Below are 96847 nucleotides of genomic sequence, written 5' to 3' on the forward strand. Positions count from 1 at the left end.
CGTGCGCACGCCAGATTCTAGGCGGTCTTGCTCATTGAGCACAGGTAGCAGGATATTTAGTGTCTTTGGCATTAGGACTCCTTGATATTTGGCTCGACATAGTCTAGGACCACAGAGCTTTGCTCATCGATGATCTCATAGATGGCATCTTTTTGCCGAAGTAAGATTATGCGCATATACTCGCCAAAAATACAGAGCATAGAAAATAGCCCGATATTGCTTAGCACCATATAGCTAGAAGTTGAGGTCCAGCCTTGGGCTATATGGGGCATAAAGTAAAATGAGATTATGATATATAGCCCATATAGTACATTAAAGATCGCAAAGCCCAAGCATAGCCCTGTGCCTAGCCGCAGCAGCTTATAAGAGCGACCAAAGAGCATATCAAGCCCTAGATTGATCGAATCTAGCAGGGATTTTTTGGGGATTTTGGTGGGGGTGTAGGGGTGCTCACAGATCTTTAGCGTGCTATCAAAATCGATAAATCGCAAAAGCTTAATATCATCTTGCGTGCGTAGTAGCACATTGATCGCCCTGCGCGATAGCACGCAAAACTCGCTAAACTCCTCTCTATATGCCCCATCGCTAAAGGCTCGCAAGAGCTTGTAAAAGAGCTTTGAAGTGTATTTTTGCGCAAAGTTATAGGGCTTGCTTTTGCGCGTGGCTATGGTGATGTCATAATTATGGCAGGATTCTAGCATTGCAAGTGCGACTTCAAGCGGGTCGCTCTGCAAATCCATAAACAGCACATAATCCCCAATGCAATGCCGCAAGAAAATCTCATAAGCGATAGAGCCTAAACGCTTAGGGCTTCCAGCCATAGAGCGCACTTGCAGCACGCGGCAATTTGGGATGGTGTGGGTTATGCTGTTAGTAACGGGGGGGGGGGGGGTAATATTAGGGATTCAGCTTGTGGGCTAGAATCGCGGATTTCATCGCCGCACTGCGTCAATAGACCTCTAGTCTTATTTTCCTTGTGCGGCTTGAAAAGCCACGATTCTAGCTCCACAATCTTAGAATCCTGCGCTGGCTCATTTAAATTTGCTTCGGTGCTAGAATCCATTTTTGCTTCCGCGTGCGAGTCGTTTAGATTTTTAGCATTTTTGGCAAAAATCTTAGAATCCTGCGCGGAGTTGTTTAAAATTTGAGCTTCCCTAGAATCCACTTTTTTATTGTCATTGCGAGACACTGCGCTAGCAGTGGCGTGGCAATCCATTGCTCCACGACTAGAATCCTTATTTTGTGTATGGATCGCCACGCTCGCTCGCGATGACAGGAAAAGGGCTTCATCGGCTCGCGATGACGGAGAGCGTGTCGCTTGTGATGGCAAAGTGGATTCTAATGGGGGGGTTGTTTTCACTCTCTAGCGTAGGATTTAGCAGCACGATCTCAAAATACGCAAACCGCGCCCGCAATGCCTCATACAATGCCTGCAACGATGATAGAGAGAGATTATGGTGCAAAAGCGCGACAGAGATAATATGCTCTTTGGTTGATATATGCAAGATATTTGCCTTTTGTGGGATAGGGCATTATAGCATAGATTTGTTGGGGGCGTTTTGGCAGGCGTTGTGATAGGTGGCAATGATGCGCTTCATATCATAGTTTGCACACACAAACTCCCTTGCATTTTGCCCCATAAGCTCTTTTGCCACAGAATCTAGCGCGATAAATGCCTGAAACGCCCCTGCTAGAGACTTTACATCTTGCACTTCACATAAAAAGCCATTAGAGTAGCCATTGTCAAACTCTCTTACTAAATGCTTGCAGCCACTTGCCTTGCTTGTGATGATTGCTTTACCCATACTCATTGCCTCTAGCAGAGATACACTCACCCCCTCTCTATAGCTTGGCAGCACCACACAGGAGGCGGATTCTACAAATGGGCGGACATCTTTTGTCTCGCCTAGATACTCTATGATCCCCTGCCTTTCCCACGCTAGAATCTGCTCTTTGCTTATCGCACTAGGATTGTTGCAATCGCTTGAGCCTAAGAGCTTAAAGCGGATTTTTAGCGACACGGCATTGTTTATGCCCCCCCCCCCATTAGATTCTATCTTATTAGCCTTTTGCATAGATTCTTGCACCATTTTTGCCGCTTCTACAAACTCGCCCACGCCCTTATCCCAAAGCATTCTAGCCACGAGCAAAAAGACAATTTCCCCTTGTGTCTCTTGTGTTTGTAGTGCAGAATCCTTGCAAACCTTAGGAAAGAAATACTCCGTATCCACCCCCTCACTATCAAGCAAAAATGCCTGATCTTGTGCGATAAGCTTGTGGGATAAAAACTCTTGCTTGTCATCATTGTTTAAAAACCACACTTCTTGCGTGGCTTTAAGAGCAAAGCGATACATTTGACACACAATGAAGCGTAAAATACGCTTTTTAAGGCTACTTTTTTCACCCTTATCGTTGATGAATACATAGCCAAGCCCTGTAATGATAGCAATATTTGGGATTTTTAAGGCATTACACACGCTTGAAGAGTAAATAGCTGGTTTTATGGTGTAGTTAAACACAAGAGCTGGGCGTATGCGTCTTAAGAGCTTGTAGAGTGTATATGTGGTGCGGAAGTCTTTCAACGGATTGAGTGAGCGAGAATCTAGGCGGATATTATGCGTGGTAAAGCCCTCTTGGTTTAGGGAGCTTGTGCTTGCATCAAAGGGAGCGATGATATGGATAGCAAAGCCGCTTTTTTGCAAGGATTTTAGGACTTGGAGGCGGAAGTTATACATACCAAAGCAGGTATTACTAATGAAAACTAACTTTGGCGTTGGCTTTGCCGCGCTTTTGCGGGAGTCTGCGCGGTGGGCTTGCTCATTACCGCTTAGGTAAATCCCTTCGCCCACCGCTTGACAACCCACAAAATCATCGGCAAATCCTACCGCCTGCGACTTGCTCATATTTGTGGCGTTTTCGCTAGAATCCACTTTTTTTGTCGCTTGCGACTCGTTTAAACTTTGGGCGTTTTCCCTAGAATCCACTTTTTGAAAAACGGCGTTTTTATTGTCATTGCGAGCAAGCGCGCTAGCGTTTGCGTGGCAATCCATAGATTTTGCGTTAGCAAAAAGAGCATTCCTAGAATCCACTTTTTTGCTCTCATTGTAAGCTTTGCTTTGCCAAGTGTGGCAATCCCCAAAATCTGCGGAATGATTACCCAAAACAAGCGAAGCGTTTGGCGTTAGCCGATGTTTCTTTAGTAAAGCTGAATCTCTCTTAGTAAAACTAGATTCTAGGATTGAAGTAACTGCCCTTGTATAGTGTGCAATAACCCTTGATATACAGAAACGCCCTTTGACAAAAGCCCTAGCATTTGCTCCCATTTGTGTTAAAGTGTTTGGGGCTGTGTTTGGCAGTGTGTTTGAGGCAAGGAGAGTCATCGCAAGGCTTAGAGCGTGCGTGTCTTTAGGCGGGATAAGTATGCCATTTTGCCCGATAAGGAGATTTTCATAGGGTGTAAAAGGTGGGGCGACACACTCCTTGCACCCTGCGATATTTGTGGCAATGATTGCTTTGCCCATACTCATAGCTTCTAGCAAAACCCTAGGCACACCCTCTTTATATGAGCTTGGCAGCACCATGCAAGAGCTAGATTCTACAAAGGGGCGGACATCTTTTGTCTCTCCTAGATATTCTATAATCCCCTGCTTTTCCCACGCTAGAATCTGCTCTTTAGGTATCGCACTAGGATTGTTACAATCACTCGCGCCTAAGAGCTTAAATCTAGGGAGCTGAAATTTAGGGGGTTTAAGGTATTTGCGTGGGATTTTAGGCGGCATTGTATCCACCTAGCTTTGCTTGTAGGGCAAAAGAATTGTCTAAAGCAAAAGAAGCGAAGCGATAAGATGGAGCAAAAGCAATATGATATGTGAGATAAAGCGGCTTAGACTCTAGCTCTGCCCCCCCCCTAAGAGCATTACAAGCCTATGCAATATCTTGCGCAGTGGCTTTAGCACGATGAAGATAGGAAAGCTGCTTAAGCCATTGTCCCGCCACGCGCGAATGCATTCAAGATTGGCACGCATAATATTGCTAAGATTTGCATTGGAGGTCCCGCCCACGCGCATTTTGACAAAGCATTCATCGATGTATAGGGACTTTGCTTGATACTTTTGCAAAAATCGCAGCATAATCTCATAATCCGCCGCGATTGCATAGGAGAGATCAAAGCCCCCATAGCGCGTATAAAGAGCCTTTTTGGCATAGAAGCTTGGGTGAGGTGGGTGGAAGCCTAGTGCGAAATCTAGCTTTTTGAGATTTTTGCCATTAAGTGTGCGCAAAGGCTGCATAGAGTGGCTTATGTAAAGGATATTAGCATAGACAATATCAATAGAATCTGGCTTATCAAACCCCCACGCGATAAACTCTAGCACAAGCTTTGAGGCAAAAAAGTCATCAGCATTCAAAAAGCCTACAATCTCTCCGCGTGCTTTTTCTAAGCCCTTATTCATACCATCATAAATCCCCAAATCCCTTTGGCTAAAGACTTGCAGACTCACACCTTTTGCACGATATTGTGGGCGGTAGGATTCTATGATTGATAGCGTTGCATCGCTGCTTTGATTATCGATGATGATATGCTCAAAGTCGGTATAGCTTTGTGCTAGGATAGATTCTAGTGTGCTAGAAATGGTGGTAGCGGAGTTGAAGGTGGTGGTGATGAGGGAGATTTTAGGCAGCTTTAAAAGCGATTCAGCTTTTGGGCTAGAATCGTGGATTTCATCGCCGCGCTTGTGCGATAGACCACCAAGTCTTATCTCCGCGCGCGGCTCGAAAAGCCCCGATTCTAGCTCCAAAATCTTAGAATCGCAGGGACTTTTACTAGAATCTAACCTTGCTTCCGCGTGTGATTTGCTTAGATTTTTAGCGTTTTGGGTAAAACTCCTAGAATCCACTTTTTCATTGTCATTGCGAGACACTGCGCTAGCAGTGGCGTGGCAATCCATAGATTTTGCGCTAGCAAAAAGGGCATTCCTAGAATCCACTTTTTCAAAAGTGGATTCTAGGCTGTGGATCGCCACGCCGTGCTGGCACACGACTCGCGATGACGGAGTTGAAGTGTTTTCACACCCAGCTTGTTTGTCTTCTTCAAAGATTCTAAGATTTCTAAAGAAACCTGCTTGCGTGCCCCCGCCTTGCACCGCTGTCGCTTGTTTTCTAAAGAAGCTTCGCTTTGCGGTATTGCTTTGCTTGTTTTGTTTGCATTTTAGGGTAGGAGTTACCTTATCGGTAATGACTACCCTAAAATGCAAACAATCAGGCGAATGATTACCCGAAGCTGAATCCTTTTTAGCAAAAATGGATTCTAGGCTAGAATCTATAAAAATATAGATTTTATAACCTAGCTCTGCCCCCCCCCCTAAGAGATTTTCCCTACTTGCATAAAGGCTGCAATAAAGCTCATAGATAGAATCTAGCATTTTCTCGCTAGTAAAAAGCTGCAAAAATCTAGCCCTTGCATTGCGCGAAAATCGCTCATAGTCGCGCTCTATCTCTCTAATGGCTTGGGCTATGGCGGCTGGACTTTTAGGCGGGACTACAATGCCGCTGATATTATGGGCATTGACATAATCCACACCAGAGCCATCAATACTGCAAGATACAACGGGCAGTCCCTGACTCATCGCTTCAACTTGCACAATTCCAAACGCTTCATTTTTTGTAATTGATGGTAGGATAAAAATATGGGCGTTGCGAAATTGCTGCGCACGCTCTTGGTGCGAGAGAGTGCCTAGAAGTTTAACCCTATCTTGCAATCCCAATGCGTTGATTTTCTGCTGTAATTTTTGCTGCAATGCCCCTGTGCCACCAATATGCAGGCAATATTGTGGGAGCAAAGTCATCGCTTCAATAGCATATTCAAATCCTTTATAAGCAACGAGTCTCCCAAGGGCAAAAATAATTCTTTTCTCCCCCTTTTTGCTCTGTGCTGGGCGTTGTGGTAGGGTGGATTCTAGGCTAGGGGCTATATCATCTATACCTATGGGGATACTTACACATTTATCGCGGTAGGGCTGTAAAAAGGCGGATTCTAGGGCGTATTTGGGGCTTGTGGCGATAATGCTATGCGCCCTTTGTAGTAGCCAGCTTTGCAGTGGGGCATAGAGCTTTAGTAAGTGCTTTTGCTTGATGATGTCGCTATGCCAGTGCAAGATGATGAGCTTGCCTTGTATGTCGCTTAGGAAAAGTGCTAGATTTGCCATAGGGTCTGGCAGGTGCAAGTGGATAATGTCATAGGCTTTTATAAGCTTTTGCAGTGTGAAAATCATCTGTGGTGTGATAGAAGTGGAGGCAAGCTTGCCAAAGCTTTTAGTGCGGTAGATTCTAGCCCTAGAGTCTAAAATCTCATAGCTAAAGTTGTAAGAAGAGCTAGAGCATAGCACATCACACACTAGCCCTCTAGCATTTATCCCATCGCAAATATCTTGCATTACACTTTCAATCCCGCCAATGTCTGGGGGGTAGAATTTGCCGAGTTGGAGGACTTTAGGCAGCGGCATAGGCTACCTTTCTTAGAGGCGTTGGCTTTTGACTAAAGAAACCTGCTTCGGCTTCGCCTTGCACCGCTTCGCTGGTTTTGCGCGATAAACCTTTGATTTCTGCGCCGCGCTGTGTCAATAGACCTCTAGTCTTATTTTCCTTGTGCGGCTTGCAAAGCCCCGATTCTAGCCCGCAAGCTGAATCCTTTTTAGCAAATGGGGATTCTAGATTTTGACATACCCCATAGAAATAATATAAGCAAACATACGAATATAAGTAAGGAAGCGATTCCAATACTGCAATGACAAGGCGCAAGAGAGCAGATATTGTGAGCGGATTTTGCGTGTATATGCCGGGATCTTTGGTGCTGGGATAAGCCCAGAATCCACAAGCGGTGTGAGTGGAGCTAGTATAGACTCTAGCTCTGCCCCCCCCCCTACGCGCTATTTTTACACTTTGCACACTGCTGGGGGTAGAAGCCCTAGGATCTAAAACGCGCGACTCTAGGATAATGAGTGCGGCGAGATCTTTGCTCATAATGCGCACGATTTGGGGCAAAAGTCTAGAATCTAGCTTTAGGCTATGCAGGGCATTAGCCACATAGCTAAAGCTCTCTATCCTGCGTGCTTTTTTGCTTGGGGCTTGCATACTCGAGTGTGTGTTTAAGCAGTAGAAATATAGGCGTTTGTCAATGCCTATATAGCTTGTCGCAAGGCTGGCAACAACTAGGAAAAAGAGCATATCATCTGCCACGATGGGCGTGAAGCTAGAGTCTATGAAATGCGCACAAGCGTGGCGCAGCAAAGAAGCCTTGTAGCATTTATCCCATAGGGTAAATTTAGGAAACTGCCTAGAATCTAGGAAAAAATTATAGGCGATTTGCTCATTGTGCAGGGGAGTCTTGCAAAAACGCGTAGGCAGGGCGTAGCGAGCGTAATGCGTAAGCTTTGCTAGCAGCGGGGCTTTGGCGGTGGCTGTGTAGTGGGCTTTGAAGTGCAAGATAGAGGCATTATGCGCTGTGGCGTGGTGCAGTGTCTGGCACGCGTGCAAATGCAAATAATCATCAGCATCAACGAGCAAGATATACTCCCCCCTTGCTTCTGCAATCCCAGCGATACGCGTAGCAAAAGTGCCGAGATTTTTGGCATTGTGGATTATGCGGATTCTAGGGTCTTTTGTGGCGTAGCGTTGCGCGATTGTTATAGAGCTATCACTCCCGCAATCATCAACGACTAAAATCTCAATATCGCTAAAAGTTTGATTGATACAAGACTCAAGGCAGCGCGCAATGTAGGCTTCTACATTATAAGTAGGGATAATGATAGAGAATCTAGGAGTATGCACCACTTGCTGCCTTTGATCTTGTTTGATTATGGGGGATTGTGCGGTGCGGATTCTAGCGAGAAGTTGCTTAAAGTCTGTAGAATCTAGGGGAGAGTATGCGTGCAGCTAGGCAGCATAGTAGAATCTAGAAGCGATAAGATAGCATAGCACTTCCACCTAGGGTGTGCATACCGCCAAAAGCACGCGTGTAGAATAGCTCTAGTCCCATAGTGCTGCGCGTGAGCTGGTATTGGGCATTGATCCCTAGGGTGAAGCGGTCATTATAGGGTAGTGTGATAGCCACGCTTGAGCCATTTAGCGATATGGTGGATTCTTGCTTGCTATTGTAGAGATGTGGCTCATAATCAGCCCTAGCGGTGAGTATCCCCACCCCCCTAAAGGCAGAAAACGCCACGCCACCTTGCGCCCCAAAGCCGATATTGATCATATAATCCGTGTAGCCTTGCGGAGTGATCGCCCCAGATGTGGTGCGTGGGCTATGCTGTGTGAAGAGATATTGCCGCACGCTTGCATAGGGCTTTACAAAGACTGATCCCATAAAAACCCTATACCCAAGTGCCACTTCGCCCATAATGCGATGAGCCAAGAAGCTTGTGTGAGAATCTAGCCCCGCCATAGTGATAGAGCTTTGCGTCTCAAAGCTACCCAAAGAGCCTAGTAGCCCTAAATCTAGCTCCAAGCCTCCCCACGCGATCGTATCACTGAGTGAGAGTCCAAAGGCATAGGTGCTGGATTTTGTGCTTGTGTTTGTGAGATTTTGTCCTAGGGTGTTGTAGAGGAAGCTTCCGCTTAGGCGGAGATTATGCCCATAGATTTGTGTGCTAGCCCCAGCTTCTAGCCCCGCTAGCCCACCTGCTCCATACTTGCCAAACACTCCGCCACCAAGTGCGCGCATATCAAGTGCTACGCGCCTTTGTGGTGCGTAGGCATAGCTAGGTGTGGCAAGCAGGGCGTTTTGATAAGGGGCATAGGATCTTGGCATATTTTGTCTATTTCTAGAGTAGGCTAGGGTATTGTAGGCAAGGCGCACTTTTTCTTGCGAGGTATTAAGCTTGGCTAGGACTTGTGGGGGCAAGGGGGCTCCTACAAGGTGGGTGGTCTGCAAGGATTCTAGTGCGGCTAGCGGCGTGGCTTGATCTGTCGCTAGTGTGTCCTTGGTATCATTGATGAGTTGAGAGAGCTCACTGCGCCCGCCATAGGTATAGATACTGCCTTTGTGGTTTTGGTCAAACACTTGCTCTAGTGCGTGTAGGATCTGGCTATCATCTCCTAAGCTAGTGTAGAAATCTTGCAAGGCAGTGTCATTGTGTGTAATGGTAATGGCGGTGTTAGAATCCACTAGTGTGATTGTAAGGAAGTCGTGTGTGGCTTGTGTGAGAGATAAGGAGCCTTGATTGGTAAGTGTGCCTTGTATGAATGTATGCTTGCCTAGTGATAAGCCTTTAGAATCTACTAGGATTGCTCCTGTATTAGTAACATTGCCTTTGATTTGACCAAGCGTGCCATTATACGCGCCAAAAATTATCGTGCTGCCGTTTTTATTCTGCACGCCTTGTGCTTGCAGCACAGAGCCATAAAGCCCAATGCTAGAATCCTTAGGATTACGCAAATCACCATCAATGGTAAGATCGCCGCCCTTCTGGGAGATGAGCTGCCCGCTAATTGTCATACTCCCGCCATAGAGGATAAGCTCGCCCCCACCGCCAAAGGCTGGGTCAAAGGAGTTTAGCCCACTGCCCCCGCCTGTGCTATCTACGCCGTTATTGGTCTGCCCACCATTGTAGAAATCTCCTTGTAGCGTGATTGTGCCTTCGCGGCTTACAAATTGCGCTGTGGTGGTGTAGTCATTTGGCGTGAGTCCGCGTGTGTTGCCGACATTATAGACACTGCCTTTTAGAGTGAGTGTGCCGCCATTATTTTCTAGTTTATGCTGAAATCTAATCGCCTTATCCGCCTCAATGCTAAGACTCGCGCCATTTTCTATACGCACTTCGCCATCGTGGATAAAGAGCCGCAGCTGCGAGAAGCTAGCTTGGGCGTTTGGGGCTAAAAGCAGCTTGCTATGCTCGCCAAAGCGCACTTTGGATTCTCCGCCATATTCGCTTGCTTGGGGGTTGATTATGGATTTATCACTTAGGATCACAAAGAGCTTGGAGCTAGAATCCACTTCTAGCACAGAGCCTTCAGCAAAGGCAAGTGTATGGTAGCCCATTAGCGCGACTTTGGCTTGTTTTAGGCTAATGCCAGCACTTTGGAAATGCGTGGTTTTGTCATTCGCGCTTAGGGTGTAGGTGGCGTTGCTCGCGCCCTGTATGCTAAAGGCTCTTGCGTGGAAGAATGTCTGCTCGCCATTGGCTTTTTGCGCTAGGGTAGAATCCTGCTTATTGGCATTTGGTGCAAGCGTGATAAGTGGCGGCATAGCATAGCTAGTGATTGTATCAGCATACAAGCTTGCTAGAGACAAGCAAGTAGCAAGAAGTACTTTCATTGAACGCTTCTTATAGTTCTTTAACTTCTATGGCTAAATTTGCATTGATACCAAAGCCTAGGTGGATAATGACTGCAAATGCCCCTGTGTGTTTAATGGGTGTTGGTATATCGACCTCTTTTTTGTCGATGTGGAGATTGTGCTTCTCCTGCAAGGTGGTGGCGATTTCCTCTTTGGTGATAGAGCCAAAGAGCGTGCCATTATTGCCCTTTTTCTCTAACACTAGCGTGATAGATTCTAGGCTTTTGGCAAGCTGCTTGCGTTTTTCTAGCTCTAGGGCTTCTAGCTCGGCTTGGTGCTTTTGCTGGGATCTGTATTTGTTGATGACTTCATTAGTGGCGTGCTTTGCTTTATTTTTAGCGATCAAAAAATTTTGCCCATAGCCATCTTTGACCTCGCGGATTTCACCCTTTTTGCCAAGACCTTTAATATCTTCTAGTAGCAACACTTTCATAACGCTTCCTTTGGGTATAATTTCGCGAAATTGTAGCACTTAGAAAATGATTACACAATAACGAGTAGTAAATGAAGTCTGTAAAAGTTGTGCAAAAATCGCTTGTGTTTGAAGGCTTGGGGATTATAGTGAGCCAAAAGCCTAGCAAATATATGCGCATAAATGTCCGCCCAAGCAGAGGATCTAGCCAGCCTATCATCAAGCTTACTTGTCCGCCAAATGCCACAGATGAGACGATTATGGAGTTTTTGCACACGCATAGGGCGTGGATTAGCAGGGTGTGCGATCGCTTTATGCAAACTAGAGAAAATACTTGGGAGGTTTTGCAAAGCCATAGCGATGAGGTGCTGCTCTTTGGGCAGTGGGTGAGCGCACTCTCACTTAAGGAGCTACGATCGCGCTTGCACGAGTATGCGCTACAAAGGGCAAATATATTTGCAGGGAGTATGGGAGTGTGCTTTAGCAAGCTTGCAGTGCGCACATCTAGGACGCGCTTTGGGAGCTGCACGCACGATCGCCTAAGCTTGTCGATTTTGCTAGCCTTTGTGCCAAAAGAAGAGATAGATTATGTCATCATTCACGAGCTAGCCCATATCGTGCATAAAAACCATTCCGCGCAGTTTTGGGGGCTTGTGGGGGCGCATTGTCCGCAGTGGAAGTCCTTACGCCAATCGCTTAAAAGTCGCTATGGGCTATTGATCGCGCTGCTTGATAAATTAGAGCAAGCAAGCCCCACGCAAGCTCCACAAGCTAGCCCACAAAGCCGCAATGCTGACATAGGCTCTCAATTGCTCTTTGAGTTTTAAAGCCATTTTTCATCGCCACTGCCCTAGGGGAGTGCAGGGCTTCTTGTAAGCTTGTAGTTGCGATATTGCCGAGATTGATCGCGCCTTGCGTGTCCATACAGCAAGGCACAATCGTGCCATCGCTTAGAATCCCTATTTGCTCTTTTAGCGCGTGGCAGGATTTGTGCTTTTGGGGCATTGTGGCAAAGCCTGCCCAAGTGAAATGCGACTTTATGATGAGAAATGCCTTGCTCCATAGGCGTATGCGTCCTTTTTCATCAAAAAGGGTGTGTATAGCATTGCGCGATAGGGCGTGGCAAAATTTTTGGTGGTGGGTGTGGTGGTGGGTGTGGTGGTGGGCATTGTGCGTGGGGGTAAAAGTGGATTCTGGTAGGATTTGGCGGAGCAGATCGCAGAGGATTTGTGGGCGTTGATAGAGGTTTGTATCTTGGATTCTAAGATTTAGAAAACAGCTAGGGTGCTGTAAATGATAGGCTAGCAGGGGGGCGAGCTTTGTAGCATAATTGGCAATAGCATTGTCTATGCCCGCTTCTAGGGAGATAGAGAGCTGATAGATAGGGGGGCTTAGGAGTGTTTGGGGGCGGTGTTTATGGCAAAACGCTCCGCTTGTAACTAGCTCGATCTCCGCGCCTTTGCTATGGGCTAGGGCGAGATAGTCGGCTAGATTTGGCAGGGCGCAAGGATCGCCCAAAATATGCAGAGCTATGCGTTTGGTAAGCATAAGCGCAGAATCTAGCGCGTGTGCGAAAGCTTCTAGGGGCATTATGCCGCGCACGCCCTTTGGTGCTGGGCAAAAGGAGCAAGCAAGGTGGCAAATATCGCTAAGCTCGATATAGATCTTTTTCATCAAGTGTGCTTAGTGGATATGCGGGAGGATCTCGCGCAAGTCTTTGTGGTCTATGATGATATTGGCGTGTTGTTTAAGTATGGGCTTGGCGCAAAAGGCGATAGCATAGCCCGCACGATCCAGCATAGCGCAGTCATTCGCGCCATCGCCTATGGCTAGGGTCTCTTGCTTGCTGATAGCAAGCAGGGATTGCAGGCGTGCTAGCATATCGCCCTTAGAGTCGCTAAACATCATATCTCCACCGACTTTACCACTAAGCACATCACCTCTTGCGTGCAAGATATTGCTAAAATCCGCGTGGAGTCCTAGCTCTTTGGCAAAATAGCGCGTAGCTAAGCTAAATCCACCGCTAAAGCACACGATCTTTGCTCCTATAGCCTTAAGCTCTGCTATGCACTCTTTCGCGCCTTGCATAAGGGGGAGATTGTGGCAGATCTCTTTAGCTTTGTGAAGCGGCAAGCCCTCTAAAAGAGCCACGCGCTTTTGCAGAGCTTCAAAAAAGTCTAGCTCGCCGCTCATCGCCTTGTGCGTGATCGCGCTCACTTGCTGGAGTGCGCCGCATTCTTGTGCTAGAAAATCGATCGTTTCGCCATCCATTAAGGTGGAGTCAAAGTCAAATACCGCGAGTTTTATCATTGCTGTGCCTTTGGGGTGGGGTTGGGCTACATTATATCGCATCTAGGCTTATGGTGATTCTCTCCCTCGATTCAGTCTTGGGTGGGCAATGCGATTGATTTTACAAAGTTTCTTTAGAAAACAAGCGAAGCGGTGCAAGGCGAAGCCGAAGCAGGTTTCTTTAGAAAACAAGCGAAGCGAAGTTTCTTTAGAAAATGTGTAAAAAACTCCAAAAGCCCCACCGCAATCCTTAGAATCGTGTTGAAGTAAAACAGACTTTGTGAAGCAAAACAGCCTTTTTGAAAACGCCCATTTTTCTGTCATTGCGAGGGAGTGTAACGACCGAAGCAATCCATAAACAAAAAACACACAAACAACCACAACCTAGAATCCACTTTTAATAATCCCACTGCAAAACCGCAAAAAGTGGATTCTAGCTTTTTACCATTCTTGCTTAATCCCTAGAATCCACTTTTTTACAAATGCTATTTTTTCTGTCGTATTGAGCCACAGGCGAAATATCCCTGTCATTGTGATCTTAATCAACCATTTTCCTGTCATTGCGAGCTGCTGCGATAGTAGCAGCGTGGCAATCCATAAGCAAGGCGTAGCTGCAGCTTCTTTAGTAATCCACAAAAGAAAAGTGGATTCTAATACCCATAATATTTTAATTTTTTATACATTTCACAGCCCTTTTGAGCACCCAAATCACAAGCCTTGCCCGCAAGCTCTTTTGCTTTTGCAAAATCCTGCCTTGCCCCACTTCCTGTTTCATACGACAAAGCAAGCCCAAAACACGCCAATCCACTATCAAGCCTACAACCCTTTTCTAAAAATTTTCTTGCTTCAGCATATTGTTGTTTCTTGTAAAACATAATAAATCCAAAACCACTACAACCCTCTCCATAATCTAAATCACAAGCCTTGCCATACAAATCAAAGGCTCTTTCACTATTTTCTACTCCACCTTCCCCTTCTTCATACATAATGGCAAGATTAAAACAAGCCGAAGCATTATCAAGCTCACAGCCTTTTGTATAGTAGTTTCTTGCTTTGACAAAATCCTTTGATACCCCAAGCCTACCAAAATAATAAAACTCACCTAATCTTAAACAGCCAGTCCCTTTCCCTACCCCACCATCACAAGCTTTAGTATAAAACTCAAGGGCTTTTGCGCCATCTTGCTTGACACCTAACCCTTTTTGATAAAGAACCCCTAAATTATAGCAAGCCTCCATTACACCCCCATCACAAGCCTTAGCATAAAATCTAAAAGCTTGTGAGTGGTTTTTTGCTTTCTTATACAAAAACCCAGACACTAGACAAGAAGGCATATCGCCCACATCACAGCCTTTTTGATACCATAGCATTGATTGCTTGACATCATTTTTTTTCTCATAATACTCTCCTGCAGCCCAGCAAGCATAGCCCACCTGCTTTTCACAAGCAGACTTAAGCCACTCTATATCCCCTTTTTCAGCAAGTGCCACACACATCTCGCCATCACCGCCTTGGCATTTGCTCCTTAGGGCTTGTAGCTCCTGTTCTCTCTGCCTTGCCTTAGTTTGCCGCTCTTTTTCTCTCTGTCTTGCTTGATTTTGCAGCTCCTTTTCTCTCTGCTTTGCCTTATTTTGCTGCTCTATCTCGCTCAAGGCACTAGGATCTGCCACTTTAGAGATAATCTCCTCGTGATCCCATACCACCCTGCCTGTTTTTATATCGCTCAAAGTCAGCAAAAACACATAATCAAAGCGCACAACCTCGCCTATCTTTTTGCTCCTTTGGGTGATTTTGCCACTTAAGGAGAGATCGGGGGCTTGGAGCGTGTCTTGCTCGTGGGTGGTGTATTGGTTGTAGGTCGGGTCTTTTGTGAGCTTCCTAGAGTCTTTGATAAATCTATCAGCTTTCGCGCCACTGCCAGCGATGGCATTTGTGAGCGTAAATTTACCGCTTTTTCTCAACGCCCTAGCAAGCTTCCTAGCCATAAGCTCTATATCGATTGCCTCGCTTGTCTCATTGGTAATATCTGCGATTGCAAGTAGTCTTTTACCCTGAAGTGTGTGGGCATACTGCGAGTCAAGGAGTGAGGCGGCATTGCTCTCTATCACTTTATCAATATCGTGTATATCAATCCCAAAGGAGACATACTCGCTAGAATCCTCCACATAGCTCGCGTTTTTCACCCCTGCCAAGCCACACACCACACACGCACAAAGCCCTAGCCCAATCCCTAGAATCCACTTTTTCATCTTAGCCCCTTGCGTTTATGTAGCCTCTATCCTGCTTTCTCATCGCAAATCCTAGAATCCTTTGCTAGCTTTTTTAGAATTTTTATTAACCCTAGAATCCACTTTTTTATCGTCATTGCGAGTGGTGCTTGGCAATCCATACTAGAATCCAATTTTGCAAAATTGGATTCTACCCTTTGTGCGTTTTTTCTGCTTGGGATTCTAAGATTGTATTATGGATCGCCACGCCGACTTCATCGGCTCGCGATGACAGAGTTTTTTCAAAGTGGATTCTAGGTTTTGGGCGTTTTCCCTAGAATCCACTTTTTACACTTTTGGCGTTTAATCCTAGAATCCACTTTTCAAAAAGTGGATTCTACTCCCCCATTTTGCTAGGCTATTGCATTTGTGCGGCGACTTCCGCGGCAAAATCTTCTGCCTTTTTCTCGATCCCTTCACCTAGCTCAAAGCGCACATATTCTGCCACTTCGATAGTGTCATTCCACTCTTTGGACTTTTCTGCAAGCACCTGGGCGATGGTCTTTTTATCATCCATTACAAAAAACTGCCCAAGGAGCGTTAGCCTTTGATCGATAAGCGTATTATCCGCGATAAATCGCTCTAGCTGCCCGGGGATAATCTTATCCCAAATGGCTTCTGGCTTGCCTTGTTTCTTTAGCTCATCTTTTAAAATTTGCTCTTGCTCGGCTAGCACAGATTGTGTGAGCTGGGCGCGAGAGATGTATTTAGGGACATTTTTAAGTGGCTTGCCTAGTCGCTTTAGCTCTTCGTTTTCTTTCTCCACTTCGGCAATCATCGCCACGCGCTCTTTTTCTAAAAACTCCGCGCTAAAGCCGCTGTAATCAATATACACAGGCTTCATCGCCGCTGCGTGCATACAGAGATTGCGCGCAAGCTCGGCAAGCTTAGATGCGTTTGCTTGGCTGCCCTTTAGGGCGATGATTACGCCCACGCGCCCATTGCTATGGACATAGCCATTGACGATTGTGCCTTGATTTGCCTTGATATTGCAAGTTTTGCGCACGACAATGTTTTCGCCGATTTTGGCGATTTGTGTTTTTAGATACTCATCAAAGCTTTGATTTTCTATATGCAAGGATTCTAGCGCGCTTACTTCGCTGATATTGTGTGCAAATACAAGCTCACTAGTCTTTGCTACCAAATCTTTAAACCCATCGTTTTTGGCGACAAAGTCTGTTTCAGAATTGACCTCAATCATACAAGCTTGGGAAAAATCGCTTGCCACCTTAACAGAAATCGCCCCTTCAGCCGCGACTCTATCTGCCTTTTTAGCAGCTTTGCTTAAGCCCTTTTCGCGCAAATACTCCACTGCTTTTTGCAAATCTCCTTGCACTTCTACCAAAGCTTTCTTGCAGTCCATCATACCTGCATCAGTCATTTCTCGCAGTTGTTTTACAAGCTGGGCAGTAATCTCACTCATAGTTTCTCCTTTATAATGTGCGCATTATTCTTGCTCTTGCATAGCTTCATCAATCACCGCTTGCTTCTCTGCTTCACTTGCTGGCTCTTGTGTAGATCCTTGTGCCTCTTCCTCTGCTTCTCCGCCATTCATCTCGCGTCCTTCAGTGATCGCCTCGGCAATCTCTTTGCAAAAAAGCTGGATAGAGCGGATCGCATCATCATTGCCCGGCACTGGGTAATCCACCTTATCAGGGTCGCAGTTGGTATCAAGTGGTGCGACTACGGGGATCCCAAGTCTTCTAGCTTCAGCGACTGCGATTTTTTCTTTCACCACATCGATGACAAAGAGCATATCCGGGACTTTTTTCAAATGTCGCACACCGCCAAGGTATTGTGTAAGCTTGTCTTTTTTGCGCAAAAGCATAAGCTTTTCTTTTTTGGTGAGTAAGTCAATCTGCCCGCTTGCTTCCATTTCTTCAATGATTTCTAGCTTGCGCACGGAGCGTTTGATTGTGCTAAAGTTGGTAAGCATACCACCTAGCCATCGGTAATTGACATAAGGCACGCCGATTTTTTCAGCGTATTCTTTAATCGTCTCGCTTGCTTGCTTTTTGGTGCCGACAAACAAAATCGTCTTGCCCTCAGCAGCAGCATCACGCACGATATTATAAGTGTAGCGGAAGTAGCGGATTGTCTTTTGCAGATCAATGATGTGGATATTTTTACGCACACCAAAGATAAATGGCTTCATTTTTGGATTCCAGCGTCTTGTTTGATGTCCAAAATGCACGCCGCATTCAAGTAGGTCTTTCATCGTTACCATAATGGTCTCCTTGTAGTTTGGTTTGTCCTCCACGCCCTTATACAGAATCTCTGCAACACAAAAAGGATTGGCGTGTGTGAATTTTTAGCACTTATCTTTGTGATCCTAGTCCAAAGGACTTTAGGATTGACAAAGGACAGGCGCGATTGTAGCTAAGCTTTTATAATTTCTGTCTTAAATTTGGATTTGCGCACTTTATTCGAAGCTGCGGTGTATCCTAAGCGCGCCTGTTTGCAAAAAGTGGATTCTAGTGCAGACATAGCTTATGTTAGAATCCACTTTACAATCGTTTTGTATCATAATGATTCTAAGGATTGCGGTGGGGCTGTGGGTGTTTTTTATTGTTGTTTTGGGATTCTAAGATTGTGGTGCTAGAATTGTGGTTTTCTAAAGAAACATCGGCTTGCGCCGAGCGGTGTCCCTTGTTTTCAAGGCGGAGGCGAAGGGATTTATCTAGGCGATAATGAGCAAGTCTCCGCCGCAGAATCCACGATTCTAGCCCACAAGCTGAATCCCTAGAATCCACTTTTTGTATAAGGAGCATATATGCAAGGACTACTATTCTGTGGCGATGTAGTGGCGATGAATGGCGGCATTAGTATCGATAGGGCGTTGCAAGAAAAGCTTAGAAGCAATATTAGCTTTTGCAACCTAGAAGCCCCGATCTTGCCAAAAACGGGGGGGGGGGGGGTAACCCAAACGCTTAAAGCCGGACCATCGCTATATACACACGATGAGACAATTAGCAATTTAGTTGCAGCTGGCTTTAATGGCTTTATGCTAGCAAACAACCATATCGCAGATTATGGCGAGGCTGGCATAGATGCAAGCATAGAGCAAATCCTAGAATCCAAAGCTGTCTATACGGGTGTCAAAACAAAAAAATATCCGCAAAATCCCACGCTGTTTTACACGATCAATGATACAAAAATAGCCATAGTGAATGCCGCAGAATCGCAGTTTGGCACACTGGATTCTAGCAGCGCGTTTTTGGGCGCGGAGTATGGGTATGAAGACTGCTTTGGCTGGGGGTTTATCGCGCATTTGCAGACATTGAAAAAAGCCGTTGATGTGGTGATTGCTGTGATCCACGCTGGGCTGGAGAATGTCGCCCAGCCGCTACCGCAATTTAGAGAGCTTTACAAGATGTTTTGTGATATGGGGGCAGATTGCATTATCGCCCATCATCCCCACATTATCCAAGGCTATGAGGACTATCACACAAAAGATGGGCGAGAAGCTAGGATTTTTTATAGCTTGGGGAATTTCTTTTTCTCCTATAATCGCCCAATCACCGATCCGCTAGAGCTACAAGGGCTAAGTGTGGTGCTGCAATTTTGTAGCGGTAAAATCGCAAGCTATGAGCTGGTGTTCTCCCAGCAGGTGGGGGATAGCGTGGGGATTGTGGATTCTAGTGGGCTTTGTGTGAGTATGGAGAGTCTTAATGCAGTGCTGCACGATGAATGCGCGTATAAAAGGGCTATTATAGAGATCATCACGCAGGTGTATCCGCAGTATATGAAGTATTATGAATATGTCTTTTTGCTGCCTAGTAGGGATAATAGCTGGCTTACTAATAGTAAGCTTTTTGTTAAAAGCTTATTTTTCCCACATCGGCATCTTGAGTCAAGATGGGCATTGCTGCTGCATAATATCAATATCCCTACACATAGATTTGTCCAAGAGCTATATCTCAAATATGTGCTGTATCACACCTAGGCTTAAGTGGATTCTAGTAGAAGCAATACCCGCTTTCTAGCAAGTCCTTAGATATAGTCTTTAAGTGTTGCTATCCTGCCATTGTCCTATAAATCACATCCTATAAAGCCTTAAAGCATCGCTTGCTAGCAGGATCTTCATAGGGGTTGGGGCAAAATGTGTGCATACAAGCATAGTGTAAGCATACTCTTATGTATCAATCAGCCTTTATACAATTAGCTCCATCTATCAATCAGCCTTGCGTGCTAGAATCCAAACATTGCTCAAGCTTAGAGCAAAGAGCTAGGATCTGTGTCTTTTTGGCATAAAAGCTATTGGTATTAGCGATTAAATGCGCGCTTGAGTGGAGGATCGTTTCTACTTCGATGAGATTGTTTTGGCGCATTGTATCGCCTGTCTCTACAATATCTACTATCCCATCTGCTAGCCCTACAAGCGGAGCTAGCTCAATGGATCCATAGAGCTTGATGATTTCTATGGGGATAGCCTTTTGTGAAAAGTGATTGAGCGTGATATGGGGCATTTTTGTAGCGATTTTGATCTTTGGCTGGAGATAGTCAATGGGCGTGTCTCTATGCTCGCCAACGATCACGCGACACTTTCCAATCCCCAAGTCAAATAAGCGCAAGACCTTGCAGGGCTGCTCTTGCAAGACATCAAGCCCCACGACACCAATATCTGCTGCTTGATGATAGACATAAGTCGCCACATCTTGAGAGCGCACAAGCATAAAGCAAAATTCCCCCTTTTGCAAAATGAGCTTTCTATCATCAAATGCAAATTCTTCGCCAAAAATCTGGGAGAACACACGCAGAGTATCTTTTGCTATGCGACCTTTGGGGAGTGCTATTTTGATCATTCTTGCTCCTTGTTTTGCCCTTGTTTTTCTTGTATGCCTTGCTGCTTGCGCCGTTTTTGTAGGGCTTGCTCGATAGATATGCGCATACCTCGAAACACAAGCGTTTCATCATAGATGGCTTGGGCGAAGAATTTTGCGAGATATTTGCCATCACCTCCGGTGAAATACGCCTTTTTACTTCCTATGGTGTTTTGTATGGTCAAAATAGTGCTTTTGATGACACCATAGCCGATAGCATCTTTGGTGGTATTGGGCAAAGCACTTGGCTCTAGCCCAAAGTTGATATGCCCTTGCAGAGCTGGGGAGATTCTGGCATAGGCATTGATAAATTCATTAAACCCCGGGAGAATATAGCCGCCTTGGTGCTTGCCACCACTCATCACATCAACGGTAATAGCACTGCCCACATCGACTACCACCCCATCGCTAACGCACAAGCACGCCGCTTTTCTATCCACGCCTAAGCCTTTGTATTGCGTGGGGAGGTGGATTATGGATTCTAGGTCATAAGTTGTTTTGAAAGTTTTATTCAGCAGCTTTTCGTGCTGGGCATTGACACTTATGTAGTAGATTTCTTGATTGAACATATTTTTATGCAAGGATTTTGGCAGGATATGGGAGATTTTGCCATTATCCCAAAAGTGAAAATGCGTATTGCCAATATCACAAAGCAGCATTAAGGCAGTCTCTCAAAGTCGTAGTAGTATTTGTTGTAGTAAAACACACCCTTGCTGTAGAAATTAAGCTTATTAGGCGGCGTTTTGCCAAAGGTATCTTGGGTTTTATAGATTTTATGCGCAAAGTTTGATAGCTGCACGGCTATCACATAGCCTCCGTGTGTCTCAAAGGTATAGAGTGTGTCATTTGCCATAGCTATGCCCTCTAGCTTTGCATAGTCGAATTTCTGTGTATTGACAGGGCGCAGAGTGTGGTCAAGCTGGGCTAGCATACCATCTAGGGTGAGTGCATAGAGATAGCCTTTATAAAAGAGCACATCTTTGATAGATTCATTGTAGCTAAACTCCTGCCCAGATACGATACTTATGAGCTTTTTGGGTGTGGCTGCAAAGATCCTTGTCTCATCACCATAGAGAAAGATCACATTATTGAAAAATTTTTCACTAGAGATGATGATATTGCGCTCTGGCGTGAAGCTTTTGGTGCTTACAATCAGCAGCCGCCCATCAAGCGTGGGGAATATAACAAGGGATTCTAGGAAAAGTGGCGCGGCAATTAGCTCATTCACAGCTAGCACAGAAGAGCCTTTTTGCGAGAATTTTTGCTCTTTTTTTGGGGAGTTTAGATCAATAATACTCATAGAATTATCGCTACCGATGAGAGCTAGGAGATTGCCTTTGATACTAGCACTAAGCGCGCACATAGTTGTGGGGATCTCTAGCTCATCTTCAGCACAAGCGGTATTTTGCTCTTTGATAGAGCAAGTTTGGTTGCTAAAGGCTTGCTCATCAAGCACGCTTGTGCGTATAAGATAGACACTCTCGCAACCTTTGGCAAAGATATAATATCCGCCCGACTCTCCAAGGAATCGCGATTTTTTGGGGATTTTAGCATTATAGGGGATAATGCCATCTTGTGTGATAAGTGAGCCATCTTTTAGCTCTGCGCCATAGCGATTGCTAGTAGCAATGGGAGCAGAAAATGAGCGATCAAAAATAATTGTGCCTTGCACTTGGGCTGGGGTGTAGTATTTCTTGCTCCCACAAGCAGCTAGGATAAGGGCAGCAAGGCAGATATAGCCCCAAAGCATTGTGTGTTTGCATAGAGTGTGCCATCTAAGCTGGCGGCTCATTTGCTAGCCCCTGTGTTTTTTGTAGAATCCACTTGTGTAGAATCTAGCTTGGTGTTATTGTGATTATCTGTGGAGTTTGGATTCTGGGGGTTTGGATTTTGCACTTCTTTGATTGTGAGAGTATCGGCTAGCGGGTGCTTGATGATGCCATAGTGCTTCATTTGTGCAGCAAGTCCATAGAGAGTAGAATCCACTTTGATCGTATCAAGCAGTGTGCGTGCTTCTTGAATGCTCTCATTTTGCAAGAGCAAATAAGCGCGCTGGATTATCGCTAAATCCGCCAGATCACCGCCGATCTTGTCAAGATCTTTGCGCGTTAGGCTAGCTAGATCATAGCTAGCAAGCTGCTGGACAAGTGGGTTTGCAGAGGTCGCAAGCTCTTCTAGGGCTGATTGGGTCGCTTGCGTATCGTGGGTAGAATCTCTATGGGAGAGTTGGTAGAGATCATAGAGCTCTCTTGCCTGCTCTTTTAGCTGTGTTTGTAAAAGCTCGTTGTTAGGATTTTGCAAAAATTCATCATAGAGCGCGCTAATTTTTTGCGCACGGCTTTCTTGCATAGCGTTGTAGATAGTGCGATACCCAAGCCATAGTAGCAAGATCACTGCTAAAGCGATGAGCCAATATTTGTATTTTTTCACAAGTCGCTCGAGTTTAAAGGCATTTTCTAGCATTTTTTCATCTTGCTTAAATTCTTGTTTGATGGCATTTAGGATTTGCTGGTTTTTGTTATCTGGCATATATGGTCCTTTGGAGTTTTGGATTCTGGGGGCTAGCTTTTATCTTTGGCAATACCGCTAGAGCCAAAGCCCTTATCCCCACGCGCAGTTTGCGCAAGTGTGGCTACTTCTTCAAATGCCACTTGCACGATTGGCGCGATTACGCCCTGTGCGATTCTATCGCCTTGATTGATAGTAAAATCCTCTTTGCCGTGATTGATTAAAATCACCATAATTTCTCCGCGATAGTCGCTATCAACCGTGCCGGGTGTGTTTAGCACAGAGATTTTATGCTTGAGCGCAAGCCCACTACGAGGGCGGATTTGTAGCTCTAGCCCTTGGTCTATCTCCATAGCAAGCCCTGTGCGCACTACGCCAATATCGCCCGCTGGGATAAAAGTGGATTCTAGGGCGTGGAAGTCAAAGCCAGAAGCGCCGGTGCTTTGGTAGGCGGGGATTATGGCTTGTGGGTGGAGCTTTTGCACTTTAAGATGTGGTTGCATTGTGTATCCTTGCCTAGATGCGATTAAAATACAATTGGTTTGTAGTGGATTTTCATAATTTCAAATTCACACTCCCCACGGGGCAGATTGATCGCTACTTCATCGCCCACCTCTTTGCCAAGAAGAGCCTTAGCTATAGGAGAGCCATAGGAGATAAGCCCCCTTGCTGTATCACTCTCAATGCTCCCTACAATGGTATAGGTATAAGGCTTTTGTGTATCTAAATCAATGATTTCAATCGTGCTGCCAAAGCTTACTTTATCGTGTGGCAAAGTAGAAGGATCAATGACTTGGGCGTTTGTAAGCATAGTGCTTAGATCTTTGATCCTAGCATCAATGAAAAGTTGCCTTTCTTTTGCCGCGTGGTATTCGGCATTTTCTTTCAAATCCCCGTGCTCTCTAGCAGTGTCGATTTCTTTGATGATCTTTGGTCGCTCGATTTCTTTGAGCTGTTTTAGTTCTTTGGTTAGCTTCTCATAGCCATATTGACTGATAGGTTCCATTTCTCACTCCTGCAAAGCCGCAATAATACCAAAAATCCTTAAACAGCATTGCTTGCTACATCCACTCTAGGATCTTGCTCACTTCATCGGCTTCAAAGCATTTGATACCGCTTGGAGCGGCTTTGGGCTTTTTGGCTACTATGACCTTATCAAAGCCATAGCTTGCAAGCTCTTTTAGTCTAATGTCAATATTGCTTACTTCTCGTATGTCGCCTACAAGGGAGACTTCACCGATGAAAGCCGTGCTGGCATTAAGCGCGCGATTGCGGAAGCTTGAGATAATGCACGCAAGCACGCATAAATCCGCGCTTGGCTCGCTGATTTTAATCCCACCGGTGATATTGATAAACACATCATATCGCCCTAAAGGTAGCTCTAATTTGCGCTCTAGCAGGGCTAGGAGCATATTTAAGCGATTTAGCTCAAAGCCCGTGCTCTGCCTGCGTGGATTCCCATAGCTTTCACTCACTAGGGCTTGGATCTCTATCACTAAGGCGCGTGAGCCCTCTAGCACGACACTCACCGCACTGCCTATGGTGCTTACGCGCTTTTGGAAGAAGAGCTTTGAAGCATTTTTGGCACTATTTAAGCCATCTTGACTCATCTCAAAAATCCCTATCTCACTTGTCGTGCCAAAGCGGTTTTTAAACCCACGCAAGATTCTAAGCTCTTTGCTTGGATCGCCTTCAAAATACAGCACGCAATCCACCATATGCTCTAGGATTCTAGGACCAGCGATTGAGCCATCTTTAGTGATATGCCCGATAATCATTATGGCGATATTCTGCTCTTTGGCTAGGCGCATAAGCTCAAATGTGATCTCGCGAACTTGGCTCACAGACCCCGGAGCAGAAGAGATCTCTGGGGCATAGATTGTCTGGATAGAGTCAATAATACACAAGCGATAAGGAGTAGAATCCACTTTTTTATCGTCATTGCGAGTGGATTGAAAATCCCAATCCACCCTAGAATCCACTTTTGGAGAATCCACCTGCGGGGCATTCACTATGGCGTGCTTGATAATAGAGAGATTGATCTCATTGAGTAGAAACAATCGCTCGCTTAACGCCCCTAGTCGCTGCGCACGCAAGCGGATTTGCCCGGCACTTTCTTCGCCGCTTACATACAGCACGCTTTGCCCATTTTGTGCTAGAGAGCCAGCGACTTTTAGTAGCAAGGTTGATTTACCAACGCCCGGATTTCCACCGATGAGATATAGCCCACCTGGCACGATCCCCCCACCTAGCACGATGTCTAGCTCTTCTTGATAGGAGCTAAAAAAGCTATGCTCATCAATGGCGACTTGTGTGATAGCACACGGAGTGGATTCTGGTGTGCTATCTTGCCGTAGAATCTGCTTTTGCGTATCTGTAAGCTCTAGCAAGCTATCCCAGCTATTGCACTCTGGGCATTTGCCTAGCCATTTTGCCGTGGTATAGCCGCAATGCTGGCATTCAAAAAGGGCTGATTTTTTCGCCATTATGCCCCACTTGTGAAAAAGCAATCAAGGAGATTTTGGATATATGCTTCTTTGTCAAACGGCACTAAATCGCCTTGTTTTTCTCCTGTGCCAAGATAGAGTATAGGGATTTGCAAAAAATGTGAAATACTAAGGATAGCCCCGCCCTTGCTTGTGCCATCAAGCTTAGTTACGATAATGCCTTGTATCTGCACACTTTGGCTAAAGATTTTGGCTTGGGCTAGGGCAGATGAGCCTTGCGTGCCATCAAGGATTAGGACTTTGCGCACATTGGCATTTGGCGCGGCTTTTATGCAGGTGCGGTCGATTTTTTCTAGCTCTTTTTGGAGATTGGTTTGATTGTGCAATCGCCCCGCAGTATCGATGATGATATGCTGTGCTTTTCTCGCAAGCCCGGCTTGGATAGTGTCAAAAGCCAGCGCACTAGGATCGCTGCCTTGTTGAGTGGCGATAATGGGGATTTGTAGCTTTGAAGCCCAAAGTTGTAGCTGCTCTATGGCTGCTGCACGGAAAGTATCGCCAGCTCCTAGCAGCACACTTTGCCCTTGCTGTAAATAGTGGTAGGCAAGCTTGGCTATGGTGGTGGTCTTGCCCGCGCCATTTACGCCGATCACAAGGGTGATTTGCGGAGAGGTGTCAAAAGTGGATTCTAGTGGGGCTTTTGTAGAATCTGCAAAAAGCCCATAGAGCTGCTCTTGTAGCTGGGCGCGTTTGATGTGCTTGGGGAGATTGGCAAGGAGAAGTTCGACTAGATCATAGTCTATATCTGCTTCTATGAGTAGCTCTTCAAGCGTGTCTTTGTCGATTGTGTCGCCTTTGTCCGTGAAGATAGAGGCGAGATTTTGGGCGGTTTTAGCAAGGTAGGAGAGCATTGTAGATCCTAGTTAGCAAGCTGTGCAATATCGCTAGAAAAGATCTCTTCTGGCACGATACCTTCATAATCTTGGTAGAAATGCTGCTTATCATCATATAGCACGAAATAGGGCAGATCAGGCTTTAATGGCGTGGATTCTAGGCTTTGGGAGCTTGGGTCAGTGCTGCTAGAATCCACTTTTTCACCTTTTTCACTATGGATTCCGCCATTGTCGGCTTGCGATGACGCAGTGGCGGCGTTATCGCTAGAATCCATATCTGCACTATTAGATTCTTGGTTTTGTGCTGCCAGTAGGGCATTTGCACGCGCTTGCTTTTGCGCTAGGAGATTGTCTAGCAAGGGGGTCTTTGAAGTATCTTGCAAGAGTGTAAAATCTATGCCTAAGTCTTTTTTGAGCGTTTGGAGGTCTTTGGAGGTTTGCCCAAAGATACCTAGGATTTGTAGATTGGCTTGATTTGCTTGGAGGTGGTTTAAATGCTCATAATACCCCTGACACGCTTGGCATTCATCTGCTAAGAACACTAGCAGCACCACAGAATCCACCTTGCTACCATTGCGTTTAAGAAGTATGCTCTCATCATTAAGAGTGATAGCATAGGAGCTAGAGTCATCGGCTTGGAAGCTATGCTCAAAGCTTTGTTTTGTGCCATCGCTGCTGCAATTTGTAATAAGCAAGGCATATAGACATAGGCTACAAACCGCTAGAATCCGTTGTATGAAAGACATAGTTACTCCTTACAATCAATTTCAATCAATGTGCAAACTCTACCGCACGCACTTCGCGTATCACGCTGACTTTCACATCACCGGGATAGTTTAGGGTGGATTGGATTTCTTGGGCGATCTCTCTAGCAAGCACGATGCTTTGAGAATCACTTATAATATCCGCACGCACGATCACGCGCAGCTCTCGCCCAGCGTTAATCGCATAGGCTTGCTTCACGCCTAGCTTATCTTGGGCGATTTTTTCTAAATCTTGCATTCTTGTTAAAAAGCTCTCTAAGACATCGCGCCTAGCCCCAGGGCGTGCGGCTGAGAGTGTATCAGCTGCACATACTGCTGCTGCCTCTACGCTCTCAAATGCTTCATTGCCGTGGTGAGACATAATGGCGTTAATCACCACAGGATGCTCCTTGTAACGCTTGCAAATCTCTGCACCAAGGATTACATGATTTCCACCACCCTGATCGATTGTCAAGGCTTTGCCGATGTCGTGCAGCAATCCTGCGCGTTTTGCTAGCTTTTCATCGCCTCCAAGCTGACTAGCGATGATGCCTGCTAATTTAGCAGTCTGGATAGAATGCCCTAACGCATTTTGCCCATAGCTTGCGCGATAACGGAGCTTGCCGATAAGCTTGGTAATCTCTGGATGCACAAAATCAACCCCCAAATCAACTAAGACATTATTGCCTTCATCAAGGATATCTTGCTCCATTTGCTCTTCCACTCGCGCATAGACTTCTTCGATCCTAGCAGGGTGGATTCTGCCATCTTCAATAAGGATATTGAGTGTCTTTAGGGCGATGGCTCGGCGGTAGAGATTGAAGCTACTTAGGATAATGGTCGCTGGCGTGTCATCGATGATCACATCAACTCCGCTTATCATCTCTAGTGTTTTGATATTGCGCCCCTCTTTGCCGATGATCCTGCCCTTCATCTCATCATCTGGGAGTGTTAGGACATTGATGAGTCGCTCTGCTGCAAACTCCCCAGCATAGCGAGAAGTCGCAAGGGCTAGAATGTGATTGGCTGTTTTTTGGGCTTGATCTTTGGCTTCTTTCTCATAGCGGCGGATAAGGTGGGCTTTTTCATCAATCAGCTCGCTTTCTAGGTTGTCTAGCAAGATATTTTTGGCTTCTTCTTTGGTCAGCCCTGTGTAGTGGCTTAGGGTTTTATTGAGCTCATCAATAAGGCTAAGATATTGCTTTTTGATTTTTTGATTCTCTTCTTTTTGCATAAGAAGCTCGTGCCGCTCGCTTTTTATGTGGGCTTTGCTTTGCTCGATGGCGGATTGCTCGCACTGGAGCTTGTCTTGGAGATTTTGCTCTTTGCGCTCTAGGGCGTGGAGCTTGTGTGTGTAGGACTCTTGCAGTGCGCGCTCTTTTTCTTTATGGCTTTGCTCTAAGGAGAGTTGCATATCTTTTAGCTCAAGTTGCTTTTTGTGTAGGAGATTTTGTGCTTCTAGCTCGATGGCTTGCGCTTTTGCTTTGGCTTGTTCAAGTAGATGTGTCGCATCAAGAGCGAAAAACTTTTTGCACGCTAGATAAACGCTTAATCCTACAAGAAGCCCGAATCCTAGAAATCCTATGAGAAGAATCCACCACATTATAAAAACCCTTTATATTTTTCATTTGCAATGTATAGCTGATATATTGATGTGCGTTGATGTCAAATTCTTGCGTTATGCGCGTGCTGGATATGTGGAGATTCTGGCTTACAAACACCCTATAAGGCGCGATAGATCGTGCGCTAAAAGATCTATCATAAATACCCTTCCCCATACCGATACGACCAAATGCCATATCAATCCCAAGGGCTGGTATTAGCACAAAATCAACCTTATAAGAATGCTGATATGATACTTTTGGCTCAAAAATCCCCAAATAATTCCGCACTAACGGCAAGCGGTATGGTAGCATTTTTACCTTAAGACCTTGCATAGTTGGGAGAAAAACTTGTCTGGTTTTGTGCTTTTTTAGCTTTTTTAGTAGGGGGAGGATATTTGGCTCGTGTGGCAGGGGATAAAAGAGTGCAATGCGCTTAAAATTGTGCTTTGTGATAATGGATTCTAGGTAGGCGCATAATGCCCTGCTAGCATAGCGATTGCGCGTTAGTGGGGCTGCTTTAGCAAATGCACGAAGTCTGGCTTTAGAGTCAAAGGACTTAGATTTGTGTGCCGACAAGGGGTAGATCGTGGCTTGTGGCAAGCGATTTGCTCGAGTGTGGCTTGTCTTTGTGAGAAGCTGGCTAGAATCTTTAGAATTTATGGATATACCTTATGCTATTGATCTTTTTGCGTGATTTTATGGGCTTTTAGTCGCTTGATTCTTGCACCATCCATCGCCAAAACGCTAAATTCTATCCCGCCATTTTGCACGACATCACCCACTTCTGGCAGTCTTCCTAGTAGGCTAAAGACATAGCCACCAACAGTTACTTGCTCAAATTCCTCTGCAAACTCCGCACCCATAAGCTCTTCTACACTCTCTAAATCGAGCATTCCATCAATCTCATAAGTATCAGGGCTGATTTGTATGAAGTCTTGATTTTTGCAATCGTGCTCATCGGTAATATCACCCATCACTTCTTCGATAATATCTTCCATTGTCAAAAGCCCTGCGGTCCCACCATACTCATCGATAATCAACGCCGTATGGATCTGCTCTTTGTTCATAGATTTTAGAATCTCTACAATGCGTGCGGTCTCTGGGACAATGATCATCTTGCGGATAATTTGCTCAAAATTGATAGGCTGCGGTGTGTGCGTATGATGCTGGCTAATGCCACTTATAAGCAAATCTCGTATGTGAATCATTCCAATGATATTGTCTTTGTTGCCATTGCAGTAAGGATAGCGCGTGAAATTAGTCTGTGTAACGACAGAGAGATTTTCTTCATAGCTTTTATCAGCATAAAGACATACCATATCTTTGCGCGGTGTCATAATCTCTTTAGCAATTGTCTCAGAAAAATCCACGGCATTTTTGATAATCTCGCCTTCTAAGGAGTCGATAAAGCCGCCTTTCAAGCTCTCGCCTACAATGATTTTTAGCTCTTCTTCGGAGTGGGCGTTTTCTTCTTCGCTTGCTGGCTGGATACCTATGCGACGCAAGACAAAATTAGCAAGTTTATCAAATAGCACGATGATAGGGTAGAAAACGATAGAAAAATAGTAAAGAGGATAGGAGATGAGCAGGGCGGATTTTTCCGTCTTGGCAATGGCGATAGATTTTGGGACAATCTCGCCTAGCACCACATGAAAAAGCGTGATAAGTGTAAAGGCAATGACAATGCTAATTGTATGGATAATCAAAGAATCCTGTGGTAAGAAACTCTCAAAAGGAATTGCCACAAGTTTGGCAAGTGCTGGCTCCCCAATCCACCCTAGAGCAAGGGAGCTTAGTGTGATCCCAAGCTGCGTGGCACTTAGGTAAGAATCTAGCCGTTTGGTAATAGAGAGAGTTAGTTTAGCGGTGTTGTTTGTCTTGGATAATTCTTCAAGCTTGGAGCGGCGCACCTTGACAATCGCAAATTCTGCGACAACAAAAAAGGCATTGAGTAAAACGAAAAATAATGCAAGAAGTAGCATTATAACCGAGTGATATGGGTCCAAAATTTGACTCCTTGAAAATAAAGGCTAGGAGTATAGCACATTTATCCTAAAACTTTTTGAATGATGAAAAATGCCAATGCCCCAAGCACGCCAGAAGCAGGCACGGTAATGATCCAAGATGCGATAATGCGATTGATCTCACTGCGCTTGACTAGCTCGTGCTTATAGAATTTTTTCAACTCTTTTTTCTCTTTTTTATTGAGATAAAAATCATCGCCTTGAGCCTTGTCTTTTAGGAGCTCTAGCATCGCGCTTTTTTGCTTGACATTGGCTTTTGCAAAGTTTCTTAAAAAGGTCTCGATAGTCTTTTGATCTTTGCCCTTGTGGGCTTTGATGATTTGCTCACACATTTCAAAATATCTGCCCTTAATGTATTCGCGTAAAAAGCCCACTCCAATGACAGCACCGATGGCAATGTGTGTCGAGCTAACAGGAAGCCCAAGCGCACTTGCAAGCAACACCGTTAGTGCAGCACTCATAGCGATACAAAATGCTCTCATTCGATCAAGCTCTGTGATCTCGCTCCCCACTGTGCGGATAAGCCTTGGTCCATAAAGTCCAAGTCCAAGCGAAATCCCAACACCCCCTACAAACATAATCCAAAACGGCACATTTGCTTTGGCTATCCCACCGGATTCTAGGGATTCTGATAGGGCTTGATGGATGGCAGCAAGTGGTCCTATGGCATTGGCGACATCATTTGCGCCGTGCGCGAAGCTCAGCAATGCTGCTGAAAAGATCAATGGCACAGTAAAGAGAGTATTGATCGATTCTTTTGTGTTTTCAAGTAAGGCGGCTTTTTTGCGGATAATAGGCGTGGTAATAAAATAGCTCACCACAGCAATCACAAATGCTATGCCGATTGCCTGCCACGCGCTAAAGGAGTAAAGCTTAGAAAAGCCTTTTAGCATAAGATAGATGCCAAACGCCCACACCATCACAAAAATCAAAATCGGCACAATCTTTCTAGCGGCTTCTTTTTTGTCTTGTTTGTAGGTGATCGTGCGCTTGATAAAAAGTAGAAATAGCACAGCGATGATCCCGCCAAGCACAGGGGAGAGCACCCAGCTTGAAGCGATTGTCCCAAGCACCCACCAATTTGCCACGCCAAATCCACCAGCAGCGATCCCAGCTCCTAGCACGCCGCCGACAATGGAATGCGTGGTTGATACAGGTGCGCGTAAAATAGTGGCAAGATGCACCCATATCGCTCCGGCAATCAAGGTAGCAAGCATAACAAACAAAAACACCTGAGAATCACTGATATTTTTAGGATCAATAATGCCAGATTTGATGGTATTAACAACATCGCCGCCTGCCAAAATCGCCCCACTTGCCTCGCAAATAGCAGCGATAATGATCGCCCCAGCGAGCGTGATGGCTTGCGATCCCACAGCAGGACCGACATTATTAGCCACATCGTTTGCGCCAATGCTCATCGCCATATAGCCCCCCACAAGTGTGGCAAATGCTAGTAGCATCGGCTGTGAGCCTCCACCAAAATTTATGGCAATGAGCGCGATAGCCACCATAAATAACACAACTGCACCAATTTTGATACGATCGATTTGATTGTCTTGGGTATTGACACCTTGCTGAAGCTTTTTTATATCCTTAATATCCATTGCGCTCTCCTTAACCCCTAAGCAAACTAGTAACTAGCGTAGTAAAACGCATCATAAAGTAGAATAAAATATGTGAGATTTTTGGTGGGTGTTACAAAAAGGTAACACCATAGAATCTATAAAGCAATTATAGAAATTTTTGTGGTAGGTGTGATGTTTGAACACCTACCAAGCAACATTACTGCTTAAGATTGAGAAGTGTGTTTAGAATCTGATCAGAGGTGGTAACGGCTTTGGAGTTTGCCTGGAATCCACGCTGCACGACAATAAGCTGTGTGAGCGAGCGGCTTAAATCCACATTACTCATCTCAAGCTTAGAACCAGAGACACCGCCACGGCGACCGGTATTTGCCGCGCCGATCATCGCTTGCCCAGAGTTCCCTGTTGATGAAAAGACATTGCCACCTTCTGCTTGAAGCCCGGTGTTGTTGGCGAAATTTGCTAGGGCGACTTGGGCTAGGGCTAGCGTGCGTCCGTTGCTAAATGAGCCTAGCAGTGATCCCACCGAGTCAAAGCGTATATCCACCAAATCCCCTGCGCCATAGCCATCTTGCTCAATGGCATAGGTTTCCGACTGCTTATCTACGCTTGTAAGTCCGCCAAAGCCCCCTGTGGAGCCAAAGGACAAGCTTAGTCGCTGTGGTGCGATAGAGCCATTTTTGGGGTCAAACTGCAAAATAGGGGGATTCATACCTGCTAGACTTCCGTCGCTATTAAAGCGCAGTCGCCCACCCTCAAAGATATTTGGACGCGTAGCAGAAGCTCCATAGATGACAGAAGGCTCTGGCACAATCGCCCTAAAACTCCACTCCGCAGAGCCTGTTTTGACAAACTCAAAGCGGATTGTGTGTTTAGAGCCTAGCGAGTCAAAAAGCTCGATTGTCGTGGTGTGTGTGGCGTGGCTTAGGCGCGTGGTGGATACAGAAGCCCCACCCTCTAGTAGCGAAGCAGTATTAAGTCCGCGCATAGTATTTCTAAAAAGCACATTTGTAGAGACTTGATCTGAGCCATAAGAAGCGACAAAAATTGACATATTTTGCACTTCTTCATCGCCATTATCTTGGTTTAGCATTTCAAACATACCAAACTTATTGATCGTTACAGATACTGATGCAGTGGAGTCGTTATACTCCTTATCTGGGTCTTTGATCATATTTGCATCATATTGCAAGAGTCTGCGAAGCTCCTCTGTGGTCCTAAACTGCCCTGTTGATGAGTCTGGGGACTCGGATTTGGTGTAGCGATAGCGGAAGGAAGTGATGTCAGAATCCCCTTCTACAAAGTTTTCAAACGCGCCGGTGCCACCTTTGGTGATGATGATATTTTTGGTCTTTTCATCGCCATCCATTTCATTGCGATTGACAAGCTTTAAAAGCTTGCCTTCCATATAGGCTTCTATACCTGTTTTATCACGCACGCCGTTGATTGCATTTTGCGCGGCGACAAGCGTGGAGATCCCACTCATCGCAGAGTCATTAGAGAAAGACACTTTCGCACCATTGATAGTGATAGAGCTGTTTTCTTTAGTAGGGACTACACTATTGATCATTTGCGCATTTTTGTAGCTTACCCATATTCCTTGATTTTCTGTAAGCCCAAAGGCATCGCCATCTTGGTTGAAAAGCGCGCCCATATCTTCTTGCATTTGTGTGAGATTCCCAGCGGAATCATACAAAGGATTGATCCCATCAGCAGGCGTTTTGGTCGTAGAATCTAGCGCGTAGATATTGGCATTTTGGTCAGTGTGTCGCCCGGCGTTGAGATTGGCGCGGAGCTTGATATTTGTCGAAGATCGCGCAGGCATTACCATATTGGGATCAATTTGGATATTGCGGATAGGTCCTGTGCTATCGATGTGGTAGAACTCCTGCTCACTCATTTTTGAGGCATTTTTCAAGTCATCTTTGAGCCAGCCTTGCACGACATAGCCGCCTGTTGTTACAAGATTGCCATCTGCATCAAAGAGAAAGCTCCCATCACGCGTATAATTAAGCGTAATGCCCTTATCTGGCGAGATGACAAAAAAGCCTTCCCCCTCAATTGCCATATCGGTTTTGACATCGGTGTTTTGCGTGCTTCCTTGGGAGAATACCTTTGTCGTGGCGTTAATCCCAACTCCTAGCCCCACAGAGAAGTCATTTTGCCCTCCAAGCCCTGTTTTATAAGGGGCAGTGGCGATAAGCTTTGTTTGAGAAAGCATATCGACAAATGATGCGCGAGAGTATTTGAACCCAACCGTATTGACATTGGCAATGTTATTGCTCTCAATATCTAGCGCGATTTGATGCGCCTGCATACCGCTTACACCTGACCATAGTGATCGTAGCATTGTCGTCCTTTGTGGTGAATTTGCCTAAGATCTAAGCAAAAGCTATGCCAAAGTAGAAAATAGAGTGCTTATAAAATGATTTTTATGAAAGCGAGCTTTACTTTATGTTTCTCAATGCTAAAAGTGCTTTGCAAGATTAAAAGCGCGTTTGCGTGCTTTATCGCCCCCTTGTATTGTTTTTTTTTTTTTTTTTTTTGTAGAATCCACCACCCCTGTGATTGCAGGGTGTAATCTATCGTATGTAAGGAGTAACTATGGCGAGCATTTTTAATACTGCCACTGAAGCATTGCAATCAATTGCATCATCGCAAAATGCAGAAGTAGATGTATGGAAGCAGCGTTTTAAAAAGATTTTTGATACAGAAAATGAGTCAGAATCTACTCAAAAAAAGGTAATGAAAGAGATTTTAGATGAGCTTGATATACCTCTAAATATTCTTATCATAGGTGGCACAGGCGTTGGTAAAAGCTCGACAATCAATGCAATTTATGGAGGAAATCGTGTCAAAATCGGCACAAATCCAAATCCACAAACACAAGAGATAGAGCAGTGCAAAATAAGCAAAAATATCACCCTTTATGACTCGCCCGGGCTTGGGGAGACAAAAGATAAAGATACGGCACATAGGCGCAAAATTGACGCATTATTAAGCGAAACAGATTCAAATGGTTTTGCCAAAATTGATTTGGTGCTTGTGGTTGTCAATGCAACGGTAAAGGGGCTTGGAGAAGAATATCAAATGATTGATTATCTCATTAAAAAGCTAGGTGATACTAAGCGTATTTTGATAGCTCTTAATAAATGCGATTGTGTTGTAAGTGAGCGGTATTTTGATAGAGCAAATAACAAATTGGGCAAAGAGCAAGAAGAGTATTTAGCAAAGCAAGTAGCAGATTTAAGAAAACGCATTAAAGAAAGCACTGGATTGGAGCTGACAGAGAATGATGTAGTGTGTTATAGTGCTGGATTTTATGATGAAAATACACAAAAGCAAGATGAGCCATATAATATTATGAGACTTGAAGAAAGCATTATAAGCAAGCTTCCAAAGCAAAAGCGTATTGTGCAACAAGTCGAAGAGAGTGCATATATCACAAACCACAATAAAGAAGGGTCATTTTGGGAGAGCGCAGTGGAGTTTGTTGAGACAGCGGTTGATATACTGCCATTGCCAGCCACAATAAAGACAATTGCAAAAGCAGGGCTAAAAGCATTAAAATCTTGGCTTTTTAAATAGCTTGCTACTTTGGCTTGTGAAAGCAAGCCAGTATAGCTTAATACTTACTCCATACCACATATACCACTTAACTTATGCTAGAATCCACTTTTTAATTTTCTAAGGAGTTTCAATGCTAAACAAAAAGATTCTAGTAACTGGAGGGGCTGGGTTTTTAGGCTCACATTTATGTGAAAGGCTGCTTGATCGCGGTGATGAAGTGCTGTGCGTGGATAATCTTTTCACCGGCACAAAGCAAAATATTATGCACCTTTTGCAAAATCCTAGATTTGAATTTATGCGACACGATGTAACTTTTCCGTTGTATGTGGAGGTTGATGAGATTTATAACCTCGCTTGTCCAGCAAGCCCGGTGCATTATCAGTTTGACCCTGTGCAAACGACTAAGACTTCCGTAATGGGGGCAATCAATATGCTAGGGCTTGCTAAACGCGTGAAAGCTAAGATCTTGCAGGCTTCTACAAGCGAAGTCTATGGCGATCCTGAAATCCACCCGCAAGTAGAATCTTATAAAGGCTCTGTCAATCCTATCGGCATAAGGGCGTGCTATGACGAGGGCAAGAGATGTGCGGAGACGCTCTTTTTTGACTATCAAAGGCAGCATAACCTAAACATTAAAGTAATGCGAATTTTTAATACCTATGGTCCCAGAATGCACCCAAATGATGGGCGTGTGGTGAGTAACTTTATCATTCAGGCTTTGCGTGGGGAGGACATTACCATTTATGGTGATGGAAGCCAGACACGGAGCTTTTGCTATGTAGATGATTTAATTGATGGAATGATTGCTCTTATGGATAGCAAAGATGGATTCTATGGACCGGTAAATATCGGCAATCCACACGAATTTAGTATGCTAGAGCTTGCCAAAAATGTGCTTGAGCTTACAGATTCTACATCAAAGCTTGTATTTTTACCCCTGCCACAAGATGACCCAAAGCAACGACAACCAGACATAACCCTAGCCAAAAAAGAGCTAAATTTTAGCCCAAAAGTGCAGCTAAGAGAGGGGTTAGAAAAGACGATAGCATACTTCAAAGGATTACAATAGTGCAGCAATTTATCCGCAATTTTTCTATAATAGCCCACATTGATCACGGCAAATCCACGCTCGCAGATAGGATTATCCAAGAGTGTGGGGCAGTGAGCGAGCGCGAGATGACCGCGCAAATTATGGACACTATGGATATAGAAAAGGAGCGTGGGATCACTATCAAAGCCCAATCTGTGCGCTTGCGCTATGTCTATCAAGGACAGGAATATATCCTAAATCTCATCGACACGCCCGGGCATGTGGATTTCAGCTATGAAGTCTCGCGCTCTCTTAGCTCCTGTGAGGGGGCATTGCTAGTGGTTGATGCCACGCAAGGCGTAGAAGCTCAAACCATTGCCAATGTCTATATCGCACTTGATAATAACCTAGAAATCATCCCAGTGATAAACAAAATCGATCTCCCAGCAGCCGATGTGCCAAAGGTGTGTAGCGAGATTGAAGAAAGCATAGGGCTTGAGTGCTCTAATGCCATAAGCGTGAGTGCCAAAAGCGGCATAGGCATAGCCGAGCTACTAGAATCCATTGTGCGTAAAATCCCTGCTCCAAGTGGCGAGCCAAACGCCCCTACAAAGGCTCTCATCTATGATAGCTGGTTTGACAACTACCTAGGCGCGCTAGCTCTCGTGCGGCTAAAGGACGGCAGCCTAACAAAAGGGCAGAGCGTGCTTGTGATGAGTAGCCAAAAGTCCTATGAAATCCTAGGGCTTTACTACCCTCACCCCGTGCAGAAAATCCCCACCAATCGCATTGAGTGCGGCGAGATAGGGATCATCTCGCTTGGGGTAAAGTCCCTAACCGATCTAGCAGTAGGCGATACGATCACTGATGCGCAAACGCCCATAAGTGAGCCAATAGAGGGCTTTAAACCTGCCAAGCCCTTTGTCTTTGCTGGAATCTATCCCATTGAGACAGATAAATTTGAAGAGCTGCGCGAAGCATTGAAAAAGCTCAAGCTCAATGACTCTGCTCTAAGCTTTGAGCCAGAGACTTCTGTGGCATTAGGCTATGGATTTCGCGTGGGGTTTTTGGGGCTTTTGCATATGGAGGTGGTCAAAGAGCGGTTGGAGAGGGAGTTTGGGCTAAGTCTCATCGCCACAGCACCCACGGTTGTCTATGAAGTCTATCTCACTGATGGCTCTATGATAGAAGTGCAAAATCCAAGCGAGCTACCAGAGGTGCAGAAAATTGATCACATCAAAGAGCCCTATGTCCGCGCTAGTATCATCACGCCAAGTGAGTTTGTGGGCAATATCATCACGCTTTTAGCAAATCGCCGTGGTGTGCAGGAGAAAATGGACTACATCACGCAAGATCGCGTGCTGCTAGAATACGCGCTGCCTAGCAATGAGATTGTAATGGACTTTTATGACAAGCTAAAATCCTGCACAAAAGGCTATGCGAGCTTTGATTATGAGCCTATCGAGTATCGAAGTGGGGATTTGGTGCGGCTTGATATACGCGTAGCAGGCGAGATTGTCGATGCGCTCTCAATCATTGTGGAAAAATCCAAAGCCTATGAAAAGGGGCGAGCATTAGTGGAGTCTATGAAAGATCTTATCCCGCGCCAGCTCTTTGAAGTAGCGATCCAAGCGAGCATTGGCTCAAAGATTATCGCGCGAGAGAGTGTACGATCTGTGGGCAAAAATGTAACTGCTAAATGCTATGGCGGAGATATAACAAGGAAGCGCAAGCTCCTAGAGAAGCAAAAAGAGGGCAAAAAGCGGCTAAAGTCTATTGGCAAGGTTGATCTACCACAAGAAGCATTTCTCGCAGTGCTAAAGATTGATTAGAAATATAATACCTGCAAAGTAGAAGTTGTATAAAATGGTGGAGTCGTGGGGAGTTGAACCCCAGTCCAAAATCCGCTACCGCAAGAGACTCGACATGTTTAAGGGCTAAGGTTTTTGGATTCTCGCACAAAAAGACCTTAAACTTATTTGTGCAAAAAGCTCAATCTTTCCCTAGAAGTCGAGCAACATCTAGGGGCAACTAGCAAGGGTAACGATTATAAAAGCACGCTAGTCTTGCTTAAATAATCGGCTCCGAAATTAGTTAGGCTTATGCTGCTTTTGCGTAAGCTGGAGCGAAAGTTGCATTGTTTGCGTTTATTTGTGTGGCAGTTTTACGGCTTACCGAGCCGACATGCACTCAAGGGATACGAATCCTGTCGAAGCCAAATCGACCCCATAGGCGCGAATTTTAACAAGTGGATTCTAAGATTTGACTTAAGATTTTTGCTCTAGTTCGATCCATTTTTGTGCGATACGCACGGCATTGGTAGCTGCTCCTACGCGGATTTGATCAGCTACGCACCATAAATGTAATATCGTGTCATCAAAATTATCCTTGCGGATTCTACCTACATAGGTGTGATTTGTATCTGTGGCAATAGATGGCATAGGATAAGAATGTGTGCTAGGATCATCTAAGACAATGATGTTTGGTGCAGATTCTAGAATCTCTTTTGCTATTTTGCCATCAACTTTTTGGGTAAATCTTATGGTGATAGATTCGCTATGACTGCGTAAAACAGGCACGCGCACACAAGTGGCACTGATAGGAAAATCTGCGTGCATAATCTTGTGCGTTTCTTTAATCATTTTCATTTCTTCTTTTGTGTAGTCATTATCTAAAAAGACATCGATATGAGGGATTGCATTAAGGGCTAGGCGATGGGCAAACACTTCTGGCACACAGGATTCTAGCTCAAAGGAAAAGAACTTTTGCATTTGCACAATTAGCTCTTCCATACCGCGCTTGCCTGCCCCGCTTGCGGCTTGATAAGTGCTTACATCTACTCTTTTTATGCCAAATGCCTTATGTAGTGGTGCTAGCACTTGCACCATTTGGATTGTGGAGCAGTTGGGATTGGCGATGATATTGCGTGGAGCGTGGGCGATGTCATTGGGATTGACTTCTGGGACAACCAAAGGCACATCATCACACATACGGAAAAAGCTTGTATTATCAATCACAAGTGCGCCAGAAGCAGCAGCAATATCGGCAAATCGCTCGCTCACACTGCCGCCAGCAGAGAAAAATGCTATATCTATCTTGTGTTTGTTAAACACTTCATCATCAGTAGCTAGCACAGGCACTTCTTTGCCACAAATCTCTACAGATTTGCCTAGGCTATTAGCACTAGCAAGTGGCAGGATCGATGCTACCGGAAATTGCTCCTCTTCTAGTATGTTGATGATTTCTTCACCCACTGCACCAGTAGCACCTACAATGGCGATAGTGTAGTTTTTCATTTATCTCTCCTTGCTTTAATTGCGCTCTTTATAATCTGTATAGGTAAAAGATTTCAATAGGCTAAAGCGATTGTTTTCTATGACACCAAGGCTAGGGAGTGGCACGCCGTTAAAAGTTGTGTTTTTGACAATAGTGTAATGCAGCATATCAAAAAACAGGATTCTATCGCCAACACACAAGGGCGTATCAAAGCTAAAATCTCCAATCACATCGCCAGAGAGGCAAGTAGGACCACCGAAGCGATAGTGATATGCACCTTGCATCTCGCCTAAATCTTGCTCAAGCATAGCGTTTTCTTTGCTGATTTTGGCACATTGTGGGCGATAGGGCATTTCTAGGCAATCAGGCATATGTGCAGATGCACTCACATCTAAAATCGCAATAGATCCGCTATTTTCCACAATATCCACGACTTCTGCAAGCAAGAATCCACACTGCCAGCCAACCGCTTCACCGGGCTCTAAGAAGACCTTAATTTGATTATGTCTTTGGCGGAAGTTTTTTATGAGCGTGATGAGATGGTGTGTGTCATAATCTGCCCTAGTGATATGATGACCACCACCGAAGTTTATCCACTGCATTTGTGGGATATATGTGCCAAAATGCTTCTCTATATGCTCTAGTGTGCGCTCTAGCGCATAGGAGTCTTGCTCGCAATGTGTGTGAAAGTGTAGCCCACAAATATCGGCAAGACCATAGGATTCTACACCTTTTTGAAACTCATCTGGTGTGATGCCAAGTCTGCTTTGTGGAGCGCAAGGATTATAGATAGGTGGGGTTACTTCACTATAAAGCGGATTGACACGCAAGCCCATTGAAATGGGTGATAGCCCAAGGGATTGTAATTGTTTGTTTTTTTCTTGGATAGTTGGTTTAAATTTTTGATATTGTGCAAAAGAGTTAAAAATAATGTGCGTGGCTATGGGAAGTAGGGCGGCAATTTCTTGTGGCTTAAAAGCTGGGGAAAACACACATACTTCTTTTTGGCTCTCTCTGCCACCTATTTCTTCAAATCCAAGCCTTGCTTCATAGATTCCACTTGCAGCACTACCGCTTAAAACTTGGCGCACATTGTGGAATCTCCGCCAAAAGGCATAGCCTTTAAGCGCGAGTAGAATCTTTGCGCCACTTTCTTTTTGGATTGTATCAAGTATGGCGAGATTAGAATCCAGTTTTGTGGATTCTAGGATATAGCTAGGCGATGGGATAGAGAAGTAGTCAATATGTGGATTTTGCATTATTTGATCATAAAATTTTTGATAACGCGTTCTACATCAAGCGGATTGGATTTGGATATGAAATCATTTGCCTTAAGAGACATTGCCATTTCTTCGTTGCTGCTACCACTCATTGATGAATTGACAACAATAGGGATATGTGCTGTTTGTGCGTTTGCTTTGACTTGTTTAATCACCTCAAAGCCGCTTGCCTCTGGCATTTCCAAGTCGGTGATGATAAGCCCTATATCATTGACATTTGTAGTAGGAGCAAAGAGATGATCAAGCAATCTCTTGCCGTTTAAGAAATCGTGATGAGTTACGCCAATGCGATCAAGGATAATGCGCATTGTTTTTAGCACGCTTGGGCTATCATCAGCAAGCAAGACTTCTTTGTTGGTGTGGATACGAGAGATTTTCTGCAAGTCTTCTTCCTTTTCTTTCTCTATCCAAGGGAAAACATCAACAAGCATTTTTTCTATATCGACAACTTGCACCAAGCGTCCATCAAAATAGCGCGTGCGGCTTACTAGCTTGCTAGTAGGGTTGCTGCCTACTGATCCGGTGCTTTGCTCTATCTCTGTCCATTTTTTGCTTAAGATTCTATCTGCTTCATACACGCGCACGCCAATTGTCCAGCGAGAAAACTCACAAATCATCACAATATCATCGCTGCCATCTTGCTGGATTTTATAGGGGCGCAGATCTTTAGTTTTATTTGCACTATCATAGAAAAACCACTTGCGCATATCAATAAGTGGGATAGTAAGCTCGCGGATCGTGATCAGCCCTTCTACAAGAGAGCTTGGCTCGTGGCTTACGATTGTGATGACACCGCGATATTTTACGACTTCACGGATTTTAAAAACATTTACCGCATAGAGATCTTTGCCTTTTTCAAGGCGGAAGCATAAAAGCTGGAGTTCGTTATTTTTATGGAGATTGGTAACCTGATCGACTTGAGATAGATTTGACATAAGCAATCCCTTTGAATTTTTTGGGCTATCATAGCATAAAAGCCCTTGATTATTGCATTAAAATTGTTTCAAAAACGCCTTGAGATTCTTGGCTGCTTGGCGGATCCTTTTCTCATTTTCTATAAGGGCTATTCTTACATATCCTTCGCCTTTCTCACCAAAGCCAATCCCCGGACTCACTGCGATTTTTGCTTCTTGTAAGAGTCGCTTAGAAAATTCCATACTCCCCAAATGTTCGCATTGTTTGGGCAGAGCAGCCCATACAAACATACTTGCACGACTAGCTTGGATCTCCCAGCCTGCATCGCAAAATGTCTGCACAAGAATATCCATACGCTTTTTGTAGGTATTAGTAATGTCTTTGACACATTGTTGTGAAGAATTTAGCGCGATTGTCGCGGCGACTTGCATAGGAGTGTAAATACCATAATCAAGCCAGCTTTTTATCTTTTGCAATGCATCGACTATTTTGTCATTCCCCACGACAAAGCCCACGCGCCAGCCCGCCATATTGTAGCTTTTGCTTAGTGTATAAGTCTCTACAGCTACATCAATCGCGCCTTTAACTTCAAAGATAGAAGGCGTTTTGTAGCCATCAAAGCTTAGGTCCGCATACGCAATATCGCTAATGATATAAAATCGCTCTTGCCTTGCCATAGCGACTAATCGCTCATAAAAATCTTTATAGACAATGACTGCAGTGGGATTGTGTGGAAAATTGACAACAACAAACTTCGGCTTTGGGATAGATTCTCTTAAAACACGCGTGAGATTATCAAAAAATGCTTCATAGCACAGCTCGCTTTTTTCGTTCCACTCTAGGGGGAAGCGAGCAACATTCGCGCCACTTAGGATAAAGGCATAGTAATGGATAGGGTAGGCTGGGTCTGGGACTATGGCTGTATCGCCCGGATTTGTGATTGCTTGCACAAGATGCACATAGCCTTCTTTGCTACCCATAGTGACGCACGCTTGTGTGTTTGGATCAAGATCTACGCCATATTTGCGCTTATACCAATCACAAATTGCCACGCGTAGCTTAAAAATCCCCCTACTCACAGAGTAGCCGTGATTTTTGGGCTTTTGGGCGGCTTCGCAAAGTTTATTGACTATGTGTTGTGGAGTCGGTCCATCTGGATTGCCCATAGAAAAATCAATCACATCTTCGCCATTTTGGCGCATAGCAAGCTTGATTTCATTGATAGCGGCAAATACATATTTTGGCAGTCTTTTGATCTTGTCAAAAGTTATTTCATCAAACATAGTTTCTCCTTGGATTCTACTTACGACCCTAGCTTGACTTCAATTTGCTTGATTAGGTCTGGATTCTCCGCATCGGTTATCATTACAAATGCACTTGCAGAATCTAGCCGCAAACTCATTGAAGACTTTTGACTTCCCTCAATGATTGCTTGCGTGATTTCTAGATTTTTGTCATAGCATATAATGCGCGGAGTCCATTTGGGGCTTGCGGTGATTTGCAAGATACCTGATTGCGGGGTGTTAAGCCAATATTGTCCGCTTACTTCCCGCAATGCTAGTGTGTTGTTTGGGGTTAGTGTCTTGGCATTAAATATTTGTAGATTCTGGGCTTGGACTGTATAGCTCCATTGATTGATGTCCTTGCGTGCAATGTCTTGCAAGAAGAATCCTCTTTTTTGTAATTCTCTATATAAAATGATTGGATCAAGGGCGTGCTCTGTGATAAGGGAGTATGATAGAAGTGATTTGCCCTGCACTCTGCTAGCTTGTGAGACCATAAAATACGAATACCCCATAGATGAGAGTAGGCTATTTAGTGTGTAGCTTAGGGCGATGAGAGAGGATTTTGACTCAAAGGATATTTGCAGCTCCATAGGCTGGGGAAACTTAAGCATCAATAAGCCGTTGTTCTTTAGCTCATAGATGATAGCACCGATATTTGGCGTGTTGTTTTCTAGGTAGAATTTTGCTTTGTTGGCAAATATTGTATCAATGAAGTTTTTGTTTTGTGTGTAGGTTGTCGTGCCGATAAGCTCTTGGATTTTAGTATCGATAACATCAGCATATATGAAGCCACTATAGACTAGGCAAAAAAGAGCGCAGATGAGCTTGTGTATAGCTCTCATTAGCGCACCTGTTCAGCTAGGCGTTTGTAGGTTTGAGGGTCAATCTTGCGGAATCCATTGTCTGGCTCATAAATGAAGTAAAGCGGATAGTTGCTCTTGGGGAAAGCAAATGGCTCGCCATTCATCGTGAGTGTAAAATTACTATGCCCAAAGGCGAGGAGCCAGCGGTGGTTGTCTGTTTTTATGGAGTAGGTGTCGCTTGTTACGCCTTGGTATTTTCGGCGGTTGGTATCAAGATCGACAATGTCAAACCACAAGTCCATATCGGCATTAAGCACCATAGCATTGCTTGGTGCTTGTGTGGATTCTAGGTGGCTAGAATCTGGCTCTTGTGTGCCTTGGGGTGTTTGCGTGCTATCGCTTGTGCTCTCATCTTGAGATGATTGTGGCTCATCGCTTGAAGTATTTTCTTGTGTGGATTCTAGGGTGGTGTCATCAGTAGCTTGTGTCAAGTCTTGCTCATTGCTTTGCACATCGCTTTCTTGCGTAATTTCTTGTGGGCTTGGCTGGCTTTTGTATTTGCTGGCGATATTTTGATAGATGAGATAGGCAAAAATCACAATCGCCACGCTCACAAGTGTGAGATAGAACTTTTGCTTGGAGTTGGCTTGCTTCTTGCGCTCATCAATGGCATCGTAGCGTTGTTTTTGCGTATCTAGACTTAGATCTTGCACTTGCACGCTCTTTTCAGTAGGCTCTTCTATGGTGGTGGTGTTGTGCTGGTCGTCATAGGCTTTTAGCACGCCGGATAAATCAAGCTTGTATTCTCTCTCTAGAATCTGCAAGAATCCCACTAAATGCACGCGTTGGGTATGCTCAAACTGCTTGTCAAGAATATCTTGTATCCTTGAAGTGGAGATTCTTGTCTGTTTGGCGATTTCTTTCACGCCTATTTTGCGGAGTTTTTCTAAGTTTTCTTCCATAGTTTAGCCTTTGTTAGAATCTAAATATGCCATCATAATGCCCGCTGCCACACTCACATTAAGCGAATTAAAGCTGTTGTGCATTTGTATGGATAATATTCTATCGAGTTTTTTGGCAATTTTATCATACAAACCTTGCGATTCATCGCCTAGAAACATCGCCCACTTTTTGGCGGGATTGAAGTGGGCGATGTTGTCTCCACGCATATCTGCCCCATACAGAGCAAAGCCTGCCATTTTTAGCTCATTGATACGATCAAGGATATTTTCTACCACACAAAATGGCAAGCCAAATGCCGCCCCAGATGATGCGCGTAAAATCTGCTCGATTTTGGGGGATTTGATTTGGGCGATGATGATGGCTTCAACGCCTAGGGCATAAGCACTGCGGAAAATCCCGCCGATATTGCCCATATCGCTAATCCCACATAGCACAAGGATTTTTTGGCATTGCTTGATATGGGCAAAGGAGGTGGATTCTAGCGGAGTGATACGCGCTAATACGCCTTGATGATTGCCGCCACGCGCTAGGGCTTGAGCCTTTTTGCTATCAAGGCGCAAGATGGGCTTGCGGCAGGATTTGATCGTGGCAAAAAGCCTAGAATCCACTTCTTTGGCTAAATATAGCTCACAGATTTTATCGCTGTGATGGGCTATTGCATATAGCACGATTTGTTTGCCGTAGATGATCATAGCCCACCTTCATCACATCTGCTTTGGTCGCGCAAAATTTGCTCATAGAGTGTTTTGGTGTCTATGCCATTTAGGCGCGATAGGAGCTTTGCCTTGTGTTTGGGGGCTAGGGGCAAGGCGAGAATATCGCTTTCATACAAGTGGATTCTAGGCGGAGTTGTGGCTTGCAGGATTAGAATCCACTCGCCCTGCGTGTTTGCTTGTCGCAAGGCTTGTAGCACCTCTTGTGGCGTGCCTTGTGTGCGCGATTGGTAAAGCTTGCTGATCTCTTTGATAGCAGTGATATGCGCGCTAGGCAGTAGCTCTGCGATGTCTTGCAAGGATTCTAGCAGTCTATGTGGGCTTTCATAGAAAATGACAGGCACACGAGATTCTAATAAGCGCAAGATTTGGTGCTTTCTATCCTGCTTTTTATGCGCAAGAAATCCGCCAAAGACAAATTCTTGCGAGCTGATACCACTCATCGCCCAGCCTGCCACAAGTGCGCAAGCCCCGGGCAGCACATCATAGTCTATTTTATGCTCTATGCAGTAGCGCACAAGCTCCGCGCCCGGATCGCAAATGCTTGGCATACCTGCATCGCTTATGTAAATCACATTAGCGTGGAAAAATTCTTGCGTAAAGCTTGCAAAGAGCTTTTGTTGATTGTGTGAGTGTAGGGGGATAAATTGCCTTGCTTGTGGGTCTAGTGTAGTAGCACTGCTATCAAGCATAGATAGCAGTGTGCTAAAGCGATCAGCTAGTAGTGTATAAAGTCTTTTGGCTACTCTTGTGTCTTCACATAGGACGATCTCCGCGCTAGCAAGAGCGCAAAGACTTCGTATGGTAATATCGCCAAGATTCCCTATAGGTGTGGGGACAAGCAGTAGCACTGGCTATTTTAGGTTGTATTTTTGGCGGAATTTCTCTACTCGTCCTGTTGCATCGGCGATTTTATCGCTTCCTGTGTAAAAGGGGTGGCAGAAGCTTGATATATCGATACGAAGCTCGGGCTTTGTGCTAAGGACTTCGATTTCTTTGCCGCTTGTTACGCAAGTTACTTTGCAGGGGATATATTTTGGGTGGATGCCTTTTTTCATAGTGTGGTCCTTGTGTTGTGGATTGTATAAATCGGCGATTATACTCACACAAGTCTAAAAAAATTATAAAAGCGTGTGATTGATCGTGTGGATTTGTGTAGATTCCTAGAATCCACTTTTATCAAAAGTGGATTCTAGCGCAGTGGCAAGAAATAGACTCTAGGCTATAAACTCTTCTAGCTTTGAGCCTGCTTGGCTTAGTAGGTCTGCTTGGATTTTTTGGTTGAAGTGATATACTCTGTCTTTGACCTTGTCAAAATACACAGCAAACTTCTCAGCCAAAGACTCATCAATATCGACTTCTTCGTATTCTGGAAGCATAATATACCACTCCTTATCCTCTTGCGTCTCTTCATCAAAGCTCTCTCCCCCTACCTCTAGCACTTCTTGCAGCACTTTTAGGCACTTTGCTTTGCGATTTTTATCGTGCGGATACAGATATGCACTAAAGCTAGCCTTTTTCTCGCAGTATGCTTCTACTTCGATGACAAAGCACATATCACTCTCATCAAAATCACTATGCCATAATGTGATGTGGCTTTTTGTCGTTTCCGCGCTATATTTTTGCGTGCCTACAAGGCTTGCATAGATGGCTGCGATTTGACTCTTTACTAGTTTTTCAAGATGTGTCATTGACTCTCCTTTGAGGTTTGTTTGGTGGGATCTCGCTTGCGCGAAATCCTTGGTCGAAGTTATAGCAAAGGGCTTTGACAGCGTTATGTCAAAGGATTGAATGACAGAAAAAACGCAATGAGTCAAAAGTGGATTCTAGGGGTGCGTGTTTTGTGTGATGTTTGTATGGATTGCCACGCCTTGCCTTAGGGCAAGGCTCGCAATGACGATAAAAAGAGGCGTTAAGGCTAGAATCCACTTTTTATGGAAAGCTTGGGTCGCTTCGCTCTCTCGCAATGACAGCTGAGCTTTGTCATCGCGAGCCGCTGCGATAGTAGCGGCGTGGCGATCTATACTAGAATCCACTTTTCAAAAAGTGGATTCTAGGCTAAAGAGCGGATTCTAAATGCTTGTCAAAACTTTGGAAAAATATCTCCCCTGCTTCTTGGGTAGATAGGTGGATTGCTTGGGGATTTGGGCTAGAATCCACTTGTATGCTGATATGCTCTCCCCCTACCTCCCCCAACAGCAAGCAAGAAATATTATGCCTCTGTGCTAGCTCTTGCAGCTGCGCAAAATCGCCTGTCTCCACCACCACGCAGCTTTGTGTCTGGGAAAAAAGCATTTCGCGCTTAGGCAGGGCGATTTGCACCGCACAGCCAAGCCTGCTAAAGATAGCCATCTTTGCCAATGCTATGCCTAGCCCCCCCTCGCCCACTTCTTTCGCGCAAGTGATGAGCTTGGACTCTATCCCCTCTAGCAAGAGATCCCAGAGCCGCTTCTCGCGTGCTAGATCGATATGCGGCGCATCACCGCTTGGGGTAATCTCGCTCTGCCTAGAATCCATCTTTGCGTTTTGGGCGGTGTCGCTAGAATCCACTTTTTCTAAAGAAGCTACGCTTTGAATGTCGGTAGTTTTTTTATTTTCGGCTGATTTTTCAAAAGTGGATTCTACTTCAAGCTGCTCGCGGCAGGATTTTTGAGCTAAAAATGGGGCTTTGCAAGGCGATTCAAGGGATTTACCTTGTGTGGTAATGAGCGCAGAATCGCCGCAGCAAAACAAGGGATACCGCTCGGCGTTAGCCGATGTTTCTTTAGAATCGCCATTTTTAGCCAAAAAGCCAACGCGCGAATCCATAGAAAACGCGCCCATTTGTGCGAGCTTCTCTAACACACTCCCCCCAAAGTCTTCACCAATCTCGCCTAGCAGGGCGATTTTGCTCCCCTCTTTTGTGAAAGCAGAGTCGATGACATTAAGCGGATCTTTGGCTAGCCCTACGCTTACAATCGTTGGGGTCGGGTAAATATCTGTCGTATTTGTTTGATTATAGAGCGAGACATTGCCGCTTACCACAGGGGTTTGCAGCACTTCGCACGCCTCTTTGATACCTTCACAGCTCTCTTTGAACTGCCACATTACTTCAGGGTTGTTTGGGTTGCCAAAGTTTAGGCAATCACTTATTGCTAGGGGTCTTATGCCTCTTGTAGCGCATTTTCTCCCTGCTCTGGCGACAGCGATCTTGGCTCCTTCTCTTGGGTTTAGGTAGCAGTAGCGCACAGGCGCGTGGATAGCCATACCAAGAGCTGCGCCATTTTCTTTCACGCGGATTATGCTGCCTTCACCTTGTCCTGCTGCGATGAGTGTGTTTGTCTGCACGCTGCTATCATATTGGCTATAAATCCACTCTTTATCACAAATATCAATACTCCCTAGCAAAAGGCGCGCTATGTCTGTGAGACTATGTGCAGCGGTGTGGTGCTGCAAGGATTCTAGGGGATTTTTCGCACGCACACGCGCGATGTAGGCAGGCTCTTTTGTGGGGAGGTGTAGCATAGGGGCATTGTCTGTGATGGGGGCAATGGGGATATGCGCTACCTTTTGCTCCCCCCAAAATAGCTCCATATCGCCACTTTGGGTTACTTCGCCAATCACTTCGCAATCAAGCTCCCATTTATCAAAGATCGCTTTAATCTGCTCCTCCGCGCCCTTTTTCGCGCAAATGAGCATTCTCTCTTGGGATTCACTTAGCATAAGCTCATAGGCGTTCATAGCCTTTTCACGCATAGGCACTCTATCAAGGTAGAGCTTCATTCCGCTTCCGCTTCGCCCAGCCATTTCAAAGCTAGAGCTAGTAAGCCCAGCAGCCCCCATATCTTGGATACCGATGATCAAATCTTGCGTAAAGAGCTCTAGGCAGGCTTCAAGCAGGAGCTTTTCTGTAAAAGGATCGCCCACTTGCACCGTTGGACGCAAGCTTTTAGAATCTTCATTGAAAGAATCGCTACTCATCACCGCCCCACCTAAGCCATCTCGCCCTGTTTTGCTCCCTACATATAGCACGGGATTGCCATTGCCCTGTGCTTTAGCGTAGAAAATCTCTTGTGCTTTAGCGATCCCTAGGCAAAAGGCATTGACCAAAATATTGCCATTGTAGCAAGGCTCAAAGTTTGTTTCCCCGCCGATAGTTGGCACGCCCATACAATTCCCATAGCCGCCAATCCCTGCTACCACGCCTTTAAGCAAGGATTTATGCTTTCTGCCTATCTCATCATCTCGCCAGATTTCGCCAAAACGGATAGAATCTAAGCTTGCCACTGGACGCGCACCCATTGTGAAAATATCGCGCATAATCCCGCCCACACCCGTTGCTGCCCCAGCATAAGGCTCGATGAAGCTAGGGTGATTGTGAGACTCTACCTTAAACACCGCGGCATAGCCACCGCCTATATCGATCACGCCGGCATTTTCCCCCGGACCTTGGATCACCCAAGGTGCGCTTGTGGGGAAGCCTTTTAGGTAGATTTTGCTGGATTTGTAGCTGCAATGCTCGCTCCACATTGCCGAGAAAATCCCAAGCTCCACGAGATTTGGCTCTCGCCCCAAAATCGCTAGAATCTGCTTGTAGTCATCATTGGAGAGTTTATGTGCTTGCAATGCGCTTGGCATATCTTGTATGGCAAAAGTCTTGTCCATTGAGAATCCTTAACAAAGTGCTGTGATATAGATGTGAAAGATTGGCATTGTAGCAGTTGATTCTTTGTATTTGTATTAAGCTTATGTGTAAGGTTTATTAAAGGTTTATAAATTACAATATACTTTTTTGAGTCGCAAGACACACGCCCCCATTACCCAAATACCCTAGGAGAGAGAATGAAGTATATTAAGTTTTTCAAAGAGCTCAATAATAAAGATGTCCCGCTTGTCGGTGGTAAGAACGCTAGTATTGGCGAGATGTTTCAAGAGCTTGTCCCTGTTGGGATTAAGGTGCCAAATGGCTTTGCTATCACAAGCGATGCGTATTGGTATCTTTTGGATTCTGGTGGGATCCGGCAAAAGATCATCGATCTGCTTGCTGGTGTTGATGTTACAGAAATTGATGTGCTTAAGACTCGCTCAAAGCAGATCCGTGAGCTGATATTTGGCACGCCATTGCCGACAGATTTGCGCGATGAGATCTTTGAAGCATATAGGATTTTGAGTGAAGAATATGGTATGAAATATGCTGATGTGGCGGTTCGCAGCTCGGCTACTGCGGAGGATCTGCCAGATGCGAGCTTTGCGGGACAGCAAGATACTTATCTAAGCGTAAAGGGACAAACAGATTTGGTGCATTACATTAAATCCTGCTTTGCTTCACTTTTTACCGATAGGGCAGTGAGCTACCGCGCTTCTAGGGGATTTGATCATTTTAAGGTGGCTTTGTCTGTGGGCGTGCAGAAAATGGTGCGTGCAGATAAGGGCAGTGCTGGGGTGATGTTTTCTATCGATACAGAAACAGGCTTTAAAGATGCGGTGTTTATCACCTCTAGCTGGGGACTTGGGGAAAATGTCGTAGGCGGCACGGTGAATCCTGATGAATTTTATGTCTTTAAACCTACGCTCAAAGAGGGCAAACGCCCCATTATCAAACGCCAGCTAGGGCATAAACATCAAAAAATGGTCTATGCTACACCCGGCGATCCACACCCTACGAAAAATATCCAAACCACCCAAGAAGAAATGCGCACCTTTTCTATCACAGATGCAGATATTTTGACGCTTGCGCGCTATGCGATAAAGATCGAGGAGCATTACACCAAAGAAGCAGGCGAGTATCGCCCTATGGATATGGAGTGGTCTAAAGATGGCGAGAGTGGGGAGATATTTATCGTGCAAGCTCGCCCAGAAACCGTGCAGAGCCAAAAGAGCAAAAATGGCTGCGCACAAAGGCTGGAGAAATTTCGCTTCAAAGACAAAGATGCAGGGCGAGAGGTGATACTCACAGGGCGTGCGATCGGCGGGAAGATTGGGCACGGAAAAGTGCGGATCATCAACGATTTAGAGCATATGAATACCTTTAAAGAGGGTGAGATTCTTGTAACAGATAATACCGACCCAGACTGGGAGCCGGCGATGAAAAAGGCAGCGGCTGTCATCACCAATCGTGGTGGGCGCACTTGCCACGCGGCTATCGTGGCGCGTGAAATTGGCGTGCCAGCGATTGTGGGGGCTGTGGGCGCGACAGATAGGCTCTATACAGGTATGGAGATCACGGCATCTTGTGCTGAGGGGGAAGAGGGCTATATCTATAATGGTATCCACCCCTTTGAGATTGAAACTATTGAGCTTAGCAATCTTGGGCAGACAAAGACAAAAATCTATATGAATATCGGCAATCCAGAGAAGGCGTTTGGATTTTCACAGCTGCCAAACGATGGCGTAGGGCTTGCGCGTATGGAGCATATTATCCTAAATCAAATCAAAGCCCATCCGCTTGCGCTGCTTGATTTGCAAAATGGCAAAAAGGACATAAAAGACAAAGAAGAGATAGAAAAGCTCATCTCTGGCTATGAGAGTCCTAAGGACTTTTTCATCAAAAAGATCGCTGAAGGTATGGGTATGATCTCTGCGGCGTTTTACCCTAAGCCTGTAATCGTGCGTGTGAGTGATTTTAAGTCTAATGAATACCGCGGTATGATTGGTGGGCTAGCGTATGAGCCACTAGAAGAAAATCCAATGCTTGGCTATCGTGGGGCGAGTCGATATTACTCGGATCTCTATCGCACGGCGTTTGAGTGGGAGTGCGAGGCTCTTAGTATGGTGCGAGAGGAAATGGGGCTTACTAATATGAAGGTGATGGTGCCATTTCTTCGCACGCCAGAAGAGGGGAAAAAGGTGCTTGAGATTATGCGCCGTAATGGGCTAGAATCTGGCAAAAATGGCTTAGAAATCTATGTGATGTGCGAGCTGCCTGTGAATGTGATTTTGGCAGATGAATTTTTAAGTATGTTTGATGGCTTCTCCATTGGCTCAAATGACCTGACACAGCTTACTTTGGGCGTAGATCGCGATGGGCAGCTTGTAAGCCATATCTTTGATGAGCGCAATCCTGCTATGCTAGAGATGTTTAAGCGCGCGATTGCAGCGTGTAAAAAGCACGGCAAATATTGCGGGATCTGTGGGCAGGCTCCAAGCGATTATCCCGAAATTGCGGAGTTTTTGGTAAAAGAGGGGATCAACTCTATTTCTTTAAATCCGGATTCTGTGGTGGCTACTTGGACGCGTATAGCTGATCTTGAAAAGACATTGAAATAGGAAAGTGGGCTAGTTATGTATAGATTGGCTTATCTTGTGGCTATGTCGTTTGGGCTTGTGCTGCTTGGCTGTGGCGGTGTGCAGTATGTGGATAATGTGGATTCTAGGGAACACTCTTCTTTAGGGATTGATTATCACGACTTGGAAAAGGCAGCAAGTGATAATATAAAATCCTTGCTTGAGAGTGGGTATGTGCGCTCTCTAGCAGGTCTCTCAAAGCCCAAAGTGCTGGCGATTTCTGATGTGTTAAATGACACTATGCAGCACTTCTCTACCGAAGAGCTTACGCGCAAAATCACACGAGATATGCGCAATAGTGGGAAATTTATTTTGACAATGGCGTTTGCAGGCAGTGGTGGCAGCAAGGATAAAATGCTAGACTCCGTGCGAGAGGCGCGCGAAAACGATGAAGTCAATCAATATGGAGTCCCAGAAAAGGGCAATATCATCGCCCCAGAGCTATCGCTATCTGGGAAGATTATCCAGCGCAATACAAAGGTAAAATCCAAGCAAAGGGTGGATTACTTTTTTCTCCTGACACTTACAGATCTCAAGAGTGGGCTTGTGGTGTGGGATAATGAAGTAAATATCATTAAAGTGGGGAAGAAATCTTCAGCGTGGTAAAAGTGGATTCTAATCACTAGATAATGACTATATGACAAGTAAGGATTGATGTATATGGAAGGGCAGCTTATGGCATTAGCCATTGAGACCTATAAGATCACATTGCTCATTTCTCTGCCGATTTTAGCCACAGGGCTTGTGGTGGGGCTTTTGATCAGTATCTTTCAAGCGACAACACAGATCAATGAAATGACGCTTTCATTTGTGCCTAAGATCCTAGCGGTCATTGCGGTGATTATTTTCACAATGCCGTGGATGCTTACAATGCTTACAGACTATACGAAAAACATTATCGAGCTAATCCCAAAATTCATCAGCTAGTATGCGTGAGAGTTGCGTAGATTTTGCTAAATATAGTAGCTTGAAGATCGGCGGTTTGACGCCTGTTGTCGTGCTAGAAAAGGGCGATGAAGCGCACTTTAGCGCAATGCAGGCATATCGATGTATAGGACACGCATATAATCTCCTAGTCTCACCAAATGCAAAACACCTAGCAATGCTTAGTAAGGAGTTTGACTATATCTGTGAGAGTGAAGAGTGGGTAGAAGTGGGGGCTATGACGCCAAGTGGGAAGATTTTTGCGTTTTTTCGTGATCGAGATCTGTGTGGGCTGGAATTTTTGCAGGCATTGCCCGGTAGTGCCGGGGGGCTTTTGATGATGAATGCTGGTATGAAGCAATATGAGATGAAAGATGTCGTGCTAAGCGCGTGTGTCAATGGTGCGTGGGAAGAGAATCTGGGGCTGGCGTATAGGAGTAGCAATATTAGTGGGATTATTAGTGCTATGCGATTTAAGAAGCAAGTAGGCTTTAGGGAAGAGGTGCTACAAGCGTGCAAGATGATGAGAAAAACCCACCCCAAACTCCCTAGCTGTGGCAGCTGTTTTAAAAACCCTAGCGGAGATTATGCAGGGAGATTGCTCGAGCTAGTAGGGCTAAAAGGCTTTATGAAAAATGGCGTGGGCTTTAGCGAGCAGCACGCAAATTTCTTGGTCCATCGTGGTGGAGCGAGCTTTGAAGATGCATTGTGGGTGATAGAATACGCACAAACAATTGTCCAAGATCGCTTTGGAATCCACCTAGAGCCTGAAGTGCGGATTCTAGGCTAGGCTATGGTATATACTGCCACTGCTGTGTGTCCGTAGGCATTAGGTGGAATCTTGATAAACGATCTGCCGATAAACCCTGCTTTGTTGATAAATTTTCTTAGCAATCCCCTGTCTATGAGCGGAGTGGGTAAAAAGAGCTTTGCCCACATTGTGGCTTTGTAAAAATCAATATGTTCGGGCTGGACTTGCTCGTGATAAATCTCTAGTAATTCAAGATTGAAAATATTGGCTATTTCTTGGAGAGTTTTGTCGCTAAAGCGGGAGATATGATGAGGCGGCATATTTAAAACACCATTGACACAATATTGCAAGAAGCTATCTTGGCTAGGCACAGCTATGATTAAATATGGAGTTTTATTTATCCCCCCCCCCCCCCGTTAGAATATCTCTCTGTAAGCAATCAATCTGTGATTGCAAAAAAGTATGAGGATTGCTAACATGCTCTAAAACTTGAAAGCTACAAGCGACATCAAATTGCTTGGAATGTGAGTTTGCATATTCTTCAATGGATATGTTCTCAATCAAGATTCCATCTTTTGCTGCCATTTGCTTTGCTTGTGTGCTAAACTCTAAGCCGACATAGTGGGGCTTGGCTTCTTGTGGGAGAAAGCGGGCAAATGCGGCTTTGCCACAGCCAACTTCTAGCACTTTAGAATCCTTAGCAATGAACTTTTTAGCAAAGTGATATTCGTGCTTCTCGCTAAAATAATACCAATCAAGCTGATTTAGGGCATTATAGAAGGCATTATCGCCAGTGGGGATAGAGCCATCTTTGCAAGTAAAAAAGCTAAGATCGCAAACATTGCAGTGATGATAGAGTAAGTCACTTGAGATAAGTGAATCTATTGCAACGCCGGGGAAACTTTTATAAAGTGCGATAATATCATCTCTGGCAATTTCTTGTGTAATGTGTGTATCATTGCTATGGCAGAGTATGCAAGGTTGTGGTTTCATCTAATCTCTCCTTTTATTTTTTAATTTTCTAAACAATCTCACACAGGGTCTAAGCACAAATCGCACCATATTCAGCAAGGGGAATAAACATCTGCTCCCCCCCCCCCGCTAATTTCACGGCTAAACTTGCTTGTGTAGATTTAGATTTATGATAAATTTGGACATACTCCGCCCCTTGTATATTGCCAATGTATGTAACGCCCATAAGCGTGGCGATATGCTTAAAAGTGTAGCGGAAGTGGAAATGCTTTGGTAAATGGCAGTCAATTACAGGGTAAAAACAATTACCAATGAGTGCCTTGCCACCTACTTGCAGACTTTCAAGCATTGTATTGAATGTCTCTAGCACATTATCTACATGTTCTAGCACATCTGTTGAAATAAGGCAGTCGTAATAATCTTTTTTTAGCTCGCTGACAAAGCATATATTGGTAAAATTTGCTATACATTTTTTGCCATATTCGCTCGGGAATGGTTCATATATATCAATCTCTATATTTGGGCAAATCTGTGCTATCTCTCTTGCCAAAGTGCCAAATCCTCCCCCATAATCACAAATGCGTTTAAAGCCTTGCTGTGCGATATACAAAGCTATACTTTTGCGTATTTGCATTGAAAGATCGTGTGTTTCTATAAAAAGCCCATTGAGCAGCCATACTGGGTGGGCGTAAAATTGAGCGATTTTATCCCAATCTAATTTTTTGTTATCACAGCCCATATCCTGCCAAGTTTTATTGAGTAGATACCAAATTTGTTCTAAGTCATCGGTAATATCCGGATTTTGAGATTCTAATAAGCGTTCTACACCTAGTTTTTCTTGCTCTGTGAGATTTTTCTCTTGTAAGTTGATAGTCATTTTCTCTCCTTGTTTAAGTTGTATCAAGATGTTACAATGCGTCTTTTGCGAATCTTAAAGGCAGATTCTAGCATAAAATTTTCCTTGAAAAACACACGAGGTAGGGCGTGGATATGCCTAGCGTGTTGGGGATAAATGCTTCCGTGTCTCGTTGTGGTAGCAGTTTTAAAGCCTAGGTTTTGAATAAGTGAAAAATGATGTGGGCTTACTTCTATTCTACTACCAAAAGGATAGGCAAAATGCGTAGGCGTGAAGTGCAGATGTTGTAAAAAAAGTTTTTGGGCTTTTGCTATGTCTTGTGCTATTTCATCATTGCTAAGATTATTAAAAATGGGGTGTGAGTGAGTGTGGCAGCCTATGGTGCAAAGTTGTCTTTGCCCCCCCCCCCCCAGCGTATTTTGCAGCTTTTGAGTATGGAGGAAGGCTATATCTTCCCAAGAAAGTGTGAGATTATCATAATCGCGTGGATTATAGAAGATTCCAAAATTTTCAAGGGTTTGTTTGCAGTTTTCATAGCTATCAATTTGTGTGATTATATTGGCTCTCATTGTAAGAAACATCGCTTCTTTCAAAGCTTTTGTTGAAATGTCATATTTTGTATTGTTGTAAATAATGTTGCTGTGTTTTAAGAGATAATCTTCTAGTGCAAACCACCACATATTATGGCTAGATTTTGGAAAAGAGGTGCAAACATAAATGCAGAATGGAATATTGTATTTGGCAAAAATAGGATAGCCAAAAGTCAAATTATCCTTATAACCATCATCAATGGTTATGCAGATGAAGTATTCAGGCAAATCATTATGTAGTAACCCTTCATAGAGTTCATCAAGACTGATGAAGTGATATTTTGAATCTAATGCTTGAGTAATGAAGGATTCTAAAAACTCAGGACTTACTTTCATATGTTCATTTGGTGAAAGTTTATCCTCAAAAGGAGCAATTCTATGGAGCATTACAATCATTCCCTTTCCTTTGAAAAAACGCTGAATAGATTTAAACTGCGAGAGGGTATCGCGTATTTTGTTGATGTAATATCTCAAGTTGTGCTCCTAATATTTTTTAGCCACAATGGTTATTAGCACAGGATAGTGTGAATCATTGTAAAAAAGTTCATCGTGTTTAAGCTCTTCGGCGGCAATACCCTGAAGCTCCGCCATAGTAGCTAAAACATTACCATAAGTGCCAACTTCTACATTCCCCTTGCCAAACACTTCTTCAAAATCCCTTTTAATCCCCATATCTGTGAAACGCCAATAATCTCCCCACCTCTCATAATCATATTGTGAAATCTGCACGAGTCCTGCCACGGTTACAAGGGCGGTGCTAGATGGTTTTGCGGGCGGATTTATAGATTGATTCGTTGGATTTATTTCACACATTGAGTTTGTTATGCCCCCCCCCCCCATTACTTTTTAGCATTAAATATATACCTTTAATCGCTGCTTTATAATCATAAATAAAATTCAGCGTAACCGTGCAAATAAAGCAGTCTAAAATACCTTGTGGCAAAGTGCTGTGCTGTGTGAGATCGCCTATAATCGTAGCGTTTTTGTTTTCTGTGGTGTAATGGAGAATCTCGCTTTGTGTTACATTGCTCCCAAAAGTTTTGGTGTAGGTATTTTCAGCAATTTCGCATACTCTACCTTGTATAAAATGTGCGTTTTTTCGTAGAAAATCATTGGTGTAGATTCTATCAATGGGTGTGCCACGATCAAAGCCAAAAACTTTTGAAATTGGCTCAATAGAGCGGAGATTATGCCATTTTGGTGGGCGACATAGGCGATTGTAGCGTTGCAGAACTTTTATTTTGCATTGATTGAAAATTCGCCACGGACGCCTAAGCATAGTGCGTAATGTGCTGTTTGCCATAATGTTTCCTAAAATCAAAATAGCGTGGATTCTACATTTTGCAATCTTAAATATTCCTTGATAGTTTAGATAGTTTAAAAATCTAAGCTCTAGCTTCCATATACAAGCTTGATACACCTTTGTATGCTGAGCCATCGGCATTTATATCAAGCAGGTAGGTATTAAAATGGGGGATTTGGGAGTGGTTATAACGCATTGTTTGTATATCGCTAAATCCCGCTTGTGTAAGCAGCCGCTTAAGCGAAAAGCTATCATACGCCCATTTGTGTCGCTCTCCAATGCTTGTGCGGATAAAGACTTCATCGCGTATGCTACGCGGAGCTAGAAAATAAAGGGATTTAAGATAGAGATTTAATATCTTATTTGTGAGTTTATCAAGGGTGATTTTGGATTTTAGGCTAGGTTTTGTAACAGCGTGGGGAGTTATGAGCCTTTCGCCTACTCGTTGCTCTATAAAATCCGCTTTTATCCTATCTTTGCTTACTGATACTTTGTGGAAGCACTCTCCCATTTGTCCGCCACTTTGCATACGCACCATTTGATCAAGCATTTCAATCATAAGCCAATCATATTCAAATTCAAGATTTGCAATATCTAAGGTTTTGGCTAGATTCTGTTTGCCCCCCCCCCCCCGTTAGATTCTGCTTTGTAGAATCTTGTGCGGAATTTGTCAGCTTGTAAAGTGTGGCAAGATAAGCGGAAGCAAGATTCTGTAAATCTGGCACGACAATCCTTACAATACTATTTGGCTTTAAGATTCTTTTGATTTCTTTAAGGATTTGCAGGGCTTTTTGTGGGGTTAAATGCTCTAAAAAGTGGCTACTATACGCCACATCAAAGCTTTCATCAGCAAAAGGGAGTGTGCGAAGAAGATTCACTTTCTTTACTCTTTTATCTATCGGGCTAAAGTCAATATTGACCCAATCTGGGTGGATTCTACTGCCACAGGCAAAGTTTAGGAGTTTTTGATTTGATATATTCATCATTTATCCTTATGGGAGTGTTTTATAGACAAATATCGCAATTATAATGATGTTTGACTTAATTTTTCGCAATCGCTCATAGTCTTTGAGTGAAAACATTTTTTAATAAATGTAAAAAGTCCTCTGTGTGCAAGCCTAACAATCCATTTAAAATATGATGGTGCGATGCGTTTTTGACTAAATAAATGCAATCCTCCATAAGAGAAGAAATAGAGATTGTGATTTTTAGCAATAAGTTCTAGGGATTGATAAGTGTAGAAGCTAATATGCTGCCCGTGAGAAAAACCATAATACCACCAAGTATTTGTGCCACTAGATTCTGGAATAGGGCAGGGGAGAAGTTCTGTGGAAAAAAGCAAATTAGGGCAAATTTTTAGCATAGAATCTATCTCTTCTCTAGGGTTTGGCAAATGCTCAAATACTTCAAAGCAGGTCGCCATTGTTGGTGTTGTGTTGCTATCCCATTCAAATCCTCGTGCAAATAAATTTTCACAATATCTATCACTCCAATAGCTATCTATCCCCACATCGCGGAGCAAACGCACGAGTAGCCCACTTCCACCACCAAAGTCAAGCAGAATCTTTTCATTCACCCCCCCCCCCCTGTTAAAATATCACCTTTATCGCCCATACTAAACAAGAGGGCAGCGACACACGAAACAATTTTATATAAATAAAAATTGCGTGCGACTATGCCTGTATCAGCAATATTGATAGCACTTTGATAGGCTAAAGGAAGCCAATACACTTCATCGCAACCTAAAAATCCGCAATGCTCACACTTATAGAAAGGCTCATTAAATTGATGTAGAATTTGTGCATAAAAGGCTACATTACTTTTTGAGCCACAGATTTTGCACGAAACACTTTGTTTGACATTTTGTATTTTCATAGATTCTCCTTTGTGTTAATGACTAAAATCCTTGCAAGTATGCAAGGGCAAATGCTTTATGGCTTTAAGTCTTTCATCTCCTTGTAAAAATGAGAGATTGCCAAATGTATCGCGACTTTGCCTTGCGTGATGAGTGGAGCAATACTCTTGCAATGGAGCAGTAGAGAATGGAAGTTTAGATTCTAAGCTTTGGTGAATAAAAAATGCGTTAGTCCCACTAGAATCTGCACCTGCAAATATATATCCTTTGCTTTTGCCAAGCGAGATTAAAGCTTTTATACTTGCACCAAAATATAGTCCGCTGTGATGAGCTAAAAATCGATCAAAATCTGCACGATATGGCACACTCACACAAAGCGATTCTCCAAATAAGGCATTGTATTCAACTACCACAATAGCAGGTTTCACGCATTCTATAGCTTCCCATACAAAATAATCTACCCCATCAATATCAATGCTTAAAATAGCGATATTATCTAGCTTTCTAGAATCTAACCATTGTTTGATTAGAGTGTTGATATTATCCTTTGTGATAAAAGCACATTGTGCCTCTAAATCGTGCTTCCAATATATACCATCTTGTTTGATAGATTCAATATGTGTCGCACTTCCATCCATAATAAATCCCATAAAATTCCGCTTTTTCAAAAGATAGCGAGTGTTGGATTCTGTATAATCTTGCACTCCAAATTCCACAAAAGCACGAGGATAAGGCGAGTGTATAGAATCTAGCTCCAGTGCCTCAATAAGCAAGTCCAAAATTCCATCTTCGCCATTTTGTGAATACACGCTAAACTCAAAATCTCTAATATCTATTCCCCCCCCCCCCCCATTAATTGCTGTCTATAAAGCTGTTTATGTTGGATTGATAGGAGATTTGCGTGTAGCATAGTTAATTTATCAAGCTTAGAATCTAGCCCGTGGGTGAAGTAGATTCTCAACTTTTTGAATATTTTTTTAAGAATTTTTTTCATTGCTGCTCCTTTTTTGGTTAGTAGGCTAGGACCTTTATTTCATAGCTGAAAATTTGCGGACTTGGTGTGTGGAAAGCACTATTTGTTATGCGATTCCAAAAGGCAAAGTTAAGTTTGTAGAGTTGTAAAAAGAACTTGCGAATAATTCTTTTTACACCTTTTGTCCCTGCAAGTGCATCTTGATCTATAATGTCTATGTGAGTAAAACCTGCCATTTTTAGGACATAAATCAAGCTTCCAGCTGTAAAAAGTGTGTTATGAGTAAAATCTTCATACGCCCAGTAGCAGCCTGTGTGGCTTTGGGCATTTGGCACTGCTATAAACATTTTTCCACCTTCTTTCAAAATATTATTCTTAAAATGAGAGAGAATCTCCACTACTTGCTCTTTTGGTAGATGCTCCAAAACATGTGTTGTGATAACTAGGTCAAATTTGTCTTGGGGGCTAAAGTCTAGGATATTTTCATACACTATGGCTTCTATCCCTACGCTTTGCACATAGGCAATGGCTTTGGGATTTATATCAATGCCAAGCAGTTTATACTCGCCCCCCCCCCCCCCGTTAGAATCCGCAAAATTACAATAACACTTTTTAATCGCTAAAAGATTTTGTCCAAAGCCGCAGCCAAAATCTAGGATTCTAGCGTGTTTAGGCAGCTGGCAAATCACTTCCTCAAAATACGCTGGCAACTTTGCTTCCTTGTAGGTCTCTAGGCTCACACCCCTTGCTTCAAAATATTCACTCATTTTTGCTCCTTTGTGTAGATTTGCTCTATGACATCAATAACCTGTTTAGGCTGTATGTCGTTAATATCAAGTGTGCTTTTGTAGGCAAAGACATTGCTTAACTCCTTGTATCTGGCGTAATTTGCCGTGATAAAGGGGTGCAACACAGGGTAGTATTTATCCCTTATCTCTTTAGGATAGGGGATAAATCTACCCAAATGGTTGCCGTTAGACACGACGACAATTATCGTCGTGTCTAACAAGGCACATAAATGCACCGCGCTTGTTTCATTCGAAACAAGCAGGTTGCCGTTATACACGAGAAATGCCAAATCCACCAAAGTAGTTTCCCCCGCTAAATTACATAGAGATTGCCCACACTCTTTTGCTATGGGTTGTAAAATTTGCGTGAGTTTTGCTCCAGATTCCCTATCCGCACCCCCTCCGCATATAAGGATATTGTGCTTGTGGTTTTGCATAAGATATGCCCCAACTTCTGCAAAATGCTCTATGCTCCATTGGCGATATTTTGCACTTGCCCCTATGAATAACACGCTATAAGGCTTTTTGGTGGGTATTGCTCGTGTGGGTGGGCAGTGGAGATGAAGCTTTGGAGAAGTCTCAAGGGGCTTTTGTAATAGCTGCTCAAAAAACTCTTTATTACGATAAAACTCAAATATAATATCCTTGGTGCTTGGCGTTAGGGTTGTGTAGATTCTATCGTGGCGTGTTTTTTTGCGTGGAGAGAGATTGACATCATCACCTTGTGGAGCGATTTTGTTTAGGGCGTTTATATGTGAGGCAAGAGTAGCATTTAGCTCATCGCGAGAATGCACGGGGTTAATGAGTAGCTCATAGCCTATTTGCTTGATGTGGCGTAGGATTTTAATTTTCTTATGAATATGTTTTGTTTGAAAATGTGCCGTGTTAATCCAAATGCAATTATCACAATATGATGAGTCAAAATACTCATACAGGGATTTCCATACACTATTGCCAATAAGTGTAATATGGTGTGTAGGATAGGCTTGTCGCACTTCACTTAAAAAGGCACGAAAAAGCAGATAATCTCCTATGGCATCAGTGCGGAGGATAACAATGCTTTTTTGCCTATGAATCTTGGGCTTTGTGTAGGCAAGGATATTGATACAAAGCTCCACAATAGGCTCTAAAATCTCGCGTAGGATAGGCTTTAGCATTATGCTACAAACCTTGCGTGAGTTGTGTCAAAAGTGCTAGCGATATGAGTGGAAGTGGGGATAGGAGCGAAAAATACAGGATAATCTAAGAAACTTGTGGAATCTGGAAAATATGAGAATTGTAAAAAAATACTTAAGAATCTATGATTGCTCCCCCCCCCCCCGTTAAAAATACATAAGTATTGATATAGGTATGTGCTATTTTTGCAGATTCAAATCTCAAAGAAGAGACTCTAGCATTGTGGGCAAGTGTGGCATAGGCTTTTGCATCTTGGCTTAAAATCCACTCTATACCCTCTCCTAGTGTGTTAGAGTCGTTTGCAAGCGGTGCTAGGTAGCCATTATGCTTGTGGGTAATCATATCACCATTACCACCAATATCAAATGCCACAACAGGTGTGCCACAAGCTAAAGATTCCATAATGACATTGCTTAGATTTTCTGCCAAACTTGGAGCGACAAATATATCACAGGCATTAAAGGCAAAGGCTAGAGCGTAGTCATCGTGGAGGAAGCCTAGTGTATGGGATTTAATCCCTTGAATCTGCGGGGCTTCTCCGCCAAAGACAAGTAGCTCACATTGTGATTTAAGACTAAAGGGGAGATTTTCTAGGGCAATTTTTAACTCGTTAAAGCCCTTTCTTCCCACACTAGCCCCACCAATCGCACCAAAGCCGATATAGTAAGTAGGCTGTGCAAAAATATGGGGGAGCAGCGTATGTAAAGTATGCTTGGCAATAGAAATAAGCCAAGTTTTATCTACTGCCCCCCCCCCAGCTAATTGTGCGTAAGTGTCAATATAAGCGTGGGCGACTTTTGAAGATTCAAAAGCTTTTATCGCAGAAGAGCGAGCATTGCGAGCGAGAGCTTCATACTTAGCTGTTTCAAGGCTTAAAATCCACTCTATACCCCTTGCTAAATCGTTTGTGTCATAGCATTTGGCAAGATAGCCATTGTGTTTATGAGTGATAATATCTTTTAGCCCACTTGTATTAAATGCTACTACTGGTGTGCCACAGGCTATGGCTTCAAGGGCGGTTTGCCCAAAGGATTCTAAATGGCTTGGCATAATAAACACATCACTTGCACTATACAACAAAGCCAAGGCAATATCATCGTGCAGTGTGCCTACATAATGTGTGGGTATATCTTGTAGATTTTGCCCTTCACTAGAGCCAAAGACGAGCAATTCACACTTATCTTTAAGATTTTGCGGGAGACAATCTAGCGCGGCTTTTAGCTCATTAAAGCCTTTGCGTGGCGTTGAAGTCGCACCAATGGCACCAAAGCTTATGATTTTTTTAGGCGTGTGGATATGCAGCATTTCTCGTGCTAGGGATTTTTGTATCGGGCGATAAATGCGTGTGTCAATGGGATTTGGCAGATTGATAATAGGCTTAGAGCTTAATAGGCTAGAGTCTTTGGCACTTTGTGCTATCCAGCGAGATAAGCCATTGATGGTAAGATTTTTTAGCTTGGCATAGGTCTTTGCTTTACGCTTAAATGTCCAAAAGCTTATGTCAAACGGATAGGTAGATTTAAGCAAGGGGCAGCTTTTACAACGAGTGCCAACCCCTACACAGGCGGCTGCCACTATGTGGCAGCCGCCTGTGTAGGGGTTGGCATCGTGTAAGCTCCATAGTATAGGGGCTTGTATGGATTGTAAGTCTTTGATACTAAAAAAGCCATTTTCCACCCAGTGTAAATGCACGATGTCTGGTTTTAGGGCTTTTATCGTTGAGACAAGCAGATGATTGCTTGGGGTAAAAATGGGGAGATTAGGGGAGAATATGTCTTTTACTCGTTTTGGGTAAGCCATAAGCGGAAGCTGGGATAGAAAAGGGCGGATTTTAGCGACAAGCTTTTGAGGTTTTGTTTGAGCAAGTTGTTTGACCTGCGGCGTGTCGCCTGTTTTAGTCTGCGTGATAACAATAGAATCCACCCCTGCTTCTAGCAGGGCTTTATGTAGCCTTATGCAAGCTCTACCAGCTCCGCCATTATCTAGACTAGTGATATGCACAACTCTCATCAAAAAGCCCTATGGATTAGTTTAGGCGCGTATTGTAGCGTATTTGTATGTCTGTGCAAGTCTAGCCCTTTTGCTGCTCTTTAAGCCAGTCAAAGAGGGCTTGACTGTATCCAAAGCCCCCGGATAAGTGGCTAGCAAGCGTGTCTTTATACATTCCTTGGTAGATGTCGCTGCCGGGCTGCTTAGGGTAGAGTGGATTTTCAAGATTGAGCGAAGTATCGAGCATAAACTTTAGCAAAATTGCTTCAAAGGCATCGGTCTGCTCTTTTAGCTTTGCATCATCGCTAGTTTTGCTAATGCTTGGGGTTTTGTTTGCTTGGTAGGCTGCTAGGGTGCTGCTTGTGTCGATTTTCATTGTTGCTCCTTTAATGTGTTAAAAAGTGGATTCTAGCCTTATGGATTCGGTCTTGGGTAGGCAATGTGATTGATTGCACGAATTTTAGGGTAGCCGCAGACATCTAGTCTAGCTCTACCCTAAAATTCGTGCAAAACAACCAGCCCCACCACAATTCCTAGAATCCTAGAAGAAAAGGGACTAAGTGTGAAATCCGCACAGCCCTAGAATCCACCTTTCTCATAGAACCTCTATCGGCGCGGCGATCGCACCACTTTGGCGCATAGCCTCTAGGATAGAGATCATACTCTTTGGGCTTGCGCCCATTTTTTGCAAGGCTTTGACGACATTAGATATGGTCGTGTTGGGCTCGCTCGCACTGATTGTCGTGCTATTGGGATCAAAGCTTGTCGTAGAATCCAGCTTTTGCGCGCCTTTTTCATCAAGCAAGGGTTCATTGGTGATTTTTAGCGTTATATCACCGCTTGTAACCACCACAGGGCGCACAGGTATGTCGATCCCTGCGACAATCGTGCCGGACTTTTCATCGATGATGATTTTGCTACCCATTGTGTAATCAATCTGCACTTCTTGGAGTAGGGCTAGAAACTCCACAGGGGTTAGATTTTCTGGGCGATTTAGCTTGATCGTGCGAGAGTCTATGGCTATGGCACTTTGCTCGCCAAAGGTGCTATTTAGCACTTGCTGGATTTTGATAGCATTTTGGAAGTTTGAAGTCTTTAGGCTTAGGGTTAGATCTTGCTGATTGCTTAGATTATAAGCGACTTCGCGCTCTACAACGGCACCTTGTGCGATCGTGGCATTTAGGAGATTGCTCGAGCTGCCTGTGCTCACCGCGCCTTGCGCTATGGCATAGATATTGCCATCTACTGCGGTCAGTGGAGTCATCACTAAAATCCCGGATTCTAGGGATTTGGCATCGCCTATGGAAGAAATTTGTATATCAAGCTTATCACCCTGTCTGGCAAACGCCGGGAGATTTGCGGTAACGACCACCGCAGCGACATTTTTGGACTTTATGCTCTCTGGGCTTACCTTGACATTCACGCCTTCAAGCATATTGGCGATGGATTGCATAGTAAATTTTGAGCTAGTTTTATCGCCCGTGCCATTAAGCCCGATCACCAGTCCATAGCCGATTAGCTGATTGCTTCTCACACCTACGATATTGGCTATATCGCCGATTTTTTCCGCATAGGCTTGCGTGCTAAAAAGCAGCAAAAATATCGCTGTCATTATGTAGCGGTGGCATTGCTTGTGCATTCTTGCAGTCATTATCTCTCCTTAGGATAAGCCATATTTGATAGGTATCGCTAGGATTCTAAGCAAAAAGGATTCCATAAATATTGTGCCAAAATAGCTTTGACTTATGCATATTTATAGTATTTATTTATTTTTTCGTTGTAGAATCTAGGCTCACATTCACACTAAAGGAGAAGTCTATGAACTCACTTCAAAAAAAGTTCGTTGCTACACTAGGGATTTTTGGCTGCGCTGTTGCGCTAAATGCTGCTGCGCCAGCAGATATTATTAAGACAAAGTGCCAAGCGTGCCACGGGGCAAATATGGAGAAGCAAGCTCTTGGTAAAAGCAAGATCACAAATACAATGACAGAAGAAGAGATCAAAAAGGATCTTCTAGGATATAAGGCAAAGACTTTGAATCACTTCGGTCTTGGCGCGACAATGTGGGGGCAAGCAGCAGCACTAAGCGATGAAGAAATCGATGCGCTTGCAAAATATATCCCTACTTTGAAAAAGTAAGTCTTAGAAAAATAAGCATTGTGTCTGCTGCTTAGCAGTGGGCGCACTTCTACTACAAATACTACAAAGCAGACTAGATTGAGATCTCCCAAAAACACAGACAAATCCGTATCCCCACAGATAGATCCAGCACAATTACTAGACCCCACACAAGATCGTAATGATAATGACGACAAGCTTGGGCAAGATTTTTTGCGCGAGATCCAAGAAAATCCAGAAAATATCAAGCAGCTTTTAGAAGAATTTATCAACATTAGCTATCGTTATGAAAAAGATGTCAAAGATGCTAAAGCCCTGTATGAATGGCTCATAGAGACACTGCCGCAAGCTATTTGGGTCTATAATTACGATGGGAGCTTTTTCTACCGCAATACTCGCGCGATAGAGATTTCACACATAGTAGAATTGATACAAGCAAACCCCCAAGATAGCCTAGAATCCACTTTAGAAATTGAGTGCGACAAGCGGATTTTCCTTGTGCAAACAAGCTCTTTTCAAAATCGCTTGCTAATTACTGCCACAGATATTACAAGCCAAAAGCGTCAAGCCAGACTTGCTTCTATGGGGCAGATTTCCGCGCATTTGGCACACGAGATCCGCAATCCCATAGGCTCGATGTCTTTGCTTGCAGCGACATTGCAAAAATCAGCACTACAATCACAGCTCCCCATCATCGATGAGCTGCAAAAGTCCATTTTCCGCGTGGAGCGTATCATCAAAGCAACACTGCTATTTTCTAAAGGCATTAGTGCCAATAAGCAGCCCCTAAGAATCTGTGAGCTGCAAGATGAGCTGCAAGCCTTTGTGAAAAGTTATAGCTTTAGCAAAGACATCGCATTTCACTATGCTTTTGCCGATAAAGTTGCCTATATGGATAAGGATTTGATCTTGATCGCTTTGCAGAATTTTTTATTTAATGCCATTGATGCGATAGAAGAGGGCGATAATGAATGTGGGCAAGTAGTGCTAGAGGGCGATATTACACAGGGGGAAGTGTGCTTTTTGATCAAAGATAATGGCAAGCCCTTTGATAATCCAAACATTCTCTTTGAGCCATTTGTTACCACCAAGCTTAAGGGTAATGGGCTAGGGCTAGCTCTGTCAAATCACATTATCCAAGCGCATTCTGGGCGCATAGAGCTTAATGCCAAGGATAAGGAGTTTAGAATCTATCTCCCTAAAGTAAGTGTATAGGCTAGCTGGTTATCATAGATTGGCTTAGATCGCTGCCTTACTTATATGCAGGCTTGCAATAACAATATGATGAAAAAAACACAATGGGTAAAAGTGGATTCTAGGCTTTAGATGCGAGAATCTAGGATCGCATAATGAAGGGGATAAGACTAGGGCTATCAATGCAGCGTAATGCTTAATCTATAATCCTAGTCTGCCAGCCCTAAGCTTTTATAAAAACGGATTCTAGGCTTGCTGTGTGTTTAGCTTATATCCCACACCGCGTATGGTTTCAATCTTTTTTCCAAAGCTTCCAAGCTTATTGCGCAGGGTGTTGATATGCATATCCACAGTGCGTGTCTCTCCGCTAAGCTCATATCCCCACACAAGCTCCAAAAGCTCCTCCCTAGAAAATGTCCTATCGGGATTTTTCAGCAAGCAGGCAAGCAGATCAAATTCTTTCAAGGTGGTTTTGATCTCTTGATTGTCAAGAGTGATTGTGTGGCGTTTGGGCGATAGAGAGAGTGTATCTAGCACCAAATCCCCAAAATCATCGCCATTATAGCGGCGCAGCAAGGCGCGGATCCTAGCAAGTAGCTCTAGCGCACTAAAAGGCTTTGAGAGATAGTCATCGGCCCCTAGATCTAGCCCTTTGATCTTGTCATATTCACTACCAAGTGCGCTTAGTATGATTACAGGTATGTCGCGTGTCTTGCTCTTTTCCCGCAGGCGTTTTAGGATACTTAAGCCATTTTCATTGGGTAGCATTAAATCAAGCACGATGAGCGCAGGCAGCTCTTTGGTCAAGCTAGCATTAAAATCTAGCGCATTATCAAAGCCCTTGGCTTCGATATTTTGGCTTGAGAGCGCGTATAGCACAAGCTCCAAAATACTGCTATCATCTTCTAGCACATATACCATATAAATCCTTATCGCAAATCTTGTGAGATTTTACCCAAATCTTCCGCCGATGTAATCTTTAGTGCGCTTGTCTTTGGGGCTATTAAACATCGCATAAGTTGTGTCAAACTCCACCACTTCTCCAAGCAAGAAAAACGCCGTTTTATCCGAGATTCTAGCGGCTTGCTGCATATTGTGCGTAACGATTACTATGGTGTATTTTTGCTTCAGCTCACTGACTAGCTCCTCGATCTTTAGCGTAGAGATGGGGTCTAGTGCGCTTGTAGGCTCGTCCATTAGTAGCACTTCTGGATTGACAGCAAGGGCGCGTGCGATACAGAGTCGCTGCTGCTGCCCACCACTTAGCCCAAGGGCAGATTTTTTTAATCGGTCTTTAAGCTCTTTCCACAAAGCCGCACCTTTTAAGCACCGCTCCACTATTTCATCAAGCTCGGCTTTTTTCTTTATGCCGTGGGTTTTGGGACCGAAAGTGATGTTGTCATATACGCTCATAGGGAAAGGATTTGGCTTTTGAAACACCATCCCCACGCGCTTGCGCAGGATATTGACATTGTAGTCTTTGTAAATATCCTTGCCTTCAAGCAAGATTTTGCCACTTACTTGACAATCAGTTACTAAGTCATTCATACGATTTAAGCAGCGCAGAAGGCTAGATTTGCCGCAACCACTTGGACCGATAAAGGCACTTACTTCATTTTTGAGCAAGTTGAGATTGATGTTTTTAAGCGCGTGGAAGTCCCCATAGTGGAGATTCATACCTTTTAGCGTGAAAATATCTTTTGATTTTGGGGCTTGAGACTTGGCGTTTTGCATTATTGCTCCTTGGTGTCGTTATGCTGGCATAGGTGGGCTAAACTTTTTAGCGACAAAGTTTGATAAGAGATTTAGAGCTATGACCACGAGCAAGATTACCACCGCACTTGCGGCGGCTTGATTGATATAAAGCCCTTCATTAAGTAGTTGATACAAATGCACACTAAGTGTCCGCCCAGAATCCATAGCCACCGCCACTTGCGCCACACTCCCTGATGTATAGAGCAGCGCAGCACTCTCGCTGATGATGCGCCCTATGGATAAAATCACCCCAGATAGCACGCCGCTTACCGCACAAGGCAGAATAATGCGAAATAGCACCACAAGTTTTGGCGCACCAAGCCCAAAGCCTGCTTCTTTGTAAGTCTCTGGCACGCATTTTAGGGCTTCTTGGGTGTTGCGCAAGATCAGCGGCAGCACCATAATGCTTAGGGTAAAAGCCCCTGCTAGCATAGTGAAAGTATTATCAAACACATAGATGACAAAAACAATGAAGCCAAACAGCCCATATACGATAGATGGAATCCCAGCCAATGTTTCTGAAGCCATATTGATCGTGCCAACAAACCACGAATCAGGCTTGGCGTATTCTTGCAGATAGATCGCGCCTAGGATCGCTATGGGCGCGGAGCAGAGTAGGGATATGACCACGATTATAATGGTATTGATGATAGCTGGGAGCATAGAGACATTTTCTGTGGTGTATTTCCACTCAAAAAGCGTGGCATTTAAATGCGGCAGCCCACTATACAGGATATAGCCCACGATAAGCGCAAAGACAGCGATCGTAAGTGTGATGGCTATATACACACTTACTCGCAGGATAAGTGATAAGAGATCGTTGTGGGCTGTGGTGCCACGCGTTTGTGTCGCTTGCTTTTGGGGCTTTAGCTTTGCTTGCTTGCTTGGTAGCTTTGTGGTATGAGCTTTTGCCATAGTGTCCCTTGAGTATTAAAAAATCTAGCTAGGATTATAAAGCGAGTATGTAAAAGCCTTTCACCACATTGTAAAGGCTTTGTAAAATGCCTATAACTCCACGCAGATACGGAAACATTTAGAAATCGACCACGCGCAATGTATGTCAAAAATCACTAAACATATATTGTGTTTAACAATTTTTGCTAGTATTCCATCTCCAAAATCTCAAAACACAAGGTGAGTTTATGAAAAAATTCTTTCTTTTCACTTCAGAATCTGTAACCGAAGGACACCCAGATAAAATGGCAGACCAAATCAGTGATGCAGTGCTTGACTACATCATTGAGCGAGATAAAAATGCACGCGTAGCGTGTGAGACGCTTGTAAGCAATGGCTTTTGTGTCATCGCTGGGGAGCTAAAGACGAGCGTATATGCTCCTATGCAAGAAATCGCTAGAAAAGTCGTGCAAGAAATCGGCTACACAGACGCGCTCTATGGCTTTGACTACCGCAGCGCAGCGGTGCTAAATGGCATTGGCGAGCAAAGCCCGGATATCAATCAAGGCGTAGATAGGGCTGATGGCGAGATAGGTGCTGGCGATCAAGGGCTTATGTTTGGCTATGCGTGCCGTGAGACGCCTTCGCTTATGCCTTTGCCTATTTGGCTCTCTCACCGCATTACAGAGGGCTTAGCAGCAAAACGCAAAGATGGCACACTGCCCTTTTTACGCCCAGATGGCAAGTCTCAAGTTACCGTGCGTTATGAAGATGGCAAGCCTGTAAGTATTGATACAATCGTTATATCAACGCAGCACAGCCCAGAGACACAGCAGACGCATTTGAAAGACGCAGTGATTGAAGAAATCGTGCAAAAGGTAATCCCACAAGAATATCTCAACGATAATATCCGCTATTTTGTAAATCCCACAGGCAAATTTGTCATCGGCGGACCACAAGGCGATGCAGGGCTAACCGGGCGTAAAATCATCGTGGATACTTATGGCGGGAGCTGTCCGCACGGAGGCGGGGCATTTAGCGGGAAAGATCCTAGTAAGGTAGATAGAAGTGCGGCGTATGCGGCACGATATGTAGCCAAAAATCTTGTGGCAAGTGGCGTGTGTGATAAAGCGGTAGTGCAAGTAGCCTATGCTATTGGCGTGGTAGAGCCTGTATCAATCCTTGTAGATACGCAAGGCACAGGCAAAGTAGAAGACTCTGTGCTGACAGAGTGTGTGAAAAAGGTCTTTAGACTTACGCCTAAAGGCATTATAGAATCACTTGATTTACTTCGTCCTATTTATCGCAAAACTGCAGCGTATGGACACTTTGGACGAGAATTGCCGGAATTTTCTTGGGAGAAAACGGATAAGGTTGAAGAAATTAGAGAGTTTTGTAAAGTGAAGTAGTAAGCCCTAGAATCCGGTTTTGAGCATTGTTTGTTGGCTACTAAAGAATTTAGGCTGTCTTGCTTCTAAAGAACTCGCATTGCTTGCTTTCTAAAGAAACCTGCTTCGACTGCGCCTCGCACCGCTACGCTTGCTTTCTAAAGAAGCTTCGCTGCGCTTGCTTTGCCGTGTGCCGCCGTTGTCAGCTCGCAATGACAGGGGATTAGCTCTTTGTATGGTTGCGATTTCATCATCTGTGAGATTGTGGAGCTTATAGACTAAAGAGTCAATTTTGGATTCTAGCTCTTTTTACTTATGGATTGCTTCGGCTACGCCTCGCAATGACGGAGAAAAGCGTTTTACTTGTCATTGCGAACGCAGTGAAGCAATCCATACTAGAATCCACTTTTACTCCTTTTCTATTGTTTCTATCTCATCATCGGTGAGATTGTAGAGTTTATAGACTAAAGAGTCGATTTTGGATTCTAGCTCGGCGGTGGTTTTGCTGTCATTGCGAGACTTGCTCTGCAAGTCGTGGCAATCCATACTTTACACTAGAAACCACCTTTTACTTGTCATTGCGAGATTCTGCGGTAGCAGAATCGTGGCAATCCACTTCTTTCTGTCATTGCGAGCTTTGGCGTAAAGCAAAGCGTGGCAATCCACTTTCACACTAGAATCCGCTTTTGGTTTGTGGATTGCCGCGCGGTGCAAGCACCGCTCGCAATGACGGGGAAAGCGTTTTATTTGTCATTAGCAACGCTGAAGCAATCCATACTAGAATCCACTTTTGCCTTTAGGGTCTATTTTTTAAACAGCTCACTATGGCTGCCTATGCGTATGCAAGAGAGTAGCAATGCTTCTTTATCTTTTTTATACACGAGTAGCAAATCTGGCATTATATGGCACTCTCTATATCCACTATAATTGCCGATAAGCTTATGGTCTTTGTGCTTTGGCTCCAGGGGTAGGTCATAGAGCAGGCGATTTATCAGCGATTTTGCTTGTAGCTTTTGGGCTTGGGAGAGCTTTTTATACTGCTTTTCAAATCTACTTGATGTTTCTAGCTCATATTTTGGGCTATCCATTAGCTTGCATAGCCCTTTCAAACTCTGCAAGGCTTTTGTATCGCTTTGTCTTACCCTCTCTTTGCTCCGCTTCAAACTCGGCGATAGCTTCTTGTATCTCTGCCTTTTGCATATCATCGTGCTGTGCGATGATTATGGCATTTGTGTTTTTCACTAGCTCGGTATAGGCTGGCAGAAACTCATCTTTGATATTTTCTATAATCAGCGTCATAGGCTCTTCCTTATCGTTTTGTGTGGCTTAAAATTCTAGCATTAGTTTTCTATGTTTTGGAATCTATGGTGGCGATTTCATCGTTTGTGAGATTGTAGAGTTTATAGACTAAAGAGTCAATTTGGGATTCTAGCTCTTTTTGCTTATGATTGCCGCGCCGATTTCATCGGCTCGCAATGACGATTGGGGTTGGATTGCTTCGGTCGCTTCGCTCCCTCGCAATGACGGGGAAGCCGTGCTAATCATCAGTGCGGAATTGTAGGTCGTAGTTGATGATAAACTCTGTCTCTTGCTCTGTGAGTCCATATAGAGGGCATATCAATCTATCGATTTTGTCGATAATATGCTTTGATTTGCGTGCGTAGTAGGCTAGCTCTCCAAGTGAGCGATAAGGCTTGGCATTTGCCTTTAAATCTGCTTCGTATTCTGCATAAGTGGATTCTAGCTTGTGTAAGGTCTCATCGCTTAGATTTGCCAAAGGTAGTGGAAAATCTAGGATTTCATAGCCACGATTATCAAGCCAATTTGAATTGATAAGCCACCACCAATAAAAGAGTGTGCTACTCATAAATGCCCCAACTGCTTTGGAATATTTTGATTGTAAAAATAAAGCAACTTCCTTGCTGGAATGTGTAGCAAAAGATGTGGCAAGTTTATAATAAAGCCCACCACTACTGCGATAATAAATCGCCTTAGCACTCTTGGCTTCACTTACTACACTATCAATAGTAGAATCTAAACTATACATTTTACGCAAAATATCTGCTTCTATTTGGTAGCTTATCTTTGGGAGTCTGCCACTTTTGATATAGGGCAAGGAGTCTGTGAAAGCTAGATTTTGCAAGATAGCTTCTATGCTTTGGTGCTTGTAGCGTTTGTTGATTTGCGTGGTGTAGAGGTGCTGGCATTTGGTGTGGGATTTGATAAAAGAGATTATGGATACATTTGTGGCGGCGTTTAGGAAGATTTGATTAGGGCGGTAGCCATAGCTACTCACCCATATACTCTCGCAATTATTAAGTAGGAGCTTGTGTAAGCCTTGCATAGACTCGCTGGCTGTTACACTCATCGGCACGATTAGGCTCACTATGCCTTGTGTAGCGCAGTGGTTGTAGCTCTGCTCGATAAAAAGGCTGTAAGTATTAAGCGAGCCTACTTGTAGCTTGTCTTGCCACTGCGTTGGGTAGAGTCGCTTGGCTTCTCTCTCATTGATTGTGCGGGCGGATTTGTAGTGCTTCTTAAATATAGGCTTATGCTCGGCTGGATAGGTAGCACCATAGGGAGGATTACCTATAACGATGTCAAAGCCGCTTAGCCCAAACATATACTCGCTGTCAAAAAAGCCTGCCACAGAGTGCGGGTCGTAGGGATTCCAGCTTGTTAGGGGGCTTTGCTCATCTTGGCTAAAGACTAGGGATTTGGCTAGGTTTTTGGCGGCTTTGTGGTAGTCTTTTTCTAATTGGGCTTTGTCTGTGGTGTCGGCACTGAAATTGTCCTTGCGGATTTTAAGCAGGTCTTGCATAATTTTATCATAGTTGGTTTTATCTAGGTTTGTGGGGGCTTGGGGCAGTGGGAGCAGGGAGTTGGCACTTAGGAATTTGAACTCCAAGTTTGGCAGGGGAGCTATGGAGTCTCTATCTTCATCGACTATGAGCGATAGGAAGCAGCGCAAGCGTGAAATCTCTGTCGCCATAGGCTGAATGTCTATGCCGTAGATGTTGCTTTGCAGTATTTCTAGCTTTCTTGTGTAGGGGGAGCGGGTGTCGCCTAGCAGGTCTTGGAGGTCTAGAATCTCTTGCATAAGCCCTATGGGGAATGCCCCGCTGCCACAGGCTGGGTCTAGGACTTTTAGGGTGGATAGGGCGGCTAGGATTTGGGCGTGTGTGGTTGGGGGTAGGTGGCTTGGGTCTTGGTGGAAAATGAGTTTATGGATTGCCGCGCCGATTTCATCGGCTCGCAATGACGGAGTGGGGGTATTGGGACTAGAATCCGCTTTTTTATTTGCGGCGTTTTTGCTGTCATTGCGAGAAGTCGTAAGACTTCGTGGCAATCCACTAGAATCTATTTTTTGTGCTTTGTCTTTATGGATTGCCACGCTTTGCTCTCGCAAAGCTCGCAATGACGGAGTGGGGTGGATTGCTTCGGTCGCTTCGCTCCCTCGCAATGACGATAAATGGGCGTTTGTGGTGTCAAAAGTGGATTCTAGGGCGGTCTGCTCGCGGCAGGATTTTTGCGCGGCTGTTTTATCGCCGATTGTGGATTCTAAGATTTTGGAGCTAGAATCGTGGCTTTTCGAGCCGCGCGCGGAGATAAGCCTTGAGTGGCTATCGCACAAGCGCGGCGATGAAATCCGCGATTCTAGCCCAAAAGCTGAATCCATTTTGGAAAGTAAGTATTGGTAGAGCGAGGTGCGACACATATACCGCACTATCTCGCGCGGCGTATAATAACTCCCTGTCGATTTACGCAATGAGCTAGTAGAGTCCTTGCGATTATCAGTAAATAGCTCGCTCAAAAGGCTCTCAAACACCATACCTAAAAGCTCTGGGTTTAGCCCTACTTCTTGGGCGTCTGGGGTGGATTCATCAATGCTGAAGTGGTAGCTTTCAAGCAGGGTGAAAAGCTCGGCTAAGGGGGCGTTGGGGACTTTTAGGGTGGTGTGGTAGGCGGTGGGGCGGCTTGGGGAGTAGAAGTCGCTTGCCTGTGGGGCGAAAAGCCCGCCGTTTAGGTAGGGGATCTGCTTTAAAAGAGCGGCTATGTGTGGGTCTAGCAGGGCGTAGTCGCGGGCGTTTTTGGGGGTGTTTAGCGTGGTGAAAAAGAGCGGCTCTAAAACTTCGTGGTAGTAATTGCCGCTTAGGGCGGTGCTAAAAATGGCTGTATCTATAATGCCCTTTTTCTCTAGGAATTTGCAAAAAAGTAGGCGAGAGAGGAGGCGGAGGGAGAACTCTCTTTTAGTATTGTCTTGGGAGGCTGCATTTTGGGCGTTGGCTTTTTGCGAAAAAGCGGGGAGTTTGTGGCTCACTGCGTCGATAGACACTCGAGTCTTATCTCCTTGCTCGCCACTGCACAACCCCGCTTTTTCATCAAAAATCCTGCCGCCTGCGGCTTGGCTATCAAACGCGTTTTCTGCTTTTGTGTCGTTGTCGCACAATCCTGCCGCCTGCGAGTCGCTTAGATTTTTGGCGTTTCTTTTAGAATCCACTTTTTTCTTGTCATTGCGAGCGGACTTGTCCGCGTGGCAATCCATAGCTTCATCGCTAGAATCCACTTTTGATTTATGGATTGCCGCGCCGATCTCATCGCCTCGCAATGACGGAGTGGGGTGGATTGCTTCGGTCGCTTCGCTCGCTCGCAATGACAGAGTGGGGAGCTGGATAGAGTCTATCAGCGCGATAAAAATCTGCACAACCTCTTGGTAGAACTTTTCATTTAAGCTCTCTATGCTTAGGGCTTTAATGCTCTCTTGGTAGAGCTGATCAATAGGCGTGGGCGTTTGCTTCTTGGTCTTGGAGGCTTTGGCTATGGAGTCAAGATTGCGCAAATGCCCTTTGCTAGGGGAGAGTAGGGATAGATCTTTGATGATTATGACTCTTTCTAGGACATCTTGGTCTGCGGCGCGCTTATGCTCTCTGCGCGTGGCGAAGCTTATGGTGAGTAGGTCTTCTTGCGGATTTAGGAAGAAGATGATGTTGTAGGAGGGGATGGCGCGGTTTATGGCTTGGGTGGCTTTGGCATAGAGAGATTTGGAGAGTGTGGCACTAGGCTTTGAGCAGATAAGGCTAAAGGCTAGGTTTGTATGCCCTAGGCTAGAGCTAGAGAGAGTCTCGCTGCTAGCAGCAGAGGCAAAGCACACAATCGCGCCGCCAAAGTCAAACTCTCCATAGCTCTGCTCTAGGGCGTGTAGGGCTTGCGCGTCTGCTTGGGCTACTTCTAGGGAGAAAAGCTCATAGATAAGTGCTTTGAAGCTTTGTGCTAGGGCTTTAGGGCTATTTTTGTGGTGGGATAGGGGGGATAGGTGGGGGGTCATTGGAGGCTCCTTTGGTTTTGGTTTGGCTTTAAGCGATTCGGCTTTGGGTGGTTTGGGCGTTGGCTTTTTGCGAAAAAGCGGGGAGTTTGTGGCTCGCTGCGTCGATAGACACTCGAGTCTTATCTCCTTGCTCGCCACTGCACAACCCCGCTTTTTCATCAAAAATCCTGCCGCCTGCGACTTGGCTATCAAACGCGTTTTGGGCGTTTTCGCTCTGCAAGTTGTTTAGACTTTGGGCGGTTTGAGTGAAAATCCTAGAATCCGCTTTTGCGGATTGTGTGGATTGCCACGATTTTGCTAGCGCAAAATCTCGCAATGACGATAAAAAAGCTTCATCGCTAGAATCCACTTTTTGATTATGGATTGCCACGCCGCCGTTGTCGGCTCGCAATGACAGAGAAGCTTGATTTTCTTCTTCAAGGATTCTAGGAGTTGCGGTGGTGCTGTGGTAGCTTTGCGAAAATTGGGGAAGGTTAGCGAACTTGGCGTTCGTGCCTTTCACAAAACAAGGGACACCGCTCGCCGTAGGCGATGTTTCTTTAGTAATTTTCGCAACACTGCCGCATTGCTCACCCAAGACTGAATCCCCCTTAGAAAAAGTGCTCATAGACTCTTTGCCTTATAGTTTGCTAGCTCGCTAAAGTCCGGATTGACAAACAAAAACGCAATGAGTGTAAAGCGTTTTTTCTCAATGGAGTAGAGTCCGCTATCGCGCGTTTTTATACTGGCTTGGGCTTGGCTGTGGGATAGTATCTGTGCTTCTAAATCTTTGGCTATATCTTTGAAAATAGCTTGCAAGAAAGCGATATTTTCATAATCTTGGCTGGCTCGCTCTAGGGAGCTAAACTCCGCTTTATCGGCTTCTTTTATGCTGGCAAAGTCTCTAAGCTGTGAGAGGTTGCGGCTGCAGTCGCTATCGCTCACAGATGGCAGGAGCTTCTTGCTAGCGCAGTTGTAGAGGGTGTAGTAAGTTTTCTTACTCTCATCTTGCAAGGCGGCAAAGATGAGATTCTGGGCTAGGGTGCTTGCGCTTGTGGAGCTTGATCTAGCGATAGAAAATATGCCATTTGGCAGGTGGCTTTGGTGCTTCTCGCTTAGCATAGAGCCTAGCACAGAGCTTGGGGATAGGAGGTAGTCTTTGGTCTCATCAAGTGCGCTTAGCTTGCTATCTAGGGCTTGGTAGGCTTCTTGTCTGGCTTGCTGGCTTGGCTCTTGCTCAAGGCTTGTGCCAAAGAAGTTTTTCTGCGTGGTGGTGGTAGCTGCTGCTTGGGTCTTGTGGGCTATGCGTGATTCTAGCTTGATGTAGGATTCTAGCTTGATATGTGGGAAAAAGTGGTAGATATGTATCTGTGTGTGGCTGCTACCGATACGATAGATCCGCCCTATGCGCTGGATCGCACGCACGGGATTAAAGGCTATGTCCCAGTTGATGAGATTGGCGCAGTCTTGGAGATTTTGCCCCTCGCTAATGCAGTCGCTAGCTACGAGAATATCTATGGGCTTTTCGCCGCTAGCTAGGGTGTATTTCTGTGATTTGGGGGAGAAGAGTCGCTTGTTTGCATTAAACTCTTTGGTCTTGGTCTCGCCTGTGATACTAGCTATGTGTAGCTTGGGGTAGCTAGCCTGCAAGCTTTGCTTAATGGTCTCGCAAGTGATGATAGACTCGCTAAAGATTAGGAGCTTCTGGCTGTGGATACTCTCGCCTAGGGCGTCTATGATCTTGCATACTTGGGTAAATTTCTCGCTTCTAGCAAAGTGCTTTTGCGCATTGTAGGGGGAGATCCTTTCTTGTATGGATTCTAGCTTGGATAAATCCTGCTCGCATAGCTCTCTAAAGCGCGGAGATAGCTTGGTGATATAGCCATATTCGTAGCATTTCTTGAGTCTTGTGGGGAAAATGGCGGCATCTTCATCAAGCAAGTCATCTTGCCTTTCTTCTAGCTCTTTGGCAGAGAGGAAGCTGCGGTGGTAGGCGATGATCGTGCCTAGGATTTTGGAGAATGCATCTAGGGAGGATTCTAGGGCTTTTAGCAAGCTCATCGCTAGGAAGCCCCTTGGCGTGGTGTAGTCGCCTAGATTTTCTAGCTGCTTATCTTGCAGGATTTCTCTAATAGAGTCTGGGAGAAAAGGGTAGGGGTCATAGATACTAAAGCTGATTGATTCGCTTGTCTTATCATCGCCAAGTCCTAGGATTTGCACAAGCTCTTCATAGCTAAAGTCTATCCCGCTAGGCACGCTTGATAGGAAGAGCTTGGGCGCGATGTGGGCTTTGGGGAGGTGCTTGCCCCAAAGCTTTAGCTGGGATTCTATCTCGCTGCTTTGTGTGGTGTAGATAGTGTGAGTGAGCCTGTAATAATCCTTGGGGATTGGCGCACTAGATTCTAGGGCTTTGTCTGCTTGGGCGCAGACTCTAGCTAGGTTTAGCGTGTCGCCGCTTATAGTGATTGTGGGGTTGATTAGGGCTAGTTGATTGGATAAATCGGTGATTTTGTTGTTGATAGGTGTCGCGCTAAGGAGCAGCAGGCGTGCGGATTTGCTGAGATTGGCTTGGAGCTTGTCGTATTGGTTTTGGCGTGATTTTGCCGAGCCGTTGCGGAGATTATGGCTCTCATCGATGATGATAAGGCTGGCGTATTTAAGTAGTTTTTGCACTTTTTCATCTGGGTTGGCGGCTTGGTGGTAGCTTATGATATGGGTGCAGAAGCTAAGGTCTGCTATCAATGTGTCGCGTGGGCTTTGCGGAGCGTGGCTAAAGTAGCTCTCCCACTGGGCGCAGAGCTTGGGAGGGGTGATTATGACAATATTGCTATATGCGCTTAGCACGCCTAGGGCGGTGAGTGTTTTACCCGCGCCCACAGAGTCCGCGCATAGGGCTACTTTGTAGGTTTTAAGCCGCTTTTGCAGCTCTTTTGCCGCTTTTTGCTGGAAAGGATAGAGTCCAAATGCCTTGCTCCCTTGCTCTATAAGCGCATTTTCATCGCTATCTAGATCGGCTTCTGGGTGCTCTAGCAGGGCGTAGAGCTTGGCGAAAATATCCTTAGGGCTGTGGTAGAAAAAGCTCGTGCTTAGGGCTTCTTGGACTTGCTTGGTGCTATCTTGGCAGGCGTGTAGCATTTGGTAGAAATACTCTAGGGCGGCTTGTGTGTCGGCTTTGGAGTCGCATACTAGGTTTAGCTCTTTGTTGCTCTTATTGTCATAGAGTCCTAGTCCGCTGGCGGTGAAATTTGAGCTGCCGATGATGGCAGTTTGCGTGCGATTTGGCGTGTCTTTGGTGTGGAAGACATAGAGCTTGGCGTGAATAAGAGTGCTTTTGCCTTGTAGCATAGCGATGTGCGTGGGCGTGTCGCTGATAAATCTATATGCCTTGCGCGTGGTGCGTAAGCTCTCTAGCTGCTCTGTGTAATCAACTATGCGTAAATCATAGGGATCTTGTAGGAAAAATCGCACTTGATCTGTGTCTTTTGTCGATGGGTCTTGCGTGCCTAGGATAAGGGTTAGGGAGCGGATCTTGTGTGCGTGGGTGGAGAGATACTCTAGGGCTTTGGCATTGAAGTAGCCACTGATTATAGCGATGTCGCAGCTGTGGTCCTCAAAGCTGTGGAGTATGGACTCTATGCTGCTAGCTAAGGTGTTTGGCGGCTCGTTGGTGATGAGATTGGATCGTGTGAGATTGGTGGGGGCTGTGCGGCGGGTCTGCGTGGGGGCAGAGCTGGATTCTAGTGAGAGGCTACTTTGCTGCTGCCCCCCCCTAATCGACTTTTGGCAGTGGTGCTAGACTCTTGCAAATGCTTCATCGCTTGAAATGCTCCTTAAAGGGTGTGGGTCTTGGATTGTGGGCTAGCTTTAAGCGTGTGCTTAAAGCTAGAGAAGTTATAGAGCGAAGTCTTTGATCTTGTCAAATTCTAGGTATTTATAGACTTTAGAGGTGTCTTGTCCTAGCTTTTGTGGGACTATTTGGAGGTATTCTTCAAGGCTTGGAAGTCGCCCGAGCTTGGCACACACTGCGCCTAGCTCCGCGCTGCCTAGATAGACTTGCGCGCCTTTACCCATACGATTGTCAAAGTTTCTTGTAGAGGTGGAGAAGACCACGGCATTGTCTTTCACGCGCGCTTGATTGCCCATACAAAGGCTGCAGCCGGGCACTTCGATCCTAGCACCTGCTGCGCCAAAGAGAGAGAAGTAGCCCTCATCGCTTAGCTGCTTAGAATCCATCTTTGTAGGAGGCACTAGCCAAGTGCGTGTGGCAGACTGCCCTTCGTTTTTCATAATCTCGCCAAACGCCCTAAAATGCCCGATATTTGTCATACAGCTACCGATGAAGACTTCATCGATATTTTTGGGGCGTTTAGGATCTGCTAGGATCTCGCTCAAAGTGGCGACATCATCAGGGTCATTGGGGCAGGCTAGGATAGGATCTGTGATTTCACTTAGATCAATCTCAATCACCGCGGCATACTCGGCATCTTTATCCGCTCTTAGCAAGACGGGGTTATTGATCCACTCGCGCATTTTCTCCGCGCGGCGTGCTAGGGTCTTGGCATCGCCATAACCATCTTTAATCATCGCGTTGATGAGTGAAATATTGGATTCTAGGTATTCGATTATGGGCTCTTTGTTTAAGGCTATGGTGCAGGCAGCCGCACTACGCTCGGCACTCGCATCACTTAGCTCAAACGCCTGCTCGACTTTGATATTTTCTAGCCCTTCGATTTCTAGGATTTTGCCGCTGAAGATGTTCTTTTTGTTTTGCTTAGGGACGGTTAGGAGTCCTTGCTTGATCGCGTAGTAGGGGATCGCATTGACAAGATCGCGCAGGGTGATGCCCGGATTCATCTTGCCTTTGAAGCGCACAAGCACGGATTCTGGCATATTAAGCGGCATAGAGCCTGTAACTGCCGCAAAGGCTACAAGCCCGCTGCCTGCTGGGAAGCTAATGCCTATGGGGAAGCGAGTGTGTGAGTCTCCGCCTGTGCCAACGGTATCTGGCAGGCAGAAGCGATTGAGCCACGAGTGGATCACGCCATCTTTAGGACGCAGGGCGACACCACCGCGATTGCGCATAAAATCTGGCAAAGTCGCTTGCAAGCTCACATCAGCAGGCTTGGGGTAGGCTGCTGTGTGGCAGAAGCTTTGCATCACAAAATCCGCGCTATAACTTAGGCTAGCAAGCTCTTTGACTTCATCGCGTGTCATAGCACCGGTGGTGTCTTGGCTGCCCACGGTGGTGGCGATTGGCTCGCAGTATTCACCTGCTCTAACCCCATCTTTGCCACACGCACGACCGACCATTTTCTGCGCTAGGGTGAAGCCCTTGGTGCTAGATTGTGGCTGGGCAGGCTTGGCAAAGCCCTCAAACTCGCCTAGCCCTAGGAATTTACGCGCCTTGTTGGTAAGCCCTCGCCCGATGATAAGGGGGATCCGCCCGCCCGCGCGGATTTCATCAAAGATTGTATTTGGGCTTAAGGTGAATTTGCTTACTACCTCGCCATTTTTCACAATCTCGCCACTATAAGGCTTAAGCGTGATAATATCGCCCTCTTTTAGCTTATCGACATTTGCCACTACCGGCAAGCAGCCGCTATCTTCACAAGTGGCAAAAAATATTGGCGCGATAATGCCGCCTATCACAAAGCCGCCACTTTTTTTGTTTGGCACATAGGGAATGTCATTGCCAAAATGCCATACGATAGAGTTGCAAGCGGATTTGCGGCTGCTACCTGTGCCGACCACATCGCCGACATATACGACACTAGCACCATTATCTTTGGCGATTTTTTTGATATTTTCTATGCGAGATTCGTAGTTTTCTACGCGGCTTTTTAGCATAGCTTTAGCGTGGGTGGGTATATCACTTCTGGTGAAAGCATCGCTTGCTGGGCTTAGGTCATCGGTGTTGGTCTCGCCATCGATTTTAAGCACGGCAAGCTTAATCTCCTCTGGCAAGGCAGGCTTATGCAAAAACCACTCTGCATTCGCCCACGACTCGATGATTTCTTTTGCTAGGGCAGAAGTTTTGCTCATCGCCGCAATGGTATCAAAGGTGTCATAGATAAGCAGCGTGTGCTTTAGCCCATTTGCTGCGGTTTGTGCTACTTGCTTGTCGCTATTTTCTAGGGCTTTGATGAGATAGGGGACATTGTAGCCTCCTAGCATTGTGCCAAGTAGCTTTGCTGCTAGCTCTGGGGAGATACTCTTGCAGGATTTGCCGGCGATGATCTCGCCTAAAAATTCAGCCTTAAGCTTGGCTCCTTCATCGACTCCGGGGCTTACGCGATTGGTGAGCAAATCAAGCGCGAAGTCTTGCTCCTCCTTGCTAGCAGCGGAATCTAGCAGGATTTTGATCACTTCGCCAACTTGCGTTTGCGTAAGTGGTAGTGGTGGGACGCCTTCTTTGGCTCGCTCTTGCACGGCGTTGTTGTAGTCTGTGATAAATGCTTGCATTGGGGTTCTCCTTTTCATTGTTGGGGTTGCTTTGAGAATTTCTAGTATAGCAAATCTTGCGCTAGCATAAGTTTAATTATTTCTTAACTTTTCTTTGTTTTATGCTTTGCATTATGTGGCGTATAGTAGGATTTGCCTATGGCTTACAATCCGCCAAATCGCCTTGTGCGTGAGTGAAACTCCTCAATAATGCGCGCTAGCTCGTTGATATTAAAATCTGGCCACAGCGTCTGGGTGAAAGCTAGCTCGGCATAGCTTGCTTGCCATAGCAGGAAGTTTGAGAGTCGCTGCTCGCCACCTGTGCGGATAAGCAAATCCACATCGGGCATATCCGCAGTATCAAGCGCATTGGCTAAAGTGGATTCTAGAGCTTTGGCGGCTTCTTGCGGATCATCACTAAGCTTTGGGCTTGCTAGCACAATCTTGCGGCAGGCTCTGGTGATCTCATTGCGCGAGCCGTAGTTTAGGGCTAGAGTTTGGGTCAAGTTTGTGTAGTGGGAGGTGGAGGATTCTAGGTCTAGGATTAGATGCTTTAATGGCTGGGAGAAGAAGTCTATATCCCCAATCGCGCGGAATCTAATGGCATTGTCGTGATAGGTCTTGGCTTCATCGCGCAAATATCGCTCTAAAAGCTTCATAAGGAAATCGACCTCTGTTTTGGGGCGATTCCAATTCTCTGTGGAGAAGGCATAGAGTGTGAGATAGCCTATATCGTGCTTGGCACACCAATTTGTGATCGTGCGGACATTGCTCGCGCCTTTTTTATGTCCTGCTTGTCGTGGCTTGCCTTGTAGTTGTGCCCATCTGCCGTTGCCGTCCATAATGATTGCTAGGTGATTGAGAGGGGGGAGCATATATATCCTTTTCTAATTTGGTTTGATTTTGTGCGATTCAGCTTTGGGTAAGCAATGCGATTGATTACGCTATTTTTAAGGCAACCGCAGACCTCAAGTCTTGCTCTGCCCTAAAAATAGCGTAAAACACCCACAGCCCCACCGCAATTCTTAGAATCGTTTGGCTCAAAAACAGCTTGAACTCCTAGAATCCTTTGTTTGCTCTTGTAAAGTTTGGGTGGTTTTAAAAGTGGATTCTAGCCTAGAATCCACTTTTGACATTGCTGCTTTTCTTGCTGCTCTAGAATCCACTTTTGCGCCTTATGTCTAGATCCAATCACTTCCCCAAGCAAAACTGCCCAAACATACTATCAAGCACTTCTTCACTATTGTAGGGGTGGGTGATATGCCCTATGGATTCTAGGGCATCTTTGATATGGTAGGCAAACAGCTCTAATTCTAGGGAGTCTAGCTTGGTGCAAGCACTTTGTATATGGGCTTGTGTTTGTGCGATTGCCTCTTGCTGGTAGGGTGCGCTTAGGATAATGTCTTGGTAGGATTCTTGGGCTAGGGCTTGTGCGATCGCGCTATAAAGTATGCTAGCAGTGGCGGATTTATCTAGGGCATTTACCGCGATTGTAGCGGCAGAAGTGGATTCTAGGCTTTGGAGTGTGGCTGAATCTAGTCTGCTTGGGAGGTCGCATTTGTTGATTATAGGGAGTATTTTGGGGGGGCTTTGGCGGCTTGCGCCCTCTCCTTGCACGAGTGCTATTATCGCTTCATCTTGAGTATCTAGGGGGCTAGAGCCATCGAAAACGACAAGGATTATGCTCGCTTCTTTTAGGGCTTGGAGGCTCTTTTCTATGCCTTTGGATTCTAGGGGGTCGGTGCTTTGGTGTATGCCAGCGGTGTCAATAAGCCGCACGCGGTGGGGTCCTATCAGCAGCTCTTCTTCAATGCTATCGCGCGTGGTGCCGGCTATGGGAGAGGTGATGGCACGATCATAGAGCAAAAGCGCATTAAGCAAGGAGGACTTGCCGACATTTGGCTTGCCGATAAGGCAAAGGCTGTGGCATTGATTGGGGCGAGCTTTGGAAAAGGTGTAGATATTGCTTAGGCGCGTGGCAAGGGCATCTAGCATAGAGTGGATTCTAGTGATAATATCGCTTGGAATGTCTTCTTCACTATAATCAATCATCACTTCTGTGTGGGCTAGGGCGTTTATAAGGCTTGTGCGCACTTGCTTTACAAACGCTCCTAAATCGCCTTTTAGCTGCTTGGCTAATGCACTTTGGAAAGAGGCGTCTCTTGTGGCAATCATCTGGGCTATGGCGTTTGCTTGGGCGAGATCTAAGCGACCATTGAGATAAGCACGCTTGGTAAATTCCCCAGCCCTAGCGATCCTAGCTCCTAGGGCTAGGCATTGGCTTAGGACTTTGCTGCCGATGATCTCGCCGCCGTGGCATTGAAATTCCACGACTTCTTCACAAGTGTAGCTTCTTGGCGCGGCAAAATACAGCACTATGGCTTCATCGATAAGCGCGCCTTGCGTGTCATAGAGTGTGCGTAAGGCGGCGTAGCGTGGGGTGGGGAGCTGGTCTTTGGTGATGGCTTGGGCGATTTGGGGGGCTAGCTCGCCGCTTACACGCACAATACAAATCCCACCCACACCACTAGGGGTAGCAATAGCAGCTATGGTATCTTGCATATAAGTCCAGAATCTAGCGGTAAAAATCGTTAATCACGATATACCGCTCATTTTGGGCGTTTTGGCGGAAAGAGATGTATTTATCCGGAAATGTATCGCGGAGCTTTTTTAGCGCGATAAAGGCTAGAATCCCATCAAGCGGCTTGGTCTGGGCTTTGCCCTCTCGGCGCACTTCATTGATGATACCTACCAAATACGCCTCTATGGCTTCTTCTTGGTTTTGCAAAAATTGCGCGATTTCTAGGCGGATATTGTAGCCATAAGTGGGCTGGATCCAATTAAAAAGCAAGTAGGATAGGGCTTTGTAGCGGTAGCCTCTCTCACCGATCAATAAGGCAGAATCCGCTCCATCTAAGAAGATATAGAGCGTTTGTGGATCACAGAAGCTTACTTGAATCGTGTGGATTTTGTAGGGCATAAAGCTTAGCATTTCTTCAATAGCAGCGGTGATTTCTGCGATGATTTCGTCTTTTGTCTGAAATATTTGTGTCGTTTCTGTAGAATCTTTGAAAAACTCCGATGCGTTAAAAAACTCTTGATCTGTGGTTTGTGTAGGCTGATGTAGCGCGGCACTTTGTGGTGCATGGGCGTGTGGGATAGGGGCTGTGGCGTGGGGCTTGTCTTTTAGACTAACGACAATAGTCGCTGGCTTTTTAAATAAGCCCAAAAACCCGCTAGATTCATACTGGATAACTTCATATTCTAGCTCCGTGACAGAGCAGCCAAACTCTAAAGCCGCTTGGCTTAATGCCTCTTGCAATGTCGGTGCGGTGATTTTTTTCATCGGTGTTATTCCTTGGTTTTTGGTTTGGTCTTTTGGGCGTGGTCTTTGCTAGGCTTTTTGTGCTTGGCGATTTCTACGGCTCTTTGCTTATCGATGATTTTGTTGATGACAAGCTGCATACCGATAGCAAAGATGTTGTTGATCGTCCAATACAGCACAAGCCCCGCTGGGAAAGTGATAAGGAAAAGCGTGAAAATAATAGGCAAAAGCTTGAAAATCCTTGCTTGCATAGGGTCTAGGGTATTTGGTGTGAGAGCTTGCTGGATATACATACTAGCCCCCATAAGAATAGGCAAGATAAAGTAAGGGTCCATTACTGATAGATCGTGTATCCATAGAATCCACTGCGAGCTTTTAAGCTCCACAGCATTATAGAGCACGCGATAAATAGCGAAAAACACAGGGATTTGTAATAGCAGTGGCAAGCAGCCGCCAAGTGGGTTTGCGCCGTGCTTTTTGTAGAGCTGCATCATATGCATTTGCATTTTTTGCGGATCGCCTTTGTATTGCTCTTGGATTTCTTTCATTTTAGGCGTGAGATCTTTAAGCCGCTGCATACTCATAATACCCTTATAGCTAAGGGGGAAGAGGATCAAGCGCACAATAATCGTAAGCCCGATAATCGCCCAGCCCCAATTCCCCATAAGCATATAGAGCCACTCTAGGAGTAAAAATACCGGTTTAGCAAAAAAGGTGATAAGCCCATACTCCACGACATCAGTGAGCGGCTCGTAAATGGATTTTAGCAGCTGATAGTTTTTGGGTCCTACATAGCCCTCTAGCTCGATATTAGAATCTAGCATAATATAGGGGATCGGGTGCTTTTTGCTATCGCCGACAACCTGTGCGTGCAGCCCTCGCACATCACGCGTGAAAAGTAGCGTAGTGAAGTAGCGATCTGATGCGGAGATAAAAGGCACTTGTGTGAAAGACTGCCCCTCTAGCTTGGCGTCTTTGTCCTCTATTTTTTCTATCGTGCCTTTTAATCCATCGCTTTTTAGCACAACGCCGTGGAACGCATAGCCATCATCATCAGCAACCGGACGCATACCGCTTGAGAGCGCGTAAGGTGTGGGCTTGGACATAGCGATATTTATGGTGTATTTCAAGCCATCATCATCATAGAAAAACTGCAGAGTTTTGGTTATGGTCATATTTGGCATTGTTTGCGTGAGTGTGAGCGTTTGTGGTGTGCCGTTGTTCTCTAAGGTGATATGGGCGTTTGAAGCCTTGTAGGTGGTGTTTGTGGCGTGGGCGTTTAGGGCTTGATCTTGGAAGCGGATCTCTAGTGGTAGAATAGTCTGTGGTGCGAAAAGTGGGAGTTTTTCTTGGGGTGTGGATTCTGCGGAGTTTAGCCCAAAGAGCTTGCCCAAATGGCTAAAAAAGCCTTCTTGTCTTGGGGCGGTGAATTTCTTGTCTTTCAAATAGACTTGTGCGATTCTCCCTAGATCATCAATCTCTACTTCCACGCTACTAGAAACAACACGCGAGATGATAGGGCGTGCAGGTGCTTGAAATGGACTATCTTGGCTGGCTTGTGGGGCTTGATTGTGAGCAAAGTTGGGAGAGTCTGCTTGACTTGTGCTAGATTCTGTGGAGTCTAGCGATTTTGCTGTGTTTGCTTGCTCGCGCTTCTGCTGGGCTTTGCTTGGGTCTTGCACAAAGTAGCTGTAAATAATAATGAAGATAAAAGAAACAACAACGGCAAGTAGCACTCGAGAATTGGTATCATCTTTTTTCATTCGCGTATCCTTCTAAAATTTATATTTGTGTAAGGCTCTTGCTAGCTTTTTGTAGCTGCTTGGTAGAGACATCTGCAGTATGTGGGATTGAGATTGCATTACTTACTCCTAAGTGCTGGAATGATGGCATAGCAAGTAGCATCTTGCGCGCTCTTGTGCGTATGGATAGGGACATACCAATACACAAAGTCTTGGGCGTGTGTGGATTCTAGGTCAATGCCCTTTGTAACTCCTATGCTATGTGCTATAAATCGCTTTTTGATGATCGGGTATTCTATCCCACCTTGTGCGAAAGGCTGGCAGCGCATAAGGCGATAAGCTATCTTCATCATCGCGTGAAGTGGATTCTCGTGTGTCAAAAGCAAGCAAGCATAATGCGAACAAGTCGGGTAAAATCTACACGAGTTACCAAATAGCGGCGATAGAAGCACCTTATACAATCGCCATAGTCCCAGCACCATAGCCACCGCGATTTTGCTGCCTTTTTTGCGTGTGAGCAAAGCTGTCTGTCTTGCTACTATCATATTACATCACAGAATCTAGCAAGATTGCTTTGGTTGTGAATTTTAGCATAGGCATTTGTGGGTTTGTGTGCTGTTTCTCGCGAGCATTGAGCCACGCGCAGGCTATCCTTGCTATGATTGCTTATGCTGTGAGACATTGCTTTATCTGCCGGGCTATGCATTGCTTGGGCGCGTGGGGCTTGGCTAGGCTTGGCTTTTGCCTTGTGTAAATGCTGCAGGATAAAGGCTAGCGTTTTGTGGAGTGAGTCTTGCAGCTCTGCAAAGCTCAAATCTGCCACACCGGGCTTAGCGACAAATACCAAGCACAATCCATACGCGATCTGCTCATTTGCATTGCATATCGCACGCACGCGTCTTTTTAGGCGGTTGCGCACTACGGCATTGCCAACTTTGCGAGAGATACTAAGCCCGAGCTTTGAAGGCTGCTTAGGAGAATCGTGATCGCGGTATAGGTGGGTGTTTGTGTGGGATCCTAGCAGGCTAGAGATCTTGCACACATAAAGCGTGAAGCCTTTAGCATAGCGCGAAAACCCACGCTTATAGACAAAGTCAAATTCTTGCTTGGTTTTAAGTGAATCCATAGCGACCTACTAGCGTTAGATTGCGAGTCGTTTGCGTCCTTTGGCGCGTCTTGCATTGATGACTCGGCGACCATTTTTTGTCTTCATTCTCTCGCGGAATCCGTGTGTCCTCTTGCGTGGTGTGTTGTGTGGTTGGTAAGTCCTTTTCATAAAAACCCTTTAAATTAAGTGTAAAGCGCGGATTCTAGCATAGCTTGCCTTAGGTATAGCTTGAAAATCTCTGTATTTACTTTTTGGCTATATCGTTGCATTGTTATTTTAGTATTGCTAGGAGTTGGTGTGTATAGGGGTGTTTATATAGCTCTTGGATTGGTGTTTGCTGTGTGGCTTGGTGGGTGCGCTCGCTTTGGCATTACGGCGGATTTTAGCGCGACAAAAGATGAGCTAGATATGCTTAAGCAAACAAGTGGCATAGAGATAAAAGCCTTGAAGCAAGGGGGCGTGAGCTATCAAAAGGGCGTGCAGATCTTGCGCTCTAGGTTTGTGGATTCTAGTGTGCAAGTTGAGCTTGGGCAAAAAGACATAGCCCATAGCGTGATTGTCCTTTATATCAGTGCGCAGCTAACGCCATCTGTAGCACAAAAACACTCCGCACAATCTCTACTCTTTAGCCCGGCAAATATTAGTGCGCATATAGGAGGCGTGGCATTAGAGGTGGTGGATTATGACAGGCTGCGCAAGGGTGATTATGACTTTATTGAGATTTTGCAAGATTTCAATATCCCCACGCCCACGCCTAGTGTAAATGCCCAAATGGTGCATTATAATATCTCACCATTTTATTATGTGGCAAGTCCGGGGTTTTTATATTTCCCGCTTATGGCAAGCCCATTTATGATAGAAAATCCAAGCACAATCGCCTATGCACAAGAGAAGCGCGGTGCGCTTAAGGTGCTACTAATGAATGCCTTGCGAGAATCTAGCTTATCAAGCGACAAGGCACAAGGCGGCTTTGTTGTCATCAAGGACAAGGGCATTAAGCACAATGGCATAATGATAGTAGAAGTGCGGATTGTGGGTGAAGTGCATAGATTTGCCTTTAGGCTAGAGAAGTTAAGATAGCAGTATGAATCACACACCATTTGATACGATTCTCAAAGCGCGAAATAATTACATAAAAAGCGTGCGTAAAACTAGGCAGCCTAACGCCCCCAAGCCTAGCGGCGTAGAATCTACACAGGATTCTACTAAGAGTATCGCCCTAAACAATGCCAAAGAGCAATTTGTCTTAAAAGTTTCAATGTTTAGCGCGCTATTTTTAGCGGTATTTGGCGTGGGCTTTGGTGTGTGGATACAGAGCAAGGCGGTGATTTTTGATGGCTTTGTCGCGCTTATTAGCGTGGGGCTTGGTGCGCTTAGCGTGATCACTTCGCGCTACATCTATAAAGAAGATGATGATGTGTTTCAATACGGCTATGTGCGCTTTGAGCCTATGGTGAATTTTTTTAAATCATTGATTTTGGTGCTTGTGTGTTTGTATGCGTTTATCACTGCGCTAGAGAGTATATTTTCTGGTGGGTATGAGGTGCTGCTTGATGGAGCGGTGCTTTACACGCTGTGTGCTTTTGGCTTTTGTGCGCTGCTATTTGGCTATACGAGTGTGTATGCTAAGAGGCTAGATTCTGATCTCATCGGCGTGGATAATACAGAGTGGAAAATTGATTGTATCTTGTATCTAGGCACGCTTAGTGCATTTGCCTTGCTCTATGTGCTGCTAACTCCACTGCAATCGCACAATATAGAATCCCTGCGCAGTCTTATCCCCCTGGATTCTAGCCAGATTTTAATCCTCTCGCGCTATATTGATCCGGGGTTGCTTGCGATTTTGTCGCTGCTTTTGTGTGTGAGTCCTGTGCGGATTTGTATCGCGAATTTTAAAGATCTCATTATGGTCGCGCCAAGGGATCTTGATGAGAAAATTACGCAGATTATGGAAGAGCTTAGTCAAAAGTTTGGCTTTGGTGATTATGATACACATACAGCAAAATCGGGGCGGTTCTATATGATAGAGATCAATATCTTAGTAGATTCTACGACAGATTGCGCGATCACTTCTATCGATGATTTTGATAAAATCCGCGATCATATTGAAGCAGCTCTTGAGATCCCAAGCTATAAAATCTGGCTGTCTGTGAGCTTCACGGCTAATCCCAAATGGCTTTAGGCAGTGGGTAGCTAGCTTGACAAATTGCGCGTGCTTTTTGCTACAATAATCCACCACACAAACACAAAGAGTCAATATGAAAGATCTTATCATTGTAGAATCCCCAGCTAAAGCCAAGACGATTAAGGCATTTTTAGGCGATGGGTATGAAGTCATCGCGTCTAAGGGACATATTCGCGATTTGCCTAAATTTTCTTTCGGGATCAAGGTGGAAAATAGGCACTTTATCCCAGAGTATCAAATCCCTAGCGATCACAAAGAGCTTGTATCCCAGATCCAAAAGCTCTCCAAAAAGGCAAAGACTACTTACATCGCCACCGATGAAGATCGAGAGGGAGAAGCCATAGGCTATCATATCACACAAGCAATCGATAACACAAAGCCGCTAGAATCTTTCCCGCGCATAGTCTTCCACGAGATCACCAAAGGCGCGATTTTGCAGGCATTAGCACAGCCACGCACGATTGATATGGATAGAGTCAATGCCCAGCAAGCGCGGCGACTACTTGATAGGATCGTGGGCTTTAAGCTTAGTGGGCTTATTGCTAGCAAAATTTCTAAAGGACTTTCTGCAGGCAGGGTGCAGAGTGCTGCGCTAAAGATTGTTGTCGATAGAGAGCGAGAGATACAGGCATTTACGCCGCAAGACTACTACACTATTTGCGCGGTGTTTAATGGTGTGCAAAGTGAGCTTACGCACTTCAGCGGACAAAAGCTACAAAAGTTTGATATAAGCACGCAGGAAATGGCGGATTCTATGGTGCAAGCCTTGCTAGAATCCACTTTCACTATCCGCGACATTAGCAAAAAGGAAAAAAAGTCCCAAACACCTCCGCCATTTATGACTTCTACCTTGCAGCAAAGCGCGTCATCTACTCTTGGCTACTCGCCTACGCGCACGATGAGCATCGCCCAGCGTTTGTATGAAGGCGTGGCGACAGATAGTGGGGTTATGGGTGTTATCACCTATATGCGCACAGATAGCCTAAATATCGCTACAATCGCCCAAGAAGCCGCACGCAAATACATCGGGGAAAAGTATGGAGCAAGCTATGTCCCAGATAAGCCCAAAATCTACACGAGAAACGCCAAAAGCGCGCAAGAAGCGCACGAAGCCATCCGCCCTACAAATATCAACTTCACGCCAGAAATCGCCAAATCCTACCTAAAGCCCGATGAGCTAAAGCTCTATACACTGATTTATAAGAGATTTTTAGCCTCTCAAAGCACAGAAGCCATCTATGAAGTGCAAAATGTGTTTTTCACAAGTGAAAGGGGCGAGTGTAAGGCGCACGGCAGGAAACTGCTTTTTGATGGATATTTGGCTATTTTAGGCAATGATGATAAAGACTCTTTGCTGCCTGATTTTACGCTTAATGCTCTCATTACACCAGAATCCATCGCCGCGCAAAAGCACACCACAGAGCCACCAGCACGCTACTCTGAAGCAAGCCTTATCAAAATGCTAGAATCCCTAGGCATAGGGCGTCCTAGCACTTATGCACCCACGATTTCTCTGCTTGCTTCTAGGGAGTATATCGCTATCCAAAACCGCCAGCTTATCCCGCAAGAATCCGCCTTTCAAGTCATCACGCTTTTAGAGGAGCATTTTTGCGAAATAGTGGATTCTGCCTTTAGTGCGGATATGGAAGAAAAGCTTGATGAAATCGCGCTTGCCAAGCACTCTTGGCAGGAAGTGTTGTGGGATTTTTACGAGCCATTTATGGCGAAAATCACGCAGGGCAAAACAACCATCGCCAGTCAAAAGATCGCCACACCCACGGGAGAGTTTTGCCCAGAGTGTGGCAAGGAGCTTGTAAAGCGCAAGAGTCGCTATGGAGAGTTTGTAGGCTGCAGCGGCTACCCCAAATGCAAATACATTAAAAAAGAAGATCAAGCTCTAGAATCCAGCGAAGAAGTGTGTGAGAAATGCGGCAGGGCAATGGTGAGAAAATTTGGCAAAAGGGGAGAGTTTTTAGCGTGTAGCGGCTACCCAGAGTGCAAAAATGCCAAGCCCTTAAATGGTGCAAGTGGCGAGAAAAGCCCTAGGGCAAGCCTTGAAGTCCCTTGTCCAGAGTGCAAGGGCGAGCTTGTGCAAAGACAAAGCCGCAGGGGGAGCTTCTATGGCTGTAAAAACTACCCAAAATGCACCTTTTTGACGGCGTTGCAGCCTACTAATCTTGCGTGTAAAGAGTGTGGCTATATGCTTGGGCAAAAGCAGCTAAAAAGTGGCGAAGTGCTTGAGTGCTTGCGGTGTAAGGCACGCTATGATGGGCAGACACAAGAGCCTTTGGGCAAGGCTCCTGCCAAAACTCTAGCCAAAGCTTCCGCTAAAACTTCTACCAAAGCCCCCGCCACATCGCGCACAAGCAAGGCAAAAAAGGCATAGATCGTGCCGCAAAATACAAAAAAATCAAGCATAGATTCTAGCCCCAATCCCCTAGAATCCATAATCTTTGGTCCGGTGCGATCGCGCCGCTTTGGGCTATCGCTTGGCGTGGATCTCTCACCAAGCCATAAGCAATGCAACTTTGACTGCGTGTATTGCGAGCTACACAAGGCAGGTCCTATGGACTCTATGGAAGTCGTGCTACCACCACAAGCAGTGATACAAGCGATCAAGCAAGCGTTGCAGGTCCATAGGGCGATTGATGTGCTAAGCTTCACTGCCACAGGCGAGCCTACACTCTATCCGCATTTGTATGAAGTCATCACTGCGGTTACGCCATTTTTGCCACAAGGCACAAAATCGCTAATCCTAAGCAATGGCTCAAATCTTGTAGCCCAAAAGCACGCGTTAAATGCTTTTGATATGGTGAAGTTTTCTTTAGATGCGGTGGTGCCTAGCGCGTTTAAAAAGGTAGATCGCCCAAGCAAAAGCCTTGATATAGCGCAGATTTTGCAGGGGATTAGGGAGTTTGCCTCTAGCTACAAGGGCGAGCTTATCGCAGAAGTGCTGCTTGTGCAAGGGCATAATGACACGCAAGAAAATCTCTATGCTATCGCAGAATTTCTGCGCCAGATCCCTATATCTCGCGTGGATTTAGGGAGTATCGATCGCCCAAGTGCCTATGCAGTAAAGCCTCTAAGCAATGAGCGATTGCAAGAGATGGCAGAGATTTTTAGCGGTTTGCCGCTTATGCTGCCTAGCCGAGTGAGCTCCAAAAACCAAGATAGCCAAGATGATCTAGCCCAGAATCCACCTGCAAAAAGCTCACCTCGCAGCAAAGAGACATTGCTAAAGCTCATCGCCACGCGTCCTATTGCCTGCGATGAAGCTGCACAAATCTTTAGCCCGCAAGAATTAGCCCAGCTACAAACACTCATCGCTCAAGGTGCTGTTATCATCAAGCAGCAAGGGGGAAATAAATTTTATACAGCAAAGCACTAAGGCTCTCAAAGCTAGATTCTCGTGTAAATGCGGCTTCTAGGTTTGTGGTATTTATTGTTTTTGTTTGGATTGCTAAGTGTTGCTTATACCAAAGCTGTGATAATAAAGGGCTGTCATTATAAGCTTTAAAAAGTGGATTCTAGTAGCACTCATTTTTCATAAGTTGATTTCTCCTACTCTCTCACTTGCAGGTGGATTGCTCGCGTGGCGATTCATAAAACAAATCTAGAATCCAACCAAAATACCCAAACCTAGAATCTAGTTTTGTAAAGTGGATTCTATAAGGTGTGGTGATTTCATTAGCGCGGATTCTAGGGATTACCACGCGAGGTAAGTGCGCCAGCTTATAATGACACAGATGAGATTATAGGGGGATTTAGTTTTTGAGCTAAAATCCTTTAATAGACCACTAGTCTTATCTCCTTGCTCGCCTTGCAAAACAAGGGACACCGCTCGGCGCAAGCCGATGTTTCTTGAGAAAGCCCCAGATTCTCCCTCCGCAATCTTAGAATCCAGCGACTCTTTTGGTGTTCCCTCCTGCGTGCTTTGCGCGGTGCTAGAATCCTGCGCCGTGCTTGGCGCGGTGTCGCTCTCTTTTTCAGTCTGCGGCTCTTTTGGATTGACTGCGCTATCACTTTGCGCCGCGCTAGAATCCGCGCTAGAATCCTGCGCCGTGCTTGGCGCGGCTTCTTGGGCTAGCTCGCTAGAATCCGCGCTAGAATCCACTTTTTGCGCAGTGACTTGGCTGCTCTCTTTGGTGGATTCTAGGCTTTGGCTGTTTTCTTGGGCTTCTAGGTTT

The 96847-nt window shown here is 45.0% G+C and carries 94 protein-coding genes, 1 other RNA gene and 1 pseudogene (1 of these 96 only partly in view); 17 read left to right on the forward strand and 79 right to left on the reverse strand.

The annotated features are described in order from the left end of the window. The 9 genes from NYG90_RS07150 to rplI all read right to left on the reverse strand — a co-directional run. On the reverse strand, positions 1-72 hold the 5' portion of the coding sequence (locus NYG90_RS07150; protein ID WP_285257295.1) for a glycosyltransferase family protein. It extends 1329 nt beyond the left edge of the window; the window shows 72 of its 1401 coding nt (coding positions 1-72); its start codon is at positions 70-72; its stop codon lies off the left edge, out of view. After that, the gene (locus NYG90_RS07155) at positions 72-821 is read right to left on the reverse strand and encodes a glycosyltransferase family protein (protein ID WP_285257294.1); all 750 of its coding nucleotides are present in this window, start codon (positions 819-821) and stop codon (positions 72-74) included. The genes NYG90_RS07150 and NYG90_RS07155 overlap by 1 nt, the downstream gene beginning before the upstream one ends. Positions 822-862: 41 nt before the next feature. Continuing rightward, complete coding sequence (locus NYG90_RS07160) at positions 863-1360, reverse strand: hypothetical protein (RefSeq protein ID WP_285264887.1); 498 nt, start codon at positions 1358-1360, stop codon at positions 863-865. Next, positions 1287-1505 carry a hypothetical protein gene (locus tag NYG90_RS07165; protein WP_285264888.1) on the reverse strand — a complete coding sequence of 73 codons (219 nt, stop codon included), beginning with the start codon at positions 1503-1505 and terminating at the stop codon, positions 1287-1289. Before NYG90_RS07165 ends, NYG90_RS07160 begins: the two co-directional genes overlap by 74 nt. A gap of 27 nt (positions 1506-1532) precedes the next feature. Next, positions 1533-3779: a glycosyltransferase gene (locus tag NYG90_RS07170; RefSeq protein WP_285264889.1), complete on the reverse strand. Its 2247-nt coding sequence runs from the start codon at positions 3777-3779 to the stop codon at positions 1533-1535. Positions 3780-3890: 111 nt separating this feature from the next. Next, complete coding sequence (locus NYG90_RS07175) at positions 3891-6500, reverse strand: glycosyltransferase (protein WP_285264890.1); 2610 nt, start codon at positions 6498-6500, stop codon at positions 3891-3893. Beyond that, positions 6487-7827, reverse strand: a complete 1341-nt coding sequence (locus NYG90_RS10605) for a glycosyltransferase family 2 protein (RefSeq protein WP_434062734.1) — start codon at positions 7825-7827, stop codon at positions 6487-6489. Before NYG90_RS10605 ends, NYG90_RS07175 begins: the two co-directional genes overlap by 14 nt. A gap of 121 nt (positions 7828-7948) precedes the next feature. Then, entirely contained in the window at positions 7949-10312 is a 2364-nt protein-coding gene (locus tag NYG90_RS07185) for a hypothetical protein (RefSeq protein WP_285264891.1), read from the reverse strand. Between the two features lie 10 nt (positions 10313-10322). Next, the gene (gene rplI / locus NYG90_RS07190) at positions 10323-10766 is read right to left on the reverse strand and encodes a 50S ribosomal protein L9 (protein ID WP_115011744.1); all 444 of its coding nucleotides are present in this window, start codon (positions 10764-10766) and stop codon (positions 10323-10325) included. A 71-nt stretch (positions 10767-10837) separates the two neighbouring features. Here rplI and NYG90_RS07195 point away from each other — a divergent pair, with 71 nt between their 5' ends. Then, entirely contained in the window at positions 10838-11572 is a 735-nt protein-coding gene (locus tag NYG90_RS07195; RefSeq protein WP_285257289.1) for a M48 family metallopeptidase, read from the forward strand. Here the strand turns inward: NYG90_RS07195 and NYG90_RS07200 are convergent. The 6 genes from NYG90_RS07200 to NYG90_RS07225 all read right to left on the reverse strand — a co-directional run bounded on the left by NYG90_RS07200 (position 11517) and on the right by NYG90_RS07225 (position 18072). Further along, positions 11517-12419 carry a radical SAM/SPASM domain-containing protein gene (locus NYG90_RS07200; RefSeq protein WP_285257288.1) on the reverse strand — a complete coding sequence of 301 codons (903 nt, stop codon included), beginning with the start codon at positions 12417-12419 and terminating at the stop codon, positions 11517-11519. The two genes, NYG90_RS07195 and NYG90_RS07200, sit on opposite strands and share 56 nt — an antisense overlap. A gap of 9 nt (positions 12420-12428) precedes the next feature. Next, positions 12429-13055: a phosphoserine phosphatase SerB gene (serB, locus tag NYG90_RS07205; protein ID WP_285257287.1), complete on the reverse strand. Its 627-nt coding sequence runs from the start codon at positions 13053-13055 to the stop codon at positions 12429-12431. A gap of 629 nt (positions 13056-13684) precedes the next feature. Continuing rightward, complete coding sequence (locus tag NYG90_RS07210) at positions 13685-15283, reverse strand: LpoB-related protein (RefSeq protein WP_285257286.1); 1599 nt, start codon at positions 15281-15283, stop codon at positions 13685-13687. A 376-nt stretch (positions 15284-15659) separates the two neighbouring features. Beyond that, entirely contained in the window at positions 15660-16724 is a 1065-nt protein-coding gene (tsf, locus tag NYG90_RS07215; protein ID WP_285257285.1) for a translation elongation factor Ts, read from the reverse strand. Between the two features lie 24 nt (positions 16725-16748). Continuing rightward, on the reverse strand, positions 16749-17528 hold the full coding sequence (gene rpsB, locus NYG90_RS07220; protein ID WP_285257284.1) for a 30S ribosomal protein S2: 780 nt from the start codon (positions 17526-17528) through the stop codon (positions 16749-16751). Between the two features lie 307 nt (positions 17529-17835). Next, positions 17836-18072 (reverse strand): hypothetical protein, encoded by a 237-nt coding sequence (locus tag NYG90_RS07225; protein WP_285257283.1) that lies wholly within the window; start codon positions 18070-18072, stop codon positions 17836-17838. Positions 18073-18074: 2 nt separating this feature from the next. Here NYG90_RS07225 and NYG90_RS07230 point away from each other — a divergent pair, with 2 nt between their 5' ends. Continuing rightward, positions 18075-19247, forward strand: a complete 1173-nt coding sequence (locus NYG90_RS07230; RefSeq protein ID WP_115011752.1) for a CapA family protein — start codon at positions 18075-18077, stop codon at positions 19245-19247. A 232-nt stretch (positions 19248-19479) separates the two neighbouring features. On the opposite strand, the gene hisG is transcribed toward NYG90_RS07230, so the two are convergent. The 14 genes from hisG to flgE form a co-directional block, all read right to left on the reverse strand. Next, entirely contained in the window at positions 19480-20106 is a 627-nt protein-coding gene (gene hisG / locus NYG90_RS07235) for an ATP phosphoribosyltransferase (protein ID WP_285257282.1), read from the reverse strand. Continuing rightward, positions 20103-20783, reverse strand: a complete 681-nt coding sequence (locus tag NYG90_RS07240; RefSeq protein WP_115011754.1) for a type III pantothenate kinase — start codon at positions 20781-20783, stop codon at positions 20103-20105. The genes hisG and NYG90_RS07240 overlap by 4 nt, the downstream gene beginning before the upstream one ends. After that, a complete protein-coding gene (locus tag NYG90_RS07245; protein WP_285257281.1) occupies positions 20783-21916 on the reverse strand; it encodes a hypothetical protein in 1134 nt (377 codons plus the stop codon). Before NYG90_RS07245 ends, NYG90_RS07240 begins: the two co-directional genes overlap by 1 nt. Beyond that, positions 21913-22653: a hypothetical protein gene (locus NYG90_RS07250; protein WP_285257280.1), complete on the reverse strand. Its 741-nt coding sequence runs from the start codon at positions 22651-22653 to the stop codon at positions 21913-21915. Before NYG90_RS07250 ends, NYG90_RS07245 begins: the two co-directional genes overlap by 4 nt. A 32-nt stretch (positions 22654-22685) precedes the next feature. Then, the gene (gene dut, locus NYG90_RS07255) at positions 22686-23135 is read right to left on the reverse strand and encodes a dUTP diphosphatase (RefSeq protein WP_115011757.1); all 450 of its coding nucleotides are present in this window, start codon (positions 23133-23135) and stop codon (positions 22686-22688) included. A gap of 23 nt (positions 23136-23158) precedes the next feature. Beyond that, the gene (gene greA / locus NYG90_RS07260) at positions 23159-23638 is read right to left on the reverse strand and encodes a transcription elongation factor GreA (protein WP_115011758.1); all 480 of its coding nucleotides are present in this window, start codon (positions 23636-23638) and stop codon (positions 23159-23161) included. A gap of 55 nt (positions 23639-23693) precedes the next feature. Next, a complete protein-coding gene (radA, locus tag NYG90_RS07265; RefSeq protein WP_285264892.1) occupies positions 23694-25118 on the reverse strand; it encodes a DNA repair protein RadA in 1425 nt (474 codons plus the stop codon). After that, on the reverse strand, positions 25118-25990 hold the full coding sequence (gene ftsY / locus NYG90_RS07270; RefSeq protein ID WP_285257278.1) for a signal recognition particle-docking protein FtsY: 873 nt from the start codon (positions 25988-25990) through the stop codon (positions 25118-25120). The genes radA and ftsY overlap by 1 nt, the downstream gene beginning before the upstream one ends. Before the next feature lie 8 nt (positions 25991-25998). Then, positions 25999-26718 (reverse strand): peroxiredoxin family protein, encoded by a 720-nt coding sequence (locus NYG90_RS07275; protein ID WP_285257277.1) that lies wholly within the window; start codon positions 26716-26718, stop codon positions 25999-26001. A 25-nt stretch (positions 26719-26743) separates the two neighbouring features. Next, positions 26744-28318 carry a ribonuclease Y gene (gene rny, locus NYG90_RS07280; RefSeq protein WP_115011762.1) on the reverse strand — a complete coding sequence of 525 codons (1575 nt, stop codon included), beginning with the start codon at positions 28316-28318 and terminating at the stop codon, positions 26744-26746. Then, positions 28227-28919: a 5-formyltetrahydrofolate cyclo-ligase gene (locus NYG90_RS07285; protein ID WP_285257276.1), complete on the reverse strand. Its 693-nt coding sequence runs from the start codon at positions 28917-28919 to the stop codon at positions 28227-28229. Before NYG90_RS07285 ends, rny begins: the two co-directional genes overlap by 92 nt. Positions 28920-28993: 74 nt before the next feature. After that, positions 28994-30301, reverse strand: coding sequence for a hemolysin family protein (locus NYG90_RS07290; protein ID WP_181814293.1), 1308 nt, complete (start codon positions 30299-30301; stop codon positions 28994-28996). Between the two features lie 65 nt (positions 30302-30366). After that, positions 30367-31950: an inorganic phosphate transporter gene (locus NYG90_RS07295; protein WP_115011765.1), complete on the reverse strand. Its 1584-nt coding sequence runs from the start codon at positions 31948-31950 to the stop codon at positions 30367-30369. A 178-nt stretch (positions 31951-32128) separates the two neighbouring features. Further along, on the reverse strand, positions 32129-34279 hold the full coding sequence (gene flgE, locus NYG90_RS07300) for a flagellar hook protein FlgE (RefSeq protein WP_285257275.1): 2151 nt from the start codon (positions 34277-34279) through the stop codon (positions 32129-32131). A gap of 254 nt (positions 34280-34533) precedes the next feature. On the opposite strand from flgE, the gene NYG90_RS07305 reads away from it, so the two are divergent. From NYG90_RS07305 to lepA, 3 genes are all read left to right on the forward strand, one after another. Continuing rightward, positions 34534-35517, forward strand: a complete 984-nt coding sequence (locus NYG90_RS07305; protein WP_285257274.1) for a GTPase family protein — start codon at positions 34534-34536, stop codon at positions 35515-35517. Positions 35518-35629: 112 nt separating this feature from the next. Further along, positions 35630-36568, forward strand: a complete 939-nt coding sequence (locus NYG90_RS07310) for a UDP-glucuronic acid decarboxylase family protein (RefSeq protein ID WP_285257273.1) — start codon at positions 35630-35632, stop codon at positions 36566-36568. Further along, positions 36568-38361 carry a translation elongation factor 4 gene (gene lepA, locus NYG90_RS07315; protein ID WP_285257272.1) on the forward strand — a complete coding sequence of 598 codons (1794 nt, stop codon included), beginning with the start codon at positions 36568-36570 and terminating at the stop codon, positions 38359-38361. The genes NYG90_RS07310 and lepA overlap by 1 nt, the downstream gene beginning before the upstream one ends. Positions 38362-38396: 35 nt before the next feature. Here the strand turns inward: lepA and ssrA are convergent. From ssrA to purL, 13 genes are all read right to left on the reverse strand, one after another. Next, positions 38397-38757, reverse strand: a transfer-messenger RNA (tmRNA) gene (gene ssrA / locus NYG90_RS07320). A gap of 39 nt (positions 38758-38796) precedes the next feature. Further along, a complete protein-coding gene (locus NYG90_RS07325; protein ID WP_285257271.1) occupies positions 38797-39825 on the reverse strand; it encodes an aspartate-semialdehyde dehydrogenase in 1029 nt (342 codons plus the stop codon). A 15-nt stretch (positions 39826-39840) separates the two neighbouring features. Then, complete coding sequence (gene nspC, locus NYG90_RS07330) at positions 39841-41064, reverse strand: carboxynorspermidine decarboxylase (protein ID WP_115011771.1); 1224 nt, start codon at positions 41062-41064, stop codon at positions 39841-39843. Next, positions 41064-42020: a chemotaxis protein gene (locus tag NYG90_RS07335; protein WP_115011772.1), complete on the reverse strand. Its 957-nt coding sequence runs from the start codon at positions 42018-42020 to the stop codon at positions 41064-41066. The genes nspC and NYG90_RS07335 overlap by 1 nt, the downstream gene beginning before the upstream one ends. A 57-nt stretch (positions 42021-42077) precedes the next feature. Next, positions 42078-43283 carry an LL-diaminopimelate aminotransferase gene (locus tag NYG90_RS07340; RefSeq protein WP_285257270.1) on the reverse strand — a complete coding sequence of 402 codons (1206 nt, stop codon included), beginning with the start codon at positions 43281-43283 and terminating at the stop codon, positions 42078-42080. A 20-nt stretch (positions 43284-43303) separates the two neighbouring features. Beyond that, the gene (locus tag NYG90_RS07345) at positions 43304-44128 is read right to left on the reverse strand and encodes a hypothetical protein (RefSeq protein WP_285257269.1); all 825 of its coding nucleotides are present in this window, start codon (positions 44126-44128) and stop codon (positions 43304-43306) included. Beyond that, a complete protein-coding gene (locus NYG90_RS07350) occupies positions 44128-45051 on the reverse strand; it encodes a RodZ family helix-turn-helix domain-containing protein (protein WP_285257268.1) in 924 nt (307 codons plus the stop codon). The genes NYG90_RS07345 and NYG90_RS07350 overlap by 1 nt, the downstream gene beginning before the upstream one ends. Before the next feature lie 3 nt (positions 45052-45054). Then, positions 45055-45744 carry a 23S rRNA (guanosine(2251)-2'-O)-methyltransferase RlmB gene (gene rlmB, locus NYG90_RS07355; protein WP_285257267.1) on the reverse strand — a complete coding sequence of 230 codons (690 nt, stop codon included), beginning with the start codon at positions 45742-45744 and terminating at the stop codon, positions 45055-45057. Further along, a complete protein-coding gene (gene rsmI / locus NYG90_RS07360; RefSeq protein WP_285257266.1) occupies positions 45741-46616 on the reverse strand; it encodes a 16S rRNA (cytidine(1402)-2'-O)-methyltransferase in 876 nt (291 codons plus the stop codon). The genes rlmB and rsmI overlap by 4 nt, the downstream gene beginning before the upstream one ends. Before the next feature lie 3 nt (positions 46617-46619). Next, positions 46620-46823 carry a 50S ribosomal protein L31 gene (rpmE, locus tag NYG90_RS07365; protein ID WP_285257265.1) on the reverse strand — a complete coding sequence of 68 codons (204 nt, stop codon included), beginning with the start codon at positions 46821-46823 and terminating at the stop codon, positions 46620-46622. 159 nt (positions 46824-46982) lie between these two features. Then, positions 46983-47456, reverse strand: a complete 474-nt coding sequence (locus tag NYG90_RS07370; protein ID WP_115011779.1) for a hypothetical protein — start codon at positions 47454-47456, stop codon at positions 46983-46985. A gap of 135 nt (positions 47457-47591) precedes the next feature. Continuing rightward, positions 47592-47801 carry a hypothetical protein gene (locus NYG90_RS07375; protein WP_285257264.1) on the reverse strand — a complete coding sequence of 70 codons (210 nt, stop codon included), beginning with the start codon at positions 47799-47801 and terminating at the stop codon, positions 47592-47594. 22 nt (positions 47802-47823) lie between these two features. After that, complete coding sequence (purL, locus tag NYG90_RS07380; RefSeq protein ID WP_285257263.1) at positions 47824-50409, reverse strand: phosphoribosylformylglycinamidine synthase subunit PurL; 2586 nt, start codon at positions 50407-50409, stop codon at positions 47824-47826. 177 nt (positions 50410-50586) lie between these two features. Between purL and ppsA the strand changes: the two genes are divergently transcribed. From ppsA to NYG90_RS07400, 4 genes are read left to right on the forward strand one after another with little or no spacing between them, the layout of a single operon-like run. Continuing rightward, positions 50587-53010 (forward strand): pyruvate, water dikinase, encoded by a 2424-nt coding sequence (gene ppsA / locus NYG90_RS07385; RefSeq protein ID WP_285257262.1) that lies wholly within the window; start codon positions 50587-50589, stop codon positions 53008-53010. A 15-nt stretch (positions 53011-53025) separates the two neighbouring features. Continuing rightward, the gene (gene lpoB / locus NYG90_RS07390; protein ID WP_285257261.1) at positions 53026-53634 is read left to right on the forward strand and encodes a penicillin-binding protein activator LpoB; all 609 of its coding nucleotides are present in this window, start codon (positions 53026-53028) and stop codon (positions 53632-53634) included. Between the two features lie 54 nt (positions 53635-53688). After that, positions 53689-53955: a flagellar biosynthesis protein FliQ gene (gene fliQ, locus NYG90_RS07395; RefSeq protein ID WP_115011786.1), complete on the forward strand. Its 267-nt coding sequence runs from the start codon at positions 53689-53691 to the stop codon at positions 53953-53955. A gap of 1 nt (position 53956) precedes the next feature. After that, the gene (locus NYG90_RS07400; protein ID WP_285257260.1) at positions 53957-54742 is read left to right on the forward strand and encodes a UDP-N-acetylmuramate dehydrogenase; all 786 of its coding nucleotides are present in this window, start codon (positions 53957-53959) and stop codon (positions 54740-54742) included. Here NYG90_RS07400 and NYG90_RS07405 read toward each other — a convergent pair. The 17 genes from NYG90_RS07405 to NYG90_RS07485 all read right to left on the reverse strand — a co-directional run bounded on the left by NYG90_RS07405 (position 54739) and on the right by NYG90_RS07485 (position 66856). After that, complete coding sequence (locus tag NYG90_RS07405) at positions 54739-55074, reverse strand: hypothetical protein (protein ID WP_285257259.1); 336 nt, start codon at positions 55072-55074, stop codon at positions 54739-54741. The genes NYG90_RS07400 and NYG90_RS07405 overlap by 4 nt on opposite strands. A gap of 22 nt (positions 55075-55096) precedes the next feature. Then, positions 55097-55696: a class I SAM-dependent methyltransferase gene (locus tag NYG90_RS07410; protein ID WP_285264893.1), complete on the reverse strand. Its 600-nt coding sequence runs from the start codon at positions 55694-55696 to the stop codon at positions 55097-55099. Between the two features lie 49 nt (positions 55697-55745). Then, a complete protein-coding gene (locus tag NYG90_RS07415) occupies positions 55746-56552 on the reverse strand; it encodes a methyltransferase domain-containing protein (RefSeq protein ID WP_285264894.1) in 807 nt (268 codons plus the stop codon). Positions 56553-56575: 23 nt separating this feature from the next. Continuing rightward, a complete protein-coding gene (locus tag NYG90_RS07420; protein ID WP_285264895.1) occupies positions 56576-57517 on the reverse strand; it encodes a polysaccharide deacetylase family protein in 942 nt (313 codons plus the stop codon). 87 nt (positions 57518-57604) lie between these two features. Next, positions 57605-57934, reverse strand: coding sequence for a hypothetical protein (locus tag NYG90_RS07425; protein ID WP_115011788.1), 330 nt, complete (start codon positions 57932-57934; stop codon positions 57605-57607). Next, entirely contained in the window at positions 57927-58424 is a 498-nt protein-coding gene (locus NYG90_RS07430; RefSeq protein ID WP_285264896.1) for a hypothetical protein, read from the reverse strand. The genes NYG90_RS07425 and NYG90_RS07430 overlap by 8 nt, the downstream gene beginning before the upstream one ends. Positions 58425-58506: 82 nt before the next feature. Then, a complete protein-coding gene (locus NYG90_RS07435) occupies positions 58507-58983 on the reverse strand; it encodes a methyltransferase type 11 (protein ID WP_285264897.1) in 477 nt (158 codons plus the stop codon). 19 nt (positions 58984-59002) lie between these two features. Continuing rightward, a complete protein-coding gene (locus tag NYG90_RS07440; protein ID WP_285264898.1) occupies positions 59003-59410 on the reverse strand; it encodes a class I SAM-dependent methyltransferase in 408 nt (135 codons plus the stop codon). Between the two features lie 38 nt (positions 59411-59448). Beyond that, entirely contained in the window at positions 59449-60000 is a 552-nt protein-coding gene (locus NYG90_RS07445; RefSeq protein ID WP_285264899.1) for a class I SAM-dependent methyltransferase, read from the reverse strand. Further along, a complete protein-coding gene (locus NYG90_RS07450; RefSeq protein ID WP_285264900.1) occupies positions 59997-60299 on the reverse strand; it encodes a hypothetical protein in 303 nt (100 codons plus the stop codon). The genes NYG90_RS07445 and NYG90_RS07450 overlap by 4 nt, the downstream gene beginning before the upstream one ends. A 15-nt stretch (positions 60300-60314) precedes the next feature. After that, positions 60315-60929: a hypothetical protein gene (locus NYG90_RS07455; RefSeq protein ID WP_285264901.1), complete on the reverse strand. Its 615-nt coding sequence runs from the start codon at positions 60927-60929 to the stop codon at positions 60315-60317. A 182-nt stretch (positions 60930-61111) separates the two neighbouring features. After that, complete coding sequence (locus NYG90_RS07460; RefSeq protein WP_285264902.1) at positions 61112-61273, reverse strand: hypothetical protein; 162 nt, start codon at positions 61271-61273, stop codon at positions 61112-61114. 17 nt (positions 61274-61290) lie between these two features. Then, positions 61291-62019, reverse strand: coding sequence for a class I SAM-dependent methyltransferase (locus NYG90_RS07465; RefSeq protein WP_285264903.1), 729 nt, complete (start codon positions 62017-62019; stop codon positions 61291-61293). After that, entirely contained in the window at positions 62016-63197 is a 1182-nt protein-coding gene (locus tag NYG90_RS07470; protein WP_285264904.1) for a glycosyltransferase family 9 protein, read from the reverse strand. Before NYG90_RS07470 ends, NYG90_RS07465 begins: the two co-directional genes overlap by 4 nt. A 133-nt stretch (positions 63198-63330) precedes the next feature. Then, positions 63331-65226 (reverse strand): glycosyltransferase, encoded by a 1896-nt coding sequence (locus tag NYG90_RS07475; RefSeq protein WP_285264905.1) that lies wholly within the window; start codon positions 65224-65226, stop codon positions 63331-63333. Positions 65227-65287: 61 nt separating this feature from the next. Beyond that, on the reverse strand, positions 65288-65581 hold the full coding sequence (locus NYG90_RS07480; RefSeq protein WP_285257247.1) for a Rod binding protein: 294 nt from the start codon (positions 65579-65581) through the stop codon (positions 65288-65290). Positions 65582-65800: 219 nt separating this feature from the next. Further along, positions 65801-66856: a flagellar basal body P-ring protein FlgI gene (locus tag NYG90_RS07485; RefSeq protein ID WP_408938836.1), complete on the reverse strand. Its 1056-nt coding sequence runs from the start codon at positions 66854-66856 to the stop codon at positions 65801-65803. 167 nt (positions 66857-67023) lie between these two features. On the opposite strand from NYG90_RS07485, the gene NYG90_RS07490 reads away from it, so the two are divergent. Continuing rightward, entirely contained in the window at positions 67024-67344 is a 321-nt protein-coding gene (locus NYG90_RS07490) for a c-type cytochrome (RefSeq protein WP_115011797.1), read from the forward strand. Positions 67345-67422: 78 nt separating this feature from the next. After that, a complete protein-coding gene (locus tag NYG90_RS07495; RefSeq protein WP_285257246.1) occupies positions 67423-68538 on the forward strand; it encodes a sensor histidine kinase in 1116 nt (371 codons plus the stop codon). Positions 68539-68763: 225 nt separating this feature from the next. Here NYG90_RS07495 and NYG90_RS07500 read toward each other — a convergent pair whose 3' ends face one another. The 3 genes from NYG90_RS07500 to pstA are packed head-to-tail and all read right to left on the reverse strand — an operon-like array spanning position 68764 to position 71187. Continuing rightward, on the reverse strand, positions 68764-69438 hold the full coding sequence (locus NYG90_RS07500) for a response regulator transcription factor (protein WP_115011798.1): 675 nt from the start codon (positions 69436-69438) through the stop codon (positions 68764-68766). Positions 69439-69468: 30 nt separating this feature from the next. Beyond that, positions 69469-70251: a phosphate ABC transporter ATP-binding protein PstB gene (gene pstB / locus NYG90_RS07505; RefSeq protein WP_115011799.1), complete on the reverse strand. Its 783-nt coding sequence runs from the start codon at positions 70249-70251 to the stop codon at positions 69469-69471. A gap of 18 nt (positions 70252-70269) precedes the next feature. Further along, the gene (gene pstA / locus NYG90_RS07510; protein ID WP_115011800.1) at positions 70270-71187 is read right to left on the reverse strand and encodes a phosphate ABC transporter permease PstA; all 918 of its coding nucleotides are present in this window, start codon (positions 71185-71187) and stop codon (positions 70270-70272) included. Between the two features lie 227 nt (positions 71188-71414). Between pstA and metK the strand changes: the two genes are divergently transcribed. Next, complete coding sequence (metK, locus tag NYG90_RS07515) at positions 71415-72575, forward strand: methionine adenosyltransferase (RefSeq protein ID WP_285257245.1); 1161 nt, start codon at positions 71415-71417, stop codon at positions 72573-72575. 387 nt (positions 72576-72962) lie between these two features. Here the strand turns inward: metK and NYG90_RS07520 are convergent. From NYG90_RS07520 to NYG90_RS07550, 7 genes and pseudogenes are all read right to left on the reverse strand, one after another. Beyond that, a pseudogene (locus NYG90_RS07520) lies at positions 72963-73052 on the reverse strand (type II restriction endonuclease); the annotation flags it as partial. Positions 73053-73103: 51 nt separating this feature from the next. Then, complete coding sequence (locus NYG90_RS07525; RefSeq protein ID WP_285257243.1) at positions 73104-73268, reverse strand: hypothetical protein; 165 nt, start codon at positions 73266-73268, stop codon at positions 73104-73106. A gap of 89 nt (positions 73269-73357) precedes the next feature. Then, positions 73358-73642 carry a type II toxin-antitoxin system RelE/ParE family toxin gene (locus NYG90_RS07530; protein ID WP_115011808.1) on the reverse strand — a complete coding sequence of 95 codons (285 nt, stop codon included), beginning with the start codon at positions 73640-73642 and terminating at the stop codon, positions 73358-73360. Beyond that, positions 73635-73853 (reverse strand): hypothetical protein, encoded by a 219-nt coding sequence (locus tag NYG90_RS07535; RefSeq protein WP_115011809.1) that lies wholly within the window; start codon positions 73851-73853, stop codon positions 73635-73637. Before NYG90_RS07535 ends, NYG90_RS07530 begins: the two co-directional genes overlap by 8 nt. 238 nt (positions 73854-74091) lie before the next feature. Beyond that, entirely contained in the window at positions 74092-77880 is a 3789-nt protein-coding gene (locus NYG90_RS07540; RefSeq protein ID WP_285264912.1) for an Eco57I restriction-modification methylase domain-containing protein, read from the reverse strand. Between the two features lie 28 nt (positions 77881-77908). Then, complete coding sequence (locus NYG90_RS07545; protein WP_285264906.1) at positions 77909-78487, reverse strand: hypothetical protein; 579 nt, start codon at positions 78485-78487, stop codon at positions 77909-77911. After that, the gene (locus tag NYG90_RS07550) at positions 78484-81327 is read right to left on the reverse strand and encodes a helicase-related protein (protein WP_491545791.1); all 2844 of its coding nucleotides are present in this window, start codon (positions 81325-81327) and stop codon (positions 78484-78486) included. The genes NYG90_RS07545 and NYG90_RS07550 overlap by 4 nt, the downstream gene beginning before the upstream one ends. Before the next feature lie 157 nt (positions 81328-81484). On the opposite strand from NYG90_RS07550, the gene NYG90_RS07555 reads away from it, so the two are divergent. Beyond that, positions 81485-81655, forward strand: a complete 171-nt coding sequence (locus NYG90_RS07555; RefSeq protein WP_285264907.1) for a hypothetical protein — start codon at positions 81485-81487, stop codon at positions 81653-81655. Positions 81656-81750: 95 nt separating this feature from the next. Here the strand turns inward: NYG90_RS07555 and acnB are convergent, their stop codons facing one another. The 9 genes from acnB to rpmH all read right to left on the reverse strand — a co-directional run bounded on the left by acnB (position 81751) and on the right by rpmH (position 90643). Beyond that, the gene (acnB, locus tag NYG90_RS07560; protein ID WP_285257240.1) at positions 81751-84321 is read right to left on the reverse strand and encodes a bifunctional aconitate hydratase 2/2-methylisocitrate dehydratase; all 2571 of its coding nucleotides are present in this window, start codon (positions 84319-84321) and stop codon (positions 81751-81753) included. 143 nt (positions 84322-84464) lie between these two features. Next, a complete protein-coding gene (locus tag NYG90_RS07565; protein WP_285264908.1) occupies positions 84465-85175 on the reverse strand; it encodes a di-trans,poly-cis-decaprenylcistransferase in 711 nt (236 codons plus the stop codon). Positions 85176-85340: 165 nt separating this feature from the next. Then, positions 85341-85466: a hypothetical protein gene (locus NYG90_RS07570; RefSeq protein WP_285257238.1), complete on the reverse strand. Its 126-nt coding sequence runs from the start codon at positions 85464-85466 to the stop codon at positions 85341-85343. Positions 85467-85491: 25 nt separating this feature from the next. Then, positions 85492-86862: a tRNA uridine-5-carboxymethylaminomethyl(34) synthesis GTPase MnmE gene (gene mnmE / locus NYG90_RS07575; RefSeq protein ID WP_285257237.1), complete on the reverse strand. Its 1371-nt coding sequence runs from the start codon at positions 86860-86862 to the stop codon at positions 85492-85494. 13 nt (positions 86863-86875) lie between these two features. Beyond that, the gene (locus tag NYG90_RS07580; RefSeq protein WP_285257236.1) at positions 86876-87646 is read right to left on the reverse strand and encodes a Jag N-terminal domain-containing protein; all 771 of its coding nucleotides are present in this window, start codon (positions 87644-87646) and stop codon (positions 86876-86878) included. Between the two features lie 5 nt (positions 87647-87651). Further along, the gene (yidC, locus tag NYG90_RS07585; protein WP_285264909.1) at positions 87652-89388 is read right to left on the reverse strand and encodes a membrane protein insertase YidC; all 1737 of its coding nucleotides are present in this window, start codon (positions 89386-89388) and stop codon (positions 87652-87654) included. A gap of 98 nt (positions 89389-89486) precedes the next feature. Beyond that, a complete protein-coding gene (gene yidD, locus NYG90_RS07590; protein WP_285257346.1) occupies positions 89487-89849 on the reverse strand; it encodes a membrane protein insertion efficiency factor YidD in 363 nt (120 codons plus the stop codon). A gap of 59 nt (positions 89850-89908) precedes the next feature. Further along, entirely contained in the window at positions 89909-90493 is a 585-nt protein-coding gene (gene rnpA / locus NYG90_RS07595) for a ribonuclease P protein component (protein WP_285257234.1), read from the reverse strand. Between the two features lie 15 nt (positions 90494-90508). Continuing rightward, positions 90509-90643, reverse strand: a complete 135-nt coding sequence (gene rpmH, locus NYG90_RS07600) for a 50S ribosomal protein L34 (RefSeq protein ID WP_084330947.1) — start codon at positions 90641-90643, stop codon at positions 90509-90511. A gap of 129 nt (positions 90644-90772) precedes the next feature. Here rpmH and NYG90_RS07605 point away from each other — a divergent pair, with 129 nt between their 5' ends. The 4 genes from NYG90_RS07605 to NYG90_RS07620 all read left to right on the forward strand — a co-directional run bounded on the left by NYG90_RS07605 (position 90773) and on the right by NYG90_RS07620 (position 96048). After that, positions 90773-91555, forward strand: a complete 783-nt coding sequence (locus tag NYG90_RS07605) for a hypothetical protein (protein WP_285257233.1) — start codon at positions 90773-90775, stop codon at positions 91553-91555. A gap of 178 nt (positions 91556-91733) precedes the next feature. After that, the gene (locus tag NYG90_RS07610) at positions 91734-92657 is read left to right on the forward strand and encodes a cation diffusion facilitator family transporter (RefSeq protein ID WP_434062735.1); all 924 of its coding nucleotides are present in this window, start codon (positions 91734-91736) and stop codon (positions 92655-92657) included. A 76-nt stretch (positions 92658-92733) separates the two neighbouring features. Continuing rightward, positions 92734-95046 (forward strand): type I DNA topoisomerase, encoded by a 2313-nt coding sequence (topA, locus tag NYG90_RS07615; RefSeq protein WP_285257231.1) that lies wholly within the window; start codon positions 92734-92736, stop codon positions 95044-95046. A 3-nt stretch (positions 95047-95049) separates the two neighbouring features. Then, the gene (locus NYG90_RS07620; RefSeq protein WP_285257230.1) at positions 95050-96048 is read left to right on the forward strand and encodes a radical SAM protein; all 999 of its coding nucleotides are present in this window, start codon (positions 95050-95052) and stop codon (positions 96046-96048) included. Positions 96049-96366: 318 nt separating this feature from the next. Here the strand turns inward: NYG90_RS07620 and NYG90_RS07625 are convergent. Further along, positions 96367-96847, reverse strand: a 481-nt coding sequence (locus NYG90_RS07625) for a hypothetical protein (protein WP_285264910.1), incomplete at its 5' end; no start/stop codon positions are given.

The sequence above is a fragment of the Helicobacter zhangjianzhongii genome (genome assembly GCF_030249855.1).
GTDB classification, from domain to species: Bacteria; Campylobacterota; Campylobacteria; order Campylobacterales; family Helicobacteraceae; genus Helicobacter_B; species Helicobacter_B zhangjianzhongii.

Bases quoted from the DNA above. Each gene is read 5' to 3' on its own strand.
- NYG90_RS07155 (WP_285257294.1), bottom strand. From the start codon at position 821: ATGGCTGGAAGCCCTAAGCGTTTAGGCTCTATCGCTTATGAGATTTTC.
- NYG90_RS07170 (WP_285264889.1), bottom strand. From the start codon at position 3,779: ATGCCGCCTAAAATCCCACGCAAATACCTTAAACCCCCTAAATTTCAG.
- NYG90_RS07175 (WP_285264890.1), bottom strand. From the start codon at position 6,500: ATGCCGCTGCCTAAAGTCCTCCAACTCGGCAAATTCTACCCCCCAGAC.
- NYG90_RS07185 (WP_285264891.1), bottom strand. From the start codon at position 10,312: ATGAAAGTACTTCTTGCTACTTGCTTGTCTCTAGCAAGCTTGTATGCT.
- rplI (WP_115011744.1), bottom strand. From the start codon at position 10,766: ATGAAAGTGTTGCTACTAGAAGATATTAAAGGTCTTGGCAAAAAGGGT.
- NYG90_RS07195 (WP_285257289.1), top strand. From the start codon at position 10,838: ATGAAGTCTGTAAAAGTTGTGCAAAAATCGCTTGTGTTTGAAGGCTTG.
- NYG90_RS07200 (WP_285257288.1), bottom strand. From the start codon at position 12,419: ATGAAAAAGATCTATATCGAGCTTAGCGATATTTGCCACCTTGCTTGC.
- serB (WP_285257287.1), bottom strand. From the start codon at position 13,055: ATGATAAAACTCGCGGTATTTGACTTTGACTCCACCTTAATGGATGGC.
- NYG90_RS07210 (WP_285257286.1), bottom strand. From the start codon at position 15,283: ATGAAAAAGTGGATTCTAGGGATTGGGCTAGGGCTTTGTGCGTGTGTG.
- tsf (WP_285257285.1), bottom strand. From the start codon at position 16,724: ATGAGTGAGATTACTGCCCAGCTTGTAAAACAACTGCGAGAAATGACT.
- rpsB (WP_285257284.1), bottom strand. From the start codon at position 17,528: ATGGTAACGATGAAAGACCTACTTGAATGCGGCGTGCATTTTGGACAT.
- NYG90_RS07225 (WP_285257283.1), bottom strand. From the start codon at position 18,072: ATGCTCCTTATACAAAAAGTGGATTCTAGGGATTCAGCTTGTGGGCTA.
- NYG90_RS07230 (WP_115011752.1), top strand. From the start codon at position 18,075: ATGCAAGGACTACTATTCTGTGGCGATGTAGTGGCGATGAATGGCGGC.
- hisG (WP_285257282.1), bottom strand. From the start codon at position 20,106: ATGATCAAAATAGCACTCCCCAAAGGTCGCATAGCAAAAGATACTCTG.
- NYG90_RS07240 (WP_115011754.1), bottom strand. From the start codon at position 20,783: ATGCTGCTTTGTGATATTGGCAATACGCATTTTCACTTTTGGGATAAT.
- NYG90_RS07245 (WP_285257281.1), bottom strand. From the start codon at position 21,916: ATGAGCCGCCAGCTTAGATGGCACACTCTATGCAAACACACAATGCTT.
- NYG90_RS07250 (WP_285257280.1), bottom strand. From the start codon at position 22,653: ATGCCAGATAACAAAAACCAGCAAATCCTAAATGCCATCAAACAAGAA.
- dut (WP_115011757.1), bottom strand. From the start codon at position 23,135: ATGCAACCACATCTTAAAGTGCAAAAGCTCCACCCACAAGCCATAATC.
- greA (WP_115011758.1), bottom strand. From the start codon at position 23,638: ATGGAACCTATCAGTCAATATGGCTATGAGAAGCTAACCAAAGAACTA.
- radA (WP_285264892.1), bottom strand. From the start codon at position 25,118: ATGGCGAAAAAATCAGCCCTTTTTGAATGCCAGCATTGCGGCTATACC.
- ftsY (WP_285257278.1), bottom strand. From the start codon at position 25,990: ATGCTCTCCTACCTTGCTAAAACCGCCCAAAATCTCGCCTCTATCTTC.
- NYG90_RS07275 (WP_285257277.1), bottom strand. From the start codon at position 26,718: ATGTCTTTCATACAACGGATTCTAGCGGTTTGTAGCCTATGTCTATAT.
- rny (WP_115011762.1), bottom strand. From the start codon at position 28,318: ATGTGGTGGATTCTTCTCATAGGATTTCTAGGATTCGGGCTTCTTGTA.
- NYG90_RS07290 (WP_181814293.1), bottom strand. From the start codon at position 30,301: ATGCTACTTCTTGCATTATTTTTCGTTTTACTCAATGCCTTTTTTGTT.
- NYG90_RS07295 (WP_115011765.1), bottom strand. From the start codon at position 31,950: ATGGATATTAAGGATATAAAAAAGCTTCAGCAAGGTGTCAATACCCAA.
- flgE (WP_285257275.1), bottom strand. From the start codon at position 34,279: ATGCTACGATCACTATGGTCAGGTGTAAGCGGTATGCAGGCGCATCAA.
- NYG90_RS07305 (WP_285257274.1), top strand. From the start codon at position 34,534: ATGGCGAGCATTTTTAATACTGCCACTGAAGCATTGCAATCAATTGCA.
- NYG90_RS07310 (WP_285257273.1), top strand. From the start codon at position 35,630: ATGCTAAACAAAAAGATTCTAGTAACTGGAGGGGCTGGGTTTTTAGGC.
- NYG90_RS07325 (WP_285257271.1), bottom strand. From the start codon at position 39,825: ATGAAAAACTACACTATCGCCATTGTAGGTGCTACTGGTGCAGTGGGT.
- nspC (WP_115011771.1), bottom strand. From the start codon at position 41,064: ATGCAAAATCCACATATTGACTACTTCTCTATCCCATCGCCTAGCTAT.
- NYG90_RS07335 (WP_115011772.1), bottom strand. From the start codon at position 42,020: ATGTCAAATCTATCTCAAGTCGATCAGGTTACCAATCTCCATAAAAAT.
- NYG90_RS07340 (WP_285257270.1), bottom strand. From the start codon at position 43,283: ATGTTTGATGAAATAACTTTTGACAAGATCAAAAGACTGCCAAAATAT.
- NYG90_RS07345 (WP_285257269.1), bottom strand. From the start codon at position 44,128: ATGAGAGCTATACACAAGCTCATCTGCGCTCTTTTTTGCCTAGTCTAT.
- NYG90_RS07350 (WP_285257268.1), bottom strand. From the start codon at position 45,051: ATGGAAGAAAACTTAGAAAAACTCCGCAAAATAGGCGTGAAAGAAATC.
- rlmB (WP_285257267.1), bottom strand. From the start codon at position 45,744: ATGATCATCTACGGCAAACAAATCGTGCTATATGCAATAGCCCATCAC.
- rpmE (WP_285257265.1), bottom strand. From the start codon at position 46,823: ATGAAAAAAGGCATCCACCCAAAATATATCCCCTGCAAAGTAACTTGC.
- NYG90_RS07370 (WP_115011779.1), bottom strand. From the start codon at position 47,456: ATGACACATCTTGAAAAACTAGTAAAGAGTCAAATCGCAGCCATCTAT.
- purL (WP_285257263.1), bottom strand. From the start codon at position 50,409: ATGGACAAGACTTTTGCCATACAAGATATGCCAAGCGCATTGCAAGCA.
- ppsA (WP_285257262.1), top strand. From the start codon at position 50,587: ATGAAGTATATTAAGTTTTTCAAAGAGCTCAATAATAAAGATGTCCCG.
- lpoB (WP_285257261.1), top strand. From the start codon at position 53,026: ATGTATAGATTGGCTTATCTTGTGGCTATGTCGTTTGGGCTTGTGCTG.
- fliQ (WP_115011786.1), top strand. From the start codon at position 53,689: ATGGAAGGGCAGCTTATGGCATTAGCCATTGAGACCTATAAGATCACA.
- NYG90_RS07400 (WP_285257260.1), top strand. From the start codon at position 53,957: ATGCGTGAGAGTTGCGTAGATTTTGCTAAATATAGTAGCTTGAAGATC.
- NYG90_RS07410 (WP_285264893.1), bottom strand. From the start codon at position 55,696: ATGAAACCACAACCTTGCATACTCTGCCATAGCAATGATACACACATT.
- NYG90_RS07415 (WP_285264894.1), bottom strand. From the start codon at position 56,552: ATGACTATCAACTTACAAGAGAAAAATCTCACAGAGCAAGAAAAACTA.
- NYG90_RS07420 (WP_285264895.1), bottom strand. From the start codon at position 57,517: ATGATTGTAATGCTCCATAGAATTGCTCCTTTTGAGGATAAACTTTCA.
- NYG90_RS07425 (WP_115011788.1), bottom strand. From the start codon at position 57,934: ATGTGTGAAATAAATCCAACGAATCAATCTATAAATCCGCCCGCAAAA.
- NYG90_RS07430 (WP_285264896.1), bottom strand. From the start codon at position 58,424: ATGGCAAACAGCACATTACGCACTATGCTTAGGCGTCCGTGGCGAATT.
- NYG90_RS07435 (WP_285264897.1), bottom strand. From the start codon at position 58,983: ATGATTGAAATGCTTGATCAAATGGTGCGTATGCAAAGTGGCGGACAA.
- NYG90_RS07440 (WP_285264898.1), bottom strand. From the start codon at position 59,410: ATGATGAATATATCAAATCAAAAACTCCTAAACTTTGCCTGTGGCAGT.
- NYG90_RS07450 (WP_285264900.1), bottom strand. From the start codon at position 60,299: ATGAAAATACAAAATGTCAAACAAAGTGTTTCGTGCAAAATCTGTGGC.
- NYG90_RS07455 (WP_285264901.1), bottom strand. From the start codon at position 60,929: ATGGGATTTATTATGGATGGAAGTGCGACACATATTGAATCTATCAAA.
- NYG90_RS07460 (WP_285264902.1), bottom strand. From the start codon at position 61,273: ATGAAAAAAATTCTTAAAAAAATATTCAAAAAGTTGAGAATCTACTTC.
- NYG90_RS07465 (WP_285264903.1), bottom strand. From the start codon at position 62,019: ATGAGTGAATATTTTGAAGCAAGGGGTGTGAGCCTAGAGACCTACAAG.
- NYG90_RS07470 (WP_285264904.1), bottom strand. From the start codon at position 63,197: ATGCTAAAGCCTATCCTACGCGAGATTTTAGAGCCTATTGTGGAGCTT.
- NYG90_RS07475 (WP_285264905.1), bottom strand. From the start codon at position 65,226: ATGAGAGTTGTGCATATCACTAGTCTAGATAATGGCGGAGCTGGTAGA.
- NYG90_RS07480 (WP_285257247.1), bottom strand. From the start codon at position 65,581: ATGAAAATCGACACAAGCAGCACCCTAGCAGCCTACCAAGCAAACAAA.
- NYG90_RS07485 (WP_408938836.1), bottom strand. From the start codon at position 66,856: ATGACTGCAAGAATGCACAAGCAATGCCACCGCTACATAATGACAGCG.
- NYG90_RS07490 (WP_115011797.1), top strand. From the start codon at position 67,024: ATGAACTCACTTCAAAAAAAGTTCGTTGCTACACTAGGGATTTTTGGC.
- NYG90_RS07500 (WP_115011798.1), bottom strand. From the start codon at position 69,438: ATGGTATATGTGCTAGAAGATGATAGCAGTATTTTGGAGCTTGTGCTA.
- pstB (WP_115011799.1), bottom strand. From the start codon at position 70,251: ATGCAAAACGCCAAGTCTCAAGCCCCAAAATCAAAAGATATTTTCACG.
- pstA (WP_115011800.1), bottom strand. From the start codon at position 71,187: ATGGCAAAAGCTCATACCACAAAGCTACCAAGCAAGCAAGCAAAGCTA.
- metK (WP_285257245.1), top strand. From the start codon at position 71,415: ATGAAAAAATTCTTTCTTTTCACTTCAGAATCTGTAACCGAAGGACAC.
- NYG90_RS07530 (WP_115011808.1), bottom strand. From the start codon at position 73,642: ATGGATAGCCCAAAATATGAGCTAGAAACATCAAGTAGATTTGAAAAG.
- NYG90_RS07535 (WP_115011809.1), bottom strand. From the start codon at position 73,853: ATGACGCTGATTATAGAAAATATCAAAGATGAGTTTCTGCCAGCCTAT.
- NYG90_RS07540 (WP_285264912.1), bottom strand. From the start codon at position 77,880: ATGACCCCCCACCTATCCCCCCTATCCCACCACAAAAATAGCCCTAAA.
- NYG90_RS07545 (WP_285264906.1), bottom strand. From the start codon at position 78,487: ATGAGCACTTTTTCTAAGGGGGATTCAGTCTTGGGTGAGCAATGCGGC.
- NYG90_RS07555 (WP_285264907.1), top strand. From the start codon at position 81,485: ATGGACTCTATGCTGCTAGCTAAGGTGTTTGGCGGCTCGTTGGTGATG.
- acnB (WP_285257240.1), bottom strand. From the start codon at position 84,321: ATGCAAGCATTTATCACAGACTACAACAACGCCGTGCAAGAGCGAGCC.
- NYG90_RS07565 (WP_285264908.1), bottom strand. From the start codon at position 85,175: ATGCTCCCCCCTCTCAATCACCTAGCAATCATTATGGACGGCAACGGC.
- mnmE (WP_285257237.1), bottom strand. From the start codon at position 86,862: ATGCAAGATACCATAGCTGCTATTGCTACCCCTAGTGGTGTGGGTGGG.
- NYG90_RS07580 (WP_285257236.1), bottom strand. From the start codon at position 87,646: ATGAAAAAAATCACCGCACCGACATTGCAAGAGGCATTAAGCCAAGCG.
- yidC (WP_285264909.1), bottom strand. From the start codon at position 89,388: ATGAAAAAAGATGATACCAATTCTCGAGTGCTACTTGCCGTTGTTGTT.
- yidD (WP_285257346.1), bottom strand. From the start codon at position 89,849: ATGGTGCTGGGACTATGGCGATTGTATAAGGTGCTTCTATCGCCGCTA.
- rnpA (WP_285257234.1), bottom strand. From the start codon at position 90,493: ATGGATTCACTTAAAACCAAGCAAGAATTTGACTTTGTCTATAAGCGT.
- rpmH (WP_084330947.1), bottom strand. From the start codon at position 90,643: ATGAAAAGGACTTACCAACCACACAACACACCACGCAAGAGGACACAC.
- NYG90_RS07610 (WP_434062735.1), top strand. From the start codon at position 91,734: ATGTTTAGCGCGCTATTTTTAGCGGTATTTGGCGTGGGCTTTGGTGTG.
- topA (WP_285257231.1), top strand. From the start codon at position 92,734: ATGAAAGATCTTATCATTGTAGAATCCCCAGCTAAAGCCAAGACGATT.